100 protein-coding genes, 7 pseudogenes and 4 riboswitches (2 of these 111 cut by a window edge) are annotated in these 115,343 nt (G+C 38.8%); of the genes and pseudogenes, 26 read left to right on the top strand and 81 right to left on the bottom strand.

Annotated features, from left to right (window positions below; translation table 11 throughout):
- From A3M5_RS0101880 to A3M5_RS0101870, 3 genes are all read right to left on the bottom strand, one after another.
- Nucleotides 1-571: the 5' portion of an NAD(P)/FAD-dependent oxidoreductase gene (locus A3M5_RS0101880; RefSeq protein WP_018392053.1), read on the bottom strand. The gene continues 446 nt to the left of window position 1, outside the view; only the first 571 of its 1,017 coding nucleotides appear in the window; it begins with the start codon at nucleotides 569-571; its stop codon lies off the left edge, out of view.
- A 249-nt stretch (nucleotides 572-820) separates the two neighbouring features.
- Complete coding sequence (locus A3M5_RS0101875; RefSeq protein WP_018392052.1) at nucleotides 821-1,972, bottom strand: aromatic ring-hydroxylating oxygenase subunit alpha; 1,152 nt, start codon at nucleotides 1,970-1,972, stop codon at nucleotides 821-823.
- A gap of 227 nt (nucleotides 1,973-2,199) precedes the next feature.
- On the bottom strand, nucleotides 2,200-4,632 hold the full coding sequence (locus tag A3M5_RS0101870) for a GcvT family protein (protein WP_018392051.1): 2,433 nt from the start codon (nucleotides 4,630-4,632) through the stop codon (nucleotides 2,200-2,202).
- Between the two features lie 563 nt (nucleotides 4,633-5,195).
- Here A3M5_RS0101870 and A3M5_RS0101865 point away from each other — a divergent pair.
- Together A3M5_RS0101865 and A3M5_RS26530 are read left to right on the top strand one after the other, a co-directional pair.
- Entirely contained in the window at nucleotides 5,196-6,722 is a 1,527-nt protein-coding gene (locus A3M5_RS0101865) for a glycine betaine uptake BCCT transporter (RefSeq protein ID WP_018392050.1), read from the top strand.
- Nucleotides 6,723-7,031: 309 nt separating this feature from the next.
- Nucleotides 7,032-7,536, top strand: a pseudogene (locus A3M5_RS26530) (BCCT family transporter).
- 244 nt (nucleotides 7,537-7,780) lie between these two features.
- On the opposite strand, the gene A3M5_RS0101860 reads toward A3M5_RS26530, so the two are convergent.
- Nucleotides 7,781-8,452: a TetR family transcriptional regulator gene (locus A3M5_RS0101860; RefSeq protein ID WP_018392049.1), complete on the bottom strand. Its 672-nt coding sequence runs from the start codon at nucleotides 8,450-8,452 to the stop codon at nucleotides 7,781-7,783.
- 945 nt (nucleotides 8,453-9,397) lie between these two features.
- Here A3M5_RS0101860 and A3M5_RS0101855 point away from each other — a divergent pair.
- Nucleotides 9,398-11,107 carry a PucR family transcriptional regulator gene (locus tag A3M5_RS0101855; RefSeq protein WP_018392048.1) on the top strand — a complete coding sequence of 570 codons (1,710 nt, stop codon included), beginning with the start codon at nucleotides 9,398-9,400 and terminating at the stop codon, nucleotides 11,105-11,107.
- A 272-nt stretch (nucleotides 11,108-11,379) separates the two neighbouring features.
- On the opposite strand, the gene fabF is transcribed toward A3M5_RS0101855, so the two are convergent.
- Nucleotides 11,380-12,615 (bottom strand): beta-ketoacyl-ACP synthase II, encoded by a 1,236-nt coding sequence (gene fabF, locus A3M5_RS0101850; protein ID WP_018392047.1) that lies wholly within the window; start codon nucleotides 12,613-12,615, stop codon nucleotides 11,380-11,382.
- 111 nt (nucleotides 12,616-12,726) lie between these two features.
- On the opposite strand from fabF, the gene A3M5_RS0101845 reads away from it, so the two are divergent.
- The gene (locus tag A3M5_RS0101845; RefSeq protein WP_018392046.1) at nucleotides 12,727-13,569 is read left to right on the top strand and encodes a helix-turn-helix transcriptional regulator; all 843 of its coding nucleotides are present in this window, start codon (nucleotides 12,727-12,729) and stop codon (nucleotides 13,567-13,569) included.
- Nucleotides 13,570-13,870: 301 nt separating this feature from the next.
- On the opposite strand, the gene A3M5_RS0101840 is transcribed toward A3M5_RS0101845, so the two are convergent.
- The 4 genes from A3M5_RS0101840 to A3M5_RS0101825 form a co-directional block, all read right to left on the bottom strand.
- The gene (locus A3M5_RS0101840; RefSeq protein ID WP_051080851.1) at nucleotides 13,871-15,670 is read right to left on the bottom strand and encodes a hydantoinase B/oxoprolinase family protein; all 1,800 of its coding nucleotides are present in this window, start codon (nucleotides 15,668-15,670) and stop codon (nucleotides 13,871-13,873) included.
- A gap of 6 nt (nucleotides 15,671-15,676) precedes the next feature.
- Nucleotides 15,677-17,818 carry a hydantoinase/oxoprolinase family protein gene (locus A3M5_RS0101835; protein ID WP_018392044.1) on the bottom strand — a complete coding sequence of 714 codons (2,142 nt, stop codon included), beginning with the start codon at nucleotides 17,816-17,818 and terminating at the stop codon, nucleotides 15,677-15,679.
- 571 nt (nucleotides 17,819-18,389) lie between these two features.
- On the bottom strand, nucleotides 18,390-19,877 hold the full coding sequence (locus A3M5_RS0101830) for an NCS1 family nucleobase:cation symporter-1 (protein WP_018392043.1): 1,488 nt from the start codon (nucleotides 19,875-19,877) through the stop codon (nucleotides 18,390-18,392).
- 446 nt (nucleotides 19,878-20,323) lie between these two features.
- On the bottom strand, nucleotides 20,324-21,664 hold the full coding sequence (locus A3M5_RS0101825) for an ArgE/DapE family deacylase (RefSeq protein ID WP_018392042.1): 1,341 nt from the start codon (nucleotides 21,662-21,664) through the stop codon (nucleotides 20,324-20,326).
- Nucleotides 21,665-21,997: 333 nt separating this feature from the next.
- On the opposite strand from A3M5_RS0101825, the gene A3M5_RS0101820 reads away from it, so the two are divergent.
- Complete coding sequence (locus tag A3M5_RS0101820) at nucleotides 21,998-22,906, top strand: LysR family transcriptional regulator (RefSeq protein WP_018392041.1); 909 nt, start codon at nucleotides 21,998-22,000, stop codon at nucleotides 22,904-22,906.
- A gap of 92 nt (nucleotides 22,907-22,998) precedes the next feature.
- Here A3M5_RS0101820 and A3M5_RS26340 read toward each other — a convergent pair.
- Nucleotides 22,999-23,200: pseudogene (locus A3M5_RS26340) on the bottom strand (DDE-type integrase/transposase/recombinase); the annotation flags it as partial.
- Nucleotides 23,201-23,636: 436 nt separating this feature from the next.
- Nucleotides 23,637-24,062 carry a universal stress protein gene (locus tag A3M5_RS0101815; protein WP_018392040.1) on the bottom strand — a complete coding sequence of 142 codons (426 nt, stop codon included), beginning with the start codon at nucleotides 24,060-24,062 and terminating at the stop codon, nucleotides 23,637-23,639.
- Between the two features lie 772 nt (nucleotides 24,063-24,834).
- On the opposite strand from A3M5_RS0101815, the gene A3M5_RS0101810 reads away from it, so the two are divergent.
- Nucleotides 24,835-25,188, top strand: coding sequence for a hypothetical protein (locus A3M5_RS0101810; protein ID WP_155894653.1), 354 nt, complete (start codon nucleotides 24,835-24,837; stop codon nucleotides 25,186-25,188).
- Between the two features lie 102 nt (nucleotides 25,189-25,290).
- Here A3M5_RS0101810 and A3M5_RS25080 read toward each other — a convergent pair whose 3' ends face one another.
- Nucleotides 25,291-25,404: a CPCC family cysteine-rich protein gene (locus A3M5_RS25080; protein ID WP_155894652.1), complete on the bottom strand. Its 114-nt coding sequence runs from the start codon at nucleotides 25,402-25,404 to the stop codon at nucleotides 25,291-25,293.
- Nucleotides 25,405-25,618: 214 nt separating this feature from the next.
- On the opposite strand from A3M5_RS25080, the gene ltaS reads away from it, so the two are divergent.
- Nucleotides 25,619-27,571 (top strand): lipoteichoic acid synthase, encoded by a 1,953-nt coding sequence (gene ltaS, locus A3M5_RS0101805; RefSeq protein WP_018392038.1) that lies wholly within the window; start codon nucleotides 25,619-25,621, stop codon nucleotides 27,569-27,571.
- A gap of 88 nt (nucleotides 27,572-27,659) precedes the next feature.
- Here ltaS and A3M5_RS0101800 read toward each other — a convergent pair whose 3' ends face one another.
- The 6 genes and pseudogenes from A3M5_RS0101800 to A3M5_RS0101775 all read right to left on the bottom strand — a co-directional run bounded on the left by A3M5_RS0101800 (nucleotide 27,660) and on the right by A3M5_RS0101775 (nucleotide 33,544).
- The gene (locus A3M5_RS0101800) at nucleotides 27,660-28,448 is read right to left on the bottom strand and encodes a cytochrome c oxidase assembly protein (protein ID WP_018392037.1); all 789 of its coding nucleotides are present in this window, start codon (nucleotides 28,446-28,448) and stop codon (nucleotides 27,660-27,662) included.
- Nucleotides 28,445-28,951, bottom strand: a complete 507-nt coding sequence (locus A3M5_RS0101795) for a DUF2243 domain-containing protein (protein WP_018392036.1) — start codon at nucleotides 28,949-28,951, stop codon at nucleotides 28,445-28,447. The genes A3M5_RS0101800 and A3M5_RS0101795 overlap by 4 nt, the downstream gene beginning before the upstream one ends.
- Nucleotides 28,952-28,989: 38 nt before the next feature.
- A pseudogene (locus A3M5_RS22030) lies at nucleotides 28,990-29,662 on the bottom strand (DUF421 domain-containing protein).
- A 254-nt stretch (nucleotides 29,663-29,916) separates the two neighbouring features.
- Nucleotides 29,917-31,185: a PTS ascorbate transporter subunit IIC gene (ulaA, locus tag A3M5_RS0101785; protein ID WP_018392035.1), complete on the bottom strand. Its 1,269-nt coding sequence runs from the start codon at nucleotides 31,183-31,185 to the stop codon at nucleotides 29,917-29,919.
- Nucleotides 31,186-31,214: 29 nt separating this feature from the next.
- Nucleotides 31,215-31,481 (bottom strand): PTS sugar transporter subunit IIB, encoded by a 267-nt coding sequence (locus A3M5_RS0101780; RefSeq protein WP_018392034.1) that lies wholly within the window; start codon nucleotides 31,479-31,481, stop codon nucleotides 31,215-31,217.
- Entirely contained in the window at nucleotides 31,478-33,544 is a 2,067-nt protein-coding gene (locus A3M5_RS0101775; protein WP_018392033.1) for a BglG family transcription antiterminator, read from the bottom strand. Before A3M5_RS0101775 ends, A3M5_RS0101780 begins: the two co-directional genes overlap by 4 nt.
- 479 nt (nucleotides 33,545-34,023) lie before the next feature.
- Here A3M5_RS0101775 and A3M5_RS0101770 point away from each other — a divergent pair, with 479 nt between their 5' ends.
- Both A3M5_RS0101770 and A3M5_RS25935 read left to right on the top strand, forming a co-directional pair.
- The gene (locus A3M5_RS0101770; protein ID WP_018392032.1) at nucleotides 34,024-34,464 is read left to right on the top strand and encodes a cell wall hydrolase; all 441 of its coding nucleotides are present in this window, start codon (nucleotides 34,024-34,026) and stop codon (nucleotides 34,462-34,464) included.
- 72 nt (nucleotides 34,465-34,536) lie between these two features.
- Nucleotides 34,537-34,673, top strand: a pseudogene (locus A3M5_RS25935) (NAD(P)-dependent oxidoreductase); the annotation flags it as partial.
- Nucleotides 34,674-34,997: 324 nt separating this feature from the next.
- Here A3M5_RS25935 and A3M5_RS0101765 read toward each other — a convergent pair.
- Nucleotides 34,998-37,298 (bottom strand): glycoside hydrolase family 2 protein, encoded by a 2,301-nt coding sequence (locus tag A3M5_RS0101765; protein WP_018392031.1) that lies wholly within the window; start codon nucleotides 37,296-37,298, stop codon nucleotides 34,998-35,000.
- Between the two features lie 244 nt (nucleotides 37,299-37,542).
- Between A3M5_RS0101765 and A3M5_RS0101760 the strand changes: the two genes are divergently transcribed.
- Nucleotides 37,543-38,778 carry a helix-turn-helix domain-containing protein gene (locus tag A3M5_RS0101760; protein ID WP_034298405.1) on the top strand — a complete coding sequence of 412 codons (1,236 nt, stop codon included), beginning with the start codon at nucleotides 37,543-37,545 and terminating at the stop codon, nucleotides 38,776-38,778.
- A gap of 333 nt (nucleotides 38,779-39,111) precedes the next feature.
- Entirely contained in the window at nucleotides 39,112-39,870 is a 759-nt protein-coding gene (locus A3M5_RS0101755; protein ID WP_018392029.1) for an IclR family transcriptional regulator, read from the top strand.
- A gap of 54 nt (nucleotides 39,871-39,924) precedes the next feature.
- On the opposite strand, the gene accC is transcribed toward A3M5_RS0101755, so the two are convergent.
- The 4 genes from accC to pxpB are packed head-to-tail and all read right to left on the bottom strand — an operon-like array spanning nucleotide 39,925 to nucleotide 43,505.
- Nucleotides 39,925-41,283, bottom strand: coding sequence for an acetyl-CoA carboxylase biotin carboxylase subunit (gene accC, locus A3M5_RS0101750; RefSeq protein ID WP_018392028.1), 1,359 nt, complete (start codon nucleotides 41,281-41,283; stop codon nucleotides 39,925-39,927).
- 1 nt (nucleotide 41,284) lies between these two features.
- A complete protein-coding gene (gene accB / locus A3M5_RS0101745) occupies nucleotides 41,285-41,749 on the bottom strand; it encodes an acetyl-CoA carboxylase biotin carboxyl carrier protein (protein ID WP_018392027.1) in 465 nt (154 codons plus the stop codon).
- A 14-nt stretch (nucleotides 41,750-41,763) separates the two neighbouring features.
- Nucleotides 41,764-42,759 carry a 5-oxoprolinase subunit C family protein gene (locus tag A3M5_RS0101740; RefSeq protein WP_018392026.1) on the bottom strand — a complete coding sequence of 332 codons (996 nt, stop codon included), beginning with the start codon at nucleotides 42,757-42,759 and terminating at the stop codon, nucleotides 41,764-41,766.
- The gene (pxpB, locus tag A3M5_RS0101735) at nucleotides 42,756-43,505 is read right to left on the bottom strand and encodes a 5-oxoprolinase subunit PxpB (RefSeq protein ID WP_018392025.1); all 750 of its coding nucleotides are present in this window, start codon (nucleotides 43,503-43,505) and stop codon (nucleotides 42,756-42,758) included. Before pxpB ends, A3M5_RS0101740 begins: the two co-directional genes overlap by 4 nt.
- 303 nt (nucleotides 43,506-43,808) lie before the next feature.
- Here pxpB and A3M5_RS0101730 point away from each other — a divergent pair, with 303 nt between their 5' ends.
- Genes A3M5_RS0101730 through A3M5_RS0101720 form a run of 3 tightly spaced genes read left to right on the top strand, consistent with a single transcriptional unit; the run spans nucleotide 43,809 to nucleotide 46,629 of the window.
- Nucleotides 43,809-44,570, top strand: coding sequence for a LamB/YcsF family protein (locus A3M5_RS0101730; RefSeq protein ID WP_018392024.1), 762 nt, complete (start codon nucleotides 43,809-43,811; stop codon nucleotides 44,568-44,570).
- A gap of 15 nt (nucleotides 44,571-44,585) precedes the next feature.
- Nucleotides 44,586-45,806: an NRAMP family divalent metal transporter gene (locus tag A3M5_RS0101725; RefSeq protein ID WP_018392023.1), complete on the top strand. Its 1,221-nt coding sequence runs from the start codon at nucleotides 44,586-44,588 to the stop codon at nucleotides 45,804-45,806.
- 31 nt (nucleotides 45,807-45,837) lie between these two features.
- Nucleotides 45,838-46,629 (top strand): putative hydro-lyase, encoded by a 792-nt coding sequence (locus A3M5_RS0101720; protein ID WP_018392022.1) that lies wholly within the window; start codon nucleotides 45,838-45,840, stop codon nucleotides 46,627-46,629.
- 197 nt (nucleotides 46,630-46,826) lie between these two features.
- Here A3M5_RS0101720 and A3M5_RS22025 read toward each other — a convergent pair whose 3' ends face one another.
- The 3 genes from A3M5_RS22025 to A3M5_RS0101705 form a co-directional block, all read right to left on the bottom strand.
- Nucleotides 46,827-47,306: a FixH family protein gene (locus A3M5_RS22025; protein ID WP_018392021.1), complete on the bottom strand. Its 480-nt coding sequence runs from the start codon at nucleotides 47,304-47,306 to the stop codon at nucleotides 46,827-46,829.
- 18 nt (nucleotides 47,307-47,324) lie between these two features.
- A complete protein-coding gene (locus A3M5_RS0101710; protein ID WP_018392020.1) occupies nucleotides 47,325-48,707 on the bottom strand; it encodes a PepSY-associated TM helix domain-containing protein in 1,383 nt (460 codons plus the stop codon).
- A gap of 673 nt (nucleotides 48,708-49,380) precedes the next feature.
- Nucleotides 49,381-49,965 carry an NAD(P)H-dependent oxidoreductase gene (locus A3M5_RS0101705; protein ID WP_018392019.1) on the bottom strand — a complete coding sequence of 195 codons (585 nt, stop codon included), beginning with the start codon at nucleotides 49,963-49,965 and terminating at the stop codon, nucleotides 49,381-49,383.
- 458 nt (nucleotides 49,966-50,423) lie between these two features.
- Here A3M5_RS0101705 and A3M5_RS22020 point away from each other — a divergent pair, with 458 nt between their 5' ends.
- Entirely contained in the window at nucleotides 50,424-51,692 is a 1,269-nt protein-coding gene (locus tag A3M5_RS22020) for an ATP-binding protein (RefSeq protein WP_018392018.1), read from the top strand.
- A gap of 93 nt (nucleotides 51,693-51,785) precedes the next feature.
- On the opposite strand, the gene A3M5_RS25075 is transcribed toward A3M5_RS22020, so the two are convergent.
- The 13 genes from A3M5_RS25075 to A3M5_RS0101630 all read right to left on the bottom strand — a co-directional run bounded on the left by A3M5_RS25075 (nucleotide 51,786) and on the right by A3M5_RS0101630 (nucleotide 62,926).
- Nucleotides 51,786-51,923, bottom strand: a complete 138-nt coding sequence (locus tag A3M5_RS25075; protein WP_018392017.1) for a hypothetical protein — start codon at nucleotides 51,921-51,923, stop codon at nucleotides 51,786-51,788.
- Nucleotides 51,924-52,035: 112 nt separating this feature from the next.
- Nucleotides 52,036-52,371, bottom strand: coding sequence for a hypothetical protein (locus tag A3M5_RS22015; protein ID WP_018392016.1), 336 nt, complete (start codon nucleotides 52,369-52,371; stop codon nucleotides 52,036-52,038).
- Nucleotides 52,372-52,511: 140 nt separating this feature from the next.
- Nucleotides 52,512-52,931, bottom strand: coding sequence for a GlcG/HbpS family heme-binding protein (locus A3M5_RS0101685; protein ID WP_018392015.1), 420 nt, complete (start codon nucleotides 52,929-52,931; stop codon nucleotides 52,512-52,514).
- Between the two features lie 448 nt (nucleotides 52,932-53,379).
- Nucleotides 53,380-54,357, bottom strand: a complete 978-nt coding sequence (locus tag A3M5_RS0101680; protein ID WP_018392014.1) for an aldo/keto reductase — start codon at nucleotides 54,355-54,357, stop codon at nucleotides 53,380-53,382.
- A 61-nt stretch (nucleotides 54,358-54,418) separates the two neighbouring features.
- Nucleotides 54,419-55,087, bottom strand: coding sequence for a ribose-5-phosphate isomerase RpiA (gene rpiA / locus A3M5_RS0101675; RefSeq protein ID WP_026221544.1), 669 nt, complete (start codon nucleotides 55,085-55,087; stop codon nucleotides 54,419-54,421).
- 402 nt (nucleotides 55,088-55,489) lie between these two features.
- Entirely contained in the window at nucleotides 55,490-56,635 is a 1,146-nt protein-coding gene (locus A3M5_RS0101670; protein WP_231373257.1) for a GMC oxidoreductase, read from the bottom strand.
- Nucleotides 56,636-57,099: 464 nt separating this feature from the next.
- Nucleotides 57,100-58,239: a Gfo/Idh/MocA family protein gene (locus A3M5_RS0101665; RefSeq protein ID WP_018392011.1), complete on the bottom strand. Its 1,140-nt coding sequence runs from the start codon at nucleotides 58,237-58,239 to the stop codon at nucleotides 57,100-57,102.
- Nucleotides 58,240-58,443: 204 nt separating this feature from the next.
- Nucleotides 58,444-59,043, bottom strand: coding sequence for a nitroreductase family protein (locus A3M5_RS0101660; RefSeq protein WP_018392010.1), 600 nt, complete (start codon nucleotides 59,041-59,043; stop codon nucleotides 58,444-58,446).
- A gap of 168 nt (nucleotides 59,044-59,211) precedes the next feature.
- Entirely contained in the window at nucleotides 59,212-59,823 is a 612-nt protein-coding gene (cdaS, locus tag A3M5_RS0101655) for a sporulation-specific diadenylate cyclase CdaS (protein WP_018392009.1), read from the bottom strand.
- Between the two features lie 297 nt (nucleotides 59,824-60,120).
- A complete protein-coding gene (locus A3M5_RS0101650) occupies nucleotides 60,121-60,465 on the bottom strand; it encodes a DUF1360 domain-containing protein (RefSeq protein WP_018392008.1) in 345 nt (114 codons plus the stop codon).
- Between the two features lie 312 nt (nucleotides 60,466-60,777).
- Nucleotides 60,778-61,203 carry a hypothetical protein gene (locus A3M5_RS0101640; protein ID WP_018392007.1) on the bottom strand — a complete coding sequence of 142 codons (426 nt, stop codon included), beginning with the start codon at nucleotides 61,201-61,203 and terminating at the stop codon, nucleotides 60,778-60,780.
- 177 nt (nucleotides 61,204-61,380) lie between these two features.
- Nucleotides 61,381-62,379, bottom strand: a complete 999-nt coding sequence (locus tag A3M5_RS26755; protein WP_018392006.1) for a hypothetical protein — start codon at nucleotides 62,377-62,379, stop codon at nucleotides 61,381-61,383.
- A gap of 298 nt (nucleotides 62,380-62,677) precedes the next feature.
- Nucleotides 62,678-62,926 carry an SDR family NAD(P)-dependent oxidoreductase gene (locus A3M5_RS0101630; protein WP_018392005.1) on the bottom strand — a complete coding sequence of 83 codons (249 nt, stop codon included), beginning with the start codon at nucleotides 62,924-62,926 and terminating at the stop codon, nucleotides 62,678-62,680.
- A 268-nt stretch (nucleotides 62,927-63,194) separates the two neighbouring features.
- On the opposite strand from A3M5_RS0101630, the gene A3M5_RS0101625 reads away from it, so the two are divergent.
- Nucleotides 63,195-63,425 (top strand): hypothetical protein, encoded by a 231-nt coding sequence (locus tag A3M5_RS0101625; protein WP_018392004.1) that lies wholly within the window; start codon nucleotides 63,195-63,197, stop codon nucleotides 63,423-63,425.
- A 172-nt stretch (nucleotides 63,426-63,597) separates the two neighbouring features.
- On the opposite strand, the gene A3M5_RS0101620 is transcribed toward A3M5_RS0101625, so the two are convergent.
- From A3M5_RS0101620 to A3M5_RS0101585, 7 genes are all read right to left on the bottom strand, one after another.
- Nucleotides 63,598-64,236 (bottom strand): HD domain-containing protein, encoded by a 639-nt coding sequence (locus tag A3M5_RS0101620; RefSeq protein WP_018392003.1) that lies wholly within the window; start codon nucleotides 64,234-64,236, stop codon nucleotides 63,598-63,600.
- A gap of 157 nt (nucleotides 64,237-64,393) precedes the next feature.
- Nucleotides 64,394-64,837: a LysR family transcriptional regulator substrate-binding protein gene (locus A3M5_RS22010; RefSeq protein WP_018392002.1), complete on the bottom strand. Its 444-nt coding sequence runs from the start codon at nucleotides 64,835-64,837 to the stop codon at nucleotides 64,394-64,396.
- A complete protein-coding gene (locus A3M5_RS22005) occupies nucleotides 64,830-65,243 on the bottom strand; it encodes a hypothetical protein (RefSeq protein WP_018392001.1) in 414 nt (137 codons plus the stop codon). Before A3M5_RS22005 ends, A3M5_RS22010 begins: the two co-directional genes overlap by 8 nt.
- Nucleotides 65,244-65,641: 398 nt before the next feature.
- Nucleotides 65,642-65,863: a hypothetical protein gene (locus A3M5_RS22000; RefSeq protein WP_018391999.1), complete on the bottom strand. Its 222-nt coding sequence runs from the start codon at nucleotides 65,861-65,863 to the stop codon at nucleotides 65,642-65,644.
- Between the two features lie 244 nt (nucleotides 65,864-66,107).
- Nucleotides 66,108-67,178, bottom strand: a complete 1,071-nt coding sequence (locus A3M5_RS0101595) for an LLM class flavin-dependent oxidoreductase (RefSeq protein WP_018391998.1) — start codon at nucleotides 67,176-67,178, stop codon at nucleotides 66,108-66,110.
- A 22-nt stretch (nucleotides 67,179-67,200) separates the two neighbouring features.
- Entirely contained in the window at nucleotides 67,201-68,049 is an 849-nt protein-coding gene (locus A3M5_RS0101590) for a VOC family protein (protein ID WP_018391997.1), read from the bottom strand.
- 16 nt (nucleotides 68,050-68,065) lie between these two features.
- Nucleotides 68,066-68,473, bottom strand: a complete 408-nt coding sequence (locus A3M5_RS0101585) for a DoxX family protein (protein WP_018391996.1) — start codon at nucleotides 68,471-68,473, stop codon at nucleotides 68,066-68,068.
- A gap of 143 nt (nucleotides 68,474-68,616) precedes the next feature.
- On the opposite strand from A3M5_RS0101585, the gene A3M5_RS0101580 reads away from it, so the two are divergent.
- Nucleotides 68,617-68,943 carry a winged helix-turn-helix transcriptional regulator gene (locus A3M5_RS0101580; RefSeq protein ID WP_018391995.1) on the top strand — a complete coding sequence of 109 codons (327 nt, stop codon included), beginning with the start codon at nucleotides 68,617-68,619 and terminating at the stop codon, nucleotides 68,941-68,943.
- Between the two features lie 116 nt (nucleotides 68,944-69,059).
- Here A3M5_RS0101580 and A3M5_RS0101575 read toward each other — a convergent pair whose 3' ends face one another.
- The 3 genes and pseudogenes from A3M5_RS0101575 to A3M5_RS0101565 all read right to left on the bottom strand — a co-directional run bounded on the left by A3M5_RS0101575 (nucleotide 69,060) and on the right by A3M5_RS0101565 (nucleotide 71,576).
- Nucleotides 69,060-69,809: an NADPH-dependent oxidoreductase gene (locus tag A3M5_RS0101575; protein ID WP_018391994.1), complete on the bottom strand. Its 750-nt coding sequence runs from the start codon at nucleotides 69,807-69,809 to the stop codon at nucleotides 69,060-69,062.
- A 210-nt stretch (nucleotides 69,810-70,019) separates the two neighbouring features.
- Nucleotides 70,020-70,269, bottom strand: a pseudogene (locus A3M5_RS24200) (zinc ribbon domain-containing protein); the annotation flags it as partial.
- Nucleotides 70,270-70,406: 137 nt separating this feature from the next.
- Nucleotides 70,407-71,576 carry a glucose-1-phosphate adenylyltransferase gene (locus A3M5_RS0101565; RefSeq protein ID WP_018391993.1) on the bottom strand — a complete coding sequence of 390 codons (1,170 nt, stop codon included), beginning with the start codon at nucleotides 71,574-71,576 and terminating at the stop codon, nucleotides 70,407-70,409.
- A 263-nt stretch (nucleotides 71,577-71,839) separates the two neighbouring features.
- Here A3M5_RS0101565 and A3M5_RS0101560 point away from each other — a divergent pair, with 263 nt between their 5' ends.
- Genes A3M5_RS0101560 through A3M5_RS0101550 form a run of 3 tightly spaced genes read left to right on the top strand, consistent with a single transcriptional unit; the run spans nucleotide 71,840 to nucleotide 72,500 of the window.
- A complete protein-coding gene (locus tag A3M5_RS0101560; RefSeq protein WP_018391992.1) occupies nucleotides 71,840-72,070 on the top strand; it encodes a thiol-disulfide oxidoreductase DCC family protein in 231 nt (76 codons plus the stop codon).
- Nucleotides 72,071-72,123: 53 nt separating this feature from the next.
- Entirely contained in the window at nucleotides 72,124-72,282 is a 159-nt protein-coding gene (locus A3M5_RS25065; protein WP_018391991.1) for a YfhD family protein, read from the top strand.
- A gap of 29 nt (nucleotides 72,283-72,311) precedes the next feature.
- Nucleotides 72,312-72,500 (top strand): H-type small acid-soluble spore protein, encoded by a 189-nt coding sequence (locus A3M5_RS0101550; RefSeq protein WP_018391990.1) that lies wholly within the window; start codon nucleotides 72,312-72,314, stop codon nucleotides 72,498-72,500.
- A gap of 91 nt (nucleotides 72,501-72,591) precedes the next feature.
- Here A3M5_RS0101550 and A3M5_RS0101545 read toward each other — a convergent pair whose 3' ends face one another.
- Complete coding sequence (locus A3M5_RS0101545) at nucleotides 72,592-72,978, bottom strand: hypothetical protein (protein WP_018391989.1); 387 nt, start codon at nucleotides 72,976-72,978, stop codon at nucleotides 72,592-72,594.
- Between the two features lie 409 nt (nucleotides 72,979-73,387).
- On the opposite strand from A3M5_RS0101545, the gene A3M5_RS23980 reads away from it, so the two are divergent.
- Together A3M5_RS23980 and A3M5_RS23975 are read left to right on the top strand one after the other, a co-directional pair.
- A complete protein-coding gene (locus A3M5_RS23980; protein ID WP_018391988.1) occupies nucleotides 73,388-73,543 on the top strand; it encodes a DUF1540 domain-containing protein in 156 nt (51 codons plus the stop codon).
- Between the two features lie 81 nt (nucleotides 73,544-73,624).
- A complete protein-coding gene (locus A3M5_RS23975) occupies nucleotides 73,625-73,780 on the top strand; it encodes a DUF1540 domain-containing protein (RefSeq protein WP_018391988.1) in 156 nt (51 codons plus the stop codon).
- Nucleotides 73,781-74,158: 378 nt separating this feature from the next.
- Here the strand turns inward: A3M5_RS23975 and A3M5_RS0101530 are convergent, their stop codons facing one another.
- The 6 genes and pseudogenes from A3M5_RS0101530 to A3M5_RS0101505 form a co-directional block, all read right to left on the bottom strand.
- Nucleotides 74,159-74,380: a helix-hairpin-helix domain-containing protein gene (locus tag A3M5_RS0101530; protein WP_018391987.1), complete on the bottom strand. Its 222-nt coding sequence runs from the start codon at nucleotides 74,378-74,380 to the stop codon at nucleotides 74,159-74,161.
- 100 nt (nucleotides 74,381-74,480) lie between these two features.
- A complete protein-coding gene (locus tag A3M5_RS21995; RefSeq protein ID WP_068981741.1) occupies nucleotides 74,481-74,672 on the bottom strand; it encodes a hypothetical protein in 192 nt (63 codons plus the stop codon).
- Nucleotides 74,650-75,194, bottom strand: a pseudogene (locus A3M5_RS21990) (RNA polymerase sigma factor). The gene A3M5_RS21995 and the pseudogene A3M5_RS21990 overlap by 23 nt, the downstream one beginning before the upstream one ends.
- Complete coding sequence (locus A3M5_RS0101515) at nucleotides 75,181-75,552, bottom strand: hypothetical protein (RefSeq protein ID WP_018391985.1); 372 nt, start codon at nucleotides 75,550-75,552, stop codon at nucleotides 75,181-75,183. Before A3M5_RS0101515 ends, A3M5_RS21990 begins: the two are co-directional and overlap by 14 nt.
- Nucleotides 75,553-75,694: 142 nt before the next feature.
- Nucleotides 75,695-76,813, bottom strand: a complete 1,119-nt coding sequence (locus tag A3M5_RS21985; protein ID WP_018391984.1) for an alanine/ornithine racemase family PLP-dependent enzyme — start codon at nucleotides 76,811-76,813, stop codon at nucleotides 75,695-75,697.
- On the bottom strand, nucleotides 76,810-77,898 hold the full coding sequence (locus A3M5_RS0101505) for an N-acetyltransferase DgcN family protein (protein WP_018391983.1): 1,089 nt from the start codon (nucleotides 77,896-77,898) through the stop codon (nucleotides 76,810-76,812). Before A3M5_RS0101505 ends, A3M5_RS21985 begins: the two co-directional genes overlap by 4 nt.
- A 359-nt stretch (nucleotides 77,899-78,257) precedes the next feature.
- Here A3M5_RS0101505 and A3M5_RS0101500 point away from each other — a divergent pair, with 359 nt between their 5' ends.
- A complete protein-coding gene (locus A3M5_RS0101500; protein ID WP_018391982.1) occupies nucleotides 78,258-78,536 on the top strand; it encodes a hypothetical protein in 279 nt (92 codons plus the stop codon).
- A 117-nt stretch (nucleotides 78,537-78,653) separates the two neighbouring features.
- On the opposite strand, the gene A3M5_RS0101495 is transcribed toward A3M5_RS0101500, so the two are convergent.
- From A3M5_RS0101495 to A3M5_RS0101455, 7 genes and pseudogenes are all read right to left on the bottom strand, one after another.
- Nucleotides 78,654-79,181 (bottom strand): thioredoxin domain-containing protein, encoded by a 528-nt coding sequence (locus A3M5_RS0101495; protein ID WP_018391981.1) that lies wholly within the window; start codon nucleotides 79,179-79,181, stop codon nucleotides 78,654-78,656.
- Nucleotides 79,182-79,280: 99 nt separating this feature from the next.
- A pseudogene (locus A3M5_RS24195) lies at nucleotides 79,281-79,834 on the bottom strand (SDR family NAD(P)-dependent oxidoreductase); the annotation flags it as partial.
- A gap of 264 nt (nucleotides 79,835-80,098) precedes the next feature.
- Nucleotides 80,099-81,508, bottom strand: a complete 1,410-nt coding sequence (locus tag A3M5_RS0101480) for a GntP family permease (RefSeq protein ID WP_018391980.1) — start codon at nucleotides 81,506-81,508, stop codon at nucleotides 80,099-80,101.
- A gap of 346 nt (nucleotides 81,509-81,854) precedes the next feature.
- Nucleotides 81,855-82,877: a 4-hydroxy-2-oxovalerate aldolase gene (dmpG, locus tag A3M5_RS0101475; RefSeq protein ID WP_018391979.1), complete on the bottom strand. Its 1,023-nt coding sequence runs from the start codon at nucleotides 82,875-82,877 to the stop codon at nucleotides 81,855-81,857.
- 24 nt (nucleotides 82,878-82,901) lie between these two features.
- The gene (locus A3M5_RS0101470; RefSeq protein ID WP_018391978.1) at nucleotides 82,902-83,789 is read right to left on the bottom strand and encodes an acetaldehyde dehydrogenase (acetylating); all 888 of its coding nucleotides are present in this window, start codon (nucleotides 83,787-83,789) and stop codon (nucleotides 82,902-82,904) included.
- Between the two features lie 53 nt (nucleotides 83,790-83,842).
- Nucleotides 83,843-84,622 (bottom strand): IclR family transcriptional regulator, encoded by a 780-nt coding sequence (locus tag A3M5_RS0101465; RefSeq protein WP_018391977.1) that lies wholly within the window; start codon nucleotides 84,620-84,622, stop codon nucleotides 83,843-83,845.
- Nucleotides 84,623-85,775: 1,153 nt separating this feature from the next.
- Nucleotides 85,776-87,452, bottom strand: coding sequence for a ribulokinase (locus A3M5_RS0101455; protein ID WP_018391975.1), 1,677 nt, complete (start codon nucleotides 87,450-87,452; stop codon nucleotides 85,776-85,778).
- A gap of 505 nt (nucleotides 87,453-87,957) precedes the next feature.
- On the opposite strand from A3M5_RS0101455, the gene A3M5_RS0101450 reads away from it, so the two are divergent.
- Nucleotides 87,958-88,377 (top strand): cupin domain-containing protein, encoded by a 420-nt coding sequence (locus A3M5_RS0101450; protein ID WP_018391974.1) that lies wholly within the window; start codon nucleotides 87,958-87,960, stop codon nucleotides 88,375-88,377.
- A 204-nt stretch (nucleotides 88,378-88,581) separates the two neighbouring features.
- Here the strand turns inward: A3M5_RS0101450 and A3M5_RS0101445 are convergent, their stop codons facing one another.
- The 4 genes from A3M5_RS0101445 to A3M5_RS0101430 form a co-directional block, all read right to left on the bottom strand.
- Nucleotides 88,582-90,039: a restriction endonuclease subunit S gene (locus tag A3M5_RS0101445; protein WP_018391973.1), complete on the bottom strand. Its 1,458-nt coding sequence runs from the start codon at nucleotides 90,037-90,039 to the stop codon at nucleotides 88,582-88,584.
- Nucleotides 90,036-91,466, bottom strand: coding sequence for a class I SAM-dependent DNA methyltransferase (locus A3M5_RS0101440; RefSeq protein ID WP_018391972.1), 1,431 nt, complete (start codon nucleotides 91,464-91,466; stop codon nucleotides 90,036-90,038). Before A3M5_RS0101440 ends, A3M5_RS0101445 begins: the two co-directional genes overlap by 4 nt.
- A gap of 83 nt (nucleotides 91,467-91,549) precedes the next feature.
- On the bottom strand, nucleotides 91,550-94,756 hold the full coding sequence (gene hsdR, locus A3M5_RS0101435) for a type I restriction-modification system endonuclease (protein ID WP_018391971.1): 3,207 nt from the start codon (nucleotides 94,754-94,756) through the stop codon (nucleotides 91,550-91,552).
- Nucleotides 94,757-95,229: 473 nt separating this feature from the next.
- A complete protein-coding gene (locus tag A3M5_RS0101430) occupies nucleotides 95,230-96,834 on the bottom strand; it encodes a M20/M25/M40 family metallo-hydrolase (RefSeq protein WP_018391970.1) in 1,605 nt (534 codons plus the stop codon).
- A gap of 86 nt (nucleotides 96,835-96,920) precedes the next feature.
- Here A3M5_RS0101430 and A3M5_RS21975 point away from each other — a divergent pair, with 86 nt between their 5' ends.
- Nucleotides 96,921-97,355 carry a LysE family translocator gene (locus A3M5_RS21975; protein WP_018391969.1) on the top strand — a complete coding sequence of 145 codons (435 nt, stop codon included), beginning with the start codon at nucleotides 96,921-96,923 and terminating at the stop codon, nucleotides 97,353-97,355.
- 202 nt (nucleotides 97,356-97,557) lie between these two features.
- Here the strand turns inward: A3M5_RS21975 and bioC are convergent, their stop codons facing one another.
- From bioC to A3M5_RS23555, 11 genes are all read right to left on the bottom strand, one after another.
- On the bottom strand, nucleotides 97,558-98,367 hold the full coding sequence (gene bioC, locus A3M5_RS0101420; protein WP_018391968.1) for a malonyl-ACP O-methyltransferase BioC: 810 nt from the start codon (nucleotides 98,365-98,367) through the stop codon (nucleotides 97,558-97,560).
- The gene (locus A3M5_RS0101415) at nucleotides 98,360-99,079 is read right to left on the bottom strand and encodes an alpha/beta fold hydrolase (protein WP_018391967.1); all 720 of its coding nucleotides are present in this window, start codon (nucleotides 99,077-99,079) and stop codon (nucleotides 98,360-98,362) included. The genes bioC and A3M5_RS0101415 overlap by 8 nt, the downstream gene beginning before the upstream one ends.
- Nucleotides 99,079-100,251 carry an 8-amino-7-oxononanoate synthase gene (gene bioF, locus A3M5_RS0101410; protein WP_018391966.1) on the bottom strand — a complete coding sequence of 391 codons (1,173 nt, stop codon included), beginning with the start codon at nucleotides 100,249-100,251 and terminating at the stop codon, nucleotides 99,079-99,081. The genes A3M5_RS0101415 and bioF overlap by 1 nt, the downstream gene beginning before the upstream one ends.
- Nucleotides 100,248-100,943, bottom strand: coding sequence for a dethiobiotin synthase (gene bioD / locus A3M5_RS0101405; RefSeq protein ID WP_018391965.1), 696 nt, complete (start codon nucleotides 100,941-100,943; stop codon nucleotides 100,248-100,250). Before bioD ends, bioF begins: the two co-directional genes overlap by 4 nt.
- Nucleotides 100,940-102,322, bottom strand: a complete 1,383-nt coding sequence (gene bioA, locus A3M5_RS0101400) for an adenosylmethionine--8-amino-7-oxononanoate transaminase (protein WP_018391964.1) — start codon at nucleotides 102,320-102,322, stop codon at nucleotides 100,940-100,942. Before bioA ends, bioD begins: the two co-directional genes overlap by 4 nt.
- A 537-nt stretch (nucleotides 102,323-102,859) precedes the next feature.
- Complete coding sequence (gene corA / locus A3M5_RS0101390; protein ID WP_018391962.1) at nucleotides 102,860-103,837, bottom strand: magnesium/cobalt transporter CorA; 978 nt, start codon at nucleotides 103,835-103,837, stop codon at nucleotides 102,860-102,862.
- Between the two features lie 222 nt (nucleotides 103,838-104,059).
- Nucleotides 104,060-104,222, bottom strand: a riboswitch (M-box (ykoK) riboswitch).
- Nucleotides 104,223-104,527: 305 nt separating this feature from the next.
- Nucleotides 104,528-105,868 carry a TrkH family potassium uptake protein gene (locus A3M5_RS0101385; RefSeq protein WP_018391961.1) on the bottom strand — a complete coding sequence of 447 codons (1,341 nt, stop codon included), beginning with the start codon at nucleotides 105,866-105,868 and terminating at the stop codon, nucleotides 104,528-104,530.
- An 85-nt stretch (nucleotides 105,869-105,953) separates the two neighbouring features.
- Nucleotides 105,954-107,780 (bottom strand): potassium transporter KimA, encoded by a 1,827-nt coding sequence (kimA, locus tag A3M5_RS0101380; RefSeq protein ID WP_018391960.1) that lies wholly within the window; start codon nucleotides 107,778-107,780, stop codon nucleotides 105,954-105,956.
- A 335-nt stretch (nucleotides 107,781-108,115) separates the two neighbouring features.
- Nucleotides 108,116-108,258, bottom strand: a riboswitch (cyclic di-AMP (ydaO/yuaA leader).
- 52 nt (nucleotides 108,259-108,310) lie between these two features.
- The gene (locus A3M5_RS0101375) at nucleotides 108,311-108,697 is read right to left on the bottom strand and encodes a Na-translocating system protein MpsC family protein (protein ID WP_034289522.1); all 387 of its coding nucleotides are present in this window, start codon (nucleotides 108,695-108,697) and stop codon (nucleotides 108,311-108,313) included.
- 29 nt (nucleotides 108,698-108,726) lie between these two features.
- A complete protein-coding gene (locus A3M5_RS0101370) occupies nucleotides 108,727-109,146 on the bottom strand; it encodes a sporulation protein (RefSeq protein ID WP_018391958.1) in 420 nt (139 codons plus the stop codon).
- A 155-nt stretch (nucleotides 109,147-109,301) separates the two neighbouring features.
- Nucleotides 109,302-109,441, bottom strand: a riboswitch (cyclic di-AMP (ydaO/yuaA leader).
- A gap of 156 nt (nucleotides 109,442-109,597) precedes the next feature.
- The gene (locus A3M5_RS23555; protein WP_018391957.1) at nucleotides 109,598-111,934 is read right to left on the bottom strand and encodes a putative bifunctional diguanylate cyclase/phosphodiesterase; all 2,337 of its coding nucleotides are present in this window, start codon (nucleotides 111,932-111,934) and stop codon (nucleotides 109,598-109,600) included.
- A gap of 296 nt (nucleotides 111,935-112,230) precedes the next feature.
- Nucleotides 112,231-112,317, bottom strand: a riboswitch (cyclic di-GMP riboswitch).
- Nucleotides 112,318-112,791: 474 nt separating this feature from the next.
- On the opposite strand from A3M5_RS23555, the gene A3M5_RS0101360 reads away from it, so the two are divergent.
- On the top strand, nucleotides 112,792-113,499 hold the full coding sequence (locus tag A3M5_RS0101360) for a class I SAM-dependent methyltransferase (protein ID WP_018391956.1): 708 nt from the start codon (nucleotides 112,792-112,794) through the stop codon (nucleotides 113,497-113,499).
- A gap of 23 nt (nucleotides 113,500-113,522) precedes the next feature.
- On the opposite strand, the gene A3M5_RS0101355 is transcribed toward A3M5_RS0101360, so the two are convergent.
- The 3 genes from A3M5_RS0101355 to A3M5_RS0101340 all read right to left on the bottom strand — a co-directional run.
- Complete coding sequence (locus tag A3M5_RS0101355) at nucleotides 113,523-114,362, bottom strand: DUF2268 domain-containing putative Zn-dependent protease (RefSeq protein WP_018391955.1); 840 nt, start codon at nucleotides 114,360-114,362, stop codon at nucleotides 113,523-113,525.
- Between the two features lie 495 nt (nucleotides 114,363-114,857).
- Nucleotides 114,858-115,019 (bottom strand): hypothetical protein, encoded by a 162-nt coding sequence (locus A3M5_RS25055; RefSeq protein WP_155894650.1) that lies wholly within the window; start codon nucleotides 115,017-115,019, stop codon nucleotides 114,858-114,860.
- 217 nt (nucleotides 115,020-115,236) lie between these two features.
- Nucleotides 115,237-115,343: the 3' end of a hypothetical protein gene (locus A3M5_RS0101340; RefSeq protein ID WP_018391952.1), read on the bottom strand. 127 nt of this gene lie beyond the right edge of the window; 107 of the gene's 234 nt are visible here — the last part of the coding sequence; its start codon lies beyond the right edge, outside the window — the gene reads right to left on this strand; the stop codon is at nucleotides 115,237-115,239.

Below are 115,343 nucleotides of genomic sequence, written 5' to 3'. Positions count from 1 at the left end.
GAGCACGAAACTTATCCCGGCGATGAATAATATGGACTTCTTCAGCAATGGATTCTAACATAAGTGCCCAATCAACAGCCGAATCTCCGCCTCCAATCACCACTACTTTTTGATTGGCAAACTTATTCATGTCATCAACAAAATAATGAAGGTTCTTGCCTTCAAATGTTGCTGCTTTAGGATGGTCGAGTCGTGTCGCTTCAAAGGCACCTACACCAGCTGTTAGAATGATCGCTTTTGAAAAGTGAATCCCTTTGTCTGTTATCATCTCAAAATGATCGTCGAGTTTTTTAATATGTTGAACACGTTCCTCTAAACAAACAGTCGGATTAAATTGAAAGGCTTGTTCTTTTAAAGCGCTTACCATTTCTTTAGCACGTACTTTTGGATACCCAGCTATGTCGTATATAAATTTCTCCGGATAAAGTGCAGCTAATTGTCCACCTAACTGTGGAAGACTCTCTATTATTTTTACGTTACATTGACGCATCCCTCCATAAAAGGCGGTGAATAAACCGGTAGGACCTCCGCCGACAATCGTAAGATCAAAAATTTGTACATTCTTGTACATTTAATTCCCTCCTTATAAAGTGCTGTATTCAGTATTGCCATGTAAAGTACAAATCTGCATAGCATGATAGGTAGCTTTTATTGCCATAAACAATCAGCCAAGAAGCCTGTATGCTCAGGCTCTTGGCTGTACCGACTAGGATAAAGTTATTTAGATTTTTTCTACAAAACTCTGCTCATTTATTTAATTATTTCCTACTGAATGATACTTCCATTTAAAGGGTATAACGTACTCAATTGGATTTTTTGGTTATTCGTCTTTCATACCGATGGATTCTAAAACATAGTTATAAAATTTAGAAACATGATTTTCAATTGGAACTAAGATTCCACCATTTTTATATGCTTTTGATCCCATGTTATCTTGACACCATTGACAAGCTTCGAAATCCTGTTCATTCACGCGATGGAACAGCTCAACCGCATCCATTGGTTCAAAATCTGGTTTTGCCATTTCTTCCGGATCAAATAGCCAGTCACAAATTACAATTGATCTGTCCGTATCAATCGGAATGATATGGTGAACAATGACATGATCCGGTGTTAAGTTAATAAATACATGAGGAGTCATCGTCATGCCGTAATAGATACGGTCATCCTCTGGAAGTAATCCTTTTAACATCGGACGAACGCCTTTCCCACTTATGGAGAAAGAATCTAGGCCTTCATTTAAATTCGCCCCTAGACCCACTTGATTTTGCGTACCGACACCTGATTTGAATTCAGGAAAGGCCGCTGTTAATTCAGGGTGAATCGCCGAACAATGGTAACATTCCTGGAAGTTTTCTACAATGAGCTTCCAGTTTGCTTTCACATCATACTCTTTGCGATGAGCGATTCTTAAATCTTGAATTTGGTATCTAGCCAATGTCTCAAGCTCACCAAAACGCTCCATAATTTGTGTATCTAATTGTTCCTCAAGGGGCTCTGGATTTTCTGAAAAGTTCAACCAAATCATTCCATGCCACGTTTGAAGGTGTACTTTTTCTAAGCCGTAAGTGTCATTATTAACTAACTCTTCACGGCATCCACTCGATTTTGGAACTCCAGCTAAGGAACCATCAAGCCCATAACTCCAAGAGTGGTAAGGACAGCGGAATACCCCTGCCTTCCCAGAAGACTCGCTGCAGAGTGTTGCTCCACGATGACGGCAAACATTTAAGAACGCACGCAGCACACCGTCTTTGCCTCTAGTAATCAGAATATTTTCGTTATTAATCCTAGTTGTGATATACCGGCCTGGCTCTGCTGCCTCATATTCATAGTGGCCAACAAAAAGCCATGATTCCCCAAAAATATTCTTTTTCTCTAACTCAAAGATCTCAGGAGATGTATATAATTCTCCTTTTAATGTAGATTTGATTCCACCTTTTTCAGTTACAACACTTTGATCCATTGCCATCTATAATTCCTCCTCCGTTTTTTAAAAAATTTAACCCAAACATGTATAAGCGGACTTGATATGCAAAACGCTGCTGGCTTAAGAAATCAATTGGATGGTGTTCACTAAGCCTGCTAAAATTTCTCCTATAACTTAACCCCATGCTAGCCTCTACTCCCCATCGCTTCTAAACCTATGACAATAACATTATTGTCGGCATATCAGTCCTTCTAGCTCTATTGCCTTTATTAGTTAGTCATCGCAGTGGATTTGGTCATAATTTTGGCTGTGTAACGTTGTCCAAAGTATTCAATACTTAATTCGCTCTCTTTATTTACAGACTTAGGTGATAACAGCGCATACACCATTCCTTTACCTATGCTGTATTCATATCCAGCGCTTGTCACAAATCCAGCAATCTTCCCTTCATCAAACACCGGTTCATACCCCATCACAACGATTGACGGATCATCCAGCAGTAATGTAGTTAACAATCGTTTAGGGCCCTTTTCTTTACGGTCAATCAATGCTTTTTTCCCGATAAACGTTTGTTTATTAAGGTCGACCATATGATCAAGTCCCACTTCATACGGATCATGTTCACTCCAGAAGTCTTTACCGTTTCTTAATGAAAGAGATTCGATCCGGAGATTTTCAAGAGCTCGGTCACCTACAGGAATGAGCTGATATTCGCGTCCTGCTTCAAATAGTGCATCCCAAAGCTGTAATCCTTGATCGGAAGTTGTGAAAAACTCCCATCTTTCTGTACCCGCATAAGAATCGTACACAGCGAGGACCGGAACATTTCCAATAAATACTTCTTTGGCTCGCCCAATCTCCCACTCACTTCTTACAAATATCTGGGGATCAAGGGAATACATAATCTCGCTCGCTTTTGCACCCATTACACCAAGTCCGCACATTCCAGCTGTTAGATCTTGGATCACAATCCGGCTTGATACTGGTAAATGTTTTTTTATCCAGCTTGCTTCAACTGCCCCTGTACAAAGAACAAAGAATGTTGAAGCTGCTGTACGAATGACCTTTATTTCATCTTTTATACCTGCTAACTCATGTAGCATCAATGTACTCGTCACATGCCCGATCGGAACATCCATATTGCTGGTTGTCAGTTGTTGTAAAAACTCAAGCGCTCCTTCACCACGGACTTCCAACCGCTTTTTCACTGCTGTTCCATCATAAAGTCCAGCATGTTGACGTGTATGAAGTTGCTCAGCCTCGATAATTGGTGACCAATATTCGGCTGCCCATCCTTCCCGCTTTAAAATGGTTTTTTCATATTTTGCAACGAGCCAATCATTTGCTTCATACCATTGCGGCTGCTCCCAGCCAGATTTTTCGTTAAAATAAGCCCCTAATGTTTTTTGACGTATATAATATGGACTCACACGCATGTCGCGCGATGTTTCCGGTGGCATGAACGGATGATGAACATCGTATACTTTTTCATAATTTTCAATCGAACGCTTTTTATAATAAGCCGGGCTCTGTGCGTAAGTGTCAAAACGATTAATATCACATAACTCTAAATCAAGGGTCGGCGCTCCATTTATAATCCATTCAGCCATTTGTTTGCCAACACCAGCAGAATGAGTTACCCAAATAGCTTCTGCCACCCAAAATCCACGTACTTTTTGTGATTCTCCCAGTAAGGGCATTCCATCAGGTGTAAATGAGAAGATCCCATTTATTCCTCTTTTCACACCTGCTTGTTTTAACCCTGGAATGAGTTTTTGAGCATCTTGCCAAGGCTTTTCAAAAAAATCTTCAGGTGTAAACTGCTTTACAGATGGCATCTCTTTTGCTTCACCGTATTTCGTGATTTCACTAACCTCGACAGGCAATGGGCGGTGCTGATAAGAACCAATACCTATTCCATTGAATACTTGGCGGAAATACATAGCATTGTCTTGATCGCGGATAAGCGGCGCTGTTACTTCTTCAGTTTCGTCAGCTAATTCTTGTAAATCATTCGAAAAAACATATTGATGAGCGATTGGTTGAAGAGGAATAGTGACTCCTACCATTTCTCCAATGCGCGGTCCCCAGAATCCAGCACAGCAAATAATCAAGTCCATTTCAAATCTTCCAGCACTTGTTTCAACTGCTTTTACCTGACCATCTACAACCTCGATGTCCGTTACTTCTGTATGGCCGTAAAACTTAGTCCCACATGATTCCGCAAAGCTAGCCATTTCATCAATTGCACGAAGTGGTTTGGCAATTCCATCTGACGCTACATACAGTCCACCTAAAATTTCATTTGGATTGATTAGTGAATTTTTTTGAGCACATTCTTCTGGGGTAAGAATACTCGCTTCCATTCCCCATGATCTTCCTACACCTGCTTTTCGTTTCAAATCTTCTAATCGTTCCTCTGTATTGGCAACTTCAAGACTCCCTACCGAATAGAAAGAAGGTTGATCTTCATTACTTAATTCTTTGAAAGTCTCTACTGTTTGATTAGCTAACGTTGTCAACACTTTAGAAAAGCCAAGTTGAAACACAAGCCCTGGAGCATGCGATGTAGATCCCCCTGTTTCAAATAACGGACCTTGTTCAATAACTGTGATGTTTCGTTGCCCCATTTTATTCAAATAATAAGCGGTACTACATCCAACAACACCGGCTCCAATGATGATAATTTTCTTTTGCTCCATAACTTTTCATCCCACTTCCTTTGGATAACTATAGTAAATAGTGTCGTTATCCTTATTATTTTTTATGGGTCATCAATTCCATTTACATCTGCAATTACTCCTTTAAGATCAGCCGCTTATTATTCATCTCCCATCTATAAACTTGTTGAATGTAATCGTTTTCAAAAATTGTGTTTGACATTCGAGGAGACTGTTAGATCTTTTGGATTAATAATTAAAACTATCTTTTTAAAAAAGATTTTTTTCAAATTCATCAACCCCTTTTGTAATCATGATTATTTTATAATTAAGATAATAACAGGCTTGGGCAATATTGTAAACATAGTTTTTGTAATTTTTTAAATATTTAAAAAAATATTTACATTACAATCACAATTATGATATAGTCATGATTATTATTTGGTAAAAAAATCAAGAAGGGAGCATTGGAAGCGCTTACTAAATGAACAGGAGGGAATTAGATGAAAGTGAAAACCTTTTGAGAAAAAAGTGACAGGTTATTAGATTCCGGTACGACAAATGAGCAAAGCTCAATTTCGGTAATAGAATAAGGAGGAGATTTTTTGAATACCAACAGTATTTATAAAAATAGCGTTTTTTATGTTTCTATTCTGATAACCGGTGTTTTTATTATTTGGGGAATCTTTTTTACTGAAAACCTCACAAAGGTCACCACTGCTTTTTTCAATGGAACGATTAATCACTTTGGATGGGTTTATCTCAGTTCTGCCCTGTTCTTTGTGCTGTTTGCTTTTTATCTATTATTCTCTAAATATGGTCGTATTAGGCTTGGTAAGGAATCAGACAGACCAGAATTTAAGACGGGTTCCTGGCTAGCGATGTTATTTGGTGCCGGAATGGGGATAGGAATTGTATATTATGCTGTTGCGGAGCCTGTACTTCATTACACGAGTCCGCCTATCGGAAAAGGGTATACCGATACTGCAGCTGCTGAAGCAATGAAGTATACATTTTTCCATTGGGGCTTACAACCCTGGGGTATTTACGCAGTTATTGGTTTAGCATTTGCATTTTTTCAATTTAACAGAGGCCTGCCTGCATCAGTCAGTTCCGTTTTTTATCCTGTTTTGAAGGATAAAATTTATGGCCCCATCGGAAAAACGATCGATATCCTTGCTGTTGTTGCCACTGTATTTGGTATAGCGACATCTTTGGGTTTAGGTACAATGCAAATTACAGCTGGACTTAACCACTTATTTAACGTGCCAGATACTCTAACAATTCAAATCATCGTTATAGCTGTGGCAACCGTTCTTTTTTTAATCTCTATAACTACAGGATTAAAGCGTGGTATTAAATATTTATCAAATACCGCCATAATCCTATCGTTTACAATGATGGCATTGATCATGATAGTCGGTCCTACATCTTCCATTTTTAAAGTACTGTTCGATACGACGGGCAGCTATTTTAATGATTGGCTTGACATGAGTTTAAGTCTACAACCATTCGGTGAAGGTGAGTGGATTAATGGCTGGACCTTGTTCTACTGGGCTTGGTGGATCGCATGGGCACCATTTGTGGGAATGTTTATTGCCCGGATTTCAAAAGGAAGAACAATAAGCCAGTTTATAACTGGGGTACTCATCGTACCGGCACTTGGTACATTCGTTTGGCTTTCCGTCTTTGGTGGATCGGCTCTTCATATCATTCATAACTTGGGAAACCCTGAATTAGCCACCCAAATTACTTCCAATCTTTCATTGTCAATCTTTAGTTTTTTCGATTATCTTCCACTAAGTTCACTGTTAAGTATCCTAGGTTTTACAGTCGTGGCAGTTTATTATATTACAGTAGCAGATACAGCCACTTATGTACTAGGCATGCTTTGTGAGGGAGGAAAATTAAATCCTTCCAATAAAATTAAAATTACATGGGGCGTTATTCAGTCATTGGTTGCCGTGGTACTGCTATTAGCTGGTGGTCTAGAGGTACTGCAAAAAGTCTCTATTGCTGCTGCATTCCCATTCGCTATTGTTATGCTTCTCATGTGTTGGTCCTTGATAAGGGAACTAAGAAATGAAGTTGATATAAACAAGAAAAGTGTAAAAGAAGAAAAAGCTAGTTAAAGTATGGGAATTGTAAGCCTAATTAGGAATAAAATGGACACAAAAAGGTTCTAATATAAGTGTCAGAACAATTGTAGTTAGATAACAAAAACGGAGGGTTCGCCCTCCGTTTTTGTTTTTGGTGCGCCCTAGCATGGGCGCAGTCTATAAGGTGCATGTCCCGAACCGTGAAGGCAGTAGTAGCCATTACTTAACGCAAGGGTGTCTATGGTGATGTGGTATATATATAGAAGAAAAAGAGGGATTCTTATAGGGATTGCAGTCTTGGGGCATCTATACATTTCTTGGTCTTAGCTTCGCGTATTTCCGATACCGCAAAATCTACCTGGATTAATTAGCTCTATTTTTTATCCCATCCTTGGGAAGCGGATTCACGGTCCTATGGGTAAAACGATTGATGTATTAGCTATTGTAGCTACTATTTTTGGCGTTGCTACCTCTTTGGGATTAGGAGCTTTACAAATTTCCAGCGGCGTTAACTACCTCTTTGATATACCTAACAATATTATCAACCAAATTATCATTATTATTTACCGGTTCCGCTTTTGTTGGCATTGACCGGGTGATGAAAGTGTTATCTAACATCAATATTTTACTAGCCGTTTTGCTCATGACTCTTGTTGTAATATTAGGACCAACCGCTCAAATTTTCAATGTGTTTCCTAACACATTAGGCAGCTATATGGATCAATTTTTATATACAAGCTTACGAATAAAACCTTTTGGGGATAACTCTTGTACTTCAAATTGGACATTATTCAATCAAACAAGTCAACAGGTCACAATAAATCGAAAAAAGATGTTATATGAATGATCGCAGTATTAGGAATATGATCAACATTATAAGTATACCGTGCTCAAATGGTTATTAAAAAATAACTTTTTAGGGTAACCAGAGTGAACCTCGTTGGATTTTAACGAGGTTTTTTTACAAGCTTAAAAATAAAATTTTGTTGAAATAATACCTGGACTTCAAGATGCTTCATTAGATTTGTTTGCTTTTTTAGAAAATTAAATCCATCACGACCTATTAGGAGAATGTGGAGATCGCTTACCTCTCACATCAAATGATCTTTTAAAGGCGTGGTATTACGAATATGATTGACCGTTGCTTCTGTTGCTTCATCGACTGTATAGGCAGTTCTGTTATTAATCAGCATCGTAAGCATACCTTGCCAAATTAAATAATGACATTCTGCGATTCGTTCAGTATGCGCTTCTTGAATATATCCTTCTTTGACACACTCATTTAAGGCAATAACTGTTCTCTTTGATAAATTGGCTTCTAAAAGCATCTCCTTTACACCATCTGGAAATTCTACCAAATCAGTTGGGGAGTATGCATAATACTGTGTCATGTTAATCGGATGCGTACCTAAATTAGCTGAAAATACAGCATAGTAGATTTTGGGCGATTCAAAAGAATATTTACAAAAGCATTCCCAAATCAAAAAATACCTTTCCAAAGGGTTTTTTGATTTCTCAATGTATTTTGGTAAAGCATCCGTATATTTTTTTACAAAACTCATAGAAGCAAAGAAAATGAGATGGGATAAGTCTTCAAAGTAGTTATAAATGGTTGCACTGTTATACCCAGCTAAATCAGCAATCTTCCTTATTGTAACTTTATCAACCCCTTCTTTTTCGATAATGTCAGCAGTTGCGTTAATGAAGTAAGACATCATGCGAGCAGTTTGCTTTTCCTTGTTTTTTTCTGTTTGTTTTTTCAATCTTTAACACCTCGAAATCACCATAATTAATTTTGAATGTAACATAAAATAATTAGTGTGTAGTCTATAATCATGAATTGTTCTAGGATGATTACCGCTAATCTCCCTTTATCTTGTAATGATCTCTAACGCTTTTTAATAATTGATTGTATTCTTTTGATTTGGCACACCCTGTGACGTATTAGACAACAATAAGCGTACATCTAAGTTAATATTCATTAAACCTTTCCTCTTTATCACATCAAAAAACACCTTCACCAATTCTCTGTAAGTCTCAATAGTGATTTCTTAATCGGCTATTGACCGTTACTCTAAACGAGTGAAAGTGTTTAGTTTACGCTGTCAATTTGCATTATGATTTGAGTCCCCGACCACATAGAAACAAAGCATGTCTATACATATAAAGGCATTTGTTTCTATCACTGTTCATTTCGTTGGCTGAGGAAGCGGTCACTTTCCACACTTAGACCGTTATTAACTTACTCCTATTATAATGGCCTAATGTTAATTAAACAACAAACTAAATCAAACGTCTCTTTTAAAAGAAGGCTGTTCCCCATCTTTAAAAGACATTGAGTGATGATTGAAAGAAGCATTAGAACATTTAATTATCACATAGGAAAATGCTACTAATAGTAGATCCTTCTCTTTTTCTAAATCCTTATCATTTTCTGCTGCCAATTTCCGTACATCAACATTTATATCAAATAGCTCTTTTTTCTTAGTCTTTATAAGAATACCTCCATTTTACCTCAACTAATCTTTTCTCCTCAACATACAGAATAGTTACAAGATTTGATAAAAGTTGGTAATTTTATGTATAGCTTTAATGTAATCACCAACTTATAATAGAAACATTAGTATTCTATTAATTCTGATGACAATTAGATATTGCGCTCAAATTTACATGAATTTTTGTGTTTTTTGTATAAAGGAGGAACTTTAATGATTACAGTAAGAGAAGCAATACTTCTAACAGAATTAAATAATGTAACAGTTCGTGCCGGAAAAAGAGGGTTGTTCCGGAAAATACGCTGGGCACATGTTATTGATCATGATGATATGAGGCACTTCCTTGAAGGGGGTGAATTACTTTTAACATCGGGACAAGTATGGCCTCAAGATAAACCTTCCGAAGACAGGCTTCTTAAAGGGTTTTTACAGCATCAAATTTCCGGTATTTTGTTTGCAACAGGCCGTTATCTAGATGAATGTCCCCCATCCGTTTTGGAATTTGGGGAAAAATATGCTATCCCTATTTTAGAAGTACCCTTTCACGTGCGATTCGTTAAACTAACCCATTCTATTCACCAAGAAATTGTAAAGCGGGAGTATAGAAAAAAAGAATTAACCGCAAAGCTTCCTTTGAAGTTAACCGAAAAATTAGGATCTTCAAACAGCAGTATGGATGTGTGTCGCAACCTTGCCACTCATTTTAATTGTCCCGCTGTAATTACTGATCCTATGAACAAAGTTTTGGATAAAATCATTCCAGCTGAAGAAAAACGTATAAATCTTCCTCAAACAATGGATCATCTCATCAAGCTATTAAATGAACGTTCGGTTGATCATCTACATGAAAACGAACCAATCATAGCAGAGGGACAGCCTATAAATGTATCAACTAAAACTTCTCCTTATGCAATGGCTGTACCACTTCAAATTGAAGGAAACTATTCGGGAACCCTTTGGCTTCTCAACTTTTATCAGCCGTTAAATGAAACACATGCGCTTGCCCTTAAGTATGCGGCCACTGTTCTTTTAGATATCCACCTAAATCAACAAATCGTAGGGGTTACAAATAAACAATTTAGAACAGAATTAATGGAATTACTATTTGAAAATCCAAAAACAGCCTCTATATTAATGAAAGATAGAATGCATAAACTTGGATTGACCGCGAATGAGAATTGGGTGGCAGGGTTTGTACTTCCTGGAATAAAGAAGATACCGCTCAGCTTATCCATAGAGTTGGATTTTTTGAGCAATGAATGTACAAATTGGATTCAGCAAACAGAAGGGATTGACGGCTTCTGTGCGGTATATGAAGGACGACTGACATTATTGATATCCTCTAGCCTTGAGTATTCGGAAATTAAAAACCATTTAAAAAATCTATATAGTCATGTGCAAACGATTTATAAGCAAATAGTTCCTGTTCTTGTGTTTGGCGAAATGAAGGCAGATTGGCTTTCTTTAGTTGAAAGCTATCAGGAGGCAAAGTCTCTAACTCCACTTGTTCAGTTTTCAGATCCTGCAGGAGGGGCCTACTTTGCAGAGGAATCACGGGGGGAGTTGCTTCTTTATGGAGGCATGGATTCAGCTAAAGCCCAGGAATTTCGAAACCTTATCTTACCAGAGGAGCTTCTTTCTGAACGAGGTTCAGTACTCTATGAAACGTTAAAATGTCTCGCAGCCCATAACTATAATCGCGAAATCGTGGCTAAAGCTTTACATATTCACCGGAATACCCTTCGATATCGAATTGATCGGATCGAACATTATTTAGAGGATAGTTTATCTTCCTCAAAGTGCCAATTTTGGATCCAAATCGCTTTAGCTCTTGAGTCGCTTGCGGATCATATCCACGGATATTCTTTGGAAACAGATGATGATAAACTCTTAGAGGGAGCATCTCCCCCTACTATCTTATAATTTTCTATTCATCCCATCAACAGAGCTTCGTGGAGTAAAGTGATTAACCCCTTTAAATACTCATAGTTACTGTCAAAAACCTTAAGCTGATTGTGAGTTTTTCACATGAGGTTCAATGAAAGGGCCTGTTTTGAAAAAAGAACAAACAAAACAGGCCTTAATTGTATTTAACTGTAGTCCTTTTTTAACTATTAATACCTATTAAATAGGAAGGATTATTCATTCATCATCAGATTCCAAACACCTTAATCACGAATGATCACTGTCCATTTTCATTCATATCTTTTTAATATAATAGCTGAATTGTGACCCCCAAAGCCGAATGAGTTGGAAATACCAATGTTTAGTGGAACACTCCGCGCGCCCTCCGAGACATAATCCAAATCACACTCCGGATCAGCCGTCTCCAAATTGATAGTTGGAGGTACTATACCTTGTTGAAGACTTTTCACTAGAGCAATTGCCTCAACCCCACCAGCGGCGCCGAGCATATGACCGAGCATCGATTTGTTAGCTGTAGTTGGAATTTGATAGGCATGATCTCCAAACAACCTCTTTATAGCTAGTGTTTCAGAAATGTCACCTACTTGTGTACTTGTTGCGTGAGCGCTAATAACGTCTACCTCACTTGCAGATATATTTGCCTTTACCAGAGCATTTTTCATCGCCGAATAAGCCCCTCTTCCTTCTGGGTGCGATGCTACCATATGATAAGCATCCGAACCTGCTCCATACCCGATCACTTCACCATAAATAGGAGCTTCCCGTCGTACCGCGTGTTCCATTGATTCCAACACCAATATACCGGCTCCTTCGCTCATTACAAACCCATCTCGATTTACATCAAACGGCCGACTCGCTAAAGTTGGTTCCTCATTTCTCATCGATAAAGCTGTCGCATTTCCGAAACTTGCCAAGGATAATCTCGTAATGGCCGCTTCCGTTCCACCAGCAAAAATAACATCTGCTTCACCGTTTCGAATGACACTGAACGCCTCACCAATAGACGTGTTACCAATAGAACATGCGGTAACGGGCGACAATGATGGACCAAATGCACCTAATCTAATACTTATTTGGGCAGCGGCCGCATTCGATATCATCATAGGCACCATACTAGGACTTACTCTTCCCGGTCCTCGTTCGTTTAACAAATTGACATTATCAATAAAGGCATTGATTCCTCCAATACCGGAACCGACATATACGCCAAATCGTTCTCGATCAATCTTGTCCAATTGTAATTGTGAATTTTCCAAAGCTTGTTCAGCTGCAGCTAAAGCAAACTGGCAAAAACGATCCATACGCCTTGCTTCCTTGCGGCCCCATCGGCCTTCTGCATCGAAGTCACGAATAATACCAGCTATTTTTGTTTTGGTATCGGATACATCAAAAGTATCAATCAACGTAATTCCAGACTTACCTTTCGTTAAATGGTGCCAGAAAGTATCAAGATCATTCCCTAACGGTGAAATAACTCCCATTCCAGTAATTACAACTCTCTTCATTTAAACTCCTCCTAACATCGTCTTTATTCTAATTTTACCTCATTGTTATCCTATTACAATTTGTTGTTTATCATGGTATAATTTACACTACATTAAAAAAGGGGAATAAAAATGAATTCGGAAACTAGACTTCAGGCGCTATCAGAGTTTTTAAAAACACGTCGTTCTAAAATTCATCCCCATATGGTCGGACTGCCAATGGGTAAACGAAGAAGAACACCTGGTCTCCGAAGGGAAGAAGTGGCTCATTTAGCTGCTGTAAGTACAACCTGGTATACGTGGTTAGAACAAGGGAGAGATATTAAAGTATCTGCTTCAGTTTTAGACGCTATTTCCAACGCGTTACTATTAAAACCAGATGAAAAAAAATATTTATTCGCGTTAGCTTTGGAAGAAGGAGTAAAAAACGAGTTTTCACTTGAAGAAGAAACATTAATCAACCCTTCCTTAAATAAAATATTGCAGGAGCTTCAATATTGCCCTACGATTATTTCAGATAGGCACTGCCATATTGTTGGATGGAATAAGGCAGCAGCACATGTATTTTTGGATTTTGATCACATTCCGTTAGAAGAGCGGAATCTTATTCGTTTATTATTTGCAAGAAAAGAATTTAGGAGTTTAGCGGTTAATTGGGCCCATTTTGTAAAAGGATTTCTTGCCATTTTCCGAACGTATTATGGTCAATATTTTGCCGATAAATGGTATTCACAATTCATCGAGGAAATGGAACAAAATTATCCGGAATTTCAAGAACTGTGGAACCAAGGCGAAGTGAGTTCGGCTCCAGATGTGTTAATCGAATTTCGCCATGCTAAAGCTGGAAAAATGGTATTTAGCCTCACTTCTTTACAAGTACAAGGAGATACTGATTTAAGATGCAGTGTCTATACTCCGGTTGATGATACCCGAACTGAAGATAAGTTAAAGCGCTTAATTGAAAATAATATTTGAGCAGGGGTATACGTCTAACAAATTTTGCACGAAGCAGTTAAGTGAATATACTTTTTCTAAACGGCAATATTTAAATAAATCTCTTGTAAAGGGCACAATAGAACAAGCAGCCAAGTCTTTCTTAAAAAAGCACTTGGCTGCTTGTTTATGTGTTAATGAATCTTCCATCAGCGGGGGTTTTAGGCCCACAGGATGTGGGTCATGCAGGCGTTGTCACAGAACGTGACGATCTTAGTCTGCATTCCGCTATCCCCCTATAATAAAAGTTGCTTTGCCCATTGACATGTTAAAACAGTGAGTATTATTCGGAATAAACGGGCAGTTTCCCTCTCGTTCTTCTTATTTCTTCTCTTCTTTTCTCCGTAGCCGCTACATCCAGCTTCTGATCCTTAATCACGACCGCATAATCACGGTAGGCCGTTTCAACCGAAACAATCTCATCTAGTACATCTTCAAATACTTGCTTGGCGGATCGTTGGAGCGGATCCCCGTATCCTCCAGATGATGGGACTAGAATTTGCACAGATTCTCCAGCTTGGAAGCGATGGCCATTGATCTTAGACGGGAGTTCTTCAGAAACGCTATCCGGGTTTTTAATCAGATTTGCGCTTGTTCCAGGAAGTCCGCCTTTGTATCCCCATGGACGTACAGTGTGTTTGTCCCCTTCCATCGTCATAAATCCATCCGTTAAGAAGCGGTTCCATCTCACGATCCCTAAGCCCCCCCGCCATTGTCCAGCACCTCCTGTATCTTCCCGGAGTTCATACTGTTCACAAACGAGAGGAATGTGCATATCAAGATCTTCGATTGGATTGTTCATCGTGTTCCATGAACTGAAGTCTACAGCGTCCATTCCATCTTTACCCGGACGTCCTCCATAAGATCCTTCATTTACCTCAATATAAACCCAGTACTCATTGTTTTCGTCTAGCCCGGCATAAGAAGCAAATTGCAGGTTGGCTGCGCTGCCTGCGCAAGTCTGATTAGGGAGAACAGGTGTTAACGCTTTGATAATCAGATCTGCTACAGTGTTCACCTGATTACCGCGGCTAAACAGAGCGGCTGGTTTAATTGGATTAAAGATACATCCCTTACGTGCTTTAATTTTAATTGGACGAAACGCTCCCTCATTCGCCGGGACATCTTCTTCGGTAGTAAATGTATCTAAAAATATGGACCGCAGCACACTATGAACACTTACGCAAAGAGCTCCAGAATACGCCACATTAAATGCAGTGGATACTTGATCAGCAGAGCCGGAAACATCTACTTCCAGTTCTTCTCCTTGTTTCGTCATTTTCACGTGTACTTTCAGTGGCGTATCCAGATTACGGCCATCGTTATCAAGCCATGACTCAGCCTCATATACGCCATCGGGAATTTTGGCAATTTCTCTTCGCATCATTCGCTCAGAATAGTTCATTAACTCTTCGCAAGCTAAAATAACAGCGTCTTTTCCATACTTATCCATCAGCTCAACGAACCGCTTGACTCCCATCCGGCAGGCTGCAACCTGTGCCTCTAAATCCCCGATTACCTGTACAGGCGTACGAACATTTTGACGAATGACTTCAAACAAAGTTTCGTTCCGTACCCCTTTGTCATAAAGCTTCACTCCATTTAGAATCAAGCCTTCTGCAAACACATCGGGCACATCAATCATGAGTCCAGGCTGGGCTCCTCCCATATCTAAATGGTGGGCGGTAGCACCTGCGTATCCAACTAATTCACCTTTATAAAATATAGGTTGACACAAAGCAACGTCTGGGGAGTGAGAGGCACCCGCATAAGGGTCATTATTCCAAATGATATCGTCGGGATGTTGGTTATCTCCCAGTTTTTCTTGGAACCCCCGAATGTATCCCGGTAAACAGCCGAGTTGCATAGGTGTAGAATCTGCTTCGGCCAATGTGTTACCAAAAACATCAAAGATCCCTGCCCCAAGGTCTTCCGATTCGCGAATAAGTGAGGAGTACGCCATCCGGTACATGACGTGTGCCATCTCTTTCGCTATCGTCTTTAGTGCTCCACCGATCACTTGCAAAGTTACAGGATCAACTTTATTTTGAATGATAGTTTGGTTCGTTTGATTGGTCGTCATATTCAATTACCTCACCTTCGTGAAAAGTTTTTCAACTGACTCTGCTGCGCCGCCCTGTACAACCTTTGATGCTACAAATAAAGTTCCATTTTCTGAAACAGTGGCTTGCCAATGTGGCGGTACCGAAGTTGTCGAGTCGCGCTGCACGATAATCGAAGGTCCCATGATCAAATCGTGAGCCAGCAATTTACTTCGATCGTAACGAGGAGTCGGGTAACGTTTAATCTCACCATCCACCTCAAATACTGTTTCACGCTCATACATAAGTGCTTCGTTCGGATTAATACGATCCCCAATCTCTAACTTTGGTATATTTAATGAAGGTGTTTTTCCTGTCGCTACGATGCGCAAAGTAATTAATTCCACTACATTTTCTGGAAAATGATGACCATACTCTTCCTCGTGTGCCTCATGGAATCTTTGACTAATAATCGCCATGGATTGCTCAGTAAGCAGCCCCTCTGGGATGGATGCACGTAATTCAAACCCTTGACCTGCATACCTGCACTCTGCTATCCGCTCTATCAAGATATCCTCCGGTTTAACACCATCCTTAATCAATTGAGCGTAGGCAGTATTGGATAGTTCCTCAAGATCAGAGTTAATTGATTGAATGGCTTCATCATTAATTTTGTCGATACGGTTAATATGAGATTTAATAAAGTCGTATTTAATGTCTCCAACCAATAAACCAGTCGCTGCGCTAATTCCAGGATAAGCCGGGACGATAACTAAGTTACAGCCTATCGTTTCAGCCAGCTCGACGGAATGAAGCGGACCAGCACCACCTGCTGCAAACAGGGCATATTCACGTGGATCTATCCCTTTACTTACAGACTTTGCACGGATGCAAAGAGCCATATGGTTGTTAATAATTTTAAGAATGCCGAGAGCGGCCTCTTCTACAGACATACCCAGTTGACGACAAAGTGTTTCTTCAACCGCTTTATAGCTTAACTCAGGATGCAATTGGAGATCTCCTCCAAGAAATTGTTCAGGATCGAGGCGTCCAAGTATGACATTGGCATCGGTCACACACGGAGATTCTCCCCCTCGACCATAACAAGCCGGACCTGGATTGGCGCCTGCACTTCTAGGTCCTACTCGGAATGCCCCACCGGCGTCAATGTAGGCAATCGATCCGCCGCCTGCACCAATAACTTCTACATCAATCATCGGAACAAGTACCGGGTAGCCGTTCGCCTCAGCATCACGAGGATTGATAATTTTCGGTGTGTTATTTGGAATCACTGAAATATCCGCTGAAGTACCACCAATATCCACACTAATGAGATTAGGAACTCCCTCCAACTCACCGCACCAAGCAGTGGCCAATACGGCTCCAGATGGGCCTGACTTTAGCAATGTGACTGGTTTTTCCGTTGCCATGTCACTAGTAGCCATGCCACCTGAAGACTGCATGATGTGAAGTTCTCCTTGTAATCCGGCGTTATCAAGAGCACTAACTAGATGATCTAAGTATCGGCTGACGCGCGGTGCTACATAGGCATTCATCGCTGCTGTACTAAACCTCTCATACTCTCGCATTTGAGGAGCAATTTCACTAGAGGTAAAGCATTGTACTTCCGGCCACAATTCTTTCACGATTTCCTTCGCCCGTTGTTCGTGTACATCATTTAAAAATGAAAAAAGGAAAGAAACGACTACAACATCTACCTTAGACTCTTTAAGCCGCTGCACCGCTTCACGAACTTCTTCTTCATTCATCGGTACTTTTACGTGACCATCCGGAGCGGCCAGTTTCTCTGTAATAGGAATACGGTTTCTGCGCAATACTAAAGGATCAGCTTGCCAAGGAAGATCTTGCTGAATAGAGAAATTTTCTGCCTTTTTGTGACGGGCAATGTGTAAAATATCCCGGTAATTTTTCGTAGTCAGCATTCCGACTGCAGCACCGTCACGCTCAATAATAATGTTAGTGGCGACCGTTGTTCCATGAAGAACATAGTCTACATCTGTTACAGGAACGTCAGCGTTTTTACATAGTTCTTGAATGCCATTGATCACCCCGATAGACTGATCCTCAATCGTACTTGGAACTTTGTGTACATGAATTTTATTCGTCAATTCATCAACTAGTATTAGGTCGGTAAACGTACCCCCAACGTCAACACCTATTCGAATCATATGAACAACTCCTTTTTTCTAGTTTTTCTAATAGAGTAATCAAGCGCTTTCATTCTTTTCCATGGAATACATGGCGTCACAATATATTGGAAAGACAAAGAAAGTATTGAATCAAAGAAAAACCTCAGCTGCTATATGTAAGAAACAGGAACGATCCTGTTACCTTCTTACATCTCTCATAGGTGTAATAATGGCTCAAATCACGTTGATCCTAACTGTCGGGCAACACCCCTTTCAAAGAATCTGTCCCCTTTTTCTATCAACTAAGAAGAAGGGGACTATCATTTAATTGGCTTTCCATTCAGACAAGCTTTCATCTAATATCGTTTAAAAAGGCTGCGGAGAAATATCCTGGAATTTGCGCAAGATAGATAATAATCGAAAAACCGAATGATTTCGAAATTTCAAAACCCTCATTTCTATTAAACTTATAGCGTCTCCTGATTAATACACTGAATATTTAAATAATTAAGAGCGTAAAAAAGCGGCTTCTTCCTTTTATCAATCATTTTAAAATTGGTTGATAAACTATCCATTATAGCTTAATTTTTATTCACTGTAAATTTCCAAATTAATTTACTGTTTTAATTACAGTATTCGTTTCCTCTTCCAATTGATCTTTGACAGATGCAGGAGGATGCAGACGCATCAAACCAATATAAACGAAAAAGGAAAGAATAACTCCTAAAAACCATGAAATGTCATATAACCCTTTCAAAGAAGGCACGAATGACCCGATTAAAGCGATCCCAGCAGCAAATGCAGTCGCAGCAAACGCTCTATAGTTATAGCCTTTAAAATAAGTATACTCTCCTTTTAAAGAGTAAATATCGTTTATATTGAGTTGGCGCTTGCGGATAATGTAATAATCAGCAATCATCACACCAGCGATTGGTCCAAGCGCTCCTCCAATCAAGTTGAGAAGAGTAAAGATTGTATCAGCATTCTCCATTAGCTTCCAAGGGAATGTAAAGAGAGCCGCAAACATTGTAATGTAAAAGCCTCGTTGGAAAGTAATCCACCTTGGAAACAAATTGGCTAAATCATAAGCCGGTGAAACAAGATTCGCAATAACATTTACCGTGATCGTTGCTGCTGCCAGCATAAGAGCCGCAATGGCGATGATAACCGGTCTATCAAACTGTTGGAGAAGAATGATGATATCTCCTACTGGTTTCCCAAAGACGACTGTTGTGGCAGCTGTTGCTGTAACTGTGACAAACGTAAAGATAGTAAATGTTACTGGGAGTCCATATAATTGGCCTTTTATTTGATCTTTCTGCGATCCTGCAAATCTAGTAAAGTCAGGGATATTCAGAATCAATGTCGACCAAATTCCAATAATACCTGCTACTGCACTAATGAAAGGGAGAAATGCAGTTCCAAACGTCTCATACTTCCCAGTTTGAGAGAAGATCGTACTCAGTCCGCCCCCTGCATCAATCGCCCACCAAAGCAAACCGATTAATACAATGTATACTAAAGGACCTGTGAACGCTTGAAATTTTTTCAGCGACTCCATCCCCCGCTTTAACACTAAGAAGTGCAGCGACCAAAAGATTAAAAAAGATAGCAATCCTGGCAGGCCGATTCCTAAAACCGTCCAGTCTCCCCCTAGATTAGCCCAACCTGGCCAAAGGAGTGTGAACGCTATATTAAACGCTGCGCTCCCTGCATACGCCTGTATGCCTAACCACATAATCGCAACGATCCCGCGCAATACAGCTGGAACATTTGCCCCCATCGTTCCATAAGAGGTTCGGATCAACACCGGAAATGGTATTCCATATTTAGATCCGGCATGACCATTAAGCGCTAAAGCTCCATAAAGGATAAGCGACGCAGTAAGAACAATCGCAATAACTTGCCATGGAGAAAACCCTAAAACAACTAATCCTCCAATCGTTGCATATGTCGGAATATTATTGATAACACCCATCCACATAGAAGCAAAGTTTTGTGTTTTCCAAGTCCGATCCTCCGTCTGTACAGGCAACAAGTCTGGGTTACTAAGTGAACTTGCCTTTTCTTTTTGAAGACTAGGTTGATTCATAGCCATCTAATCAAAGCCCCTTTGATTTTTATATTATTATGGAACGGCTCATATAAGAGTTTTACACCTATATTAAGCGCTTACATTTAAAGTGAAAATCTTAGGTTTACATGCGGAAGTGCTTGGTTCATTCTTTTTTCTGAAGTGGAGTTAATTACTATCTAAAGGAGACTGAACTGGGCGTTTATTACAATACTATAGGCAGCAGTGTCATCGGGTTTAGGGGCTATAATGTTTTTGTTTTACCTAATTGAGAGTTTTAAAAACGACTTCACTCCTCCATTCAATATTGCTTGCTTTTTGGAGTGAAGTCTTGTTCTACCGTGAAATTTTTTTGAACTTAGATCTATAAAAATGCAGGCACAGCATTGAGTAATTTTTCAAAATTATCTTTCCGCTGTGCTCTTCATTAAATTTAAACTTAGTTTTTTACAGGTAATTACTGTTGCTTTTTACTTATTGATCTCATCGTATCCAGACCATTCCAATATGTTTAGAACATTTGTTTCGACACATTCTAACCAATCTTGTACATTGACCCATTCATCAGATCCATGAAGATTTCCGCCTTTTGGACCGTAGATGATTGCAGGCATATTCATGTAAATAAGCGGGAAACGAATATCACTAAATGTAGGCATTCCATAGATTTCCGTTTCTCTGCCTACGACTTCATCAATGTTTGACTTTACCATCTGAACAAAAGGATGATCAGGGCTTATTTCAGCTGGGCTTGTGTGCCATTCATAAGTAATTTCCGGTGGATTTTCAGATAGCCACGCATCTTGGTCAGCAACTTGGTTAACTGCTTCCTCAATTTGTGCTTTCACTTCTTCAAGAGTTTCATTTGGTGGATAGCCAATTGTTCCAGTTAGTTCACATTCAGCTGGCACTTTATATGCCCATTGACCAGCATTGATCATCGCTGGAGTTAAGTTACTTGAACGAACTTGCATATCGGAAGCAGCGAAATAACGTTCAAATGGTGCATAGCTGACAGTGCCTACCCGCTTATTGTCTAACTCGATTAAAGCATCATATATTTTCATGGCCTTGCCGATTGCATTAATTCCCACTTGACCGTTTAAGTTGTGAGCAGCTACTCCTGTCACTCTTATTTTGAAAATTAATCCACCTGCACAGGCAATTTGAGGACCCGCTCCAGTTGTTAGTGGATGTGGGTAAATACATGCATCCGCCTTAAAGTTCTGTTCTTCAAGATATTGAGTCATCGCAACTGCGCCGCCGGCTCCTCCTACTTCCTCATCAACGACAGATATTGCGGTGATATTCCCTTTTGGTTTTAATCCCAATCCCTTAATGACTTCTAATGCCGCAAGGATCGAACCAAAACCACCTTTATTATCAGCCGTTCCCCGGCCATACATTAAACCATCTTCAATCACTCCATCGTGGGCTGGATACTTCCAGTGCACTAAGTCTCCTACCGGAACTGTATCTACGTGAGTAAACAATAGAAGTGATTTTTCATCTTCTGATCCAGCCCACTTACCGACTACGTTCGGACGGCCATCGAATCCTACAAGACGCTCTACTTCTGACTCTGTATATTCAGGGTGACGTCTCACTTTTTCTGCGTCGGCAACAAATGTATCAGTTTCAAGCCCTAGGTTTTCCATCACTTTTTTGATGTGTTCTTGAACAGGGCCTTCATACCCTGTTTCACTAGGAATCTGGATTAACTTTTGTAATCCTTCAATCAAACTTTCACGATTCTCTTGCATATAAGCATTCACTTTTTGACGTACTCCACTAGATAACAATGTCTCCATTTTCAACACTCCTATATTCATTTTTTTAAATGTTGCGTCGAAAGCTTGTGCAATTAGCCTTCGATGATAATTGGGTCTTAAAACATATGTCTCAAATTGAAAAAGCTACTTGCCTTTTCGGTTAAAAATATAAAACTATATTTTTAGTGTATCCCCTTACAATTTATTGTTGTAAGCTTAAATCATATGGAGAGATGCACTGCAGAAACTAATTGTTTGAATATTCACATCCTTCCGAATATTTGTTAAAATAATCATACAACGACTAACCAGTTATTTCTAATACTTGTTTGTTTACTAGTTAATACTTTATAAATATGAAGAGGTGCACGTATGGAATTAAGACATTTAAAATACTTTATAGCTGTGGCAGAAGAGCTTCACTTTGGGAGAGCAGCACAACGCTTACAAATGGCACAGCCACCTTTAAGTCAACAAATTAAGCAACTAGAAGCTGAATTAGATTTGCTTTTGTTTACCCGAACAAAACAACGCGTTGAATTAACACCAGCCGGAGAAGTTTTTCTAAAGAGGGCATATGAAATTCTGAATCGTGTACACCTGGCGTGTGAAGAGGCACGAAGTATCGATCAAGGAGAAGCTGGCCAATTAATATTAGCCTTTACAGGATCAATCGCTTTTGAACTTCTTCCCTTATTACTTCGAAGTTATCAAGTAAAATACCCAAATATAAATATTGTCTTGCGGCAATTGTCAACAACTGAGCAAATGGAATCTCTTCATGAAAGCACCATTCATGTCGGTTTATTGGTTCTACCTGTTGAAAGCGCATCAATACACGTGGAAATGCTGCGTGAAGAACCATTTATTGTTGCCTTGCCAAAAACACATCCATTAGCTGTAGAAACAGAGCCTATCGATGTATCCCGCCTTGCTAACGAACATTTCATCATGACCCCAAGAATTGCAGGACAGAGTTATTATGATGCTGTCATTAGTCTTTGTCAGCATGCTGGCTTCAGCCCTAAAAAGACCCAAGAAGCGCAAGAGTTACACACTGCTTTAGCATTTGTTGCTTCCGGAATAGGTATAGCCTTACTGCCATCTTCCATTCAATTTGTAAAAAACGATGAAATTGTCTACTTACAACTTAAAAAAAGTTTTACTACATGTAAAGTTGGGGCAGCATGGAACAAGGATGAAACTTCTCCGGTTGTACATTCATTTATTTCATTTTTAAAAGAATCAATTATTACTAGCTTTACAGAAGACAATTTTTAGATGTTGCCATAAAAGTCGTTCTAGTTCAAACTATTTGAGAGGGACATAAAGCCAAGATAACCTGTTCACAATTACAGATTGCGGACTTACATATAAGCTGGATGCTTATCAACCGTTAGACAACAGGGATTAAAAACATGAAAAAACCACAAAGCTGTCCTAGAGCGCTTCGTGGCCTGTTTATCTCTTATTTACTTAAATAAAAATCAATGGTGTTTCCTTCTGAATCTATCGCCCGTTACAAGTACACCCATTGTTTTTTACCTTTATGTACGCTTTATCTGCTTTAATACTCGATTAATTCGCTAAGCGTCCTCTATAAAATAGTGAATGTTCCTTAGTGAGGGCATTTTTTACAGCAATGGGCTCTTTCTTCTTAAGGTTTGAAAAATTTCCTTCAAAGCAGAGAAATTCCCCGTTTTAAACGTTAACGCAAACAAACGGACAGCCGCATGGTGTCCGTAAGTAGGAATTTGTTTCTGTTTTTCTTTAGGGCTCCAAGTGGAACGCAAAGTCTGGTAATCACGGATATGGCTTTCATCTTCATATAAGAAGACTAACTCGTCCGTCGCGTTTTTTTTATCCTATCCAGCTCCTTTTGCAAGGGGCTTCCTGTTTCTTGTGGTCCGCGCGTTTTAAGGTGTAAGCCGGTCCTGTATAGCTGAACCCCCTGAGTTTTAGAATATCGCCGATGCGAGACACTTAATGAGTTCAAATACGTTTAATAATGTTATTTAACAATAAAGACTTCGCTCTTCGCTTTTTGAACGACATGATGGCTCACACTGCCTAAGAACAGCTCCTTTACGCCACCCAATCCCCGGCTGCCCATGACAATAAGGTCTACATTATTATTTTTTGCAAATTCTTCAATCGTCTGTGCTGGATTTCCGTCTATAATAAATGTTTCCGTCTTATTCGGAACCATTTCCAATTTGCCTTCTACTTCTTTCATCATTTCCCTTGCCACTTCAAGATTCGCTTCATGTGCTGTATCAGCTATTGCACCATAATTATAAATCGATGCTATAGGTCGAGGAATAGCGGTGATCACGTTTAATTCCACTTTTTCATCTTGTTTTGCTAGAATAATCGCTCTTTCCAATGCTTTTTTACTCAATTCAGATCCGTCATAAGCAACGACAATTTTTGACATTCTCGTTCACATCCCCTTTAACTGAATTATGTACTCTATTTATTTTAAACATAATGACCGATTTAAGTCAATTAAATATTCAGATTATTAAGTTATTTTAAACTACTAGCGATATTCTCAGAAACACTAAGCTATCGCGTAGTCGCAGGCCATCAGCAAAGTCGATCGTCATTATGTATACATATCGTCCATTTTTAGTTCAGCCATCTACATGTACAAAACATAAAAAAGGCCACTGCACTGAGCAGTGAACCCATACTTATTTTTAAAAATTAAGAAGAGATAATGAACTCGACTGCGAGGTTAAGGTAAAATATCGTATGGACCGCCACAAAAATAAGTCCTTGTTTATTTAAACGCTTCGTCAATACTCGATCCACACCAATCACTCCTTAAGTAGTTTGTAATGTTATCACACTACACGTTCACAAAAATTTAATTTTTTTACATATTTGTCATAAAAAATTAAAAAAGAAGTGATTGTCTCTTCTTTTGGCCTATCCAGATTTGATAGTGAAGAATTGTCTCCGTTGTCTTTTATATTCACTTTTACTAGTAGAACAAACTATACCAGTTACTTCCTAAATCATACTATATATTGCAAGGGGTAGTTTTAACCTCGCAATTTTACGAAAGGGGGATATAATTATGAGTTCCAGATGTAAAAACCGCGATCATAGAAAGAAAAAATGTTGGAGATGGAGCAGTACGAACGATTGTAAAACCATTTGGTTCAATCCAGATTATGGTGATATCCGCAGAAAAGATTGTGATGATGACCGACGCCACAAAGACGACCGCGATGATGATCGACACCACAGAAAAGATTGTGATGATGATCGACGCCGCAGAGACGACCGCGATGATGACCGACGCCGCAGAGACGACCGCGATGATGACCGACGCCGCAGAGACGACCGCGATGATGATCGATACCACAAAAACGACCGCGATGATGACCGACACCGCAAAAACGACCGCGATGATGACCGACACCGCAAAAACGACCGCGATGATGACCGACACCGTAAAAACGACCGCGATGATGACCGACACCGTAAAAACGACCGCGATGACAACAACAGAAGACTTTGGAACAGTATTAAATGGTAAAGAATTGCCTTGATCTAGTACTGATCAAGGCTTTTTAAGTGACAGCTAAACTTATTATATGCACGGCTGAAGAAGATCTGACTAAAAAATGAATATAGGCCACAGTCTTTTTACGTTAAAACGCACAGGCGTTCAAAACTGAACCTCCATCATCTTCCCAACAACATATTTCACATATTTCATCAGTGTCTATTAATTCTTCGCCACAACACGGACAAACATATTTCACAACGTCACCCCCACTAATAAGATATTCTAACCTGCTCCGTTAGTTGAAGGAGAAGATCAATATGATTCATTAACAGAACCCTAAGATTCATTTTGTGTAGGGTTAAAAAACAGCTATACTATCACGTGTGTTAAGATAGGTTCATTTGTTTCTATCGTTATACTTGTATAATTAGCTAAAATCATGGATAATAGTTGGCTAGAGAGGTGTAAAAATGAATAACGTATTGCAAAAAGGTCAAAGTTTTTTCAATAAATATGTTGGCTTTTTCTTTGTGGCGGTAGTTCTTTTTTGGATGAAAACATATATCGTTCAATTAACACAGTTTGACTTAGGGATTGAAAATTCTATTCAAAAGTTTTTATTATTCCTAAATCCTTTAGGGTCTTCCATATTATTTTTAGGTTTTGCTTTCTTCTTTAAAGGACGAAAAAAGTATATTTGGCTGATTGTGATTGATTTCCTTTTATCATTCCTTCTATATGCCAATGTTTTATATTACCGATTTTTTAATGATTTCATTACATTACCGACTTTAACTCAGACACAAAATTTTGGTGATGTAAGTAGTAGTGTGGTTTCCCTTTTAAAACCATATGACTTTTTATTCTTCACTGACATGATTCTTTTGATCGTATTGCTTTCTTTTAAATTTGTAAAAATTGAAGTTAAAGATATGAATCGACGGAAAGTTGCTGCTATCTTTTTATTAGGTCTAGTTATTTCAGGAGCCAATCTATCTTTAGCTGAGATCGATCGTCCTCAATTATTAACAAGGGGATTTGATCGAAACTATATCGTGAAATATTTAGGTATGTACAATTACACCATTTATGATGCTGTTCAAAGTACGGAAGCTTCTGCAAAAAGGGTATTGGCAGATAGCGATGACATTACAGAAGTCATTAACTTCACAAAATCTAACTATGCTGAGCCAAATCCGGCTTACTTTGGTGCCGGAAAAGGAATGAATGTAATTTATCTCCATCTTGAATCCATGCAAAACTTCCTTATAAATTACAAGTTACATGGAGAAGAAGTAACACCGTTTTTAAATTCATTGACGAGAGAAGAAAATACACTTTATTTTGATAATTTCTTTCATCAAACAGGGCAAGGTAAAACCGCTGATGCGGAATTTATGCTAGAAAATTCATTGTATGGATTACCACAAGGTGCAGCCTTTACAACAAAAGGGTTAAACACTTATCAGGCTGCTCCAGCTATTTTAGGCCAGGAAGGCTATACGTCTGCGGTGTTTCATCCGAATTCACGGACCTTTTGGAATCGCAATGAAATTTATAAATCATTTGGATATGACAAGTTTTTTGATTCGAGCTACTATGAAATGAAGCGTGAAGATCTAGCGGAGTATGGGCTAATGGACAAGCCGTTCTATAAGGAAACCACTCCACTCTTGGATTCGTTACCTCAACCATTTTATTCAAAGTTTATAACAGTTACGAATCATTATCCGTATCCGATTGATGAAGAAGATACTTCCATTGCCCCGCATACAACGGGTGATAAATCTGTCGATACGTACTTCCAAACAGCTCGTTATGCAGATGAAGCGTTAGAGCAGTTCTTTACTTATCTAAAGGAATCTGGTTTATATGATAATTCCATTATTATTATGTACGGTGACCATTATGGAATTTCAGAAAACCATAATAAAGCGATGGAACAAGTTCTTGGAAAAGAAATTACACCCTTTGAAAGTGCTGGCCTCCAACGAGTACCATTATTCATTCGTGTGCCTAATGTAGAAGGTGGAGTTAACCACGAATACGGAGGACAAATAGATATTCTTCCAACCCTTCTTCACTTGCTAGGCATTGATACAAAAGATAATGTACAATTTGGAACAGATTTATTATCTGAAAAGCATGATCCACTTGTTCCATTCCGAAATGGTGACTTTGTAAGTCCAACGGTTACATCTGTTGATGGTGAATTTTATGATTCAAATACAGGACTGCAACTGGAAGAAGATCAATTAGCTGAAGCGGAAAAATATCGGGAAATCGTAGAACATAAATTAGCGCTTTCAGATCGAGTCGTGAATGGAGATTTATTACGATTCTATACCCCTGAAAACTTTACACCAGTAGACCCTTCACAATATAACTATAACAACTCAGAAGGTAAAGAATCTAATGAGTAAGAAAAAGATACATTGTACAGTTTAAAGAGGGGAAAAGGTCCAGCCTGTAAACATTGTTTACAGGCTTTTTTGTGTAATTTTGTGTTCACTAAGCCGTGGTGGAAATCGCTGCTCGAGGCCGAGTCGCTTTGTACCATTGAAGGCAAAGGATGCTGATCAGAACAAGATCAATAATATCCCCCCCATAATACATAAGCATTCCGCCTGTTTCTGCCTGGGCTGCAGGAACACCTTTAGGTGGATGGGCATATAGGTACTTTGATAGGATTCCGTGGCCAGTCAAGGCCATAATTAACACGATAGCCCGGTAGTCAAAACGAAAATGATGAGGTGCCGGATCTATATAAATCATGGAAATGGTAAACAGGTAGCCTGCAAAAAATACGTGTATGTGTATAAAGATATGCAAAAGAATGGCCTGCTGCATCGCTGAATACAAATCAGTTGTATAAAGCACCCATAACCCTCCGATATTGAGAAGAGAAGCAACTACTGGATGACTCCAAATGCGCACCGGCCTGCTCTTTAGCATACGTGAAAGATGCCTCGCCAAAGACACGTTTAAGGTGCGAAAAATAAGCGTCATTGGGGCAGCAAGTACCATAAGAAGCGGAGCAAGCATTCCGAGCAGCAGGTGACCGAGCATGTGCACGGTAAAATCTTGATGGGCACTGTTCGCTAAAGGTCCAATCACAGATGAGCCTGCGCAGAGAACGCCGAAAATCCAGAAGATGTAACGGTATAGCGGCCATTGTTTGTACGAACGATTGGATACGACAGCAGCAAGAATATACAAAACGATAAACAGTACAAACGGCAGCGCCAGCATAAGCTCGGAGGAAACCCCATTACTCTGATGAATGTGGGCATGGCTCATTCGAAGCGCTCCCTCCTATTTGTTGTGATCCGCTGTTTGGTATTGGTACGAACAAGAAGAATCATCCCAATAATGATCATGATAGCGGCTATTATGTTCCAGATGAAGTCGTAAGGGAAAATATCGACATTGTAGCGAATCTGGTGTATCCGCATAAGCTTGTGTTGAATGATCCCGTCATATAATTGAAAGGCACCTCCCCCAAGCAATACACCTCCTATCCATCTTGTAAACCAAAAGGCATTTCGGCGGTGAAGATCGGCAATTAGAAATGACGAGCCGATTGTCGAAAACCAGCTAAAAGCATGAAACAAGCCGTCGGAAACCAATCCTATGTCCGTTGTTGCATTGTCATAAAAATGATGCCAATGCAACAACTGATGAAAAACGGTTTCGTCTATAAAGCCGACTAAACCAAGGCCGAATAGAATACCCGCCCATACATTGCGCGTCGAGTAGATAGAACGATTTGATTCATTAGAATGAGTAGTTTTACCAGCCATCGAATTCTCCTTTAGGATAGAAATGAGAAATTGGTTTGTTAATATGTTTGGACAAAAAGACAGTCATCTTCCAGCCATTCAGCTATAAACACATTTTTGTAATCAGAAGTACCTTGAGACGTGAGTTGTCTTTTTAACCAAGCTTCATCAAAACCTAAATCATCTAGTTCATCCCATAAAACTTTACCGTCACGTATAAGGGTTACAGGAACATAAACGGGTTTTATTGGCATATTAAAATCTTCCTGAGTCGTTTTTTGATACTTTATCTTCTTTAAAACACTAATCGATCCGTTTGCCTCTAAATAACAAAAGGCGACTTCCCGGATGGAAAACGTTTCATTTTGTCGAAGTAAACTTTGCGGCTGATTAAGGTTCATCCGGTTTTTTCTTAATTCTCCCGATCTACTATCCCATTTTGAATAAGAGCAGACGGTTTTCCTTCAAAAACACCGCGAAATGCTAGATATTTTTGACCCAGATATTCGACCAAAAAAGTAAAACACCCCATAATACCATAGAATAAATAATGTAAGAAACACCAATTTGATGGTCATATAATGCGTTTCCTAATAACTCTCCTAACACAATAGATGAAATAAAGGTGAAGGGTGTAATTTGATTAATAATTTTTTTCCCGACAAGTTTAACGATTAAAAAAAGAAGAAAAAAACCAATGATAAGCTCAATCGTTAAATATGTAATTTTCATCTTGTAAATACCCCCTTTCTTCATAAGTAAACCAATCGTCCGATTGTTTTTCCTACGGTTACAGGGAGACATTTCTCATTGCTTCTAGTGCATATCCCCTTTTAGTTTGTACAATCCCTGTGAATTTTATCCCTCTCCTTTTAAAAAATAGTGATCGAAACAAAATAAAAAAGAACCCTTGATAGATCAAGGGTTCAGCCTGTAAACAATGTTTATAGTTTTTTATAATCAAACAAGAACAACTTCCTATTTAATTAAGATAATCCTAAAAGTTTCATAATACTCAAGATCAATATACCTACTACTCCAAAGTCTGAATCACCAAATGTGGCTCCTTCAAATCCAATATCCCCTAGCAAGACCAGTAAGATGGCTGGTATGAAACTGATGATAAGTCCATTTGCAAATGATCCAAACATGGCTCCACGTTTACCACCCGTCACATTTCCGAATACCCCTGCCGCTGCACCCGTAAAGAAGTGGGGAACGAGTCCTGGAACAATTACTTTTAATCCTAATATGGGAAGAATGAACATAGATAAAAGTCCTGCTAAAAAGCTAAATAGAAAACCGAGAATAACTGCGTTAGGCGCGAACGGGAAGATTGTCGGACAATCTAACGCAGGCTTCGTGTTTGGCGCCACTTTATCCGCAATTCCTTTGAATGCAGGAACAATTTCGGCAATTAACATCCGGACACCGGCTAAAATAATGTACACACCTGCCGCAAACGTAAGCGCTTGGATAAATGAGAATACAATGAAATTCGAACCGTTAGAAAGTGTTGTTTCAATATAGTCTTGTCCAGCAAACAAAGCGACAATAATAAAGAAGATCGTCATTGTGAGTGAGACAGCTACAGACGTATCGCGTAAAAACCCTAGTGATTTTGGTACTTTAATCTCTTCTGTTGTTTTTTCCTTATTTCCAAACCATCCTCCGACTTTTGCAGAAACAAAATACCCTATGGTGCCAAAATGGCCAATCGCGAAATCATCACTGCCCGTAATTTGTCGCACGTACGGTTGAAGCAGAGCTGGGAAAAGGACCATACATAATCCTAATATAATCGATCCCGCCACGATAAGTGGAACGCCCTTCAAACCGCCAACCGATAAAGTAACGGCAATCAGGCAGGCCATAAATAATGTGTGGTGGCCCGTTAAGAAAATATACTTAAAACGAGTAAAGCGAGCGAGTAAAATGTTCACCATCATCCCAAATACCATAATCAGCGCCGTTGGGGTACCAAAATCGCTTTGTGCAGCGGCGACAATGGCTTCATTATTTGGGATAATCCCTTCAACATTAAAAGCATGATCAAACATTTGACTAAATATGTTAAGGGAACCAATGAGAACCGCTGCACCAGCGTTAATAATAATAAAGCCCATTACTGTTTTTAATGTTCCAGACACAACATCCGCGCTCGATTTACGCTGCAATAATAACCCAATTAAAGCGAACAGTCCGACTAATATAGACGGTGTTCCTAAAATATCCTTCATAATAACATCTAACATTACGTTTGCCCTCCTTTACCCGAAAGACATTAATTCAGGTGTGACTCTAATTTAGATTTAATTTCTGGGATGCTCATCATGTTTTCCAACGTTACAATCGTACGGCTTCCATCATCCAGCTGCCCCACAATATCTGCCGCTCCTAGGAAAATATCGGCTTGGACTGTTTTAGCTGACGTTAAGTCTGTATGATCGACTTCTGCTGTTTTTCCCATTTCTGTTAATGCTTTCTTCACATTTAGCTCCATAATAAAACTGCTGCCTAATCCATTTCCACAAACGACCATGATTTTCATACTGTTTCCTCCTTTGAATATTTATGAACGTAATCGAGCAGTACGGATTTGTCTAAACTCTGTAAAATATCATCAATATTAGATGGTTCACTCAATAATTGTGTCAACTGAATTAATGCACGTAAATGGGAGTCACTGTCTACCGCGGCCAAGACAATAATCAGTCGAACCGGTTTATCTGGTGCGAAGTTAACGGGTTCATCCAGTCTTAACAGGCTCATGGATAAAGACCGTACTCCTTGTTCAGGCCGTGCGTGCGGAATCGCTACACCTGGCGTGATCACGACATAGGGTCCATTCGCCTCAATCGAATTAATCATCGCTTCTACATAGCCTTCTTCTATCGTTCCTAATTGGACAAGAGGCTCCGCTGCCACTTTTATTCCTTCTCTCCAATCCGAAACACGTGATTGTAGTTGAATCGTTTGTAAAGTGAGTAATTCTTCTAACACCGGTTTCTTTGCCTCCTTTAATGAATGCTTGTTTATTTTTTCTGTATGCGTATAAATAGTGGACTGCAACGCTTTTTCAAGTTCACCTCGGTCATGGATGGTCGCATATTTAGAAATCACTTTTAACAAAGCCGTCACATCTACATTTTGCACAGTATATCCATACAACTCCTGCATGACTTGCTGACGCAGAGTGTGCTTATCTTGTATTTCTAAAATAGGCGGGACGACAAACAAAGTAGCATCTGTTCGAAGGTGCACTGTCGAAAACACTAAATCATAAGATAATTTATAACTGGCTGCATCCCGAACAGACAAAACATCCAAGAATAAAATATCTGGAAACAATTCTCGTAATGTATAGATTAAGATGTTACTAATGCCGATTCCATTCGGGCACACAACAATCGCACGCTTTCGATCGTCAAGTGTTGTGCCTTGCTTCCGAAGCCACCCGCCAAAATGGATGGTAAAATACGCTGCTTCATCTTCAGGTACAGGATAACCGATCACTTTTTCGAGCGGTCCCAATGATTTTTTTGTGAGATGATAGAGCTCTGGATACACTTTTTGGACTCTTTCAGTCATTGGATTTGTTAAAGATATTTGATACTTCATTCGGTAATAAGCAGGCTTGAAATGAACGTACAATTGTTTATAGAACTGTTCTTTATCATATAAGTGCAGACAAGCTAATCGTTCAAACTCTTCGACAATTTCACTTAGGAAATCTTGAATGACCGTATCTTCTTCCAATGGAGATACATCTTTTGTCCGATTCATACTTAATAGGTGCAATGTTGCATATAACTGTTCTGTTTGACTCCAAACAGAATGAATGGCATCCGTTTGAGTCATTTGCTCAATGATGTTGAATTCTTCCGTTGAGATCAACGGTTCCCAGCTAAGTGTAGAATGTAAACTTTCTCCCTTTCCAATGAGCTGGTCGGTACATAAAAAAAGATAGGTTAATTCTTGCAGCCGCTCATCCGTAAAGGTGATCCCTAATGCTCGTTCGATTTGTTCCAGCTGCACCCGCAACGCGTTTATTTGTTCCCGTTGATCTCCCCATATACACTCCATAATGAGATGACTATTCGTGCTGTGCAATACATCATGGATAAGCTGTTCGATGACGTACCTTTTCTTGTTGCTATCCCCTTTTATCACGTAGCCGTCCTGCTTCGAATAGTGAATGTGCAGTTGCAGTGATTGTGCATGTTTCTTGAGCCGCTGCAGATCCTTCAATACTGTATTGCGTGAAAGCCCCGTAATCGACTGAAAGTGATAAACAGACAAAGGCTCTCGGCTAAGTAAAAGCATCAAATAAAAGACCTTTTCTCGATCTGTTTCAGAAAACACATACGTGCGTTTCGTCAGTTTTCCTTGTAATTCTTCATCTTGAATTTTATCAGACAAGTAATACCCTACTTGCCGGTCATACCCAATAGGTTGATAGTTATGAAATTGAAGCCAGTCATTCGCTTTTCCAATACTATATTGTATTTGTCTGCGGGTCAGACCTGTTTGTGACTGTAATTGATTCATTTTTAAATTGGAAGACTGTTGTAAAGCTTGCAGTAAATTAACACTTCGTTCATCTAACAACATCTCACTGCCCTCCCCTATTTCTACAATATCTTAATTCTCGTGAGATAAACATTGTTTCTAAGACCTATTATTGTCCTCTAGTCTGCACAACAATATACTCTCTAGTTGAATGAGGAGCAATTTTCAATCGTTAAGAGGTTTTCATTTTAATTTAAAAAGCCCCTTTTAGCTCTTCAATTAAAAGAGAAAATTAGGCTTTTTTCTTTTTTTTAGGCTCTGTTAAACTTCATTGTTGATATTTGAACAAAGTAAAAGACTGCTTAAATGCAGTCTTTAATTGTTTCTGAATCAACTAACGCCCCCGTTAGTTAAAGTGCAATTATTCACAATTTTTTATTTATGTAAGGAAATAGTACATCATTTCATAAAAAAGAAGGTCATCCTAAATATATTTGGACGTAGGATGAAAGGTGATTTTATTTGAAATAAGTCTACACCAATGTAGGTTTTTTTTCATACTATATTTTGGGGGTGTAAAAATGCCAAGAGTACCTTACCGAAGTTCGGACGTTGACTTAATGGCAAGGATGATGAGGGCAGAAGCCGAGGGCGAAGGTAAACAGGGAATGTTATATGTTGGAAATGTAATTGTTAATCGTCTTAAAGCAGATTGTTCAGACTTTAAAGATTTAAGAACAATTTCCGATGTTATTTTTCAAGTACAAGGAAACAATTATTCCTTTGAAGCTGTTCAAAAAGGGAATCTATTTTATCAAAGAGCGAGAAGTGCTGAAAAAAGATTAGCAAAACAGAATTTGGATTATTGGAGACAACACCCAGGGAAATATGCTCTTTGGTATTTTAATCCATATGCTCCATGCCCTCCAACATGGTACGGTCAACCTTTTGCTGGTCAATATAAAAATCATTGTTATTATGAACCAAAACCTGGAACATGTGATAGTGTTTATATCGGATAAGCTTACTCTTTGAGTAAGCTTTTAACCTTTCCAGCACAACATCAGGACCGAGTACCTGGTCTGGAGTCGCAGATGCATCCAAGGCCTATTTTCGATTATGCAGGCTATATAGGGAGCGGCAAGCTTAAGGGGAAACATCCATTATAACAGGCGGAGATAGCGGAATTGGTCGGGCGGTAGCCGTGGCTTTTGCGAAGGAAGGCGCTGATTAAATCATAAAGCTCTGGTTAGTGATATTGATGATTTTTTTCACACTTAGCTTGATATCTAGGGCTTTCCGATAACAGGAAAGATAGCCAAAATCTAGTGAAATCGTCACAAGCATAATTAAATAATTAGTAGAGTTATTCAATAGAGTATAGTGTAGCTGTTTTTATATTCAAATTAGAATACTCAGCAGTTCGTTCAAAAAGCTTACCATGAAACTCTATCAGAATGAACCATGACTTTTATTAACATTGAACTTTAACAGAGCCTTTTTTTAAAAAATTAAAAGAGGCTGCTTAACATAAAGCAGCCCCCTTCTTCATTATTTATGACTTTTTAATTTTTGTTAGTTCTTTATTAAGGGTGTACAACATTTTTTCATTAAATTGTTCTGATGCCAATTCAGACATCGTATCAACGGTCATTGTTTGTATCATTCCGAACATTGGATGCTCTTCAATGCCGGCTAAATACTTATCAAGCACCGCCTTCGTTTCTTCATTTTTGAAAAGCTCTTCAAAGTTGCAGCGTGTTGAATACACATCATCAGTTATGTGAAGTTCTTCCGTTTCAACATCATCCAAGTCCGGCATTTCAAACCAGTTGGATACGGAGCCGCCTTCTTCTTCAGGCGCTTTATAGCTTTCATTTGGTTCATTCACTTTATTGAATTTAGCTGTATCTTCAAAGCAGTTATCTTCATGATTAGCGATGGCTTTTACTTCATTTATTCCAGCTTGTAAAGCAATGTTTTCAAAAATAAAGATTCGATCATCACTTGTTTTTGCAGACACCTCAGACCCATTCACATAAAGTGTGACTTCCTCACAGTTCGAATACACTTTCACTTTGATTTCATCATCTGCTCGATCAACAAATCGTTTGCTCGTAATATGCACAAATTTTTCATCTGACCAATTTGCTTTATACATATAGAAAGCATCCTTTTTAATCTTTCGATCGTACGTGATTAAACCTTTGTTATTTCTTCCCTTTACGCCGCCTTCATCTCGTATATTGGCACCGAAATCAAACATGTTCCATACGTATGTTGACCAAAGGAAAGGACGTTCCGCAAAGATTTTCCAAACGGTTTCATGATATAACGCATGATATTCTTCCGTGTAGTCTTTTACTTTTGGATCATTGCTATGATATTGTAAAATACCTTCTGCACCGTATTCAGATATACCTACTTTTACAGTCGGATTCGTCTTATGAAATCCATCAAGCCATCCGGCAAAATCTTCAGCCACACCATTATACCAACCATAATATTTATTATAGCCAACGATATCTGTCATATAATTATACTCATCTTCGTCTTTCACGAACATAACATTTGCCATTGTCGTTAATCTAGTAGGATCTTCTTTTTTCGTTAACTCATTTAATTCTTTCACAAGTTTTCGAAGTTCTGGTCTTTCTCCGCTAATTTGAATTTCATTTTGAATTCCCCAGAACATAATGGATGGATGATTAAAGTTTTGTCTAATTAATTCAATCATTTGTTGTTTGGCATTTATACCTTCTAGTTCTGTTTTTGACATAACAGAGATAAATGGTATTTCAGCCCAGACAACCATCCCTTCTTGATCACATAGATCATAGAAATATTGGTCATGTTGATAGTGTGCCAATCGGATGGAAGTGGCTCCTACCTCTTTCATTAATTCCATATCTTCTTCATGTTCTTTTTCTGTAATCGCCCAACCCATATCTTTTCGATCTTGATGTCTTGAAACACCATTTAAGGCAAGATGCTCTCCATTTAAGAAGAACCCTTTATCAGCATCCACTTCAAAGTATCTGACACCGAAAGGAATAGAAAGCTCATCCACCGTATCGTTAAAACGTTGCATAGACACTTTTGCTTCATACATATAAGCATTTTTTCGGCCATTCCATAATGTTGGGTTTTCGATGACAACTGACATTTCTTCTTCTCTCGTTTCTCCTGATGCAAGTACGACTTCTTTGGCTGCATAAGCAACATTTTGACCTTGAGCATCTAAAATATCTGCCCACAGTCTTACTTTTGTCTCTTCATCGCGATCATTTGTTATCTTTGACTTAATTGTGAGTAAAGCTTTTTCTTCATTTACCTCATCTTGAATCACATAAATTCCTTTTGAACCATAATCCATTAAGTCGAAATGAACATGATTCGCTATCACTAGATTAACATCACGATAAATCCCGCCGTAAAATGTAAAATCCGCCATTTGAGGATATACATCATCAACAACTGTATTGTCCACTTTGACAGCTAGCGTATTCTTCGTTCCAAATTCAACAACGTCACTAATATCAAATCGAAAAGTAGAATACCCACCTTTATGTTGTCCCATATGTTGACCATTCACATATACATCCGTAATGCTATTAGATCCTTCGAATTCAATAAATACTTTGTTTCCTTGAGCCAATGTATCTAAATTAAACTCTTTTCTATACCAACAAGCCCCTTTATAAAAATCAAATCCATTTGCTCCATCAATTGCGTTCCACGTGTGAGGGACATGAACGGCTTCCCAATTTTCATCATTATAAGCTTGATCCATTGCTTTTACTTCATCTTGCTTTATAAATTTCCATGCACGATTCATATTCATTATTTTTCTCATTGTTGTTCCTCCTCGTTTTATCTTCTCTCTGCCGCAATGATGACAAGTTAATCGTATCCAAAACGACTATTAGATATACGAAACGGTCTTGTTTTTTCCTTCTATCATTTGAATGCGCTTAAATTCATTATAGTTTATTGCCCCTATTAACAATCATACTATTTCAACTAAACTAGCACATATATAGCTTTTTAACGAGTTGACGATTATAATAATAGCCATAACTAAACGGAAAGGTGATCGTATGTTGGAAAAATCAGAACGTGATATTAAAGATTTCAATAAAATATGTACGATATTGAATACAATTACTAATTTGGATATTAGGTTCATTGATAAGGATGGGAATGCTCTTTTACAACTAGTGAATCATGGCATTCCAGCCGCACTACAAAACGTTGACAATGAGTATCTTACTATTAATGAAACATTAAGAAAAAATAAATCGAATAGCTACTATTACTATATAAATTCCTATGGTCTTGAGTATATTGCAGCTGGTCTATGGAATAACAGATCTTTCTCTGGTTTCATTTTAATCGGCCCTTTTCTTTCGAGTATACCGGTTATGGACTTTACTAGCGATATGATCTCTAAAAACAAACTGCCTGTCAGTGAACGAAAACAGCTCCAAGAATTCTATACATCCTTATCTGTTCTAAGTAGCAATGCTTCTAACAACATCGGAGATTTACTTGTTAATATGTGTATACATCCTCATGTTGATTCACAACTCATCACCTCTGATATCGTTACACCTACACAAAACAAAGAGCAGCTAAAAGCCACTATTGCTGAAAGTAAAAATATTATAGAAATGAGATATACATATGAGAAGCAGCTAATAAATGCCATTGCACGAGGAGATAAAGAGGAAATAGCCCGTATTTCACAAGAAAACAGCGGTCTCTTAAATATTTCCGATCGAATACCTGAAAGCCCTATTCGATCGGCTAAAAATATATCATTGGTTTTGAACACGTTGTGTAGAATAGCTGCTGAAAGAGGAGGAGTTCATCCCATTTATATTCACACGATTTCTGAAAAATTTGCCATTTTAATTGAAAGAGCCCCGAATCTACCTTATCTGAAAAAATTAGGTATCGTAATGGTGAATGAATATTGTGATGTTGTAAATGGATTTTCGACACGTCATTATAGCCCCATTGTGAAAAGGGCTGTAGATTATATTCATTTAAATTTAGAAAATCCTTTAACACTTCATGATATCGCGGCAACAATCCACGTGAACTCTTCCTATCTTTCACGCAAGTTTAAGGAAGATACCAATATGAATATAATTGATTATATTAATCAAAAAAGGGTAGAGGAAGCAAAGTTGTATTTACAAAGAGGAAATATATCGATTACAGAAATTGCTTTTATGGTCGGTTTTAATGATCTAAATTATTTTAGTAGAGTTTTCAAAAAAATGACATCCTTAACACCATCCCAATATATTAAAAGTAAAAATAGCTAAAGTTGGTTTAATTCTACCGTGTGCATACATAATGCAGCGCCACTTCAATTTGTTTATTTAAAAGTCCGTTAAGCGTCAACTTTTGGAACAGCCTCTATGAACGACCACTCGATACCGGGATATAAACTATCACTTTAACGGTATTTCTTGAAATATCAAAAATATTTAATATGTCTTTGTGATTGCCTTCTACGTCTTTCAAAAATTTGATAATATATTATTAGGTCATATAGATCCTCTTTTTTTCCACTTCCTATGTAGATAGTTTGGTAGTGGCTCAATCTTAAATTATCAAATGTGTAAAGTAGAATATCTACATAAAGGAGAAAAGCAATGTATAATAAAAACAAAACTGTTGTCCGTTCAATGGATATTTTAAATTTATTTATAGACCATGCACAATTAACATTCCAAGAAATTATTGGTTTATCTGGCATTCCGAAAACATCTGTCTATCGTATGTTAATGTCTTTAGAGGAAATGGGATTGTTAGAGAAGGGGACAGATTCAAAGTATCGTTTAGGTCTAATCTTTCTTAATTTCGGTCATTTAGTTTCTTCAAGGCTTGATATTCGACAAATTGCCTTACCCATTATGCAAGAGCTGCATGATGATGTAAATGAAGCTGTTAATCTAATTGTTAAACAAAGTAATGAAGCAATGTATATTGAAAAAATCGATACAAATCAAAAAGTTCGTTTATATACTGCAATCGGCAGAAGAAGTCCCTTATATGCTGGCGCCTGTTCTCGAGTCATTTTATCTTTTTTACCGGGTCCGGAAATTGATAAATATATTGAATCGATTGAACTACAACCTTTTGCGATGGGAACGATCACCGATAAGGAATGTTTATATAATACGATTAGACAAGCTCAAAAAGATGGTTACACGATTAGTCATTCTGAATTAGAGAATCATACATCTGCCATCGCTGCCCCCATCTTTGATCATAAAGGGGACGTGATTGCTGGGATTAGTATTGCCGGTATTGAAGCTAATTACCAAAATGAAAATATACCTATTTTTGTAGAAAAAGCAAAGCGAGCAGCTGAGCAAATTTCTGAACGATTAGGATATATCAAAAAATAAAAAACATCCTCTATTAACCTGTTTTTGAGGAATAAATAGGGGATGTTTTCAGTTTCAGATTTCTTCTATATCTAAACTATATGTTTCAAGAAAATTCGTATTAAAGTTTCCACTTAAAAACACTTCATTTTGTAAAAGTGCTTTATGGAATGGAATCGTTGTTGAAACGCCTTCTACAGTAAACTCATCTAAAGCACGAATCATTTTCTTAATCGCTTCTTCTCTTGTGCTGCCATGTACAATTAATTTTGCAATCATTGAATCATAAAATGGTGGTATTTTATATCCTGCATATACAGCAGAATCAACTCGAACCCCAAAACCACCAGGCAAATTATATTCTTTTATTTCTCCTGGTGAAGGCATGAAGTTTTTGGCTGGATTTTCAGCATTAATTCTACATTCAATCGACCATCCAGTCATGGTTACATCTTCTTGCTTCATTTGTAATGGATAACGGGAAGCTACTCGAATCTGTTCTTTAATCAAATCGACTCCAGTGACCATTTCTGTTATCGGATGTTCTACTTGAATACGAGTATTCATCTCCATGAAATAGAATGTATCTTCTTTGTGATCGTATATAAACTCAACTGTACCAGCGCCCATATAATCAACTGCCTTTGCCGCTAGAATCGCCGCTTCACCCATTTTTTCTCGGGTTTCGGCTGAAATAGCCGGTGATGGAGTTTCCTCTATTAATTTTTGCATTCTTCGTTGAATCGTACAATCACGTTCGCCTAGATGTATGACATTTCCATATGAATCCGCCATGATTTGAATTTCTACATGACGAAAGTCTTCGATAAATTTTTCTAAATAAACTCCTGGATTTCCAAAGGCCGTTTCAGCTTCCTGTTGTGTTACTTTTATCCCTTTTTTTAATTCCTCTCGATCATGTGCAACACGTATTCCCTTTCCACCGCCGCCTGCTGTCGCTTTAATGATCACTGGAAAGCCTATTTTTTCAGCAATCTTTAAACCTTCCCCCTCATCTTTTATTATTCCATCTGAACCGGGCACGATTGGAACGCCAGCTTCTTTCATCGTATCTCTAGCCACATCTTTGATGCCCATTTTTTGAATTGCTTCTGGAGAAGGGCCGATAAATGCAATATGGCACTCACGACATAATTCAGCGAAATCGGCATTTTCTGCTAGAAATCCGTAACCAGGATGTATTCCATCGACTCCAGTTATCGTTGCAATACTTATGATATTAACGATGTTAAGATAGCTTTCTTTTGACGGAGCACTGCCTATACAATATGCTTCATCTGCTAGTTTTACGTGAAGGGCATCCTTATCTGCCTCAGAATAGACAGCAACTGTTTGTATATCCATCTCTTTGCACGCCCTAATAATGCGAACAGCTATTTCTCCGCGATTGGCGATCAATACTTTCTTTAGCATGTTAGCCACTCACCTTTACAAGAAATAAAGGTTGTCCAAACTCAATGATTTGTCCATCTTTAGCTAATATTTCTATAATTTCTCCATCAACATCTGATTCAACTTCATTAAATAACTTCATCGCCTCTAAAACACAAACTGGTTGTTTTTTTTCAATCACTGCTCCTACTTGAACAAGTGGTTCTGCGTCTGGATTTGAACGCAAATAAAAAGTTCCAACCATAGGAGACTTGATTTGATGAAAACCGTCATCTTCATTTGAGGCAGGCTGTACTGATTCCACTATCGTTTCATCTGTCGTAACCAATTGTGCTGCTTGAGATACTCGTTCTGCCAAATTTATTGTCACATTCGACGCATTGCGTTTTTGAAAATATAATTTTATATCCTTTTTCTCTAAATTAAGTACATCTACAGAAGACTGCTCAATTAACTCAATTAATTCTTTGAACTCATTTACTTTCATTATGTCATTCCCTCTCATATGTAAAGTCCTTTAAAGCGGATGCCTGTTTTTATCTCATTTATTATTTGTTCTTTCTTTAATAATTCAATCTCTGCTTCTCTATATGAAATTTCCTTAAAATGTATTTTGGCAGTCGGTTGTAACTGCGCCATACTCGGCAAATCAGCAGAAATAATTTGAGCGATTTTTGGATAACCACCTGTTGTTTGACGGTCCGCCATTAGAATAATTGGATTTCCGTTTGGGGGTACTTGAATAGTTCCGTGTGTAACACCTTCAGATAGTAATTCAAATTCCTTTGCTAAAGAGAGCGGAGGACCTTCCATTCGATAGCCCATCCGATCGGCTTGAGTCGTTAATGTATACGGTTCATTAAAAAGTGTTCTTTTACTTTTTTCATCGAATCGGTCAAACTCCGTGCCTCTTATTACACGTATCGTTTGAGTTTGCTGTAAATTGATGAGTACATCGTAATTGACTGTCCACGTAAAGCTGCCATTTCTCTTATTTAATTGATTAAATAACAAAGTACTGAATTCATTCATTTCACCGCATGTGATGACATCATCTTTTTGCAAAGCTCTGCCTTTAAATCCGCCTATTCCTGCACGAAGGTATGTGCTTTTGCTTCCCATTACTTCTGGAACAGCGATACCTCCAGCGAAAGCTACATATGCCCGGCATCCTTTTAAAGGAGATTTGAATTGCAATACAGAGCCTTTTCTCACTAATATAGGCCGCCACGTTGGTGCTTTTTCGCCATCAATCGAAGCAAGTAAATCGCCGCCTGTTATCGCGATTAACATATCTTTTTCAAATTGAAGGGACGTACCCAACAAGGTAACCTCTAAAGCGCCTTCATTTTCATTATTCCCTACTAGTAAATTTGCCACTCTTAGCGAAGATTTATCCATCGCCCCACTAACAATGACCCCATATTTTTGAGAACCATATCTTCCTAAGTCTTGTATACTTGTCAGCAGTCCTTGATTAAGTACTTTTACAGTCATCGCTTCATCTCCTTATATGAGTGATATTCCTCAGGAGAAATTTGGACAAATTTGATCTTGTCTCCAGCTTGCAGCAATGTCGGCGGTGAAAGATCTGGACGAAATAAATCTAACGGAGTACGCCCAATAATCTGCCAGCCTCCAGGTGTTTCTAATGGATAAACGCCGGTTTGTTTTCCTGCTATTCCAACTGACCCGGGCGCAATCGATAACCGAGGAGTTTCTCTGCGAGGCGTTGCAATTCTTTCATCCATTCCCCCCATAAATGGAAAGCCTGGAGCAAACCCTAACATATAAACTAAACAATCACTTTGAGTATGTATTCGAATCACATCTTCTGGTGATATGTTATGATACGCTGCTACATCATCTAAATCAGGGCCATATTCACCGCCATATAAAACCGGAATCTCAACTAGTCTTGCTTCAACTTTTTGTGTGTCATCAATTTGTTGAATTAATTCATTTATATTCGAACAAACTATTTGAAAAGAAGTCAATGATGACTGATTATTTGCAAGGTTATTTAATTGTGTATGATGCACTAATACCGGATCGTAATGGATTGTAATATTATTAAAAGCCGGTACGGATTCAATAAAACCATCAAAAGGATAAGTATTCAACAACATGGACAACGCTTGAACTTTTTGGTGAATAGACGGGCTTATTCCCTCGTCAAGCTGGACAATCAGTGCGGAATCACCTAAAGGTTTCATGATGACTTCAGTGGAACAATGACTCATTTTCAACACCTCCATTGGTTTCAAAATTCGGTACTAAAGTTCTTAGAAATGGACTATTTAAATTATAATTATCAAAAAATAAAAAAACAAGTGTGGAGATTTCAAAAGTAGCTCATTTCGGTATTTTCAATCAATTCGATAATGGTGTCTATTCAGACATTTTTTTTTATGATAAAATAAATTTGCATTTCAAAACTACTGTTCCTTAATTCGGAACTTATTATGTATGTTTTTATATTGTAAACGCTTACCTTTGTTTAAAGGTGGATAAGAATCTAACTAAACTATTTGGAGGGGAAAAGGATGTTTAAAGTAGATTTGAATTGTGATTTAGGGGAAAGTTATGGTCGATATACACTCAGTGAACAACAAGAAATATTGAAATATGTAACATCTGCGAATATTGCGTGTGGTTTTCACGCAGGCGATCCGAGCGTGATGAGGGAAACGGTCAAGCTTGCCATTGAAAATGACGTGAAAATTGGTGCCCACCCCGGTCTGCCGGATTTAAATGGATTCGGACGCCGCGAAATGAAAATTACACCGCAAGAAGCATACGATATGGTTGTTTATCAAATTGGTGCTCTTCAAGGGTTCTTATCCACATGTAATGAAACAATGCAGCACGTTAAACCACATGGAGCGTTGTACAATATGTCAGCTAAAGACACGAAGCTTGCTGAGGCTATTGCCCAAGCTGTCTATGACATTTCACCATCTTTAGTTTTATTCGGACTTGCTGGAAGTGAATTGACGAAAGCAGGAGAAAAGATCGGCTTGCGCACAGCGCACGAAGTTTTTGCTGATCGTACATATCAATCTGACGGTACGTTAACTTCTCGTTCGCAGTCTGACGCTTTAATAACAGATGAAGAACAATCGGTGTCTCAAGTGGTGAAAATGGTGACAGAAGGAAAAGTCACTTCTCAACAAAACACGGAAGTTTCTTTAAAAGCAGACACGATTTGCATTCACGGAGATGGGAAACATGCACTTGCTTTTGCGAAGTATATTAAAAAAACGTTAGAACAAAATAAGGTTATTGTTACATCAATAAACAGCTAGGTGGGGACAGTTATTATGACAGAACAAAAAACAGGAACAGTTAAAGCGAAAAAGAAAGTTAGTAACAGTGTCTTACTTGGTGCCGCTTTTTTAATGGCTACATCATCGATTGGTCCTGGATTTCTAACGCAAACGACGGTCTTTACTCAGCAATTGGCCGCAAGCTTTGCGTTTGTTATTTTAATTTCATTGATTTTAGATGTATTTGCTCAATTGAATGTATGGAGAATTATTACTGTATCAGGATTGCGCGGTCAAGAGATCGCTAACAAAGTCCTGCCTGGATTAGGTGTGTTTTTGGCAGTTATTATTGTATTAGGTGGACTTGCATTTAATATTGGCAATGTCGCAGGTGCGGGCCTTGGATTAAATGCAATGGTCGGAATAGACCCAATAACAGGTGCAATTATTAGTGCTGCATTTGCTATCTTTATTTTCCTAGTTAAAGAAGCTGGTAAAGCAATGGACAAAGTAGCTCAAATTGCCGGTTTTGTTATGATCATCTTAATGGTGTATGTTGCATTCATTACTTCACCACCTGTTGGAGAAGCCTTAGTTAATACAATTAAACCAGAAAAAATTAGTATATTTGCCATCGTGACACTAGTAGGGGGAACAGTTGGAGGATACATTACATTCGCTGGTGGGCATCGTCTATTAGATGCGGGGATAAAAGGGGTTGAATCCATACCTGAAGTAACAAAAAGTTCTGTAACAGGTATTGCAGTTACAGGTGTTATGCGTGTCGCGTTATTTTTAGCTGCACTTGGAGTTGTGTCTCAAGGTCTTGCCATTGATCCGTCCAATCCTCCAGCTTCAGTATTCCAACTTGCTGCAGGTGAAATCGGCTATCGAATGTTTGGTGTGATTATGTGGGCAGCTGCCATTACGTCAGTAGTAGGTGCCGCGTATACATCTGTTTCATTTATTCGTTCATTTAGTCCGGTAATAGAAAAGTATCATAATTGGATTATTATCTTATTTATTGTAGTGTCAACTGTAACGTTTGCATTAGTTGGACGACCTGTTAATATTTTATTAATAGTTGGAGCTCTGAATGCTCTTATTTTACCAATAGCATTAGGAACGTTATTAATAGCTGCTAATAAGAAAGAGATTATGGGGAATTATAAACATCCATTATGGTTAACGATTTCAGGTGGACTCGTAGTCGTCATCATGGGATATTTAGGAATAATGACACTAATTGAACAACTACCATTAGTATTTAAGTAAGCAGTTATTGTTTTGGAAGGAGAGATTACACATGGTAAGTTACGAATATATGGCTCCAAATGAAATAAGGGAACTTATCCGTAAACGAGACATTACGGGGCCAACTGCTGGTATGTCCAAAGGATTTACACAAGCCAATTTAGTTATTTTAAAGAAAGAATATGCCTTTGATTTCTTGCTGTTCTGCCAGCGAAATCCGAAACCATGTCCTTTATTGGATGTGACAGAACCTGGCTCTTTCCATCCGAGTAAAATTGCTAAAGAGGCTGATATTCGAAAGGACATTCCTAAGTATCGGATTTATAAGGACGGTATTTACACGGAAGAAGTGACAGACATAACAGAGTATTGGGAAGATGATATGGTCGGCTTCTTACTAGGTTGTAGTTTTACATTTGAAACACCACTCATTGAAAGTGGTATACCTATTCGACATATCGAAGAAAACTGTAACGTTCCTATGTATAAAACGAATATTCCATGTGAAAAAGCAGGTGTATTTGAAGGGCCAACTGTTGTAAGCATGCGTCCAATGTCGCATGAAGATGCGATTCGCGCCATTCAAATTACAACTCGCTTTCCTTCTGTACACGGATCACCTATTCATATCGGTGATCCAAGTCAACTTGGCATAGCTGATATCACCAAACCTGATTTCGGTGATGCAGTCACTATTAAGGATGGGGAGATTCCGGTATTTTGGGCTTGTGGCGTGACACCCCAAGCAGTTGCCTTACAAAGTAAACCTTCATTGATGATTACTCATGCCCCTGGTCATATGTTTATTAGTGATGTGCGGGACGAAAAACTTAGCGTTTTATAGAATGATCCAAGAAACGAAAAATAGAGCTAGTTAAGAAATCAATCTCTTTTGTTCAATAAAAAAATCCGGAGAGAAGTTGAATTTCTCTCCGGACATTTTCGTTTGTTAAACGATGCTATTTTTTCAGCATGGTGTTAATAAACGTACTCTGTATATAAATAACGCCTTTTCTCCACATGTAAATCATTTGCCGTCATTTAATGATGATGACTATGACCCTGACTTCCCCCTTGAGTTTGAGGTTCTTCTTTAAGCGCGTTTAGTTCCTCTTCCGAAACATTTCCTACAACGAATTGTTTCTTCGGCATGACATGCATGCCACGGGCTGTCACATGGGTTTGAACATAATAGATTCCGTCTTCTTGAAAGGTTTTTTTGACACTATAGATTCCCTCTTTTTCATACTTCGCTTTAACCAGTTCACTTTTTTCTTGACTGTTTGCTTTCCATATTTCAAATTGAACATCATCTGCATCTTCTACGCTTTCCTTATCTTGCGTTAATTGAACCTTCAGTATACTTTCCTCGTTTAGAGAGATCTTTTCTGGTAAAAGAATTTCCACTTCTACTATTTTAGGAGTAGAAGTCGTAGTATTGGATTGATCGGTGTTTGCTGTACAGGCTGAAATAAAGAGCAAAACGAAGATCAGTGCCATGCTTAAAATTATTTTTTTCAACTTATTCCCCTCGCTATCTTAACCTATCCATGCTTTTAATGGTTTTATTTTTGGTAGGACGAAACGATCTAATAAAAAGATAATGATAATAGAAATCCCTACTAATGGCATAATGATGCCCATCACTAACATAATAAAGAATACTGTTCTCGTAATCTTCTTATCTTTTGATTTGATAGGTGACCCTAACTTCCCTTCAGGTTTTCGTTTACGCCACATCATGAACGAACTAATCACGACACCAATGAGACCTAAACAAACGATAAGACCGATAAGTTGATTGGCTAAACCGAACAACCGGCCCTCATGAAGAGCGATTCCAAGTGAAACCATTTTTGCGCCAAATCCAAATTCTTGAAAGCGAACATCGCTCAAAATAGCCCCACTGTATTGGTCAGCATGGACAGTTGCTGAGTTTTTAGGCGTTTCCGAAGTTGAAATCGTGTAGACTCCTTTTTCACCTTCTGGAAACGATATTGTATACGGCTTTTTAATGTTTTCATTACTTGCTATGCTAGTCACTTCTTCCAGCGTTAAAGGAACATATTCACCCGCTGATGAAGAAGGAACGGGTAATTTCTCATTTGCCCATGGAACATCTTCTGCGACATCTTTCGTATACGTAATGGATTCTGGTTTTTCTCCCCAACTATAGGCAAATTGGGGTGCTACCGCCAATTTTCCAATTTGTTCTCCCATCACGCCTGACCATGGAAGTCCAGTTGCAATTAAAATCAAAATACCTGCAGATAACCAGAATGCTGGCACGGCATGCATATCCCGCCAAAAGATTCTACGGTTTTTTGTAAACCTCGGCAAGATGGTCCCCCATATGGATGCTTTATTTCTTGGCCACCATATATATAATCCAGTGATAAGTAAAATAACAGCCCAGCATGCCGCAAGCTCTACCAACCGATTGGCAAATGTGCCACCCACAATTAATTCACTATGCAGCTTTTTAAATATCGTCGTTAACTTTTCGTCATTGTTTAATGAACCCGTTATTTCTCCGTTATAAGGATTGATAAAAACAGACAATGCTTGTTCGTTCTCCATTATGCTAATTTCATTTGTTCGAGAAGGATCATCGTACGTTTTAAATGAGGAAATAGTAGCCTCAGGGTAGCTTTCCTTTATTTTTTCTATTTGTGCAGAAGGTGCTACAGTAGATGCACTTTCTTCTTGAACATAATACAAATCTTTATAAAGTACAGATTCAATTTGTGGTTTAAATAAATAGACAGCTCCACTAAAAGCTAGAATGATAAGAAATGGAGAAAAAATAAGACCCGCATAAAAGTGCCACCTCCATACCGTTTGATAAAGAGAGGCTTTCGTCCGTTTTTTAGTTGATTCCTCCCGATTTTCAGTTGAATTTTCTATTTTTATCGCTTCCATTTAATTTGCTCCTTTTTTATTCTTTAGATTAGAAACATGGTTTTATTATTTTAATTGCTTTTCAAAATTGTAGATACTAGCGCCAAATCTCATGTGCTAGTTATGTTAAAAAATGTTTCAATTGTTCAATCTTCATAATGTAACTCCTCCATTCTTTTCTTATAACGCTTACATTCCTCTTTTTAAAATATACTCATATTTCCATAATCTCGTTGTTGTACCTGTCTTTTAGCTATTATGCTACTGCTTTTGTTGTATCATGATTATAATTTGAACGGATCTTGTGGGATTGTAAAAAACGGTTCTAAATGTCTTTTCATAACATTTTTTAACACAAATAGAACGGTACGGCGATTGAGTTCGTTTATTTATCTTGTTTTCATTCCCCATTTCTTTTTTCAGCTATTCCGGCCATTTAGCTGAAGGAGCACTTCAACATTATTCATGAAGAGAGCCTACAGATAAAGAAAAACAGGCATCCCTGCAGAGGGACACCTGTCGTTTGATCAAGTTGTTTTTTTCGTCTAAAATTCATAAAGAAAGACCTCACAGGTGCGATGAGGTCTGTCAAGCTTGGTTAAGTACCGCAGTCGAAATATGCACCTAATGTAGAGGATGCCCAAATATGAAAACATCTAAACCTTCTTTCGTCTTGAAAGTACGGTCTACACATTTACGGAAAAATAGATTGAACGGTATCTTCCACTTTCTTTAACATTCCTTTATAGGCTTCATCATCTACTTGACCGACACTTCCAAAAAATAAATGTTCGACAGGTTCAATTCCACAGAAGTCAAAGATCCCCATATCAGACGTGACTTTTAATCCTGCCGTCATCCCCATTTCATCGTATACTTCATTGGAATAATCATGCGTATTGATAATAAAGCCTTTCTTACCCGTCAATAACTGGACGTTCCCTTTTTCATCAGCAGAATAAGCAAAATCGTAGGCAAACACGCGATCTACGTACCCTTTTAAAATGGCCGGAAGGCCTGTCCACCAAATCGGATAAATAAAGGTAATGACATCGGCTTGCGTAATAAACTCTTGTTCCGTTTTAATATCTTTCGGTGTTTTCCCTGCTTTCATCGCAGCCGTATCTTCTGGTTTCAAGACAGGATAAAAATCCAGTGCATACAAATCACGCACCACTACTTCGTGACTGTTTTTCTTTAATGCCTGAACGGTCGTTTCTAAGATGGCGTGATTAAAACTGTCAGCGTATGGATGTGCATAAACAATGAGATGATTCATGTCAAAAACCTCCGTTTATTTTACTTGCATCTTACATCATGTTACCAAAAATTATTTGATTGGATTAACTTGTCTTTCTTCAACTAATCTGTCTTTTAATAAAAAAGCGTTCCTACTTTATCGTAGAAACGTACCCGTTGATCATGTATTTTACATTCTTTTTCTTTTTGACTATTGTCGTTGGTTACAACAAAAAAAGCAACAAAATAGTTTACTACATAATGTCTAGTGGGGATTTAATTTTCCACGATGCTTTTACTAGAATGGGAAGTGCAACATTATGGCAGTCTGCTTTTGTCATAATTTGACGAAGAAAAAGGATAGGTTTCCACTGTTCTTTATAGGATAATAAGGAAAATTGCCTAGCATACTATTTGATTCACTATGTATCTCTTTATTAGCCAGTGAATTAATTCCGTTTCCATGCCACGTTTGCGAAAGGATAGGAGTAATCGTATATGTCTACTGCATTTGATAACCTACAAACCTTTTTGTTAAATATTTTTTTGGTTTATTTTTGTTTCTCTATTTATTTTAAATTCATTGAAAGAAAAGCGAATACATTAACGAATGAACTGATCATTGCGCTTGTCTCAGGGATTTCCATCGTTCTATGTATGATCTTTCCCATTACCCTCCCTACTGGTTATAGCCTGGATTTCCTGCAAATTCCTTTTATTATCGGGGCACTTTATGGTGGGCGTAGGGTAACTGTTTTTTTAACTTTTATTCTAGTGACCTATCGACTTTTTTTAAATACTCCTGATACGGATACGACCTTAATCATCTATTGTCTGTTACTTATTTCATTATGGTGGATCATTCCTACGTTTAATAAGACCGTTACGATGAGAAAGAAAGTATATCTAGCCCTATTAGCTTCTTTCTTTGGATTGTTTTCTAGGATAACAAGGTTCGTTTTATTGATGCCAGAAAACATCAGCATGGATTATTTTATCATTTATATTACTTCTCTTATCATTCAACCGATTGGAATCCTATTTTTTGTCGTTTTTAACGAAAATTCAAGAAGGAATGCCATTCTATCTAAAGAAATAAGGAAGTTTGAAAAGCTAAAAACCGTTAGTGAACTTGCGGCAAGTATTTCTCACGAAGTAAGGAACCCCCTTACGGTGACAAAAGGATTTATTCAACTATTGCGGGATCCCGATCTGACAGAGGGAGAAAAGAAATTGTATATTAATTTCTCTATGGAAGCATTAAATAAAGCGGAGGCAACGATTACAGATTACCTCGCCTTTGCTAAACCATCATTAGATCATGTAGAACGATTAGACTTAAAGAAGGAATTAGATTATATCGCCAATATCGTCAATCCTTTTGCTGAGATAAACAATGTCATGATTGAATGTCAAAATGGTATGGACATTTATGTTTCCGGGGAAAAGCAACAACTTCATCAGTGTCTCATTAACCTCATTAAAAATGGAATAGAATCGATGCCTGACGGCGGAAAGCTGCACATTCATTTGCAGAAGATCAATGAGAAAGCGGTCATAACCGTAACAGATACAGGCATTGGAATGACTAATGAACAAATGGAACGGTTAGGAACACCGTATTATACGACAAAAGTAAAAGGAACAGGTCTTGGAACGATGGTGATGTATAGCAGTATGAAAGCCATGCAAGGTGAAATTAAAGTAGAAAGCGAAGTAGGCAAGGGTACCCGCTTCTCTCTTCTTTTTCCAGTAATGGAACATTAACTTTTATGTGAACGCTTTGTTTTAAAGCGAAAAAAGTAGTAGCACCGGTAAGGTTTAACCTGAGTTCTTGTTCGCCAAATTTAACTTGTCTGCTCATTTTTCTACACCTCCCTCTTCTTCTTCAACAGGCTTGTCCAGTTCGTTCAAGAGAAGCCTGTCGTATTTTTTCTTAATTATATCATGCCGTGCTGCATATATCGGAGCGGCGCAATAAAGTGAAACTTCATTCAAAATAGAGAAAGATCACCTCCGAAGAAGTGATCTTTTCTTAGAAGAATCATATTCCGTTCTTGAAAACGAATGACGCCTCATGTCTTTTGTGTTCTTCCTGATCCCTCCTTTTTCAGTCTATGGACTTGCCTGATTTCTGAGGAGTTGGGAATCTGAGTCCGCTCTCGACGTTCACCTCGTCACCAAGGTCATCGACAGATTTGTTAGGGGTTGGGAATGTGAGTCCGCTTTTCAAATCCGCCTCTATATCATTTTCATCGATATAGGGGTCTGATTCTCTTGTTTTTTGTTCATGGTCTACATGCCGCCACGTTGTCAGTTCATTTGTTTTCGGACAATGTGGGAATGCATCCCCTTTTTGCAGTTCTTTCACTGCTTCTGACGTACAAATATATTTACCCGTTTCCTTCACTGTGTCATTTGTATGATACATTTCTGTTTGTACCATGATTCATCCACCTCTTTTGTTAAATTTGTTTTCAAAAAAGATTCTTTATTATAATAGCCTCTATATTTAGTAGCTAAACATTTATATCATGCCTGTAATTTTTCATTCCATTGAATATAACAACTGATAAAAGACTAAAACTACGCGCTTATTATCTCTTCAAATGCTTTGACAGCAGCTTGCGCGACTTTCATATCATCGTCAACGGAGCTTCCGCTAACACCTACAGCACCAATGATCTTTTTATTCACTGTTAAAGGAAAGCCACCGCCAAATACAACAATTCTTCCATCATTTGTTGTATTTAATCCGTACAGCTCCGTTTTAGGTACTGTTACTTCTTCTAATTCTTCTGTCTTCGTTTTTAAAGCAACAGATGTCCAGGCCTTATTTTGGGAAATATCGATACTCGCAAGCCAAGCATCATCCATTCGGTGAGACGCTATTAAATTACCACCGTCATCTAAAACAGTAATCACCATAGCTACATTGCGTTTTTCCGCTTCTTTCTCAGAAGCTTCAATTAGCTTTTTTGCCACTTCCAATGTTAATTTATTCAAATGAAACAACTCCTTTTATCAAACTCATGATATTCATACATAGCTGTCTATACCCTAGGGTTCAAACGAAAAAACCAATTTCAATATGTTTAAGTTTTATATCCCCAAATAATAACCAAATATATCAACGTATTATGCGTGCCACACTTGCCATTAGAATAATTTCCCTGTCGTGCAACAAAGATTGCAGACAAAAATGCCCTATTGAAACATTATGATGATCTCCATAATCGCGTATTCAATCGGAATAGTGCCGATGGGACACCTCATCCAGCCCGACTACCACTTTCCCTTTATATGATTCTTGTCGGGTTTGGTGTTGGGTTTTCATTTTCATTGCTTCCTTAATACAAAAAAGGACTGTCCCAAGTCAGTTGTCACCGACTTGTGGGACAGTCCCACCTATGCTTCACTAGTCATACATAAGTATATATTAAGAAGAAGTTATTTAGGAAAGACGATAAAGAGCGAATGGCTCACCATAACAAAATGGATTGCTGATTTCATCCAATTTTTTTGTTATTTCTGAATCGAGATGAATGCCTAGACTCTTCAAGTTATCTTCTAACTGATCGGTATGCGTAGCACCCACAATCACGGTCGAGACAGCAGGTCGATCCATGAGCCAGGCAAGCGACATTGCACTGGAAGTATGACCGTGTTCCGCCGCTAGTTTACTTACCTTTTCTCCTAGATTGATCGTTCTTTCCGCAAGAAATTTACGAAAGTTGGGATCCGTATCCGCTCTCGAATGTACAGGCGTTTTATTCGTTAAGCTATATTTTCCACTTAAGATGCCTCCAGCTAACGGAAAATACGGGATGATCCCTACACCTTGGTCTACACATAGCGGAATCAGTTCGTTTTCAGGTGTCCGATCTGCGAGAGAATAACTGGATTGAGTTGAAATATACCGACTATATCCTTTGTTTTCGCTGACACCGAGCGCTTTCATTAACTCCCACGCTGCATAATTAGATGCCCCAATATAACGAACCTTTCCTGAATGAACCATATCATCTAACGTACGTAACGTTTCGTCAAGCGGAGTATACGGATCAAATGTATGGATTTGATACAAATCAATATAATCTGTTTTTAAACGTCTAAGACTGTTTTCCAGCTCCTGTTGCAAATGATAGCGGGATGAACCACTTTCATTAGGCCCTTTTCCTTTCACTAAACCAGCTTTTGTCGCTAATACAACGTTCTGGCGCTTTCCTCCGCCGAGAGCCTCTCCAATGATTCTCTCCGATTCGGCATTCGCATAAATGTTCGCCGTGTCGATAAAATTAATGCCGCTGTCCAACGCTTGATGGATGATCTTTATGGACGTATCTTGATCAGCCCGTTTTCCAAATGCATTTGTTCCTAGTCCCAATACCGATACTTCAAGTCCACTCTTTCCGAGACGACGATAGTTCATCCTAATCTGCTCCTCTGCAAAGAATATGTATAACCTCTTTTTCTTTTCATTTAAAACGTTGTTATCGCTTAATTAACATAACATCCTTGTTCTGGTCTAAAGAAATGACAATATCGGACATTCCAACAAATAAGCCATTTTCGACTACCCCTGGAAGCATATTCAGCTTTTCTTCCAATCTTTTGGCCTCTGATATTTCCGAGAAGACACAGTCAATAATATAGTTGCCATTATCCGTCTTATAGGGAGTGCCTTCCAATTGACGCAAATAAGGATCGCACCCTAGTTCACGAATATGTTTCTCTGTCAATTCAGCACCAAATGGAACAACTTCTACCGGAAGTCGAAATGCCCCTAATGTTTCCACCATTTTAGAAGGTGTCGCCACAACAATAAATGTTTTAGCTGCTTTGGCGATGATTTTCTCTCTTAGAAGAGCTCCACCCCCACCTTTAATCAAATCTAAATTAGCATCGACTTCATCAGCCCCATCAATAGCGACATCGATCTGTCCAATCTCTTTAAAATGTCCTAATGGAATCCCTACTTTTTTGGCTAATTCCTCTGTTTGAACCGATGTCGGTATTCCTTGAATCGAGAGTCCTTCTTTCACGAGTTGTCCAAGTTTGATGATCGTGTAATACACGGTTGATCCTGTACCAAGCCCCACTACCATGCCATCTTTAATGAATTCTGCTGCTTTTTCACCAACTACTTTTTTTTCATTCACATCTATCTCTCCTTTCGCCACTTTTGATTCTCCTTTTAGAAAAGAGCAACCATTAAACTCCTTTCTACAATCACCCTGTAATAGCTACTTTATCCTAATATCACATATATTTTCAACTTAGTATTCTTGAATTTTAGATATATAAGAAAAAAGTGGCAACTTAGTTTTCTATCCTTATCCATTCATGTTGTTTTCATTCTGGTTATTGCTGAAAATGAGAGCTTCCCATTTGTCCAACTTTTTTAGCACACTTATCACCCTTTTTTTCTTCGGTGTTTATTTAAAAAGATTTAATTGAATAATTTCTGAAATAGACAAGATGATCGACAAACAAAAAATGCCTTAGTCCCGTAGTGGATTAAGGCATTTTTCATTTACATAATGACCATTTATCTCAAAGCGTTATCCTGATTGACGAGCAATATGATCCGCCAATCTTATGGCTAAAGCAACGTTAGAAAGTACGGGGCCAGCCGCAGTTAGTGTTGGCAGAACACTGTTGTCAGCTACAAATAGACCTTGAACGCCATGTACTTGGCCATGACGGTTTGTAGCTGAAGTTGTTGGATCATCACCCATTCGGCATGTGGAAGCCTCATGCATATCTGCTCCAGGAGGTCGAAGTGTCAAAGTAGACTCATCAAGAGCCACTCCCATAGCAGCGGCAGATTTTCTAATGCCTTGTGCAACTTGATTGGCTACTTGACGGTCTTTGTTGCTTAAAGAATATTGAACTTGCTGTAACGGTACACCGAATTCATCTTTTACAGACGTATCAAGGTACACTCTGTTCTCAGCTCGAGGCTCCACCCTTCCAAAGGATGCATAGACAACCATAAGCTGGTCTTTGAGTACTTTATCTTCGAATTGCTGGTATGAAAAGTATTGATCAGGCCCAAGAATTTGAATTTGATACGGAGACTCGTTTGTCTCAAATTTCAAAACAGCCAGGTTGCCAAGCCTATCAGAAAATTGTCTTCGACTTATAGTGCCAATGGCAATGATAGACACATGCCCTGTTAAATAACGCCCAATAGCAGGGCCCTGAATCCCAGAATTAAGCAATAAACGTGGAGTCTCTAAAGTACTCGCCGATACTACCACATTTTTCGCCCGAATCGTGTGAGCTTTCTTGTCCGCAGAAAATACCTCGACACCAGCCACTTTCCCATTCTCTGCAATGACTCGAGAGACATAGGCATTTACAGCGAGATCGTATGGCCGATCAAACAGGGCGGCGGCTAGAGCATTGATCGAGCTAAACCAAGGATTCGAATGGACTTCTCCTTGTCGGGAAGGTGTCATATCAAAAGCAAGCGGCATATCATCTGCTTCAACAATACCGTTTGCATGGAGCCGCTTTAAAAGAACATTTTGCATCGATGAACCTTTAGCATAATCCTTTGTAACATGCAATAATTTCTCTGCCATCCCATAATATACATTTAATTCCCGAGGATGAATCGGCCATTTATTTAGCTCAGATTGAATAGGCCTTGGTGTCGCCGCATTCCAAAACAATGATCTTCCCCCAAGAGCATATACCATTGTGGCACCGGAAAATTGAGGTAAACGCTTGCCTAAAGGAGTTGAATTTTCTGGAAGAAGTTGGTCTCGTGCCGTATTTACATTCTGCGTGGGAATATTAAGGGAATGAGAATGAAATAACTTATCTCCCTTTTCTAATATTCCGATCTTTTTAGCACCTTGACTCTTCCAAAGTTCACAAAGTCTCTGTAAGGTTGCTCCCCCACCAGGCCCGCTCCCCACGATGAGGACATCATAATGTGTCTTTGACATTTGTTCCAGTGTTTTTGTCGGAATCCAATTACCTGGATAAGCTACCATAGTTATGCACGCCCTTTCCATACTTCTCATATTCAGTTAAAAGTATGCACGACTGCCTATCCTCTATGTCCAGTTTCAAATAAAAAGAGCAGACCCCCGACTATGCTAAAGAATTAACATAGTCGGGGCTGACACCTTTATTTAACATCTTCATCTTTATTTCTTCATATCATGTTCGATCCATTCTTTTTTTCGATTGTTGACTGATTGATTTTTTCTTGTAATTTTTCATAATACAAGTCTGCATCAATAGGCCATTCTATCGTTTCATTTAACCAAGAAGACAAGTAAATGGCATTCGCCATTTCTAGCCCCTTTATTCCTTCTTCTCCTGGTGCAAGTAACGGCGTACCTTTCACTATCGTATCTGTCCAATTTTGAATAATCCCTCTATGACCAGAGTTCTCCCCTTTTACGGGAATGTCTATTTTCCAACATTCCGGCTCGCCAAACCCCCCTGTATACGATGCATTAAATTCACGTTCTGATTGTGTTAAGCGATAAAAAGTAAGTTCTTCATTTTCAATAACCATTTTCCCACGGTCGCCAACGATTTCAAAACGATTGGTCCCTGGCGCTTCACCTGTCGAGGCGATAAACACACCGGTCGCCCCATTTTCATATTCGACATACGCGGTTACATCGTCTTCTACTTCAATATCGTGATATTTTCCATAACGACTAAATGCGTGAACACGTTTTGGCATCAGACCTGTCGTCCATTGCCACAAGTCTAATTGGTGAGGTGCTTGGTTTAATAAGACACCTCCGCCTTCACCTTTCCATGTGGCTCTCCATTTACTTGAATCGTAATAGCTTTGTGAACGGTACCAATCGGTAACAATCCAATTGGTCCGTTTAATTTCGCCTAGTTCACCTGATTGAATGAGCTCACGTAATTTTTGATACAGGGGATTTGTACGCTGGTTATACATCATGCCAAATACTTTGCCGCTCAATGCAGCTGCTTCATTCATTTCCAACACATTTTTTGTATAAACACCGGCTGGCTTTTCAAGAAGAACATGCATCCCTTTGGCAAAAGCTTTTATGGCCAATTCAGGGTGACTATAATGCGGTGTCGCAATAATGACGGCCTCAATACGTGATTCATTAAAAAAGGCTTCTTCGTCTTCGAAACATTGCACTTCGCCTGTCATATTATTTTTCACCCATTCGATTTGATCTTTCCGACCGCAAACAGCCGTTAACGTAGCTCCATCAATTAATCCTTTGTCCAATTGAAGAGCATGTGATCTCCCCATATTTCCTATTCCTATTACACCAACTTTCATAGCACTCATCTTTGTTTACCTCATTCCTATTATTTTTATATGGGTTGTGCGGTATAGCTACGCTTTCTTAGATTGCGGTAGGTATTGCCTTTGTCACCGCTCCATTAAAACAACATTATTTTTCCCATCTAATTTTCATTCACGTTTATCTCTCCTTCAAATTCTCTTAAAATAAAAAATGTCTGATGAGAATTCCTCACCAGACATTTTATTTTATTTGTAAAATTTAACACGGTCTTCAAGCGTCTGGAATTCTTTTTCACCTACTGAAGCCGTTGGATGACCAAATGGCATTTGTGCAATCAGTTTCCAGTTATTCGGAATGTTCCATTCATTTTTCACTTCATCATCAATCAGCGGATTATAATGCTGTAAAGATGCTCCTAATCCTTCTGCTTCCAAAGCTGTCCATACAACAAATTGATGCATACCCGATGCTTGGTTTGACCAGATAGGGAAATTGTCAGCGTATGAAGCAAATTGTTCTTGAAGAGCTTTAACGACAGATTCATCTTCAAAGAATAATACAGTTCCGTAACCTGATTTAAACGAATCCATTTTTTGTTGAGTGCCTTCAAAATCGCCTTCTCCAACGACTTGTCTTAACGTTTCCGTCGTAATGTCCCATAATTTATCATGTGCTTCACCTGTTAATACAACAAGACGTGCCGATTGAGAGTTGAAAGCTGATGGTGTATATTTCACAGCAAATTCAACAATTTCTTTTAGTCTTTCATCCGATACTTGTACCTCTTTGTTGATCCCATAGTAAGAACGTCTTTCTTTAATAGCTGTATATAAATCTTTTGTCATTACATTCTTTCCTCCTAAGTGTTTTTCCTTAAATTAATCTGAATACAAATATCTCATATTCAAAGTGATTTTAAACGTACAAAAAGGGTTTGTCAAATCATCTATCCTCATAAAAGAGATGACCCTCTAATTCCCGTCGTGTATGAGCCTCTGGATCAACCGTCGAGACTAGGGTGTAGTAATAGGATAAAGATCACCATTTAAGGCAAATGACACTCTCCCTGTTTCCTCGGAGACAACAAGAACAAGGGCATCACATCGTTCGCTTAATCCTAAAGCAGCGCGATGTCTCGTACCCAGTTTTTTATCACCTGTATATCTGTCCGAAAGCGGGAGAACATTTGCGGCGGAGTCGATCTCATTAAGACGGACGATGACAGCACCATCATGGAGTGGGTTTCCCGGGAAAAAAATTGATTCTAATAAAGAATGGGTCAATTCTGCTCCTATTGAAATACCCGGTTGAATGAAAGAATCAAGAGAATCTTCCCGTTTAATAACAATTAAACCGCCATGTCTTGAATTGGACATATTTTGTAAACATCTTGATAGTTCCGGGTATTTGTCTGTAAACGGAGACAAATAACAGTTTAAATAAAAGGTAGCAGCTTTCATTTCAATATGTACAAATCGGTCTTTCACTTTTTCAATATTCCCTAGAAGACAATAGTCTTCGTCATCCATTGCTTCTAAATTGTCCTGTAGTGTCGTGATAACATGGCGCATATCTTCTTTTAGCCTTTGTCTCATTGGTGAAAAGTCGCAATTTGCATCATTCATGGAGCACACCTCCCTTATTTTCTTCGATTAGTTATTTGTGCAACCTGTCAAATAAGTGACATGGTTGATGACTTCTACATTTACTTTCAGTTTGTCTATATGAGCATGATTTATTCTTCTTTTCTGTTGTAAGTATTTATCTACGATTTGCAAACTAAATGAAAGGCATTACGCAAGGTTTATGCAATGCTAATGAAAAAAAACCCAATATATTGTTCATATTGGATTCTGTGCAACGCTAGTGGGCACGAATTATTTTGGGACAATTTACGAAGATGGTCAATCGACAAACTCCTCTTATTTATCTAAATAAGATGCGATCAGTGCGGCCGCTCCTGCGATTGCAAACATTAATAACAGTGGAAAAAAGGAAGGAAGGTAGTAATAAAGAGCTATAATGATAATAGAAGACCATATCCCTACACACCAATGACACGTAAGTAACGTTCCAATCCAATAGCGTAACCCTGAACCTTTAATTTCAATGTTGTGAGTGATTTCCATGTTGTCATCATAATCAGCAGTAATCGTTAAAAATGGGGCACGAATAAACGAGGTAATTTCATCATACATGATTAAGCGGGTAAAACGAAACGCAGCCAATGTTAAAATAACAAGGTGAATCCACGAAATTTCCATCATTTGATTTGACTCCCTATTTTGAAGTTACTTTTAGATAATGCCCAAAAAATCAATTTGATTGGGTAAACAACTCAGGACCTTTGATTCAATTTTCAAACCATAGAAAACATACTAAGATTAGTAAAAGTGTTCGAAAATCGATTCGCAGCCGGTCCGGGTCAAACGGTATGATCTGTCCAAATTGCAGGAATCATAAAAAAGAGTGTCCCATATACGAAATTTTCATTATTTCGGGACACTCTTTTCTTTATCATTTTCCGCATTTGCAGAATTCGTCACTTCTGCTGACTGCCAAGGTGACATAGGTTCCATTTATAGATCATGTCGCTTTATGAGCCATTGAAAAAAGGAAAGCTGCTTCCAATACCTTAACACTTTCTTTAACGAGCTACTTTCTTCAACATGGCTTTGCTGTTCTTGCTGGGGGGTATAAGACACATTAGTGTCCTTTGGAGATACAATCGATTGTTCTTCAGATACAGATTTTGTTGGAGTAGAGTGATCTTGTTTTATGATAGGTGTATGGTGATTGATCGTTTTTTTTCGCTGGTTGATGGCCTTGTTGTTTTGAAAAGAATGGACTTGTTGTCTATTGACACCATTTGAAGAAAGGGCTGAATTGGTTCTTTTATTGCATCCGCAGCTTGAAGCACGCCGTTTTGGTCTCTTGGATACGGTCTGTTCCCTCTTTATCTCTGAGGTCTGTACCTCGGGTAAAGAAAATGGCTGTTCATGCATATCACATACCTTCTTTCTTTTTGAGTGAAAAAGAGCAAGGATGGACTCTGTATAATACGGTTTCATCGTATGAAGCCGTATTATACAGAGTATCCCTTATTGTTCCTAATCTTCAGTCTTTACATGAATATTTTTAACGCCAATGACACATATAGCTAGATTATTTACTTTTTTTCTTTACGGGCACGTTGTCGTGATGGTGATGGACCAACCTCCAGAGATGGAACCCACATCCGTAGTAGCATTGTCTACAACAAACAATCTCCACATTCCATTCGGGGCTAAACCATTAAAGTTGCTTAATGCAACAATAGGATTAGGGGCAGGAGCAGGTCCCGGGAAGGCGTCAGAGGATCCAGAACAGTTAGTGGGCTTATAAATGCCGGAAGTAAGAGTACCGCTACAAGGAACTGAGTTTACTGCCGCATCGTCAAATGTCAAAGTAAGGTTGGTAACATCTGTGCTGAAATCAGGATCTGACATAAGAATGGTATTCATTGTTCCATCCGGTGCTACAAGCATCACATCGACATCAGCAGGGAACGTGTGGGTAAATCCGTTAAGGGTAGCCGTTACTTTAGTGATCGTTCCGTCTAGGCCAGCGACATTAATTACGGAAGGATAAGGACTTGCTGGACCCGATGTGCCTGTGGCTGGAATAGTAATAGCTGCAGGATTGCTAAACGTAGCAGTTGATGGGACACAGAAATCAAATTGACCACTAAGCGTTAAAATCGTGTCGCATGCGTTTGTACAATTAGCCGGGGCAACAGATAGGTTCACTACATCGATGTTATCCAAGTCAAAGCCTTCACACGGATCTACATTTTGACAAGTGTAGAAAAGAATATTGTCTACGCAGCTTTCTCCATGACAGCAAATGTGACTACTATTTCCATGGCTATCCATTACTTCAAGGGACGAAATGAAACGTATGGACCCTTGTACGACAAGGCGGTTGAGTGTAACTGGGCATAGCAAGGGATTACCTGGAGGACACGGGTTAGGGATCGTCATTTCTGATTCACAAGTCTCTGTGTTACAGAATAAGCAATCCGAGTTAAAGGCCACAGAAGCGTTAAAGGTCCCATCAGGGTTTTGTACTGGGGTAAACCCCTCCGGCACTATAAAAGTACAACAAAAGTCTACTAGCTGATCACAAGGTTCACAAGCCAAAAAAATAACCTCCTAATATAATATATTTCCTCCTATTGAAGCTAATATATCTTACGTAATATTACATGATGTGTTCGGGCTATTCTTCTATATCGGATGGACACCAAGTATGTTGATTACATTTAAACTAAAATCTAAGTTTTGCGTTCGTTTAATGAATTTCAAACGATCCTTATCCTTAAGTTCTTATTCGATTACCACTATAATGGTTTTGTAATTATAGGGATTCTCGAACTTTATCCCACTTTGTTAAATATAATTTTAATTGACCCTATTTTTTTGTCTAACTCAGTGTAGTCTATCCAACTGTTTCGTTCACATAGTTTTGAACGGCTTCTTCATTTGACACATCTGCTGTAATGAGAAGGATCTCTGCTTCTGGTGCCGCTTCTAAAATAACTTTTTCCATTTCTTCTAACGAATCATGATTTAAATCTACTAACGAAAGTTTTGCACCCTCTTTTGCGACTTGTAAAGCAGACGATTGACCTAAACCAGAACCTACACCTGTCACTAATACGGCTTTACCGTCAAAACGTTTACTCATTTGCAAAACTTCTCCTTATTCATTCGGATAATATAATTTTGTATTCAAATACACGTGAACGATACACGATCACATTCACTCCAAAATAATAACGTTTCTGACAATGTTTTATAAATAAAATGTTTGTCAAACCATTCAGCTACTGTACATTGAACAACTAAAAATGGGGTAGCATTCATGGTTCCCCTAGTCATTAGGAGTGGAGTATTTTGATCGTCATATGGTAAAATGAACTCGTGAACAAAACGGATAAACTGGGGGTATAAGGATGACAGAATACGAAAAAGCAAAGGTCCACTTAATTGAAAAATGGATGAAGTCTCGGGAATTGGACACGCAGCAAGAGGATGAATTTAATAAAGGAATAACATATGGAATGCTCTCTGGTCTCCACTCCATTTGCTACCAGGAATTCTTGACGCGTCCAGCAGAAGAGAATTGGTTAGTGTTTGAAGATTGGCTTCAGCAAGAGGTCATTCGTCTCAAGAATAAAAGATAAGAACTTCTCTAAAGTGGTCGGCAAATAGCTTACTAACAATATGACGATATCAAAGACGAAAAAAGAGGATAGATCCAAGCGGGTATAGTCTGCTTGGATCTATCCTTTTTCGCGCTGCATCATGTTGTGAAAACAATAGCGTATGAGCAAAGTACATCCTTTAATGTATTATTTATTCGTTCCAAGGAGAATGTAAAACACAATCACAAAAACTTGGGCGCTTATAATCAGGAAGAAGAAGCTCACAAACATCTGACTTTATATTTCCAAACGTTGTCTCAGGCTTATGTTTAAAACCTTCAAGGAAAGCAGGTAGAATTTTCTTCTTGAAATTATCTCGTGGGAAAGCAGTTACTATTTCTTCACGTAATTTTTCAGGAAACTCCTTATAACCGTCTCCCATAACATCAAGTCCTACTCCAGAATAAAGTAATGCAACTTCCGATTCTTTATGCTCAGCAACTCCGATTGTTGTGTGAAGTGCAATTGCATCCCATACCAGTCTTATTGATTCATTATCAATATGATGTTGCTGAAGAAAACTACGAGCAGCGTTAGCCCCATCAACTTCAAATCGTTTATCCGGACTACTATATTTTTCTGTAAGCCCTAAATCATGAAATAAAGCGCTAATATAAAGTAATTCCAAATCATACTTCAAACCTGCTTCCTGTCCTTGTATTGCCCCAAATAGATAAACACGATTAGAATGATTCCACAGCAAATCTGATCCATATTCACGAAGTAAATCTGCTGCTTCAATAGCCATTTTACTATCAGGAATTTTAATTCCTGCAATATTTTTTACCATAGTCCGTATCCTCCTATAATCTAGTTAATCTTCAGTTAGCTCAGAAGATTAACTAGATTATATAAACACATCTACTATATAACAATACTATGGTTTCTATACATATCATAGACAACATCTATGATATGTAGCCATTTCATATTCAGTTTTGTAAGCACTATATGGTGGTTAATTCTCTAATTTGCTCTTTACTTTTTTCAGTAATTGGGAATCTCAACTTAATAATTTCATTGGTAAGCAACTCAATGAATTTTCTCGTTCCAAATCCAACAAATTTGTCTTTACGTAAAACTAGACTCACTTCTCGACTAATGCATGGTTGGACGATAGGAATAATTGATAACTCACGATCCGCATACATATCCAGTAGAGTTTTAGATACAATCGTTAATCCAAATCCACTTTTAACCAACTCAAACAAAGATTCAATGCTCGATGTTTCAATTTTTGGATATAAATTAATTTGAGCAGATATACATGTTTGGTCCAATAAATTTCTACATTTTAGAGAAAATAAAATAACAAAACGATTCAAGTTTTTTAAATTGAACCAAAAAAATCGGCTTCCAGACTGAGTGGAGGCCGTAAAAGGATTATTCATTTCTTTTCTCTAATATATCTTGAATGATTTCTATATGAACAGCCGCCCATGATTTTTCATGAAAGTGAAGAATGACACTGATAAAAAGGATCGTAATATAAATGAAAACAAAAAAAACCCAAAGCAAGCTCCCTTCATCGAAAAGAAATTGTTGCAACTGTTTAGCAAACAGAAAACAAAGCCACGGGACGGCAGAGACATAAATAGGAATAGTCCCCGAACCCGTTTTTTCTTTAATCATACGATAAAGTATTTTTTTTAATATACTGCTATCAATCGATTGATAAAGACGCTGAATTTCATCAATTTCCATCAGTTCCTTCATCTGATTAAAAGACTGATCCTCCCCAGATACCTTTTTTAGCCGTAGATAAATTTTATGAACATCACCGCGCAATGAAAACATGTCTTCATCTCCTTTTATAATAATTCTTACTACAAGACTTGCCCTGTATATTTTTATTTATTCAAAGGATCTGTTAAATAACGCTGTTGATTTTTGGCCCATTTTATTAACATTATTAAAAAAGCGTTGGGTGCAATTTTGAAGCAGCCATGTCACGTTTACAGTCAATTGGCACCGATTTATAGACAAATCCCCCACCCTACTACCAAACAGATTTCTCATTAAGTTCACAATAATAACTAAAAAAGACACATTTCTTTGTACAAGAAATACGCCTTTTCTAGCCTTGCTAAGTGGGAGTCGTTCAAGGGATCGTCACTGTAAAGCTTTCAAATTCGACATCAGCCCCTTCATACGGTTTAAATTCATTGATCGTTTCATTACCTTCCTCGTCAATTTCAGCACTGCTTCCCAAAACGCAACAGCAGAACGGTTTTATACTTTTCCTCGATTTCATCCATCGTTTGAAGAAGATCGAGTTGGTCTTCGCGTTTTAAGTGCTCCGTATCCCCCATATTTTCAAGCACTTCATTACTAAGCGAAACGATTTTTTGTTTCTTTTTCTCACCTATTAGAGAAAACAGAATAACAAAACGATTCAAGTTTTTTAATTGAATCAAAAAAACCGGCTTCCAGACTGAGTGGAAGCCGTAATTAGGATAGATAAATCAATCATATATAATCATTTATTGATATGACTTAGTGCTAAATTTGAAGCCAAAATTTTTCCTTCTTCAAGTATCTTGTCCCGTTAGTTTAAGTACTTTCTTTCACAAGCTTTTCCCAGTATATTCTCACTAAAATAGGTTTAAGGAACCTACAAATACCTTGCAGTTCCTTTCCTTTCATCATTTTCTATCATGATCACTTGCTTATTTCCCGTCTCAAGACCGGAGCGACTTCTGTTGCTAATCGTTCAATGTTTTTGGCGACTTTATTAAAAGGCATCCCACCTATGTCCATCTGAGCCATAAATCGCTGATGCCCGAACAATTCGTATTGATGCATAACCTTTTCAATAATTTGCTGTGAACTGCCAACGAATAACGCGCTATCTGGACTCGACATCTGCTCGAAATCAGCTCGGGACATACGTGTACTCATTCCTCGTTGACTATTTACATATCCCCAATAATTTGAATAGTAAGGATAGAATTCTTCTCTTGCCTGCTGAGTGGTTTCCGCAATGTATGCGTGCCCAGTAACACCTATGTTCAAATCGTTCACATTGTGCCCAGATGCTATGCCTGCCCTGCGATAAATGTCAACAAGAGGCTTGAAACGAATCGGATCGCCTCCGAGGATCGCTAAAGCCAGCCTGGTTCCCAATCTACCTGCTCGTTCAGCACTCTCAGGAGTCCCGCCAACCCCAACCCATAGGGGAAGTTGCTTTTGTGCGGGCCTAGGTGCAATCTCTGCATGCCGAAGTGCTGGGCGAAAGCGGCCGGTCCACGTGATGTTCTCATGATTGTTTAGCTTTAAAAACAACTCAATATTCTCTTCGAACAAGTCGTCATAGTCATTGACGTTATATCCGAAAAGCGGGAAGGATTCTACAAACGCTCCTCGGCCAGCGATGATTTCAGCGCGTCCGTTTGACAGCAGATCCAACGTCGCAAAATCTTCGAATAAGCGGACAGGGTCGACCGTACTTAGTACCGTAGTGGCACTGGTCAATTTAATCTGTTTCGTTACTTGCGCAATAGCAGCCAAGACAACCGGCGGTGCAGAGACGGCATAGTCTAAACGGTGATGTTCACCAACCCCAAAAACATCAAGTCCAGCCTCGTCAGCGAGTTTCGCTGCTTCTATGATTTCTTTCAAACGCTGCCCTGCACTGATTTCTTTACCGGTATGAGGAGTCGGCCCAATATCGGCAAGCGTATAAATACCGATGTCAAAACCGGAATTGTTTAATGCACGCTCTTCCTTCATTATCCGTTCCTCCAATAGGCCTTTATATGACTAAATGAATTTCATTTCCTGATGGATCAGCCGTGACATAAACATTGTTTTCTTGTGTCACGACAGCGCCTATTTGCCGCAGCTGCTCAATCACTTTATTTCTCGCTGCTTCATCTGCAAAAACGAGCGTATACCAGTTGAGTCCTACACTGTTCTTCTTAGGTACAGGAGCTCCAACACCATTCCATGTGTTTAATCCGATGTGATGATGGTATTTACCCGTAGAGATGAAAAGTGCCTGAGTACCGTATCGGTTCACCACTTCGAAACCGAGTCCCTGAATATAAAACTCTTCTGTTTTTTTCAATTCGGATACATGTAAATGAAGATGTCCCATGACTGTACCAGCCGGCAAACTTTTCCATGACTGCTGTTTCCCCCCAGAAAGAAGGTCTACAAAATTTAATGGATCAACGGCCATTGCCACTTCACCGCTACGCCAATCCCATTCGGAAGGATCGCGGTCTATATAGATTTCAATTTGATTTCCATCTGGATCTGATACATATAGAGCTTCACTTACAAGATGGTCTGATGACCCAAATCGCAAACCGATTTCCGCAAAATGTTGCACAATTTTAGCTAAATCAGAACGTTTAGGTAGAAGAAGGGCAAAGTGATATAAGCCCGTCGTCTTTCCTTGTTTCGGTATAATGTTTTCCAATTGTTCGATTGACAACATACTCGTTTTGCCATCCGTCGTTAATTTAGCTGTTGTTTCGGTTTGTTCAAGAATTTGAAAACCGATCATCTCTTGATAAAATGTAAGAGAACGATCTAAATTTTGCACCTTAATCGCTACATGTCCTACAAAAGTATTTGGTTTACGATGAAATCCCATATTATTACCTCCTGTTTTATTTTTCTTCCTCAGAACGAAAGAATTTGTTATCTAGTGAGAAGCGAGAGCCCTTTGCAACAGCAAAATAAATGGACATAGCGAGCAGTGCTATTTCCAGTTCATATCCTGCTGTTTGACCATTGCCAAGAAATCCTGCAGAGAGTTTCACTGTAAAAATGGCTCCCAGCATAATAACAACGAACAACACAGAAACAATTCGTATTCCCAATCCTAGTATCAATGCAATACCACCGATTAACTCTACAAATGCAACGACATAAGCTAAAAACCCTGGAATGCCAATACTGTCGAAAAAGCCAGCCGTATTACTTATTCCCCCCTGAAACTTGGATAATCCATGAATGAAAAAAGTAAAACCTAAAATTGCACGCAAAAGAATGGTACCTGCTTCATGTTTATTCATGATGTTTATTCTCCTTTTTTAATTAGTTACTTTATGTAAGTTATTATATTTTCATAATCATATTACGTCAAGTAATTTTATTGTTAAAAATAACTTAATGTCAAATTATAATATGTTATACTGGAATAGAGGAGTGAAAGAACATGAATCAATCCATTATTTGTCCGCGATTTGAAAAAGCCATCTCGCTTTTAAGTCAGCGCTGGACGGCTTTGGTTATCTATCAATTATTGTCCGGTCCACAACGATTCGGCACCATCCAATCATCTATTGCGATCAGCGGAAGAGTTTTGTCAGAACGATTAAAAGATCTAGAACAACAAGGAATTGTGAAACGTGATGTCATACCAGAGACACCTGTTCGCATTGAATACTCATTAACGGAAAAAGGGTTCTCATTGGAACCGATTTTGAAAGAAATAGAAAAGTGGTCTCAGTCGTGGGTGGAAACAGAGAGTATAGAAAAATAAGATGAATCATGTCCTTAAAAAATTCTGTTCAATAGAAAAAGGGTTACGATCGGAACAACCGAATGTGTAACCCTTCTTCTCTTATTTAGCTATTTTGTTACACAATCGAATGTACATTACCAATATGTAAAGCCTTGTTTTTTCAACGCAGGAGGCACATTTTTTTCGTACGCTTCAAAACCGGTATCATAAAAAGCCGCTGTTTTCTCGGACCAATTCGCCGACTCTTTTCCATCCGTTCGCTCGTTTAAATAACTGCTATACGCCGTATCGTACTCATCCATGTCACGTTGTAATTGTTCTTTATTGTACTTTTCCTTATGATGAACCGCGCGAATCGGAAGCCTTGGTTTCTGATCTGGACGTTTTTCTGGATGCCCCACCGCAAGACCCGCCACAGGAAAAACATACTCAGGCAAATCCAACAGTTCAATCACTTTTTGAGGATCTTTACGAATCCCCCCAACTGGAACAATCCCTAGATTCATCGATTCAGCTGTCGCTATCGTATTCGATAACGCAATGCCTACATCTGTCGATCCAACAAGCGCAAATTCAATACTATGGACAATTTCCAATGGTCGATTGTTTTTTTCCGCTGCCAGCTTTGCCCGATAAAAATCTAAACAAAAAACAAAAAAGACAGGCGCTTCCTTCACCCATTTTTGATTGCCCGCTAAAACAGACAGTTGGTGCTTCGTTTCTTTATTTTGGATTTCGATAATGGTCACCTGTTGTCCGTTCACCCAATTTGGCGCTGCCATAGCCGCTCTCATCATCGCTTCTATTTGATCTTCCGTTACTGGTTTTTGTTGAAAATCGCGAACCGAACGATGGTTGTTCAACACATTGATCACTTCGTTCATGGTATGCTGCCTCCTTTATATAATCCTTTTTATACTATCACTTTGTTGACGTCATTTCGCCTTTTCTAGACATAGAATGTTTTCGTGAACTACCCCTCCACTTAGCAACCTTAGGGTCTACTTGAAGTGGGGACTTCTCGACTTATCGCTGCTTTTACTAGCCAACGAAAACGGACCAAACTATCCCTCTTGTTCCAAGTGTTCATTTATTCATATCGCCAGAATACCTTCATCTTTGATGTTGATGGCTGAATTGTGGTCACGTTCTGCCACATACCCATAGGAACATCGGTAAGTGCGTTCGGATAATGGCATACTCTTCTCTGTTCCGCAACTCGAACACTTTTTTTGTAGAAGGAAACCACTTGTCAATTTTAATAAGTGGTTTCCCTTGTTCTTTGAGTTTATAATCCAAAAATATCGTAAACATGCCCCATCCGTTTATCGTTGGGCTACGCCCTTCACACGATTGAAGAGGGAGACTTCTTTCGTAGAATATTTTCTTAAAAATACTTATAAAAAGCAATAATAAAAAGCCCGTTGCATCATCACAGATGAAACGAGCTTTGAAATTCTCTAGCATAGAGTATGGAGAAGTCATCCGCTTTTTTCTTCATACTTTACCGATTCCTGTTTATGTGCCGTTAAGAAAGCCTCTGTAATCAGCAATATTTCAGCTGAATTATTATAAATCACTGTATTTTCCGGTATATAAATATTTTCCATTACAATTGCCCGTTCAATAAAAGATCCACGTCCAATTCGCGCATTTGGCATGATAACGCAATCTTTCATAAAAGCGTCTTTTTCCACTTCGACGCCCTGGGACACAATCGAATGTTGAATTTCTCCATCAACGATACACCCTTCATTTAAAAGCGAATGTTTAACAACCGCGTTATATCCCATAATTTGCGGTGGCTGATTGGAAGGAACCGAATAAATGCGCCATGAAGGGTCATATAAATCCAATTTCTTTTCTCGATCCAGCAAATCCATATTTGCTTCCCATAAACTTTTAACTGTTCCAACGTCTTTCCAGTATCCCTTAAACGGATAAGCAACCAATTTCTCTTTATCCGCAAGCATTGCTGGAATCACATCTTTGCCAAAGTCATTGGTTGAATCTGGATTATGAGCATCCCGTTCCAAATATTTTTTCAATACGGACCATTTGAAGATGTAAATACCCATTGACGCAAGATTGCTTGCCGGGTTTTTCGGTTTTTCATCAAAGCGCGTCACGTGATAAGAATCATCTATCTTCATAATGCCAAAACGACTTGCTTCCTCCCACGGTACCTCAATAACGGATATCGTTGCATCGGCTCCTTTCTCCATATGATAATCAAGCATCAAATCATAATTCATTTTATAAATGTGGTCACCTGATAAAATTAACACATGCTCTGGGTCATATTGGTTTATATAATCAAAGTTGTGATAAATGGCATTGGCTGTACCCGAATACCATTTCACTTCAGATGAATTAGCGTATGGCGGAAGAACAGTTACCCCGCCATTGCTGCGGTCAAGGTCCCATGCACTGCCAATACCGATATATGAGTTTAACACGAGTGGCTGATATTGAGTCAAAACGCCAACCGTATCAATTCCTGATTGAGCACAATTGGAAAGAGGAAAATCAATGATACGATATTTTCCTCCAAATGGCACTGCCGGTTTTGCTATGTTTTCAGTCAATTGTTTTAATCGACTTCCTTTTCCTCCCGCAAGGAGCATTGCTATACATTTTTGTTTAGTCATGTTGTAAGTTCTCCCTTTTTATCTTTTGTAAAGTCTAAAAATATCCATATTTTTTAGCATACCCTATTTGAACTGTCGTAAACCTGTTACCGTTTACATATTTCTTCCACTAAGCTATTCAACTGAATTTTTAAAAACCTGTTTTACAAAAGGACAGCCAGGTAACATAATATGGGAGAGAATTACAACCCACCCTTAGATGCTCAAAAAGGACCTTCTAAACAAGATGATAATCCTACACTACTCTTTTTAGGAGGAATAAAATGAACTCGATAATTTTATTTTATGGTTTTATCATTATTCCAAGCCGGATTCGACATATCGTGTATGATTGGATTGCCAAGAATCGTTATAAATGGTTCGGGAAAAAAGAAAGCTGTATGCTGCCACCGCCAAGTATCCGGAATCGTTCTAAGCATACCTTGTACGTTATTTTTCCCATTATTTTTATGAAAAATCCGCTGATAATTTTATTTCTTCTCCCCATACTATAGGAACGGGAACGCGCGCACCCGAGTTCGAATTAGGCGAAAGGAGACGATAGGATATGGGAAGAGACGGGAATAAAAAAGGCAACCGCAACAAAAATTCGTTGCCACAAACACCAAAACATTCAAAAATACTTCCAGACAAATTGAATGAAGAGTTTTCCACTGAGCTGAATGGAATCAATAAACAAGAACGAAAAAACGCACGAAAAAAATAAGTTGCTGTTACGCCTGAGGAGGAGATCGTATGGAATTAGTACGGGCAAAACAAATTGTGTCTACTCCATCATCCAATGTGGAAGTTCAATTTAACGGTGTTTCCGTCTGGATTGATGAAATCCATGACAATGGAAAAACGGCGACTGTCCATTTACGCGGGCTGGGAGAAGAACGGACCGAAGTGGGCATAGAAGACCTTGAAGAAATCACACATTAAGCAACTAAACAACCATCCTTTTTTGTTGAAAAGGATGGTTGTTTTCCAAATAAAACAAATGCTTTGTGCTTCAAAATGGTCTAGCAGCTGTTCAAACATCCAGCCGTTTCAGCAGTTTGATCGTTTTTGACATATCAACGATGCCGTTATCATCTGTCTGTATGTAATTGTCTTTCACGAGGACCGTCATCGTTTTTCCCATTCCCGGTTTATGTGGCTTTCGAAATGACAGATCCTGCAATTGAGGCAGACTTAACAAGTAAGCCGCACCATTTTTGCGGGCTTTCCGCTGTTTTTCTTTCTGTTCTTCCACGATTTTAATACAAAGACGCGTTTCTTCGACCTGGAAATAATACGGACTATATGACAGAACATTTGCAGCGCGATCGTAAATCCGCCCTTCATTATGAGGATAAAGCAATAGAAGCGCATCACCTCGATCGGCAATCGCTCTCGGAAATTCTCCGTCTTCCGGCATGTGTTCAAAGCATCAAACACAGCCTCATTCGGTTATGATTGATGACCATAAACAGTGGTACTTCGTCATTCATTTTCACTGTCAACTTCACATTTTTAAAATACTTATTTAAGTTAGTCTAGTTGGGTAGAAATCAGATTTCTTTATCTTTTCAGCAAGAAAATTTATAAAAAAGGAGAAATACAGAAAAGCTCTACAGAGATTTCTCTCCACAGAGCTTCACTTTATCACTTGAAAGAAGTGGGTATAATCCTTTGCCCTCCTTCCCTTTGCTGGTTCAACAAGTTCTATAGTAAACTGGTATAATCTTCGAAATTTAATTTTTCAAAAAAATTAAAACAATTTGTGTTTTTAAAATTGAATGATAGTTAAAATGTTGTTATACTATTGAACAAGGAGGTGTAATATTATGGCTCAAACTGTTCTTTGTGAAGTCAATAACTGTTCATATTGGGCTTCCGGAAATAAGTGTAACGCAGAGACTGTTTATGTAGTAAGTCATCATGGCAGAGAAGCTTCTACTACTGAAGAAACAGACTGCAAAACATTTAAACCAGAAGCTTAATAGAATAACACAATTTGCGTTTTTTAAAATTGAACGATAGTTAAACTGTTGTTATATTATTCAACAAGGAGGTGTAATACTATGGCTCAAACTGTTCTTTGTGAAGTCAATAACTGTTCATATTGGGCTTCCGGAAATAAGTGTAACGCAGAGACTGTTTATGTAGTAAGTCATCATGGCAGAGAAGCTTCTACTACTGAAGAAACAGACTGCAAAACATTTAAACCAGAAGCTTAATAGAGTAAGGTTAATTTAAAGTAGCCAATATTTTGGTTACTTTTTTTATATAAGAATTTCCAATCAACTGATATAGATTATCATTATTAATTGATGTATTTAATATATCAAATCGAAGTAACTTCCGTCAAGTAGACGGTAATAAAAACAATCATATTTTTTTACTCACACTCATTTTAAAACTTTGCTAAGTTAGGTAGTTTAAAGATGTAAAATGTCCCCCATTGTCACTAAACTTCTCTCTACTTCCTGTTGAACGAGCTTGATAAACGAATCATTATTCCCTTAATCCGCTTTACCTATTGCTGAATAATAGTCAATTCGTTCTTCTTGGAGTATCATTGGATTTCCACCACTTGATGTTTTGATCATCAAATTTTAATCTGAATCATTAGCGAACGATAAACCTTTATCAGCGAGAGCACGGCGGAGTTGATCCATCGCTTTTGGACCCATCCCATGCAGCTGCAAAACCTCGGCTTCACTGAGCTTCGTGAACTGCTCAAGGCGCAAATATCCAGCCCCTTCAAGCGCTCGTCTTGCCGGCTTGGCTAACCTAGGCGGAAGATCGCTTTCTTTCGCCTGATCCTTCTCTGTCATCATGATTCCTCCCTTTATTGCTGATTGAAGTTTCACTTTATAAGAAAATCAAAACTTGTATAAGTGTAAGTGCAGCTGTTCCCGCTATTGGTGCCATTTTTTAAAAAATGAACCCATTCGTCGTTGAAATGAATGGCTCAAGCGGGTTTTTTGCAGGTGAAGCGAGAACGTTGATCAATCGCTCCCATCTTTTCCTTTTCAGTTTCATAGGGAAATCAGGAACATCCACGTGATATTCATCTAATTTCGTGCGCAGATGAGGCTCCTCTTTAAAGGGATCTTGTTTCATCATCGTCTCTCTCCCATTCTTCTTTTAATCGTTGGATCGCCTTGTGCAATCGTGATTTAACGGTTCCTATCGGAATGTCTAGAATTTCGGCCATGTCCTTTTGAGTCATATCATGATAATAGAAAAGTAAAATAACTGCACGCTGTATGTCAGGAAGCTTTGCGACTGCTTCCTGAATCGTCATTCGATCGGCATGATGGAATTCTTCTTTCGTAATGGGTGTGAGAAAAGGCAAATAGGTCCGTAATTTTTGCAGCGATTTAATTTGGCGATCATTAATCGGTAGGCGATTTGAAAAAGATAGGGTTTTAATTTCCCTTTACTTGGATCGTAGTAATGCTTGTAACGTTGTAGTTTGACAAACGAATCTTGAACGATATCAATGCTTAATTGCTCATCTCTCGTATAACGGAAAATAAACGAATAAAGAGGCTGTTTTAACAGGTTGTATATGCCTCCTAACGCGTCATCATCTCCATTTTGATACGCGATCATTAATTCATCTTCCCGTTCAATCAATATCATCTCCCCAACGTTCCTTAATCGATTTTAACGTCAACGACACCCAAGAGACTAAGTAAATAATCGATACGAGTGTCCACACTTGTGCCTGGTTTGTAAAAAATTGTACGAAAACATTCTCAACCGTTTCCCCGGAGGAAATGAACATATTTAGCGCTTGAACACAAACAATCGAATAAATGGCTAGAATAAGCGTAACGGTATCGAATACATTCCATCTTAAACATATTTTCGTTTTCTTATAATTGATTTTACCATTTTCACGAAAAACGTACTTACGATCCATTGGAATCGCAATTGCTAAAATGGAAACCAACAAAACACCTGCAACGATCAGTGAAACCACCCAACCTGTATCCATTTGAACATCCCCTATTTCCTTTCTTTACTGACTATACAAACGAGAAAGCGAAAAGGTTCATTTAAATACAAAAAAACTACACCGTTGTCGGATGTAGTAATTGTGTAATGCTACCTGCTAACCCATATGTTCATGATGAGTTCTACCGTAGCGCCAAAAACTCCCTAGCTATTTTTCTTTCATCATATATAGGTTGAATATATTTTTTCATCACATAGGGTGAAGTCATAACCGAAAGAAGGGCTCCATAGTCAAGATTGAATGCTACTTCGTCTCCTACTTTCAAATCCACTTTTTTCGCATCAAGAATCGTATGGTCACTGCTTGATCCTAAAATATCTATATCCAGTTTTGGGATGAGTCCACTCACGAGCACATCCTGAATGCCTACCCCAAGGATGGCTCTTCTAATGTGCCCGCGATCTTGCCATGTTGGAGAAATTCCAAATGCATTTTGACCTATTTCTCCATCAGGTACGGATGACTTTATTTTTGATTCGATGACCTCAGATATGAAGGTGAAAACGTCTGTAAATAATTCGGGTATTCTTTTACGACCAAGTGTTTCTCTCCCTAAAAATATGGATTCGCCCAATCTTAAATTGTTGATAAGCCCTCTATTCTCAGCCGTCATAAACCAATTATAATTGGCTGAATTTCCTCCTGAAACATAGAGAAGCGGCAAAGCAAATTTTCGCTCCACTTGGATAGCGAGTGAAGATAACGTTCTCATCTTCTCGTTATTCGGTTTGACTCCTCCAAAGCAGGAAAAATTGGCCCCAATCCCGACCATTTTAATTCCTGGAAGTTTCAATACCTCTTGAACATGCCAATCGAGATCAAGCGGCATGATCCCTTCTCGTAAATCACCCATTTCGATCATAAGAATAATTTTATGCACCTTTTTGTTTCTTATCGCGGTTTCTGAAAGACTCTTCATGACCGCTATCTCCGTATTCATACTAATATCAGCATATTTTATGACTAACTCAATCTCACTTAAAGCAGGTGTTCGTAATAAAATAAATTCTGCCTGAATACCGGCATCACGCATTTTCTTAAGGTTTATTATTTTTGAATCTGCTAACAGACGAATGCCCTTATTCACAAGAACGTTTGCAATCTCTGGCTGTCCGCAAACTACTTTTGTCACACCCATAAGGCCAATTTCTTTTGAAGCATACAAATTGAAGAGTTTTTCTGCATTATGTGCAAGCTTACCAAGATTAATTTCAATCCTTGGTGTGATCAGGTCAATCAATTGACTAGCACTTTATTCTTCTTATCCCCTATTTTTGGGAATGCCTCAAAGATGCTGGAGATGAGCTTGTCACATCCATGCTTTAAAACATCGGTCGTTGGAAGTTGTAATTGGTCTTCATACTCTATCACAACATCCTCAATTTCTTCATCTGACATGTTTTCATGGTTGATGGTAATCGCAATGACCTTTGAGCTTGAAAAGTTTTCGACTATCTCAATCTCACTTTTAATCGTTGGCATTTTCATAAAGCCAAAATCGCCTAAATTCTTTCGTTTCGGAGGATGTTGAATGATCACCGCTCCCGGTCTTGAGCCTCTTATAATTCCACAAGAGCTTACATACGCTGGATGACTTAAAGCGCCTTGGCCTTCCACAATAATAATGTCAGGATGCTCCTCATCATAGGCTTTCATAATTTGATTTTCAATTTCACCAATCATAAACTGCAGAGGCATAGCATCGATCGCCACCCCATATTTAGCTCCTTGGATAATACCTGTTTGTCCCGTCGCCACAAAAGCAACGTTCAATCCCTTTTTTAACAAAGCAGCTTCAAGAATAATAGAGGTCGTTCTCTTGCCAACTGCGCTATCTGTTCCAAGAACGGCTACAATCGGGGTTTGAATGTCTAAAATTCTTCCTGAAAAAAGATGTAAATCCTTACTTTGTGGCGGCTTTCGAATATCTTGAATAGTCACGCCATATTGAATGGATTGATTTAAAAATTCCGTGTCTTCCGTAAAGAATTCATGAAGGGGATTGACGATATCCATCTTGAGTTCCATTGCTTTCATCACGATCGCTCTTTCATCCTTTTTTAAAAAGGCTTCCGCAGGCGCAATGCCGTAAATGAAATGATTTGGTAAATAGGCCAATGTTTCAATCGCATGCTCAAGGCTTTCGAATATCGGGATTCCATTCTTTTTGCCCTCAAGATACTCCCCTGCATCTAGCCCAGCCTTCGTACTATCAATGACTCCAGTAATCTGATATTTTCTTGAACTTCTCACAAGTCCATTGGCGGTCTTCCCGTCCATCGTTCCAAAATGATCTTCACAATAAATAATGGCCGTTTTTCTCATTATAATTCCCCATCCCTTTTTTAGGTTTATACATTCAGATCAGAGGAAATTTTACATTTTTATACACAAAAAAACACCTTAACAATAATAGAAGACAACAAGCAGGCTTACAGCCCAGACACTAATCACGTAAGGTGTTTTTCGAATATCAAATTTTTTCCATTCCTTAATTTTAAGTATACCACATATTTGATAATAAGCCATCTTTACGACCTAGGATAAAATAGGAAATAGAACTAGGAACAAACTAAAAGAAGCGTTTAACCCCTTTTCACCCTCTTTGTTCTGCTCCTACATGTTAAAGTTTGAACTACCCACCACTTAACACCCTTAGCGGCAGCTGGTGGCACCTTGATTTTATGTGGGGATTACAAGGCGTGGATTCACCGCTTCAATTTGTTACTGGAGAGAAAAACGTCGTACTCGGTCTCGTCTCTTCTAAAACAGGGGAACTTGAAGAAAAAGAACAGATCATTACGTACATTCAAGAAGCGTCCCAATACGTGCCGCTTGATCGGCTCGCCTTAAGCCTGCAATGCGCACTCGCTTCAACAGAAGAAGGAATCATTTTAACCGAAGAACAACAATGGGCGAAACTGCACTTCATTAAAGATATTGCAGAAGACGTGTGGAAATAATCAAAAAAAACAGGCAGGAGAAAGTCCATTTCTCTTGTCTGTTTTTTGTTGTGTTAGGCGTTTTTAAACCGTCATTATTGCTCTCATTATGTAGTCGCGGGAATGAGCGCGAATGAGTTATACTACTTTACTCGTAAGTGCCGCCTCGATTTCAGCTTTCAATTCATCTGCAGATAATTCTGTAGGATATTGATATTCTTTGTTATTGATAAAAACAGTAGGCACCATTTTCACATTTCTGCGGATGGCCTCTGCCGTTACGTTCAAGCTAATTTCGGTATTTTGCGGTACTTCTTTTAATTGATATTTTTCTGCTAATACATTTTTGATTTCTTGATTATTCAATTGATCCCATTGTCCTTGTGTTTCAAATAATTCCTTTAAGATTTCTTTTACGCGCGAAGGATTCTCATAATCGAGGAATAGGTTGATTAACGTTCCATTTAGCAGCATCTCTCTCGGCTTGTCATAATGTTTGACAATGAACTCAACTTGCTCATTATCTAAATAGTCTTTTAAAACATCCTCCGCAATGCCAAAAAATGTAGCGCAATAAGGGCACGTTAAATTCAAAAATACTTCAACCTTTACAGGCGCATCTTTTTGTCCAAAACTCAATTGTGTATTCTCAATCTGATTCGTCATCTCTCTCACTCGCTTTCCAGAAAAATTTAATTCTTATTTTCACAAAGTATAATAATTCTTACTAAAATTGTCAACATTAAAATTACAGAATATTCATTATTAAAATGGATTCGTTGCCCAAAGACTGGAAGACGGAATAAAGACACTCGGATGCAATTTTAATTGAGCAAGCATATAGTCCGCTAATTTTTCTCGCTGCATAAACTTCTCCGAATCATGATCCTGAACGTTCTCTTTAGAGACAAATTCCGTCGCGAACATACTCGGTGTTAAGGCAGAAATACGAATATTGTGTTTGCGTACTTCTTGTGCCAACGATTCGGTCAGACTAAGAAGACCGCATTTAGACGCACTATAAGCACTTGAACCAGCTGTACCTCTTAGCCCTGACGTCGAGGAAATGTTGATAATATCTCCCTTATTTTTTCAAGAAGCTGAGGCAAAACGGTACGTGTCACATAATAAACGCCCATTAAGTTTACATCAATCACCGTTTTCCAGTCTTTTGGATCGATGTCCATAAAGGAGCCAAACTTCCCTATTCCAGCATTGTTAATTAAAATATCAGCCGTTCCAAGCTCGCTTGTTATCTTGTCAACCGCTCGCTCCACTTGCTCTAACGAGGAGACATCAGCCGTCGCATATGCCGCTCGTCCCTCCAAATCTTTCTATATAACCCCAATGAATTTGAATCCTGTACGGCCCTGATTGCCCGTACGGATCCAAATGAACAGGAGAGTGTCCTCCTCCTCCCAGAACTCGATTCCTTATGGGAGAAGAAACAGTCTTAAGCGGGAATCATTATCCGTTCTTATTGACTACAAAAAAGCAAGTAGACTTGTCTAAAATCAGACTTTATCTACTTGCTAGTGCCTCCCTAACTGAAAATCGATAATCTGTAACCAATAATTGTGTAATTAAACAATTCCAGTTAACATATAGACTGCAATTATAAAGAAAGCAGCGATTGTTTTAATGATTGTAATGGCGAAAATGTCGCGGTATGACTGCTTATGGGTTAAACCAGTGATCGCAAGCAACGTAATGACAGCTCCATTATGTGGAAGTGTATCCATACCGCCCGAAGCCATTGAAATAACACGATGCATTACTTCAAGTGGAATATCAAATTGATTTGCTAATTGAATATATTTTTCAGACATCATACCTAGTGTTATGGCGATACCAGCAGAAGCTGAACCAGAGATTGCAGAAAGAATATTCGTTGTAACTGCACCATTTAATAATGGGTGAGTAAATACTTTTGCAATTCCGTCTCTTGCCATTGCGAAACCAGGTAAATTAGAAATTACAGCACCAAAACCATATTCAGTAGCAGAGTTCATGATGGCAAGAAGCGCACCGGCAACCCCTACTTTCATACCGTCTTTGAAATCCATAATAACTGGTTTTCTATTATATAAAATAGTTGCAATAATACCACAAAGAAGTGCTATTTCAACTGACCAAATACCTATAACTTTTGCTGTTTCTATGTTTGTAAAACTTAATCCAATTGCAGAGAAATCAAAGCCATCAGGATAAAACTTTGGAATTAAAGTAGTAAAAACTTTATTTAAAACAGCTACTAATACTACTGGAACAAATGCGAAAATTCTGTGAGCTATGCTTTCGTTTTCATTCAAAGAAACTTCTGTTTGGTCTTCTTCTTTGATCGTTCCAAAACAATCATAACCTTCTCCAGCTTGTTCAGCTTTTTTACGACGATTTTCTAAATACCACATACCAAGAGTGAAGATAAAGATTGCACCAATTATCCCAAGTGTAGGTGCGGAATAAATATTTGTTTTGAAAAACGTCGTTGGTATTACGTTTTGCACTTGTGGTGAACCTGGAAGTGCGTCCATTGTAAATGTAAATGAACCTAGTGCGATTGTTCCTGGAATTAAACGTTTAGGAATATTTGATTGTCTAAATAAATGTCTTGCAAAAGGATAAACTGCGAATGCTACAACCACTAAACTAATTCCACTATAAGTAAGAATTGCGGCTAATAAAACGATTGTTAACATTGCTCTTTTTTGTCCAACTACCTTAATAATAGTAGATGCAATAGAGCTAGCAAGTCCTGACATTTCTACAACTTTACCGAAAATAGCCCCTAAAAGGAAAATCGGGAAATATAATTGAATATATTCAACCATTTTCGCCATAAAAACATTTGAATAAAATGGAAGAAGCCAACTTGGATCTGTTAAAAATACAGCAAATAATGCACAAAGTGGAGCAAAAATGATAACTGAAAAACCTTTATAGGCTATAAACATTAACATGGCGAGTGCTAAAAGAATAATTACTAATTCCATAAAATTTCTCCTCTACTTCTAAAATTCTCATCTAAAAAACAGCTATCTATACTAAAGAGGTCCGGCACGATATTTAAAGTTATAGGTCTCCCATTTTCTGCGGAATTATCAATGAAAGTGAGAGACTATCTATCACTCTGCAAAACTATGAAGCGCTTTCAATAATAACCAAAAAAAATATAGATCATTGTCATTGCATGATTGATGGAAGTGAGCATTGTTACTTGCCGCTTCCACCAACTCTTAGTTGTATACGAAATATGATTGATTGTCCCATTTCATCTCAATATCATAATCTACTATTCTTTTAGGCTAGAGCGGTTTCAAAAATCCGACTATTTTAGCTTTAAACGATTTTATTCTTGTTTTTTGCAATTTCCGCGGCAACTTCCGCAATCATGTCCTCTTGTCCTCCAACCACTTTACGTTTTCCTAATTCAAGTAAAATATCCCGTGAGTCAACACCGAATTTTTCGGCAGCACGTTTCGCATGGAGAGCAAAGCTTGAATATACACCCGCATAACCGAGTGTTAGGCTATCTTTTGTAATTTCTTGTGGCACTTGCAAAATGGGTGCAACAATGTCTTCCGCTAAATCCATCATTTTATATAAATCTATCCCTGTTTGAATGCCCATCCGTTCCAGAACAGCCACAAGGACTTCTGTTTGCGTATTACCGGCTCCAGCTCCTAAGCAGCGAACACTGCCATCAATACGAGTAGCACCTTCTTCAATTGCAACTAGCGTATTTGCCATCGCAAGAGATAAATTGTTATGAGCGTGGAAACCTACATTAATGCCTACAGACTGTTTAAGTGCACGAATTCGTTCGCGAACTTGATTTGGAAGTAGATAACCTGCTGAATCTACTACATAGACAGTATCGGCTCCATAGCTTTCCATTAATTTTGCTTGTTCAACTAATTTGTCAACTGGAGCCATATGGTTCATCATTAAAAAACCAACTGTTTCCATACCGAGTTCTTTTGCATAGGCAATATGTTGTGGAGCCACATCAGCTTCTGTTACATGTGTTGCGATACGAGCCATTTTTGCCCCTAAATCAGCTGCTTCTTTTAATTCGCGTAAAGTACCAATACCCGGTAACAGCAGAACAGCAATTTTGGACGTATCTGCCACGGAAACCGCTGCTTCGATTAATTCCATTTCATTTGTACGTGAAAGACCATATTGTAATGATGACCCAGCTAACCCGTCTCCATGAGATACTTCAATATAAGGGACATTTGCATCATTCAATGCTTTTGTTATTTTAAGTACTTGATCTACAGTATATTGATGGTTGATCGCATGGCTTCCATCTCGCAATGCAACCTCTGTAATTAAAAGATCTCGTTTATTCGTCATTCTTTATTTACCCCTTTCTACAATTCAAATTGTTTCTTTCGTTAATAGTTTTTTAGCGAACGCTTCTGCGATTTTAACACCGGCCGATGTCATGATATCAAGGTTTCCTGAATATTTAGGCAGGTAATCACCTGCACCTTCTACTTCAAGGTAAATGGTTACTTTATTTCCATCGAAAGTAGGTTCAGTGCGGACGCGGTAACCTGGGACATATGATTGAACAACTTTAACCATTTCATCAATGGATTGTCGAATCGCTTCTTCGTCCATTTTTTCTTCTTCTACAAGCAGATACACTGTATCACGCATCATAATTGGAGGTTCTGCAGGGTTTAAGATCATAATCACTTTTCCTCTTTTTGCGCCACCAACCTCTTCGATGGCACGTGAAGTCGTTTCGATAAATTCATCAATATTTGCACGTGTTCCAGGTCCTGCACTCTTACTAGCAATCGTCGCAACGATTTCCGCATATTCTACTGGAGCCACTTGGTTTACGGCATGGACCATCGGGATTGTCGCCTGACCACCACAAGTAATTAGATTGATATTGTCTTTATCTAGATGGGCTTCGATGTTTACTGCAGCACATACTAATGGTCCTACAGCTGCAGGTGTCATATCAATTACTTTTATTCCTGCTTCTTTTAACACTTTTGCATTATAGAGATGGGCTTTTGCTGAAGTTGCATCGAAGACGATGTCAGCATCTAATTCTGGATCTGCCAGAAAACCATCTATCCCAGTATCAACCCCTGCATAACCTAATTTTCTTGCACGGCGTAATCCGTCTGATTGTGGGTCAATCCCAATCACAGCAGTCAACTCTAATAATTCAGAGCGTCCAAGTTTTATCATTAAATCTGTACCTATATTCCCTGAGCCAAGGACGGCAACTTTAACTTTTGACAAAATAATTCTCCTCCTACATTTAAATGTATTTTTATAATCACTCTGTACTCGCTTCAATTTAGATGAATGTCATCTTTATAACCTAAATAAGTTGAAATCTCAGATGCAGCTCTTTTAATTCCCTCTATTACCTTAGGAAGCCGATTTTCGTCAAGCCTCATTTTAGGTGCGGCACAGCTTATTGAAGCGATTACATTTCCTTGATGATCAAATATTGGAGCAGCTATACATTTAAGCCCTAACTCTATCTCTTCATCATCAACAGCATAGCCTTTCTCCCGTATGGAATGTAAATGATTTTTAATATCCTCTCTATTCGTCATCGTGTACTCCGTAAACGATTCCAAAATTACGGATGATAAAATCCGATCAACCTCTTTTTCACTTAAGTAGGCAAGGATCGCCTTTCCAACACCTGTACAATGAAATGGAGCTCTTTTTCCTATATGCGAGTAAATTGTAAGGGCTCTAGGTCCTTCTACTTTTTCAATGTAAATAACTTCATCACGCTGTAACGTAACTAAGTGAACAGTTTCATTAAGTTCAACCACTAGATCCCTAATAATTGGTCTTGCAATTTTTCCAATCTCAAGATTTTTACCCACTAAATTGCCAAGTTCAAAAAGTTTGATCCCCAATTTATACTTCAAATCATCTGGGTTTTGTTGAAGGTATCCTCTATGTTCCAAAGTCTTGATTATACCGTGAACTGTGCTTTTTGATAGGTTTAGTTTCTGACTAATCTCTTTGACACTTAGTTCTGATTTAGAAGTCAGAAACAATTCAAGGACATCAGCTGCTCTTTCAATCGATTGAATTAAACGTTCAGACATTCCCATCCCTCTTTCATTCGTCATTGTCGAATAGCGTTCGTATTTTATCTAATGAATGTTTTTATACTAACTCTCATTAATAATGATGTCAATATATTTAAAAACAAACCAATTAAATTTAAGTGATGTGAAAGAGACAATATTCAGGTTGAATAAGCGGAAATTCTTAATTTTGTCAGTCTTTTTTAAAATAATCATCAAATATTATAATAATTACCTTAATTTTCAAATAAAAAAGAGCCTATTTCTTTTAAGAAATTAGGCTCATCAAAATTATTTTAAATAATCTCAAATTGTATAAAACCAGAAAGAAAATTCAAAAAAGATCGTATCAACGGCGAGTGACATGCTGAAAGATGAAAAAAACAGGGAAAAAGGGAAAAAGCGAAAAATATTGCTTTTTCTGTCTTAGCACAGGCCAAAAAACTGAAAAAGAAATAAGTTATGATTAAGATAGAGCATGATTCCATTTAGGAATCATGCTCTTTTATTACCCGTGGGCTATAGAAGCCACATTCAGCTGCTAAGAAACCAAATTTCCCTTTCCAAAACGATCCAAAGGTATGAATCTAGCTTGAAGGTATCTCCTTTTTCAGGCACCTTATCACATTGTACTTGATTCTAGACACCGATCGTTCCTGTCTATCAGGCCGTTCATCGCTGTCCTATTCATTAATAAAAAACCCCGCCACAGAAGGAGTGTCGTTTCATTTATTATTATTTAAAACATTTCTTCATCATTTATATTGGCCGTGATGAAGAATAGTTGATTCAAATTTGAAATGTACGATAGGAATGAATCTGCCCTTGTCGAATATGGATTATGTAGAAACAACTCATGTTATTCTAATCTAATGGGACTGCGGATAAGAATTCTTGCTTGCCGATATTTTTTCCATTGGTTCGATCCTTTTTGACAATGAGACATTTTCTTTCTCAAATCCGCTAATGCCTCGGCACGGAATTGAGAAAGACTACGTATCGCCCGTCTCGATACCAATACGGCTTTGTCTTCTGTTGCCACTGTGAACGCATCGATTTCACCTAAATCCCCGCCCACCGCTTGAAAATCATCTGTAAACTAGTTGCCCTGTGGTCGTCATATTGAATCACAACAGGCAATTTCATCTACATCTGTACCTCTAATTTCCTGTCACTCTGCCTCGTTGTCTAGACTTCTCATCTTTTTTAAGCCGTGCATGATTTCATACTTCTCACGGCCAAAATAATCATGAAGCTCTAAATAATATTTATATAGTTCATCATAAATTCGCACATTTTCCACGATGGGATGGAAAGTTTCCTCTTTCACTTTTGCCATATTCTCAGCTGCTTCGAAAATCGTATTGTAGCCGCCCGTTTCCTCTCCCGCTGCAACGGCTGCATACATGGCTGCACCAAGAGCAGTTGTTTGATGAGAGTCTGGTATTTTAATTTCTCGATTAGTAATGTCGGCATAAATCTGCATAAGCAATTTATTTCGTTGCGGCAAACCGCCACTCGCAAAAATTTCATTAACCTCGATCCCAGCCTCAGTATAATTTTCAATAATTTTTCTCGTACCAAATGCTGTCGATTCTAATAAGGCTCGATAGATTTCTTCCGGTTTCGTCGCTAATGTAAGCCCCACAATGGTCCCGGATAAATTGGCATCTACTAAGACAGAACGGTTTCCATTCCACCAGTCCAAGGCAATAAGGCCAGATTGTCCTGGTTTATAGTTGGATGCCTTTTCCTCCAATAACTGATGCACACTCTTTCCTGCTTCTTCAGCTTGTTTTACGATATAACTTGGCACTGCATGATCTACATACCAAGCAAAAGAATCCCCTACAGCTACTTGTCCTGTCTCATAACTGTAATAGCCTGGAATGATTCCATCTTCTACAATTCCGCATACACCCTCAATTTTTTCCTCTTTATCTGCGATCAGCATGTGACAAGTAGACGTCCCCATCGCCATCACAAACTGCCCTGGACGCACAGCGCCAACTGCAGCTACTCCTGCATGGGCATCAATAATTCCGACAGCCACAGAAGTTCCCGGTAAAAGCCCTAAACGCTGGGCCATTTCTTCTGTCAGTTCTCCTGCCTTTTCGCCAATGGATTGAACCACTCCGCGCATTTTTGTTTCTAAAATATTTTCAAGACGAGGATTCAGCGCTTTAAAAAAGGAGGGCTCTGGATACCCGTTTTGCTTACTCCAAAATGCTTTGTAGCCGCATGTATTACTACTACGAATAAGATTGTCTGTTAATCGAGAGGTGATCCAGTCACATACTTCCATAAATAAGTCTGTTTCCTCAAAAATCTCTGGTGCTTCTTTTAGGATTTGGAGGATTTTAGGGAACATCCATTCCGAAGAAATTTTCCCGCCATAGAGGCTTAAAAATTCTTCTTCCCTTTCCTTTGCCAGCTGGGTAATTTCATCTGCTTCACCTTGTGCTGCATGGTGTTTCCATAATTTCACCCAACTATGCGGATTGCTTTCCCATTTTTGATCAAAACATAATGGATTTCCTACATTGTCTAAAGGAAGAATAGTTGACGACGTAAAGTCAATTCCTATTCCAATGACATGACTTTTATCTATTTGCGCCATACTTATTACTTTAGGGACTGATTGGTAAAGCACATCTAAATAATCTCCTGGATGTTGTAAAACCCAATCTTGTTGAAGAGGTTTTCCATTCGGCAATTCCTTGTCTAAAACTCCATGTTTATATTGGGTTACGTGAGTGGCAATCTCCTCCCCAGTCATGACGTCAACCAATAATACTCTTCCTGATTCCGTTCCAAAATCTACTCCAATTGTATATTTTCTAGTCAAATCATTTTTCCCCTTTCCTAATCTTTAACTTAGTAGTCCTCTTCCAAAAAAGTAAGAAAGAAGCCCAAAGCCAAGCAGGAGCCCCACACAAAGAACCATCTTCCAAAAGATGTTTCGTTTTGATATTAACATACTAATGACAAAAGGGAGCGTCATCAATTTTTGTCTACGTATACTCTTTTACTCCTTCAAGAATATAGATACAGATGGAAACTGCTTTAATAAGCTGCGCATTCACAGAACACTAGGCTATATAAGCCCAATTTAATACAAACGATTGTCCTTTGAATAGTCTGTCTGATGTAGTCTTGACAATCCAAATTTTAAGTAATAATGAATGTTCGAATAACCTATTCCTCTATCATCAATCATTATATTTTCCGTGATGAAGAACAGATGATTCAATTTTGAAATGTGCGATAGGAATGAATCTGTCCTTGTCGAATATGGATTATGTAGAAACAACTCATGTTGTTCTAATCTAATGGAACTGGAGGTACATAATATGAATACAGAATCTACTTGCCGGCTTATTCGTTCGGCCAAAACATATCATGGCAAACAGGGGTTTGACTACTTAGGAGCCATCTCAAAAGAAAGCGTCGGTTCTAAAGGGATCTGCATGCATTTATTGACGATTCCCCCAAGCCAACGAGCAAAAGCACATCTTCATCAAGACCACGAGACAGCCATCTATATGCTTCAAGGGAAATCGGCCATGTGGTATGGTGAGAAACTTGAGCAGCATATGAACGTAGACGAGGGAGACTTTTTGTATATTCCGGCAGGTATGCCCCATCTTCCTTATAATCCCGATGAATTTGAATCTTGTACAGCCCTGATTGCTCGTACGGATCCAAATGAACAGGAAAGTGTCCTCCTCCTCCCAGAACTCGATTCCTTATGGGAAAAGAAACAGTCGTAAGCGGAACCGTTATCCATTCTTATTGAAATTAAAACGGAAACAATTTAACTTTATTTTGTCCCGTGCTGAAGCCAATGATTTCGCGTTTGACGTTTTTTATTTCACGTCTAAATAAAACTCATTTCCACTGTATTCTAAAATCACACAAATCAATCAAAGCAAAAAGCCCGAGAACATAAATATTCTCAGGCTTTTTGGAGACTTTTATTTCACTTTGTCTTGCAGCACTTCTTTCAACAACTCAATCGCACTTTCTTCACTCGGATCGTTGGTACCAAGTTCCCCCCGGAAAGCTTTTGAAAGAATGGTCTGTTTTAGCGTTTCCAGTTGTTCCTCAACATGTAGAATTTTCAAGGAGTCTGTTTCTTTTTTTAATATAGCAACCAATTTCTTTTCAATTTCCTTTGCCTCATCTAGTGGCGGTACTGGTATTAATATAGATTCTACTGCCTTAGAACCTACGTTACCTTGGTTTACTCCCCCTGTCTCAAAACCAAAAAAAGTATTTCTAAATGTAGATGATTGAAGATAGTAGAAAACATACTCATCCATTCGTTTAGGCTTTAACGACAAAATACGTTGATTAAGTAGTAACGGTTTATCTGTTCCATCCACTTTAACCGCATAGCCATAGTCTCTTTTATATTTCGTTCCCGTCAAGGACAATAAAATATCTCCATTTTTAATGGTGTATTTCTCGAGAATTTTCATATCATATTCTTTAGGCAAATAGACAGGATTTCTTTCTAATGCTAATTTATTTTTATATAGATTCCCCATTCTAATGAGCTGGATGCCTTGATCTACAAAATCCTTGCTCTTAAATGCATAACCATTCTTAAATTCAGCAATATCTTTTAGAGTGCTCCATCTCCATGTATCTGGTATCTCATAAGGCATTGTCGAGTCGTTTGATATGGAAACTTGAAGAGATTTATTCTCTTCAATATTTTGATTTTCTAATCTCCATGAATTTGTTAGCTCTCCGCGAAACGCCTTATCCAAAATAGCCGCTCGACGAAGTTCAAACGTTTCTTTCGCTTCCTCAATCAACTGCTTTGTTTCTTCCATTTTATTTAAAAGGCGCTCTATTTTCCCAGCAATCCTTTTTTGCTCATTTAAAGGTGCTACTGGTATAGGGACTGTCTTTAAATTCTTTTGATTCAAACTCACTTGATTGACAGCTCGGTTGATTCTTTCCCTCACATCTTTTCTAAATTGATAGGACCTCATATAGTATTGAGCATATTCTGGAGCTACTTTCTCTTTGAAAAGTCCTATCTTTAATAAATTCATCCCATGCACTAAAGGAAGATCACTTCCCTTAATTAAAGCTGTTTTCCCAACATGTTCTATACTATTAATATGACTTAGCACAATATCATTAGGTTGATAATAATCCTTCTCTTTAACAGAGCTAACTTCTTCAATATATCCAATTCTATTTAAGTCAATCTCGTTATTTTGTACGGATTCAATTCTCGTTACCTTTACTCCCAAACCATCTTTATTTTGTTTAACCGTAGTGCCATTTTTAATTTCTTGTGCTATTGTATCGACATATGCCCACACCCAATTCTTTGGCACCCTATATGGTTGCTCTTCCTCTGGCACAAAAGCTTCTTCCAGCAGTTCTTCGATGGTCTTCTGTCTCTTACTCATTGCGTGACCACCTTGTCTTCTTCCACTGCCCTAAGCTCTTCCACAACTTCACTTAATAAATCCATCGCCTGCTGAAGTTTCATTATCGCTTCTTCTGCCGAATCAATTGGTTCTGGCAGATTTTCATAAGCAGATAATGAGTCATCAGCAATCAATCCGATATCTAAGCTGTCATCCTTTTTCGCGATTTCTTCTCGTGTATACTTGTTCCAGCGTTCATCTTTCACTTGAGAACGGTCTTCTGCCACATAGGTTTTCATAAAGTTTTCAAAATGAGCCATCGTTAACTGATTACGTTTCCCAAATGAAGACATATTTGTGCGAAGGTCATATACCCAAACGTCTTTTGTGTTATCTTGGTCTGTTGTTCCTTTTGTGAAGAATAAGACATTTGTTTTAACACCTTGTGCATAGAAAATACCTGTTGGCAAACGTAAAATGGTGTGTAAGTTACATTTGTTCATCAAGTCACGACGAATTTGCGCACCGATGCCGCTTTCAAACAAGACATTATCAGGGATTACAACCGCTGCACGTGCTTGTCCGTCATCTTTGAGCGCATTGTAAATGACCTGTAAGAAGTTCAACTGCTTATTTGATGTTTCAAATGTTAAGTCATCACGTGTCACACGTTCGCCGCCTTTTTTCGTACCGAATGGTGGATTGGTGAGGATCACATCAACGTTTTTCATCCATTTTCCTTTACTTGACAACGTATCACCTTGTTCTAAGCGTCCTTCCATATCGTGCAGCAATGCATTCATTAACGCTAAGCGATGCGTGTCTTTGACAAGTTCCATACCAGTAAAGGCTTCCTTTTTCTGAAAGTCTGCTTCTACCGTTTCTAAATCAAAATAGTTATCCGTTTTTTCTTTTACGTACCGATCTGCCGCAATCATAAAGCCAAATGTACCAGCTGCCGGGTCATTGCACCGCTCACCAGGTTTTGGATCAATTAATTGCACCATAACGTCAATAAGTGGTCTTGGTGTAAAGTATTGTCCCGCTCCTGATTTTGTCTCGCTCGCATTTTTCTCAAGCAATCCTTCATACAAATCGCCGAGTCCTTCTTCTTTCGCATTGTACCAGTCAAGTGCGTCAATGGACTTAATGATTTTCTCCAAGTTCTTTGGCTCTTCAATACTTGTCGACGCATCGCTGTAAATAAGACGCAGCTGTTTGTTGTCGCTGCTACCTAGTTCAAGAAGGAGCCTTTGATAAAACTGCTTTAATGGCAGTCCTTCTTTTTCGATTAAATCATCCCAGCGGCAGCCTTCTGTAATTGCCGCTTCTGTGTCTTGTTCTTTCATCATTTTCAAAAACAGCAAATACGTGAGTTCTGTTACATATTGCTGATAGTTAATGCCGTCATCACGCAGCACATTACATAAATTCCATAACTTCTGTACAATCTCTTGGTTTGTCATTTTCACGCCTCCAACATCTAGTTCCATCATTATATCGTAAAAAAGCACCGCTACACGGAATAGCGGCACGTTTCTCATTGGAATTAATTAGCATATAAATTCTCATTAATCGTGAACACAATGGGATCAATCAAGTCGCCGAATTCCCGTTTCAACACTTTGTATCCACCGCTGCTTTTAAAGGGCTCTTCCGTAAAAGCATCTTCTGATGTAGGAGCGAGTACAGGGAACAACAAGAGTTGCTTTTCAATTCGCTCCAGCCATTTTTTCTGTCTAGGTGTCCATTCATGAAATGAATATACTTTTTGCATCGCATATTTAATACGCGTCTCGTGATCCACAAGTGCTACACCGAGAGCGGCTTGGCGAATGAAACTGATCATATCGGCCGCAATTTCTTCGTTCTTCGCATGCTTCCAGGCGGTCTGTAAATGGGATTGCTTAAACCCTTTCGTTTCCAAAATGGTCATCAGCTCTCTCAAGTCTTGTTTCGTTAAATCTTTCGGTCGTGTGCAGATGAGTTGAAGCGCCGGGATTTCGTTCATATTTTGTTTCACAAATTGAACAAACCCATCCAAATAGTCTTCAGGACGACTATTTCCTTCTCCATAACCTCTTATCACGTCCGTCACTTTGTCTTCTCGATTGGAAATGTACCGTTTCTCGCCTTCCGCTCTGTACATTTCCATATATTCAAACAAAACTGAATCCCGCTTTGCTTCTTGCGGTGAATAGGCTTGAACTTCTTTTGCCCACTGATCAATGCTTTTGCCGTTGGACAGCTCTTCAAATTTCTTTTTATCTTCTTCCGTCAATCGTTGCTTACGTCGCTGCAATTTCGCCGCCAATTGCTCACTGTAAAAGCTGGCTTCTTCATCGGTCCCCGCATCGGTCAGCCGCTCATACAATTCACCAATGCTTTGATTTTGCTGCTTCACAACCGGCTTCATTTCTGTATAGCTTTGCAACTTATTGTAAATGCCGACTGCATCATAAATAGTAAAATGCGTCTTGCCGATCTCGGGACAAAGACGAGTTGCACGACCAAGCATTTGATCATATAAAATACGGGACTGCACCCGTCGTAAGAAAACAAGATTTGTAATAGCTGGCACGTCGATTCCGGTTGTGAGCAAGTCCACCGTGACAACGACATTCGGCAGCCGCTCATTTTTGAACCGCTTGATCGATTCGAGTGGCTTATAAATATAGCCCGTAATTTTAACAATGGCATCATCTTCGACTTCATCGCCCCGCTCTTGAAAGGCTTCTTTCAATAAACGAACAATTAAATCGGCATGTTGATCCGTTGCCGCAAAGATGAGTGTTTTTTCTTTTCCCGTTGGATCAATATATTCAACCAATTTATTCAAAATCGCTCGGTTAAACGGTTCGGTAATGACTTGTTTATTAAACTGCTCCACTTCAAAATGAATGGCATCTTCCACTTTTTCAAGTTGAATTTCACCTTGATCTACGTCATATACTTCCACTTCATCGTCTTTTTCAAAGGTAATTCCAAGAGTGGAAAGCTCTGTTTTAAATAAATAGGGCGGCTCGTGATCGACTAAGAAACCATCCAGTACCCCTTCACCGTACGAATATTTGAAGATCGGCATTCCGAATATGTCGGTCGTATGAAGAGCGGGTGTCGCTGTTAGTCCTAAGCAAGCTGCATCAAAATAATCAATTACTCGCCGGTACTGACTAATGTAATCGTTCTGATCCCGAAATTGTAATTCATCATCCGACATTTCACGGTCACTCGTATAGCCACGATGCGCTTCATCAACAATGATAAAATCGTATTGTCCGACACTCGGTATTCTGTCATCTTCACTATAAAATAGACGATGAACCATTCCCTGCACCGTCGCAATATGGACTCTCGTCATCACTTCCGGCGACATGTCTTCCATTGATTTCACATCATATATGCTTGAGAAAGGGAGTCCTTCTATTTCGGTATCTTTCAAAGCATTTTCGGTTTGTCTGCCGAGCGCTTTACGGTCAACAAGAAACAGGATTCTACGGCACTTCTTCGCTTTGATCAAGCGGTACATTAACGCAATAGCAGTTCGTGTTTTCCCTGTCCCTGTCGCCATCGCAATCAGCATTTTTCGTTTACCTTCTTGCAACGCCTTTTCAGCAGCTAATACCGCATGTTGCTGATAAGGTCTCAAGCCAAATTTCGTCACGTCCTCTTCTTGTAGCTGCTCATTCACCAGATCGTTCTCTTGACTCAGAAGCAATTGAAGGTCTTCAGGAGAGTGCCAACCTTCGAGCGGTCGAGCATGCTCCATTTGCTTCCGAGAATCCCAAAACCATATCCCGGATTCTTCTTGCAGCTGTCTTAAAAAGGGTCTGCCATTTGTCGCATATAGAAAGGGCGCTTTATAGTTACTCGTCGTTGGTACAATCTGCTCCTTTTCAATTGGCGTGACATTTTTGGCATAGGTTTTCGTTTGGCTTTCCAGTACAGATGGAACATTTTTATGCTTGGCTTTTGCTTCTACTAACCCAACAAGCCGGAAGCCAATAAACAAAGCATAATCCACTCTGCCGCTTCCTACTTTCCATTCCGCAATCGCCATGTTGCGATTTTTCTCCGGCAATGTTCCTTTTGTATAATGATTTAACACGTTCGTGTCTGCTTCCCAGCCTGCTAATCGTAATTTTTCATCGATAATCGTACGTGTCTCTGCTTCCGTTAATTGCTGACGACGTGCTAATTTTTTCGATTTCTGTTTACGTTCTTGTTTCGTATCGCTTTGCTCTTGCTCTGCTTTTTGACGAATGACTTCCAACTCTTTTTCAAGTTGTTGCAATTTAGCATCATACTCTTGCTGAAGTGTGTCCATTTTATCTATCTCTTGATCCGTGTATTCAACGTACTCAGACGCTTGAAAATGCCAATCACCGTACACTTCCATAAACCATCCAGACAGACGAAAAGCGATTTGCAGCATCGCTTTCGCTTCCTCCACCTGTCCATATTCCGCTTCATGAACCGCTTGATTCCCTTTGCGTCGCAGTGTCTCAAACAGATCAATGAATTCGGGCTCCAAAACCCCTTCGCGCCGCAACGTATTAATCCGATCCACCTGCGTCGTATTGTAGGCTTCACGAATATTTTCAGATGCCAATATGTATTTCGCCATCGTTTCCGCAAATAAGCGCAGCTTCATTAACGTTGTATGTGGGTCCACATACACATTTCTTTCCGCGGACTCCGCTAAATTAGCAAGAACATCCCATTTTCCTCGGAAAAACGAAAAATTGCTCGTCATTTTTATCACCGTTTCGAGTAGTTATTTATGAATAGTATACTACACTCAACCAAATATCCGTAATGGACTGGGGTTCAGACTGTGATCCTTTTCCTACACATTATTCCGAAAAACCCCAATTCTTATTTGCTTTTTTAATGATTGATTCAGCACTATATTTTTAAATTTAGTGTTACTATTTCATTAACGGACCCGATAGTTGAAGAAACAGCACGTATTTTTATTGAGATAATACGAAAAGCAAAATGAATCGCTGGTTACAGACATTATTACTTATTCAAATCGGAGATGTTGTATCTAACTGATTTAAAATAGTAAAGGAATTGATCCAAGTCGTTTATAGTTATATTTACTATTATAACTATAAACATTTCCAAAAATGACCTAGCCACCGAGCTCCGATAAAATACCGAATCACGATGGCTGCATAGTCTTTTTAGAGCTGTCTACCCTGGCAGGGAGAAGTCCAGTACTCAAGGCTTTATGTTTTTGATTAATTGCTCTACCAAATAAGGCAGCTGTTCAAAGGCATGCTTCATATGCAAACGCTCTGTCCGTTTATGGGCGTCTTTTCCAAACGGTCCGATGTTTAGAATAGGCGCTTGCAGTTCCATCATTTCTGTAAACGGAATCGAATAGATATCTTTCCAGACGGGTGTATTTTGTCCATATGCTTCCCATCCAGCATCCATACTGCTCCCGTTTACATAACTCAAATCGCATATACCGTTGAAATAATGCATGCGTTCAATCAATAAGCCGAATTCGTCTTTTGCTAGACTCGTCACCTGCAAAATTGCCTCTTCTACGAGCGAATTGCCGGATGAATTGACCGCCGGATAAAATGGGGGCGCGAATAATAAAATAATCGCTGGTGTCAACTCCTGCGATTGGATAATAAGCTTATCGGCAATTCGAAATGACTTCTCACGGTCATCCCACTCTTCATAGGTATACACATCCGCCTTTACTTCTTCCACAAAATCTGCCCCAAACTTTTCAATAGAGTAGCGTAGCAGCTCTTCATAGCGGATCACGCGCACCTCACTAACCGGCTCCACTTCATTGGACCGACAGACCTTCGTGTAGGCTTTATTGCATTCGTCTGCCGCCTCCATTGCTGTCTGTTCAAACTTTGTCATAATGTCTTCTGCTGTCTGCTTCATGACAAATACGTTATACAGCGCAGATGAGCGATACGGTGTCTGAGTTGAGTATTCAAGGCGGAGATCTTTTTGCTGTAAGGTAATCGGAAGCGGCGTCTTTTCGCCGAGCACTGTTTCCTGAAACAACGGATTCCATTCCATTTTCTGGGTCAAGAAAGATGCGATGTAGGGGGAAGTTAGTCCATTGAATGGTTCACCTACATGTGTTTCCCGGCCGTAAAACAGGGCACCCGGCATAACTTTGCCAATCGTACCAGAATAAGTTTTACATGTTGTATCCCCTGGTTCCTGCGTAAAAACAGGTTCGCTATTTAAAAAAAGCTTGTACGTCAGGCCAAATTCTTTTTGCAGTTCCACCAGCTTGGGAACGGCGGCGCGCATGCCGGCTGAATTCACTTCTTCATCCGGCACGGTCAAAAGCAAGAGATTAATTGGCCACTTTTCTGTACTCGCTTTTTCAATCAATTGCATATGCAAAGCCAGCCCCATTTTCATATCCATTGTCCCGCGTCCAAATAAATACTCTCCCGACTGCAGGTCTGCCAGCACGTCATCCGGCAAGTCATTCGGGTTTCCCATCCAGTAAGCCGTCAATTCCTCGGGCTGTGTGGCAAGTGGCTCCAGCTCCCCGTATTCCTCCGTGCTGACGGTATCATAATGGCTAATTAGACAGATTGTATCCAATGTGTCCGGATGTTTATAAAGTGCCGTCACAAATTTCCGCCGTATGTCCGTGGCATGCAGCGCCAGGTGTTCCGGGTACTGATGAAAATAATCCAGACTCTGCAATTTCGACTGAAGCTTCATCGGAAATTGCCGCTCATCCTCTGTCATCGTGATGCTTTTCCAACCGGCCAGCTCGCATAAAAGTGCCCGCAGCTTATCAGGTGAATCCCACAGTAACGTTGTCATCGCGATCCCTTCCTTTCATATTTACGTATTAAAGAAATCCCTTTACAGACAGGTGGCTAAGAATATTCTACCAAGCGTCTATTTTAATGACATCTGCACTTGCCTTTGAAATCGTTAAGTATGTAGGTGCAGCCTATTTAATTTATTTAGGGATAAGTGCTTTCATTGAAAAATCGAAAAAGGGTGAGAAGCCCTTCACAAAAAAGGTGAATTCTACTTTATCTTTTCATCAGGCTTTATTAGGCGAACTGCTCAATCCTAAAACGGCTCTTTTTTTCTTAGCTTTTTTACCTCAATTTGTCCAAAGTAATGGATATTCAGTGACAATTCAGCTTTTAATTTTAGGCTTAACTTTTGTTTTAATGAGCATCTTGTATACGACTTTGTTGGTGCTGCTGGCGAGTTTGATAGGTAACCGGTTATTTCTAAAAAACAGTATAAACTCACAATGGATCGGTAAGGTAGTCGGTATAGTCTATGTTGGTTTAGGTTTAAAGTTAGCTTTTCAAAATCAAGAATAAATACTTCCTTTATCCCTTATGTGCGATGCTGATAAGAAACGTACATAATATGTATATGTTCGTTCTGCAAACTAGGGTAACGACAGCATTCTTTCATTTACCACGCTAAGATCATGTCCAATATGAAAAAGCCGATTGTCCTACGCTACAGAACAATCGGCTTTTATGAGGTAAAGGGAGCAACTACTGGTTTTGGGGCCAGTTACTTTCGTCTTCCCTGGTTTGTAATTGTACAAAATAGTGCGTGATATGTGGCTTGTATACAGCCGTTTTGTTGAAATTGCTCTTCGTATAACCTGATCATGCTGCGAAAAACACGAGGGCTTTGACTCGAAATCCCGTCATTGCTGTTGGCTGCTCCGATTTTGCGAACAGAATCCAAAAAATCGCGAACGGTTGAAAACCATTCTATGTAGTGCGCTTGCTGCATGGAAACATGCCCATACTGTTCGCATAATTCCTTTAGCTGCTGCGGCGTAAAAAATGACTGCCCGATAGCCCTATCTTCTTTCCCTACCAAATTTCTTACTGCCTGTTGGAAAGACAGATGAAGCTCTTTAAACGTTTCATGGCCAAATGTCGTAAACATCATGGTGCCGTTATCCTGCAATGATTTGAACAAACGGTCTATCGTTCCTTGCAAATCATTCATCCACTGAAATGTTGCATTTGAAATAATCACATCATACCGCCCCGAAAAATCAATTTGCTCAATGTCTCCGCATATAAAAACAGCTTTTTCGGCTCCTATTCTTTTTTTCGCCTGCTCAATCATATCCGGTGCAAAGTCAACTGATGTGACAAAAGCATAAGGAAAGGATTTTACTAGTTGTTCTGTAACATATCCTGTACCACAGCCAAGCTCTAAAATAGAAAGGGGGGCCTGTGATGTGTATGTTTGACACAGTTTTTGAATAAGCACATCACCCATTTTCTTTTGCACATTCGCATATTCGTCATAGGTTAAAGCTGCTTTATTAAAACGTTTTTGAAGCAGCACTTTGTTAATCATGTTCGTTCCCCACTTCTGCAAATTGTTGAATCATATGAGCACATTCCTTTGCTTTTGTAATGTGAGGCGCATGTCCAGCACCCTCCCATACATGCAAACAGGCATTCGTTCTTTCTCCGATGTAGCGGGCAGCTTCCACCGAACATACACGATCATTCTCTCCATGCAGCAAAAGAAGAGGAACATGCAAGGTAGAAAGAAGCGACCTTACGTCACGATGTATCAAGTAATTGAGCCCAATAAGGAGTGAGTTTGTATCGTCCTTTGCAAAATGTGCACGCACGGCTGGAAATGACTCCTTCCATAGTTGTTCAGTAGCCGAGAACATACTTTCATCAAACCTTTTAAGAGCATCGTCAGTTTCCTTCTGTACGCTCCGCTTTAATCGATCCACAAACTTAACCTCCCATCCTGCATAGTCAGAGTCAGTATCTTGCGTAAATCTTGCTACCCCTCCTATGAGCACTATACCGCATACAGGCTCTTGCGACGCTGTCGCTAATGCAGCAATAGCACCAAGTGACCAGCCGATCAAAATAACCTTCTTTTCTTGCCGAATAATGTGACGGACACGATTTTCTATATCCTCCTCACTTTTCGTATGATGCCAATTTATAAATCGAATACGGTATGATGATAAGTACTTGCACATTTCATCCCAAACCGGGGTATCCATCCCCCATCCCGAAAGCATAATAAGTGTCGGTCTCATTAAGAAAGTACACCTTCCCTCAGCCCAGTTTCTGCTATAAGCTTTACTGCCTCTCGGATTTCTTCAGGCTTATGCTCGGATGTAACAGTTAATCGAATGCGCGAACTGTTTTCCGGAACTGTCGGTGGACGAACAGCAATGGCTGCAATCCCTTTTTCCTGCAGCATCTGACTGAAGCTAATAGTTGCTTCATTTGATCCAATGACAATTGGAACGATGTGAGTGCTGCTGCCCCCAGTATTAAATCCCGCTTGCTTTAATAGGTCGCGAAGCAATGTTCCATTTTGCATAAGCAAAGCGCGTCTGGTTGATTCATCACGGACAATTTCAACGGCGCGTTTAATAGAGCCGACAGTACTAGGCGGCATCCCTGTTGTGAAAATAAAGCTGCGCATTGTGTTGGTCAAATAATCTATTAATAGTTTGCTTCCTGCCAGATATGCTCCGCTGCAGCCAAGTGCTTTGCTGAAAGTACCCATATGAAGATCAATGCGTTCAGCTAGCTCCTGAGCGAGACCCGCCCCATTTTGGCCATAAACCCCACTTGCGTGGGCCTCGTCAACCATAAGAAGAGCGTTGTATTTTTCTTTTATCTGCACAATTTCACGCAAATACGCCGTATCTCCGTCCATACTAAACACTGTATCCGTTACAATGAGCTTTCGTTTATTTGCAGGCGTCTCCTGAAGAAGTTTCTCTAAATGCTCTAAATCATTATGTTTATAACGCTTTTGCTCGGCCCGACTCAATATAATCCCATCTGTAATGCTGGCATGGTTCAGCCGATCACTGTATACAACATCGTTTCTTCCTAAAAGGGCGGACAACGCTCCCAAATTAGCCGTATAACCGCTGCCAATGAGCAAAGCTCTTTCCGTGCCCTTCCAGTTTGCAATATCTTGTTCCGTCTCCTCATATAGAGGATAGTTGCCGACAATCAATCTTGAAGCTGTTGCACCTGCTCCATACAGAGAAACAGCCTCTATCGCAGCTTCTATTAATCTTTTGTCACCCGCCAAACCTAAATAGTTATTGGAAGCTAGATTCAATAGCCTTTTTCCATCTTTTGTAATCCAGCAACCAGGACCGTTTTCAGTTACATGAAGCTTTCGAATTTGCTGACGCTCTTCCCTCAATGCCAATTCGCTCTGCAAATACTGATACCAACTCATGCAAGCCACTCCTCCAGCTTAGAAATATGAATAGAAGATTCTGTGGCTTCAAGTGCGTATTCTCTTGTAAATTCTTTGCCTAGCCAAGGAATCATTCCTAAAACAGGTACACCGCTGAACTGTTCAATCATATCCCGGTTTTCTTTTACCCTCTCCAGAGCTTCATCCCGATATCCTGAAAGAATAACTCCAGCAACCTTCAAACCTCTTGCTTTTGCGCATTCGATTGTCATTAAGGTGTGATTTACGGTACCAAGGGTCGGGCGAGCAACAATAAGGAGAGGCATATTAAGGGCTTGTGCAAAGTCTGCTACTAGTGCATCTTCGGTATATGGAACAATTAAACCGCCCGCCCCTTCCACGATGATATACTCGAAATACTCTTGTATATTCTTGCAGCATCTTACAACGTCTGCCAAAAACACTTGCTTTCCGGCACGCTTCATAGCCAAGCTAGGAGCGAGCGGCTCCTTGACAGAAAATGGACAAATATGAGAAACATATGTCTCTACTCCGGATAAATATTGTAAGCGGGATGCATCACCTGCAGGGTCACAGGAAAGATGTCCGCTTTGAATTGGCTTGCACACGCCGACGTCATATCCTCTTTTTCGTAGAACACCTGCTAATGCCCCTGCCACAACCGTTTTCCCAACCTCTGTATCTGTCGCCGTTACAAAGAACCCTTTCATCCTTCTCTCTCCGTTGTATCTGCTATTGCTTCATATAAAATGTCAATCATTTCATTCAGTTCTTCTATAGTAGACGCTAGCGGAGGCATGAACACGACAACATTACCCAGAGGACGAAGAAGCATACCTAGTTCGCGAGCACGGCGACATGTCCGTCCCCCCACGCGCTCTGTCCAAGAGTACGGTTCTTCCGTTTCTCTCTCCTTCACAAGCTCAATGCCGACCATAAATCCTTTTTGTCGAATATCACCTACATGTTTTAAACGATAGAAAGCTTGCAATCTGTTTGCTATATACACTGACTTATTAGCAACCTCTTGGACAAGATTGCTTGTTTCAAACAGTTCCAAATTTGCAAGAGCAACCGCGCATCCTAGCGGGTTTCCCGTATAGCTGTGACCATGAAAAAATGTTTTTTGCTCCTCGTAATCCCCTAAAAATGCATTATAGATTTCATCTGTCGCAACCGTTATAGCTACCGGTAAATACCCCCCAGTGAGCCCTTTTCCTGCTGTCAATAGATCCGGTGTTACGCCTTCATGCTCGCAAGCAAACATCTTCCCTGTTCTTCCAAATCCTGTTGCCACTTCATCCGCTATGAGTAGTACATTGTATTGCGTGCAGAGTTCGCGTAAGCCTTTTAAATATCCTTCAGGCATGACAATTATTCCGCTTGCGCCTTGTACAATCGGCTCTACAATAACAGCCGCAATTTCATCCGATTGCTCTCGTAATAACTGCTCCATTTCTTTAAGGCTCTTTTTAACAATCTCTTCTTGTTTATGCGGAGAACGATATGTATAAGGATAGGGAAGTTTAATAGAAGGAAATAAAAGCGCATGAAATGCTTCATGGTACAAATCAATGGCACCGACCGAAACAGCACCGATGGTATCCCCGTGATACGCTTCCTTCATTGTAATAAATTTATGCTTTTCCTTCTTTCCCTTATGTTGCCAATATTGAATGGCCATTTTAATAGCAATCTCTACTGCCGTTGCTCCTGAATCGGAATAAAAGACTTTTTTGAGCCCCTTTGGCATGAGCTCAATCACCTTTTCAGCAAGCAGAATAGATGGTATATTTGCCATGCCAAGCAGTGTAGAGTGTGCAATTTTTTCTAATTGATCCTGAATCGCATTGTCGAGCTCCTTCACTTGATGACCATGTACATTCAGCCAAATAGAGGAAACACCATCCCAATAAGCATTTCCCTGCATATCATATAACTTTCTTCCCTCTCCTCGTTCAATAATGAGCGTGTTGCCTTCGTTATATTCTTTCATTTGTGTAAATGGATGCCACAAGTATTCTTTATTTTTTTTAGACAATTCTTCATACGTATACGTAAGTGAAGAGTGTGCAGAAGTTCTTTTCATGCATTACACCTCTTTCGTTAACCATTTTTAAAATTAGGTTAACATAAATAGAAGAATTGTGTCAATATACCATAGTCTCATTGCACAGTCTTCAAAACGGTGCTTTGACGCCTTTTAATCCCTGAAAATAAAGGAGTAGTAGCTGGAGGTGAAACAGGAACATTGTATATATAAAAAAAGACCCAATCCTTTATACTGAGCAGGGGAGACTCTAAAGAGGAAAAAATAAATGATTTGCAAAAAGGGGGAGCCTTGGTGGCGGATCAGCTTTTTTGCATGATTGATTCTTCCCCTAACGCCCTTCCTTTACCTTACCTGTTGTTTAAAAAAGGAGGACCTGCTTCATTGTTAAATACACAATACTCAACAGGATGAACTGATAATAAAAGCCGGGCGTAAACAGCCCGGTCCTTTTTGTCTAGTGGTTTATATAAATGAAAAATGCCTTTATCCTAGTATGGGATTAAGGCATTTTTTCGTTTGTCGATAATCTTGTCTATTTAAACTTCATTTTAAAAAGACTAACACCTTAACTCGTTATAATAGCTGCTTCTTTTTAAAGTATTTCCACATTCCAAAAGTTAATAGAACTAGAAATAAAAAGATAAGAATCGTTGCAATGGGAGAATCCTGATAAGGCAAAGGAACATTCATTCCAAAAAACCCTGTCACAAATGTTAAAGGCAGCATGATCGTTGATATCAATGTAAGAACGTTTAATTTTTCTGAGGATTTTGCATTGATGATTGAATAATAAGTATCCAGTGCACTGTTTACTAAATCTCTAAATGTTTCTGTTGCGTCTACAATACGCTCCAGATGATCAATCAGATCCGTATAAAATGGAACGTTTTCTTCTCTAATATCGAACTTCCATTTCCCATCAACCGTTAAAAAGATTCTACGCTGCGGGAGGATCACTCGCCGAATTAATATGATGGTGCGTTTTAACGCCAGAAACTCTTCCGTTACTCCCCTTATTGCTTCATCATAAATTTCATTTTCTAACTCATCAATCCGAATACTAATTCGGTCAAGAATAGGGAAATATTCATCGGTGATCCCATCAATTAAAGCGTATAAAAGAAAGTCCGCACCCTTATTCATATATTTTGTATTCTTGGAACAGATTGCGTCCATTTGTCCAAGCCATTTTAACTTGCGCTTGTGAATAGTTACCACATAGTTTGGACCAACAAAAACGTTCAGCTCAAGGGTGGTAATCTCATTATCACTATCCTCGTTATAACGAAGGGCATGGAGAACGAAAAATTTATAATCCTCATAATTATCCATCTTTGCCCGCGGGCTATCATGAAGGCAATCCTCAATCGCTAAAGGATGAAAATCAAAAATCTTTGCCACTTCATACAATTCATGGCTTTGTACATCATAAATATCAATCCACAACAAACTATCTGCATCGCTTAAATGCTTATTAACATCCGATAAGTTAATATTGGAGATCATTTCTTGTTTGTCATTGTCATTTCTATAAAGGTAGGTCTTAATCATCCATCATTCACCTCGTCTAATTTATTCGAGGCATTTAAAGGTTGCTAGGATCTTCTTTGGTGGTACAAGAGGAACAGGAACACTTTTGCTGCCTCAATCTTGTCATGTTCTTGAAAGTACCTATCGAGTTTGGGTCATCAGTATCCATTTCCTCACCTCCAAAATTGATAAAAAGGCCCCCTTCAGGCAGAAAGGAGCCATAAAAAGCCTATAAATGCTTTACATGTCTCCCCATGTTGAGTTTTAGCACTGTATAGCATAGGTATTTACCAGCTACGTTAAGAAAAACCTTAATCCGATTTTTCCTGTTGACCCATTGGCGTCTTTCGACGTTTTTGGGCAGCAGCATATCTCTATACAGGAGCCTCACCTAACAGAAGACGTATTCATCTATTGGTACTATATGCAACAAAAAACTTTATGTCAAACCATTTTCCGGTTGAAATACAAACCTCTTTATTCATTATCAAACCAGCCTTTAGACTTGAACCAAGTAAACATTCCGATCACAACGAAGAGCATCACATCCAAAATTACATAATATCCTAGAGGGGATCCAATGATGGGTTGATTAGCATTCGATTTTCTTTATTGATAGCTAGTATTCTGATCATACAGTTCTTCCGACCTCTGTTTGTTTTCTCTATTATCTCTGTGAAAAATTACGAATTATTTTCAAACAAATGAAATTTATCCAATCATGATTTTTTCTTCCGCATAACGGAAAGGATCTGGGCGGCGATTCAACGTAAGCGCAATGGCCAATGTTAAGGGCCCTAATCTTCCCGTAAACATCGTCATGATAATGATGACTTTCCCAACAGGGGATAAATCCGGTGTAAGCCCCATCGATAATCCCGTTGTGGCAAAAGCTGATGTCGCTTCAAACAGAATCATTAAAAACCCCTTGCCTGGTTCTGTGACCGTCAGGATCATCGTTACGATGACGACAACAGACAGGCTACTTAAAATAACCGTCAAGGATTTGTAAATCAGCTTGTGATCCATTCTTCTTTTGAAAAAAACAACCTCTTCTTTTCCTTTAATTTGGGACAGCATTGCTCCGACCAGCGTCGCAAACGTCGTCGTCTTAATCCCTCCTCCTGTAGAACCAGGAGAAGCACCAATGAACATTAAAAAGACAATCAAAAACAATGTTGTGTTCGCTAAATCGGGAATGTTCAGTGTATTCGAACCGGCTGTACGCGCCGTCACTGCCTGAAATAAAGATCCCAGGAACTTTCCGCTCCACGACAAAGGCTCAAGTGTTTTGGGGTTATGAAATTCCAGTAAAAATATCAGAATTGTTCCGCCCCCTACCAATATAGAGGTAGTCAGCAGTACTAATTTCGTATGTAGAGATACTCTTTTCGTTTGCCGATATTCATACACCTCATTTATGACGACAAATCCAATTCCCCCAATAATAATTAATGAACAAATGACCAATACTACCAAGGGATCTTTTACATAGCCAGTCAAGCTTCTATATTCGCCCATAAGATCAAACCCGGCATTATTAAAGTTGGAGATCGCATGAAAAAATCCATAATAAGCAGCCTTTCCGATCGGCATATCAAAAGAGAAACGAATGGCCAGTAGGATGCCGCCAACCACCTCACAGACGATAGTGAAGAGTATAACTCTTTTTACCATCCTGACAACGCCTTCTATCGTTAAATAATTAAAGGCTTCTTGCAAAATGAGGCGCTCTTTTAAAGAGATTCTTTTTCTAAACAAAAAAGCAAATAAAGTCGCAAACGTCATAAACCCCAGCCCGCCAATTTGAATGAGGCTCAAAATAACTAGCTGGCCAAAGGTCGTAAACGTTGTCCCTGTATCGACGACAACCAGGCCGGTTACACAGGTCGCAGAGGTAGAGGTGAATAGGGCATTTAGGAAAGAAAGACCTTCCCCATCTCTCGTAGCGACAGGCAGCGTCAAAAGATAAGCACCTAAGAAAATAACAAAGATAAATCCACTAACTAATATTTTAGGCGGGTCCATGGAATAGCTGAATTTACGTTTCATCATTATTTCCCCCTCTCCTGCCCTACATAATGAGAGGCAGCTCTACATGATGTAAAGCTACCCAAGAAATCATTTTTTAATCATTCTATTTTTTCAAATGATAAGGGACCGTTGTGACTACTACACTTTTCCGATGAAGCAAGAATGCACGAATCAGAAAACTTGACTGATTATGAAGAAAATTATGCCAGCCTTTCTTAGGAATAAATTGCGGGATAACGACCGTGACCCGGTAGTTCGATTCACTCGCTTTATGCTCAACGATGTCCACGAATTTGGTCAGCGGCTGGATGATGCTTCGGTAATGAGAGTGCAGTGTTACGAGCCTAATATCAGGCTGCCATTGCTTCCATTTTTCCTCAAACTTTTTTTCATCTTCTCGTTCAAAAGCGACGTGAACGGCAATAATCCGGGCCGCAGACAAAGATTTCGCATAGTTTAATGAATTCTCTACCACATGAGTCATACCAGACACAGGTATAACGATGACGTTTCCTTCGATAGGCGATGCGGGCTCAGACGCGTTAATCCTTAGCTGATTGCCTACTGCTTCATAATGATTTCTATTTCGATGAAAGACATAAATGATGATCGGTAAAAACACTAAGACGGGCCAAACCTGTGCGAATTTGGTTAAAAAGAACACGATTGTGACCATAAAGCTAATCAGGGCACCGGTTGAGTTAATAATGAGTTTCGAGATCCAGCCTTTCGGTTTTTCGCGTATCCATTTCATCATCATTCCCGTCTGAGACAGGGTAAATGGAATAAACACGCCGACGGCATACAGCGGGATGAGCTGTTCCGTATGTCCTTTAAACGCAACAATGAGGACGATTGAAGAAAGCCCAAGGATGATAATCCCATTGGAATAGCCCAACCGGTCTCCTCTAACGGTAAACATCCTTGGTATAAACTTATCAGTGGCCAGATTAACGGCCAGCAATGGGAACGCAGAATACCCCGTATTGGCCGCCAGGATTAAGATTAATGCAGTTGTTCCCTGAACGAAGAAATACATAAAATTCCGACCAAATGTTTCTTCGGCAATTTGTGAGACAACGGTTACTTCTGCCCTTGGTGTAATTCCATAGTAATAAGCTAAATACACAATGCCTGTAAATAACAAAGCAAGCAAGGCACCCATCGCCGCTAACGTTTTAGCCGCATTATTAGGGGCAGGGTCTTTAAAATTTGGAATGGCATTGGAAATGGCTTCAACGCCTGTTAACGCAGAACTTCCCGATGCAAAGGCTCGCAGAAGGATAAATAAGCTGATTCCTGCTATCGGTGTGCCGATGGGCGTATGTAAATCAGGCGACGCCTCACCCGTTACAATGTTGTATAACCCCACACCAATTAAGATGAATAGTGCTAAGACAAATAAATAAACCGGATAGGCTAACACGGAAGCCGACTCTGTTACCCCCCGTAGATTCAAAATGGTAATAAAGACCACAAATACAATGGCAATGCCTACGTTATAAGCATGTAAACTTGGAAATGCCGATGTAATAGCATCTGTACCCGCCGACACACTGACGGCTACTGTTAAGATATAATCCACCAGCAAGGAGCCTCCAGCGATTAACCCAGGGTTTACACCGAGGTTTTCTTTTGATACGACATACGCTCCTCCACCGTGAGGATACGCAAAGATAATTTGCCGGTAAGACAAAATAAGTGCTGTTAACAGAATTAATACACCGACCGCGATAGGGATTGAATACCAAAACGCTGCCGCACTAACGGTAATTAAGACGATCAGTATTTGTTCAGGACCATAGGCAACAGATGACAAAGCGTCGGAAGAAAGAATGGCTAACGCTTTCGTTTTGTTTAATTTCTGTTCCCCTAGCGCATTGGATTTTAACGGCCGCCCGATTAAAAATCGTTTTATAGAAGAAAACACTGCTTTTCACCACCCACTATTTTATTTATATACTGCCCTGTTAATGAAAGTTTGATTACCCATATCAAAGCTCTTTCTTTTAAAAATAAAAAAGACCAATGACGTTTTTCTCCGCACAAAAACAAAGGAAAAATTCTTCCTGTTTTGTAAGAGAAAAAGACATCATTGGTCTACGTAACGCCCAGCAAGCATCCCTGCTCTCTTTGCGCTCTGTCTTCCAAGCTGCTTTTCCTAAAAATAGGCACAATAAAAAGACCTGCTTTTTTGCTCAAGCTGCTCTTTTTCGCCGCTCATAACGCACCAAAAAAAAGCCCCCTGAATAAAGGTGGTCTTTAGACCTCCTTCGCTTTAGCCGACGAAGTTAGCTGACGGGCAGGATGGCGAAAGAGTTGCTCTCATCCCTTCTACTAAACTGTAGAATTAGCCCCACTAGATTGGGTCCTCCGTTCCCGATGAAGGGACTAGGCCGAGGTATATAGTTGTTGATGGAATTTATTCTACTCTGCTTGTTTTTTAAAGTCAATATTATTTTATTCAGCAACGAATACTTTTTCTAAGTTGCGATCCATAATAAATACTTCGATATGCTCACCTGTTTTTGTGCTCATATCACTGTGACTGGAAAGGACTTTGCACTTTGTGTGCTTTTCTACAATTTCTTCAAATTGCTTACTGTGCATTTCCCGAAGCACTTGGCGCATTTCTTTCACCAATTTTCTTCCGTCTGGATGACCAGCTAAATGCTTTTCTTCAACCGTCATGACTCCTTTGAAACGGGTGATGACCATATCCTGGGCAATATGTGTTTTTGTTTCCTGCGGCCCACGGCCAATCAATTCACGCTGTAATTTAATGAGTGCCTCACTCAGCTCTGCTTCGAGCTTTCTCTTCTGTCCCGCCACGATTGCTTCCTCCATTTTTGAAAAATCACGATGTCCCTATTCATTTATGAACTGATATTCTCGGTTTTGCTCGTCAAAATTTTTATTTGATCATGATCAACACGCTTATCCCCGTTGCTAAAAGTTAATTTTGTACGAAATCTATACTGACATACGTTTGAGGAAGGTGTTAATCCGTTCGGTAATTGGAAAGTAAACGGAATTCGACTTGATGCATGAGGGTCTATCGATCTCGACGTTAATATTGTTATGCCTTCTCCAATTAATTCCTCTGCTTGTTTTTGCTTGCCTGTTACGACCAAGTCACATTCTAGTCTATTAAGTTGTTGCTTAAACAAACCGCCTTTAATAGAAAAATAACCGTTCACTTTTTCTCCTGGTAAAAATTCATTCGTGTCCAACGTAAGATTAATACTTGCTTTGCCACTTACACTACCTATTAGGCTCCTAAATACTCTAATCACTGCGCGAAAATCCTCCTGAAATTGGGATTATATTTAACCGGCCCAATTTTTGTAGCTTATATCGTTCCTTATTATGAGCAAAATCAATAAACGACCTAGAAATTACAAAAAAGAACACTAAGGTCCTACTTAGTGTTCTTTAAAACAACAAAGCAAACCTCCTTTTGAAACGCTGATGGGGTTAGCTGTCGGATTCGGGCCTCGAAAGTAGCCCTACCTTCTAACGAAGGATTCACCCCTAGTGGTTTGCACGAAATTGGGTCCCCCACTCCAATGGATTAAGCGGTATTAGGTATGATTCAATATACATATTAAATTGATGATTGCTACTATACTCCCGAAATGAATGTTTGTAAAGAAAAAAATAGATTTCTTTAATTGAAATATATGAACGCAATATTTATGTATATATAATTTTGAATCTCAGGCCTGATATTGAAATTGACAGAACTTACATATTTAATAATTTTTCCATCTCTTCAACTGGTATAGGTAGACTAAAAAGGTAGCCTTGACCTATTTGACATTTTAAATCTTTTAGAACTATTCTCTGTTCTTCGCTTTCAATTCCTTCTGCTACAAGTTTAATGTTTAAATTTTTCCCCATTTCGATCATTGTTTTCACCAATGCACTGGTATTTGAATTCGTTAACATATCGTTAATAAATGTTCGATCAATTTTGATCACGTCAATTGGCAAATGATTAAGAACACTCAATGACGAATAACCTGTTCCAAAATCATCAATTGCTATGTTTACCCCTATCTTTTTTAGTTTATTTATGATGATCCTAGTTTCCATTAAATTTTGCATGAGACTTTCTGTAATTTCTAATTCGAGAAACTCTGGCTGTAACCCTGTTTCTTGTAAAACTTGTTTTACATACTCAAGAAAATCACGACTCCTAAGTTGATAAGTAGATACGTTAACAGCTACTTTAATAGGAGGATAACCCTCCACTTGCCACGTTTTATTTTGTTTACAAGCTGCTCGTAGAACCCATTCCCCTATCGGAATGATAAGACCCGTTTCTTCTGCTATTGGAATAAACTCATTCGGGGAAACTTTTCCTAGTTCGGGGTGGTCCCATCTTAAAAGAGCTTCTATTCCAACCATTTCACTTGTTTTTAAATCAATTTGCGGTTGATAATGTAAATACAGTTCACTTTCTTCAATGGCACGTCTCAGCCCTTCTTCCAACATCATTTTTCGATTTACAGTATCACTAACTACACGATAAAATTGATAGTTGTTCTTGCCACGTTCTTTTGCTAAATACATGGCTTTATCTGCACTTTTAATGATGTCTACCTGATTTTGACCATCGTTAGGGAATATACTAATTCCAATACTCGTCGTTGTAAAAAATTCTTTATTGTTTAAGGTAAATGGTGGAACAAACTCATCAATAATTCGTTGTGCTACTTGCGCCACACTATCTTTATCAATATCTTCAAGTAGAATGATGAATTCATCGCCTCCTTGTCGTGCCACAATATCATCTTCTCTTACACTACGTCTTAACCTTTTGGAAACCTCTATTAGAAGAAGGTCGCCCGTGTGATGCCCCATTGTATCATTTACGATCTTAAATCGATCTAGATCTAAAAACATGATGGCTAGTTCCTTGTTATTTTGCTTACATCGCTCAATTGTTTCGTCAAGACATTCATTAAGCATATAACGGTTCGGTAAACCTGTTAAGTTGTCATATTTAGCCATTTTATTTACTTTATTAAGAGCATTTTGCAACTCTTGTGTTTTATTTTCTACTTGTTTTTCTAAACTTTTTGAAAGAGCATTAAGTTCCTCTAATGCTGTTTCTTTCTGGAACAGTACGATAACCTGTCTAGTAATCACCATAAATATAACAATAAAAAAAGCATACTCTATAAAAACAAAATGATCAAAAGAGTAACAAAACATATAGATTAGAAATGACAAGAGCAATATATACGAAAGAATATCATGGTGCTTAATCTTAGTAAAATATCCCTCTTCATGTATTGATGATTTTTTAATATGTAAAATGTATAGACCAGCAGCCCCTTTTAGTAGCAACGTCAAGTTCCAAAGAGGATTAATCCAACCTCCAATTATGTACGACCCATTGAGAGATTGATAAACATAAATAAAATCAGCAATTATCTGAAAAGTAAAGCCAATTGAAATAAAAGTAAAAATCGTTTTTCTAACATTATTTCTGGTAGTAAAATACAATAAAATAGTAACAAATAGCAACGTAAGGTCAATCACCGGATAGGCAATACCAATTGCATCGGTTAAGAAGTTACCACTTAAATTAAGGAAAACGTTAGATAAAAGCAATTCCCAGATTAAAGAAATTATTACAATCATAAAAATGCTAATATCAAATATGAACCGAGTAATTTCAGTTTTCTTTAAAACTAATTTCAGTTTATAGATTAGAGCAATGATCCAAATCAAATACGCGAGAATCCATAAATAATCATCAAATCCAGGATAAGGAGCGTTTGTTCGCAAAAGTAGATGATAATAACCCGAAATAAGCCAAGCTACACCATAAGGAACCATACCTATTCCTATCAATAGCCAGAAATTACTTTCCTTGTCCTTTTCTTTTTTTAATGAATCATAAGTTTGATACACCCAAATAAAGCTCACTGATACTCCTATAAGTTGCAGAACGAACACGCCTGTTTCTCTGATAATTTCATCGTTTTGAAAGAAATAAATCCAAATATAAGATAACATGATAATGGCTATTATAAAAACCATCACAGGTTGTCGTAGTAATGTAGTCACTTTTTCATACCTCCATATTAAAGGCTATCCCTGAAGGCATAGCTAGACAAATCTCTTTTCTTAAGAATATCAATGAAGAAAAAGAACAATTGGGTTTTGATAAAACAAGATTTAGATCCGTGTACACTTCTTCGTCTTATTAAAAAGATCGTCAATTTAAAATTTGTTTAAGTCTTCCATTACCTTGTTAATTTCAACTACAAAAAACCCACCAAAAAGATTGGTGGGCGCATACAAATAAGGGATATAATCACAAAAAAATGTAAATCGTTCCTTTTTAAATATCTCCAATTCTTTTCGGTAACCCGGCGATCATAGCTTTTAACGGCCTTAGACCCGTAGCTTTGCGTCCTTACCTTTCGATAAGTTTGCCGTTATCGTAGAATTTCCTATTTATAACGTGAAAATAGGAATAATCGTTCTCTTATGTCCCGATTATATTCATTTTTACATAGAGATGCAACTTGATTTTTTTATATAGTTTTTCCTTTAGTGTCGATCTAACTATATACATAATAATCTTATATTCAATACCAAAACCAGTATAATCTACTTTTCTCAGAAGTATTCTTACTACCTACGAGTTTATGGACAAACCTTTCAGGAGTGATAAAGGACATTGGGGAAAACCGAACTGTAGACATAAATTAAAAACCTGCTCGAAAACTTAGTTGAAACAGATCACACATCTTTGAAAAGCGTTGTATTAGGTTCTTTTACTTGAAGAGAAACAAATCGATTGGCCAGTGGAACTTAAAATAATCCATTATTTTCACATGCACCTCGCTTAAGGTTCAACATAAGTTGATATATAGTACCACTACTAGCAAAAAATTTTTAGGAATAGGGGATACTTGATGAGCCATAACTATCTAGATTTATTAGCCTATTTTGGAATTGGTGGAGCGCATCCTGGTGGTTTTCCTTTAACACAACTTCTATTGCAAGATGAAATCATCCATCCATGCAGTTCAGTTTTAGATATTGGCTGTGGAACTGGACAAACAGCAGCTTTTCTAAATCAAAAATATGGTTGTCAAGTGACAGCCGTAGATAATCACCCCATTATGCTTGAAAAAGCAAGAGAACGCTTCAAGAATCAAGAGTCAACAGTACAAGTGATCGAAGGAGATGCACAAAAATTACATTTTAAAGACAATAGTTTTGATTTCATTATAGCGGAATCCGTTATTACGTTTACTACTATTTCTAAGACGTTAAATGAACTATTCAGATTATTAAAAAGGGATGGGCGTATGATCCTTATTGAAATGACAGCGGAAGAGCCACTATCAAGAAAAGTACAAAAAAAAGTGCGCACCCTATACGGCATACACGAAGTTTTGAGTGAAGAGGAGTGGAAAGTGAAACTGCAACAGATCGGATTTACACATATCGACATGATAACCCCCTCTTCTGAACTCATCCAAACGGAAATTACCGATATGAACCCATCGAAGAATCTTAGCGATGAATGGTATGATTTATGGGATAATCACCACTCTTTTATACATCAATCCACTGTCCCTCTTGGCTTTCGTGTGTTTCGTTGTGGCTTCAAATAATTTTTTTATTTCTTCCTAACTAGTCACTTATACGGAAACTTAGATCCAGCGATCAACTCTTCAGACGTTTTGGCATACAATTCGTTATTCTTAAAAGGACCGTGAAGCATTTGATAAGAATCCACGATTTGAAACCCTATATAATACCCAATCCATTTCGGAAGTTGTCGATTATTACCATATAAAAAAAGATCGTGTTTTTCCTTCCCCATCGTAGTCAATGACGGAACAAAGTGGCGCTTCCACAATCCCACGATCTCTTCAAATGAATAAAGATGGGCCCATGGGGCTAACCACTTTTCTCCATATAATTCTTTAACAGCAAACTCCCCGAGCCCTTCAATAATAAGCGAATCTTTTAAAGTGAGCTTTTCATTCTCTACATTTAAGTAGGCTAACCGGCACACATGGTTATATTCATGAGCGAATATAGCTTTTATTTCTTCTTTTACTAGATCAGGGGATAAAAATAAAAAGATTGCCCCCATAACGGTTACCCCGTTTTTTTTAATCCTATTTTTACTCGCTGAAAGGCGAGCATTTTTAATTGGAAAAATAAAGATCGGAGCCTCTGGTCCATTCCATTTCTTTTTTAATCGCTTATATTCCTGATTCACTAGTCTCCATGCATTATTTTTTTCCATTTTCTGAACGGTCGTTACAATCTCTTTCCATTCCTCTGGTTCAAATAATCCTTGTTCTAGCAAGTGATAATGCAGTTCTTCAGCGCTTATTTTAGGAAACCAGTCTTCTAGTGGATGGCATAAAGTCTCACATTGAATAAAGTAGGGCTCTCTTGATTGTTGTTCTTTGCATGCTTTCACGAACGTATTCAGCCATGTTTGAGTCTCTATAACGGACAAGTGTCTCCCCCTTTTTACGCATACATACTTTCTTATTTATATGATCCTTGGTGTTTCATTATTAAAGGAAAACACTATTTTCACTTAAATAAATATAATGCGTATATGGAGACAAGTGTCTATGACAAAATCTCATTTTCTACATACGTTAATAATACATGGAAGCATGTAAATAAGATTAAAAGGAGGATATGTATGCCCTATTCAAATATGTATAATCTTTGCTGTAAATACCACGGGAAAATGGTCAGAATAACGGGTCGTGATGGCAGCGTGCATGTGGGAGAAATCACTAGAGTTAATAAAGATTACGTTTGGCTACGGCCTAGAAATCTCGGAGGCTATGGCTATGGATTTTTCGGAGGATATGGACGGAGATCTGGTATTCCGTTCGCTCTCGGTTTCATTACGGGGATTGTCTTAGCAACCGCGTTCTTCTGGTAATTTAAATGGAATACTAAGGATAAGGGTTCTAGGGTTCTTACACAAGAACCCTTATGCGGGGTTTAAAGAGAAGCATACAAACGAAGATCCTTTGCTAAAACGTTCAGCATTTTTTGCCACGTCGTTTACTCGATGCTCATTTGCTGTCGGATAAACGGAATACACCAAGTCTTTTGCTACATGAGCGTTCCAAAATGGAGCTGCCGTTTTCATTTCTTCTACCACCTTCAGAGAGACCTTACTATTAGTCTTTCGTATAAAAGTGGTATTTACATTTTTATAAAAGGCTGGTGTAACCGAAATAGAATCCATAACAGCATCTGCTATCAGATACCCCAAGCCATTCTTGAACTTCTTCGTAGATTGAAGAAGTTCAAGAATAAGAAATAAAAAAATGAGCCCCGATCTAGATAGATCGAGGCTCACTTTTTTATTTTGCATTCAAAGCGTTGTAAATCGCAATCGTGAAGGCTTCGCGTGTCGCAAGGTGCGTACCGTAGAACTTTTCGCCTTTAAAGAACCCTGTTTTGTCGATAG

The sequence above is a fragment of the Bacillus sp. 37MA genome, from assembly GCF_000372765.1.
Taxonomy (GTDB): Bacteria; Bacillota; Bacilli; order Bacillales; family Domibacillaceae; genus Domibacillus; species Domibacillus aminovorans.
This window is presented reverse-complemented; position numbering and strand designations above follow the sequence as displayed.

Excerpts from the sequence above, each read along its gene's own strand:
- A3M5_RS0101495 (WP_018391981.1), bottom strand. The coding sequence starts at position 79,181 with ATGACGAATCAGATTGAGAATACACAATTGAGTTTTGGACAAAAAGAT.
- A3M5_RS22015 (WP_018392016.1), bottom strand. The coding sequence starts at position 52,371 with ATGGTACAAACAGAAATGTATCATACAAATGACACAGTGAAGGAAACG.
- A3M5_RS25065 (WP_018391991.1), top strand. The coding sequence starts at position 72,124 with ATGGGAAGAGACGGGAATAAAAAAGGCAACCGCAACAAAAATTCGTTG.
- A3M5_RS0101515 (WP_018391985.1), bottom strand. The coding sequence starts at position 75,552 with ATGGATACAGGTTGGGTGGTTTCACTGATCGTTGCAGGTGTTTTGTTG.
- A3M5_RS23980 (WP_018391988.1), top strand. The coding sequence starts at position 73,388 with ATGGCTCAAACTGTTCTTTGTGAAGTCAATAACTGTTCATATTGGGCT.
- A3M5_RS0101815 (WP_018392040.1), bottom strand. The coding sequence starts at position 24,062 with ATGTCAAAAATTGTCGTTGCTTATGACGGATCTGAATTGAGTAAAAAA.
- A3M5_RS0101640 (WP_018392007.1), bottom strand. The coding sequence starts at position 61,203 with ATGCATGAACAGCCATTTTCTTTACCCGAGGTACAGACCTCAGAGATA.
- A3M5_RS0101810 (WP_155894653.1), top strand. The coding sequence starts at position 24,835 with ATGATGACCGACGCCACAAAGACGACCGCGATGATGATCGACACCACA.
- A3M5_RS0101580 (WP_018391995.1), top strand. The coding sequence starts at position 68,617 with ATGAATCAATCCATTATTTGTCCGCGATTTGAAAAAGCCATCTCGCTT.
- ltaS (WP_018392038.1), top strand. The coding sequence starts at position 25,619 with ATGAATAACGTATTGCAAAAAGGTCAAAGTTTTTTCAATAAATATGTT.
- A3M5_RS0101725 (WP_018392023.1), top strand. The coding sequence starts at position 44,586 with ATGACAGAACAAAAAACAGGAACAGTTAAAGCGAAAAAGAAAGTTAGT.
- A3M5_RS0101500 (WP_018391982.1), top strand. The coding sequence starts at position 78,258 with ATGTGGGGATTACAAGGCGTGGATTCACCGCTTCAATTTGTTACTGGA.
- A3M5_RS0101770 (WP_018392032.1), top strand. The coding sequence starts at position 34,024 with ATGCCAAGAGTACCTTACCGAAGTTCGGACGTTGACTTAATGGCAAGG.
- A3M5_RS0101375 (WP_034289522.1), bottom strand. The coding sequence starts at position 108,697 with ATGGAGGAAGCAATCGTGGCGGGACAGAAGAGAAAGCTCGAAGCAGAG.
- A3M5_RS23975 (WP_018391988.1), top strand. The coding sequence starts at position 73,625 with ATGGCTCAAACTGTTCTTTGTGAAGTCAATAACTGTTCATATTGGGCT.
- A3M5_RS0101450 (WP_018391974.1), top strand. The coding sequence starts at position 87,958 with ATGAATACAGAATCTACTTGCCGGCTTATTCGTTCGGCCAAAACATAT.
- bioF (WP_018391966.1), bottom strand. The coding sequence starts at position 100,251 with ATGAGTTGGTATCAGTATTTGCAGAGCGAATTGGCATTGAGGGAAGAG.
- A3M5_RS0101465 (WP_018391977.1), bottom strand. The coding sequence starts at position 84,622 with ATGTCTGAACGTTTAATTCAATCGATTGAAAGAGCAGCTGATGTCCTT.
- hsdR (WP_018391971.1), bottom strand. The coding sequence starts at position 94,756 with ATGACGAGCAATTTTTCGTTTTTCCGAGGAAAATGGGATGTTCTTGCT.
- cdaS (WP_018392009.1), bottom strand. The coding sequence starts at position 59,823 with ATGAATGATGCAAATTGCGACTTTTCACCAATGAGACAAAGGCTAAAA.
- A3M5_RS22010 (WP_018392002.1), bottom strand. The coding sequence starts at position 64,837 with ATGAATAATCCTTTTACGGCCTCCACTCAGTCTGGAAGCCGATTTTTT.
- A3M5_RS0101730 (WP_018392024.1), top strand. The coding sequence starts at position 43,809 with ATGTTTAAAGTAGATTTGAATTGTGATTTAGGGGAAAGTTATGGTCGA.
- A3M5_RS0101705 (WP_018392019.1), bottom strand. The coding sequence starts at position 49,965 with ATGAATCATCTCATTGTTTATGCACATCCATACGCTGACAGTTTTAAT.
- A3M5_RS0101660 (WP_018392010.1), bottom strand. The coding sequence starts at position 59,043 with ATGACAAAAGATTTATATACAGCTATTAAAGAAAGACGTTCTTACTAT.
- A3M5_RS0101755 (WP_018392029.1), top strand. The coding sequence starts at position 39,112 with ATGTATAATAAAAACAAAACTGTTGTCCGTTCAATGGATATTTTAAAT.
- A3M5_RS0101855 (WP_018392048.1), top strand. The coding sequence starts at position 9,398 with ATGATTACAGTAAGAGAAGCAATACTTCTAACAGAATTAAATAATGTA.
- A3M5_RS0101720 (WP_018392022.1), top strand. The coding sequence starts at position 45,838 with ATGGTAAGTTACGAATATATGGCTCCAAATGAAATAAGGGAACTTATC.
- bioC (WP_018391968.1), bottom strand. The coding sequence starts at position 98,367 with ATGATTAACAAAGTGCTGCTTCAAAAACGTTTTAATAAAGCAGCTTTA.
- pxpB (WP_018392025.1), bottom strand. The coding sequence starts at position 43,505 with ATGAGTCATTGTTCCACTGAAGTCATCATGAAACCTTTAGGTGATTCC.
- A3M5_RS0101590 (WP_018391997.1), bottom strand. The coding sequence starts at position 68,049 with ATGGGATTTCATCGTAAACCAAATACTTTTGTAGGACATGTAGCGATT.
- A3M5_RS0101445 (WP_018391973.1), bottom strand. The coding sequence starts at position 90,039 with ATGAGTAAGAGACAGAAGACCATCGAAGAACTGCTGGAAGAAGCTTTT.
- A3M5_RS0101680 (WP_018392014.1), bottom strand. The coding sequence starts at position 54,357 with ATGAACTATCGTCGTCTCGGAAAGAGTGGACTTGAAGTATCGGTATTG.
- A3M5_RS0101740 (WP_018392026.1), bottom strand. The coding sequence starts at position 42,759 with ATGACTGTAAAAGTACTTAATCAAGGACTGCTGACAAGTATACAAGAC.
- A3M5_RS0101820 (WP_018392041.1), top strand. The coding sequence starts at position 21,998 with ATGGAATTAAGACATTTAAAATACTTTATAGCTGTGGCAGAAGAGCTT.
- corA (WP_018391962.1), bottom strand. The coding sequence starts at position 103,837 with ATGATTAAGACCTACCTTTATAGAAATGACAATGACAAACAAGAAATG.
- A3M5_RS0101560 (WP_018391992.1), top strand. The coding sequence starts at position 71,840 with ATGAACTCGATAATTTTATTTTATGGTTTTATCATTATTCCAAGCCGG.
- A3M5_RS0101430 (WP_018391970.1), bottom strand. The coding sequence starts at position 96,834 with ATGACAACGTTACTGTGGGATTCACCTGATAAGCTGCGGGCACTTTTA.
- dmpG (WP_018391979.1), bottom strand. The coding sequence starts at position 82,877 with ATGACGAATAAACGAGATCTTTTAATTACAGAGGTTGCATTGCGAGAT.
- A3M5_RS0101575 (WP_018391994.1), bottom strand. The coding sequence starts at position 69,809 with ATGAACGAAGTGATCAATGTGTTGAACAACCATCGTTCGGTTCGCGAT.
- A3M5_RS0101840 (WP_051080851.1), bottom strand. The coding sequence starts at position 15,670 with ATGACGACCAATCAAACGAACCAAACTATCATTCAAAATAAAGTTGAT.
- A3M5_RS0101550 (WP_018391990.1), top strand. The coding sequence starts at position 72,312 with ATGGAATTAGTACGGGCAAAACAAATTGTGTCTACTCCATCATCCAAT.
- A3M5_RS0101830 (WP_018392043.1), bottom strand. The coding sequence starts at position 19,877 with ATGGCTATGAATCAACCTAGTCTTCAAAAAGAAAAGGCAAGTTCACTT.
- A3M5_RS0101845 (WP_018392046.1), top strand. The coding sequence starts at position 12,727 with ATGAATTCGGAAACTAGACTTCAGGCGCTATCAGAGTTTTTAAAAACA.
- A3M5_RS0101825 (WP_018392042.1), bottom strand. The coding sequence starts at position 21,664 with ATGGAGACATTGTTATCTAGTGGAGTACGTCAAAAAGTGAATGCTTAT.
- A3M5_RS0101595 (WP_018391998.1), bottom strand. The coding sequence starts at position 67,178 with ATGAAGGAAGAGCGTGCATTAAACAATTCCGGTTTTGACATCGGTATT.
- A3M5_RS0101835 (WP_018392044.1), bottom strand. The coding sequence starts at position 17,818 with ATGATTCGAATAGGTGTTGACGTTGGGGGTACGTTTACCGACCTAATA.
- A3M5_RS0101620 (WP_018392003.1), bottom strand. The coding sequence starts at position 64,236 with ATGGTAAAAAATATTGCAGGAATTAAAATTCCTGATAGTAAAATGGCT.
- A3M5_RS0101800 (WP_018392037.1), bottom strand. The coding sequence starts at position 28,448 with ATGAGCCATGCCCACATTCATCAGAGTAATGGGGTTTCCTCCGAGCTT.
- A3M5_RS0101440 (WP_018391972.1), bottom strand. The coding sequence starts at position 91,466 with ATGACAAACCAAGAGATTGTACAGAAGTTATGGAATTTATGTAATGTG.
- accB (WP_018392027.1), bottom strand. The coding sequence starts at position 41,749 with ATGAAAGTAAATGAGTTCAAAGAATTAATTGAGTTAATTGAGCAGTCT.
- A3M5_RS0101795 (WP_018392036.1), bottom strand. The coding sequence starts at position 28,951 with ATGGCTGGTAAAACTACTCATTCTAATGAATCAAATCGTTCTATCTAC.
- A3M5_RS0101665 (WP_018392011.1), bottom strand. The coding sequence starts at position 58,239 with ATGAGTGCTATGAAAGTTGGTGTAATAGGAATAGGAAATATGGGGAGA.
- A3M5_RS25055 (WP_155894650.1), bottom strand. The coding sequence starts at position 115,019 with ATGAAAACGGCAGCTCCATTTTGGAACGCTCATGTAGCAAAAGACTTG.
- A3M5_RS0101565 (WP_018391993.1), bottom strand. The coding sequence starts at position 71,576 with ATGACTAAACAAAAATGTATAGCAATGCTCCTTGCGGGAGGAAAAGGA.
- bioA (WP_018391964.1), bottom strand. The coding sequence starts at position 102,322 with ATGAAAAGAACTTCTGCACACTCTTCACTTACGTATACGTATGAAGAA.
- A3M5_RS0101480 (WP_018391980.1), bottom strand. The coding sequence starts at position 81,508 with ATGGAATTAGTAATTATTCTTTTAGCACTCGCCATGTTAATGTTTATA.
- ulaA (WP_018392035.1), bottom strand. The coding sequence starts at position 31,185 with ATGTTAGATGTTATTATGAAGGATATTTTAGGAACACCGTCTATATTA.
- A3M5_RS0101630 (WP_018392005.1), bottom strand. The coding sequence starts at position 62,926 with ATGAGTAAACGTTTTGACGGTAAAGCCGTATTAGTGACAGGTGTAGGT.
- A3M5_RS0101505 (WP_018391983.1), bottom strand. The coding sequence starts at position 77,898 with ATGAGAAAAACGGCCATTATTTATTGTGAAGATCATTTTGGAACGATG.
- A3M5_RS0101760 (WP_034298405.1), top strand. The coding sequence starts at position 37,543 with ATGTTGGAAAAATCAGAACGTGATATTAAAGATTTCAATAAAATATGT.
- A3M5_RS22020 (WP_018392018.1), top strand. The coding sequence starts at position 50,424 with ATGTCTACTGCATTTGATAACCTACAAACCTTTTTGTTAAATATTTTT.
- bioD (WP_018391965.1), bottom strand. The coding sequence starts at position 100,943 with ATGAAAGGGTTCTTTGTAACGGCGACAGATACAGAGGTTGGGAAAACG.
- A3M5_RS0101780 (WP_018392034.1), bottom strand. The coding sequence starts at position 31,481 with ATGAAAATCATGGTCGTTTGTGGAAATGGATTAGGCAGCAGTTTTATT.
- A3M5_RS0101670 (WP_231373257.1), bottom strand. The coding sequence starts at position 56,635 with ATGGTATATGCTCTTGGGGGAAGATCATTGTTTTGGAATGCGGCGACA.
- A3M5_RS0101360 (WP_018391956.1), top strand. The coding sequence starts at position 112,792 with ATGAGCCATAACTATCTAGATTTATTAGCCTATTTTGGAATTGGTGGA.
- A3M5_RS0101650 (WP_018392008.1), bottom strand. The coding sequence starts at position 60,465 with ATGATGGAAATTTCGTGGATTCACCTTGTTATTTTAACATTGGCTGCG.
- A3M5_RS0101875 (WP_018392052.1), bottom strand. The coding sequence starts at position 1,972 with ATGGCAATGGATCAAAGTGTTGTAACTGAAAAAGGTGGAATCAAATCT.
- A3M5_RS0101765 (WP_018392031.1), bottom strand. The coding sequence starts at position 37,298 with ATGAGAAAAATAATGAATATGAATCGTGCATGGAAATTTATAAAGCAA.
- A3M5_RS0101545 (WP_018391989.1), bottom strand. The coding sequence starts at position 72,978 with ATGCCGGAAGACGGAGAATTTCCGAGAGCGATTGCCGATCGAGGTGAT.
- A3M5_RS0101415 (WP_018391967.1), bottom strand. The coding sequence starts at position 99,079 with ATGAGACCGACACTTATTATGCTTTCGGGATGGGGGATGGATACCCCG.
- A3M5_RS21995 (WP_068981741.1), bottom strand. The coding sequence starts at position 74,672 with ATGATGAAACAAGATCCCTTTAAAGAGGAGCCTCATCTGCGCACGAAA.
- A3M5_RS0101385 (WP_018391961.1), bottom strand. The coding sequence starts at position 105,868 with ATGAAACGTAAATTCAGCTATTCCATGGACCCGCCTAAAATATTAGTT.
- A3M5_RS0101585 (WP_018391996.1), bottom strand. The coding sequence starts at position 68,473 with ATGAATAAACATGAAGCAGGTACCATTCTTTTGCGTGCAATTTTAGGT.
- A3M5_RS0101775 (WP_018392033.1), bottom strand. The coding sequence starts at position 33,544 with ATGTTGTTAGATGAACGAAGTGTTAATTTACTGCAAGCTTTACAACAG.
- A3M5_RS22005 (WP_018392001.1), bottom strand. The coding sequence starts at position 65,243 with ATGTTTTCATTGCGCGGTGATGTTCATAAAATTTATCTACGGCTAAAA.
- A3M5_RS0101530 (WP_018391987.1), bottom strand. The coding sequence starts at position 74,380 with ATGACAGAGAAGGATCAGGCGAAAGAAAGCGATCTTCCGCCTAGGTTA.
- A3M5_RS0101870 (WP_018392051.1), bottom strand. The coding sequence starts at position 4,632 with ATGGAGCAAAAGAAAATTATCATCATTGGAGCCGGTGTTGTTGGATGT.
- fabF (WP_018392047.1), bottom strand. The coding sequence starts at position 12,615 with ATGAAGAGAGTTGTAATTACTGGAATGGGAGTTATTTCACCGTTAGGG.
- accC (WP_018392028.1), bottom strand. The coding sequence starts at position 41,283 with ATGCTAAAGAAAGTATTGATCGCCAATCGCGGAGAAATAGCTGTTCGC.
- A3M5_RS0101710 (WP_018392020.1), bottom strand. The coding sequence starts at position 48,707 with ATGGAAGCGATAAAAATAGAAAATTCAACTGAAAATCGGGAGGAATCA.
- A3M5_RS21975 (WP_018391969.1), top strand. The coding sequence starts at position 96,921 with ATGACATCTGCACTTGCCTTTGAAATCGTTAAGTATGTAGGTGCAGCC.
- A3M5_RS0101625 (WP_018392004.1), top strand. The coding sequence starts at position 63,195 with ATGACAGAATACGAAAAAGCAAAGGTCCACTTAATTGAAAAATGGATG.